Origin of the sequence: Catenibacterium mitsuokai (genome assembly GCF_025148785.1) — a bacterium.
Taxonomy (GTDB): Bacteria; Bacillota_I; Bacilli_A; order Erysipelotrichales; family Coprobacillaceae; genus Catenibacterium; species Catenibacterium mitsuoka.
In genome coordinates this window covers 922,179-1,037,521 of sequence record NZ_CP102271.1, presented here as the reverse complement: position 1 = coordinate 1,037,521, position 115,343 = coordinate 922,179, and the positions used below count along the sequence as shown (strand labels likewise).

At 35.7% G+C, this 115,343-nt stretch carries 106 protein-coding genes, 3 rRNA genes and 1 other annotated feature (2 of these 110 cut by a window edge); of the genes, 17 read left to right on the top strand and 92 right to left on the bottom strand.

From position 1 onward, the window contains the following. From NQ499_RS05170 to NQ499_RS05120, 11 genes are all read right to left on the bottom strand, one after another. A protein-coding gene (locus tag NQ499_RS05170) for a CamS family sex pheromone protein (protein ID WP_006506606.1) crosses the window boundary here: on the bottom strand, positions 1–812 show its 5' portion. 298 nt of this gene lie to the left of the window's left edge; only the first 812 of its 1,110 coding nucleotides appear in the window; its start codon is at positions 810–812; its stop codon lies off the left edge, out of view. Continuing rightward, the gene (gene ligA, locus NQ499_RS05165; RefSeq protein ID WP_040390126.1) at positions 809–2,794 is read right to left on the bottom strand and encodes an NAD-dependent DNA ligase LigA; all 1,986 of its coding nucleotides are present in this window, start codon (positions 2,792–2,794) and stop codon (positions 809–811) included. The genes NQ499_RS05170 and ligA overlap by 4 nt, the downstream gene beginning before the upstream one ends. A gap of 60 nt (positions 2,795–2,854) precedes the next feature. Further along, on the bottom strand, positions 2,855–4,987 hold the full coding sequence (locus NQ499_RS05160; RefSeq protein WP_006506608.1) for an ATP-dependent helicase: 2,133 nt from the start codon (positions 4,985–4,987) through the stop codon (positions 2,855–2,857). Between the two features lie 61 nt (positions 4,988–5,048). Continuing rightward, the gene (locus NQ499_RS05155) at positions 5,049–5,969 is read right to left on the bottom strand and encodes a dihydroorotate dehydrogenase (protein ID WP_006506609.1); all 921 of its coding nucleotides are present in this window, start codon (positions 5,967–5,969) and stop codon (positions 5,049–5,051) included. Then, positions 5,962–6,720, bottom strand: a complete 759-nt coding sequence (locus NQ499_RS05150; protein WP_006506610.1) for a dihydroorotate dehydrogenase electron transfer subunit — start codon at positions 6,718–6,720, stop codon at positions 5,962–5,964. The genes NQ499_RS05155 and NQ499_RS05150 overlap by 8 nt, the downstream gene beginning before the upstream one ends. A 1-nt stretch (position 6,721) precedes the next feature. Then, positions 6,722–7,987 carry a dihydroorotase gene (locus tag NQ499_RS05145; protein WP_006506611.1) on the bottom strand — a complete coding sequence of 422 codons (1,266 nt, stop codon included), beginning with the start codon at positions 7,985–7,987 and terminating at the stop codon, positions 6,722–6,724. Positions 7,988–7,990: 3 nt separating this feature from the next. Next, a complete protein-coding gene (gene coaD, locus NQ499_RS05140; RefSeq protein WP_006506612.1) occupies positions 7,991–8,470 on the bottom strand; it encodes a pantetheine-phosphate adenylyltransferase in 480 nt (159 codons plus the stop codon). Further along, positions 8,467–9,024, bottom strand: a complete 558-nt coding sequence (rsmD, locus tag NQ499_RS05135; RefSeq protein WP_006506613.1) for a 16S rRNA (guanine(966)-N(2))-methyltransferase RsmD — start codon at positions 9,022–9,024, stop codon at positions 8,467–8,469. Before rsmD ends, coaD begins: the two co-directional genes overlap by 4 nt. Then, positions 9,005–9,376: a YlbF family regulator gene (locus tag NQ499_RS05130; protein WP_006506614.1), complete on the bottom strand. Its 372-nt coding sequence runs from the start codon at positions 9,374–9,376 to the stop codon at positions 9,005–9,007. Before NQ499_RS05130 ends, rsmD begins: the two co-directional genes overlap by 20 nt. Continuing rightward, positions 9,373–10,599, bottom strand: a complete 1,227-nt coding sequence (locus tag NQ499_RS05125) for an FtsW/RodA/SpoVE family cell cycle protein (protein ID WP_006506615.1) — start codon at positions 10,597–10,599, stop codon at positions 9,373–9,375. Before NQ499_RS05125 ends, NQ499_RS05130 begins: the two co-directional genes overlap by 4 nt. Further along, positions 10,596–10,853: a UPF0223 family protein gene (locus tag NQ499_RS05120; RefSeq protein WP_006506616.1), complete on the bottom strand. Its 258-nt coding sequence runs from the start codon at positions 10,851–10,853 to the stop codon at positions 10,596–10,598. Before NQ499_RS05120 ends, NQ499_RS05125 begins: the two co-directional genes overlap by 4 nt. Positions 10,854–11,280: 427 nt before the next feature. Here NQ499_RS05120 and NQ499_RS05115 point away from each other — a divergent pair, with 427 nt between their 5' ends. The 3 genes from NQ499_RS05115 (at position 11,281) to def (ending at position 13,625) form a co-directional block, all read left to right on the top strand. Continuing rightward, the gene (locus tag NQ499_RS05115) at positions 11,281–12,411 is read left to right on the top strand and encodes an IS1/IS1595 family N-terminal zinc-binding domain-containing protein (RefSeq protein ID WP_259848649.1); all 1,131 of its coding nucleotides are present in this window, start codon (positions 11,281–11,283) and stop codon (positions 12,409–12,411) included. Positions 12,412–12,484: 73 nt separating this feature from the next. Next, positions 12,485–12,832 carry a hypothetical protein gene (locus NQ499_RS05110; RefSeq protein ID WP_259848643.1) on the top strand — a complete coding sequence of 116 codons (348 nt, stop codon included), beginning with the start codon at positions 12,485–12,487 and terminating at the stop codon, positions 12,830–12,832. Between the two features lie 223 nt (positions 12,833–13,055). Next, a complete protein-coding gene (gene def, locus NQ499_RS05105) occupies positions 13,056–13,625 on the top strand; it encodes a peptide deformylase (protein WP_040389726.1) in 570 nt (189 codons plus the stop codon). Between the two features lie 50 nt (positions 13,626–13,675). On the opposite strand, the gene NQ499_RS05100 is transcribed toward def, so the two are convergent. The 7 genes from NQ499_RS05100 to NQ499_RS05070 all read right to left on the bottom strand — a co-directional run bounded on the left by NQ499_RS05100 (position 13,676) and on the right by NQ499_RS05070 (position 21,735). Further along, on the bottom strand, positions 13,676–14,101 hold the full coding sequence (locus NQ499_RS05100) for a hypothetical protein (RefSeq protein WP_006505148.1): 426 nt from the start codon (positions 14,099–14,101) through the stop codon (positions 13,676–13,678). A gap of 33 nt (positions 14,102–14,134) precedes the next feature. Further along, on the bottom strand, positions 14,135–14,755 hold the full coding sequence (locus NQ499_RS05095; RefSeq protein WP_006505147.1) for a rhomboid family intramembrane serine protease: 621 nt from the start codon (positions 14,753–14,755) through the stop codon (positions 14,135–14,137). Continuing rightward, positions 14,748–15,746 carry a DNA-processing protein DprA gene (locus NQ499_RS05090; RefSeq protein ID WP_040389725.1) on the bottom strand — a complete coding sequence of 333 codons (999 nt, stop codon included), beginning with the start codon at positions 15,744–15,746 and terminating at the stop codon, positions 14,748–14,750. The genes NQ499_RS05095 and NQ499_RS05090 overlap by 8 nt, the downstream gene beginning before the upstream one ends. A 97-nt stretch (positions 15,747–15,843) precedes the next feature. Further along, positions 15,844–18,483 (bottom strand): pyruvate, phosphate dikinase, encoded by a 2,640-nt coding sequence (gene ppdK, locus NQ499_RS05085; RefSeq protein WP_040389724.1) that lies wholly within the window; start codon positions 18,481–18,483, stop codon positions 15,844–15,846. Between the two features lie 155 nt (positions 18,484–18,638). Continuing rightward, the gene (locus tag NQ499_RS05080; RefSeq protein ID WP_006505144.1) at positions 18,639–19,748 is read right to left on the bottom strand and encodes a DEAD/DEAH box helicase; all 1,110 of its coding nucleotides are present in this window, start codon (positions 19,746–19,748) and stop codon (positions 18,639–18,641) included. Next, positions 19,748–21,343 (bottom strand): glutamate ligase domain-containing protein, encoded by a 1,596-nt coding sequence (locus tag NQ499_RS05075; protein WP_006505143.1) that lies wholly within the window; start codon positions 21,341–21,343, stop codon positions 19,748–19,750. The genes NQ499_RS05080 and NQ499_RS05075 overlap by 1 nt, the downstream gene beginning before the upstream one ends. Before the next feature lie 65 nt (positions 21,344–21,408). Then, complete coding sequence (locus tag NQ499_RS05070; protein ID WP_006505142.1) at positions 21,409–21,735, bottom strand: cyclic-di-AMP receptor; 327 nt, start codon at positions 21,733–21,735, stop codon at positions 21,409–21,411. Positions 21,736–21,833: 98 nt separating this feature from the next. On the opposite strand from NQ499_RS05070, the gene NQ499_RS05065 reads away from it, so the two are divergent. After that, the gene (locus NQ499_RS05065) at positions 21,834–22,835 is read left to right on the top strand and encodes an A/G-specific adenine glycosylase (protein WP_006505141.1); all 1,002 of its coding nucleotides are present in this window, start codon (positions 21,834–21,836) and stop codon (positions 22,833–22,835) included. A gap of 16 nt (positions 22,836–22,851) precedes the next feature. On the opposite strand, the gene NQ499_RS05060 is transcribed toward NQ499_RS05065, so the two are convergent. The 23 genes from NQ499_RS05060 to gmk form a co-directional block, all read right to left on the bottom strand. Continuing rightward, positions 22,852–23,793 (bottom strand): PhoH family protein, encoded by a 942-nt coding sequence (locus NQ499_RS05060; RefSeq protein ID WP_006505140.1) that lies wholly within the window; start codon positions 23,791–23,793, stop codon positions 22,852–22,854. A gap of 57 nt (positions 23,794–23,850) precedes the next feature. Beyond that, positions 23,851–24,036, bottom strand: coding sequence for a 30S ribosomal protein S21 (gene rpsU, locus NQ499_RS05055; RefSeq protein WP_006505139.1), 186 nt, complete (start codon positions 24,034–24,036; stop codon positions 23,851–23,853). A 111-nt stretch (positions 24,037–24,147) separates the two neighbouring features. Beyond that, positions 24,148–25,626, bottom strand: a complete 1,479-nt coding sequence (locus NQ499_RS05050) for a UDP-N-acetylmuramoyl-L-alanyl-D-glutamate--2,6-diaminopimelate ligase (RefSeq protein WP_006505138.1) — start codon at positions 25,624–25,626, stop codon at positions 24,148–24,150. Beyond that, entirely contained in the window at positions 25,613–26,920 is a 1,308-nt protein-coding gene (gene mtaB / locus NQ499_RS05045) for a tRNA (N(6)-L-threonylcarbamoyladenosine(37)-C(2))-methylthiotransferase MtaB (RefSeq protein ID WP_006505137.1), read from the bottom strand. Before mtaB ends, NQ499_RS05050 begins: the two co-directional genes overlap by 14 nt. Positions 26,921–26,924: 4 nt before the next feature. Further along, positions 26,925–27,698 carry a hypothetical protein gene (locus NQ499_RS05040; RefSeq protein WP_040389723.1) on the bottom strand — a complete coding sequence of 258 codons (774 nt, stop codon included), beginning with the start codon at positions 27,696–27,698 and terminating at the stop codon, positions 26,925–26,927. Position 27,699: 1 nt separating this feature from the next. Next, on the bottom strand, positions 27,700–28,434 hold the full coding sequence (locus tag NQ499_RS05035; RefSeq protein ID WP_006505135.1) for an RsmE family RNA methyltransferase: 735 nt from the start codon (positions 28,432–28,434) through the stop codon (positions 27,700–27,702). A 96-nt stretch (positions 28,435–28,530) separates the two neighbouring features. Continuing rightward, positions 28,531–31,098: an ATP-dependent chaperone ClpB gene (gene clpB / locus NQ499_RS05030; RefSeq protein WP_040389722.1), complete on the bottom strand. Its 2,568-nt coding sequence runs from the start codon at positions 31,096–31,098 to the stop codon at positions 28,531–28,533. A gap of 164 nt (positions 31,099–31,262) precedes the next feature. Then, positions 31,263–32,468 (bottom strand): ATP-binding protein, encoded by a 1,206-nt coding sequence (locus tag NQ499_RS05025; protein ID WP_006505133.1) that lies wholly within the window; start codon positions 32,466–32,468, stop codon positions 31,263–31,265. Between the two features lie 22 nt (positions 32,469–32,490). After that, on the bottom strand, positions 32,491–32,700 hold the full coding sequence (locus NQ499_RS05020; protein ID WP_259848806.1) for a helix-turn-helix domain-containing protein: 210 nt from the start codon (positions 32,698–32,700) through the stop codon (positions 32,491–32,493). 214 nt (positions 32,701–32,914) lie between these two features. After that, positions 32,915–34,297 (bottom strand): transglutaminase-like domain-containing protein, encoded by a 1,383-nt coding sequence (locus NQ499_RS05015; RefSeq protein ID WP_006505132.1) that lies wholly within the window; start codon positions 34,295–34,297, stop codon positions 32,915–32,917. Positions 34,298–35,105: 808 nt separating this feature from the next. Continuing rightward, positions 35,106–35,189: a fructose-bisphosphatase class III gene (locus NQ499_RS13640; protein WP_407651060.1), complete on the bottom strand. Its 84-nt coding sequence runs from the start codon at positions 35,187–35,189 to the stop codon at positions 35,106–35,108. A 223-nt stretch (positions 35,190–35,412) separates the two neighbouring features. Beyond that, entirely contained in the window at positions 35,413–37,563 is a 2,151-nt protein-coding gene (locus NQ499_RS05010; RefSeq protein ID WP_006505131.1) for a DEAD/DEAH box helicase, read from the bottom strand. A 31-nt stretch (positions 37,564–37,594) separates the two neighbouring features. Continuing rightward, a complete protein-coding gene (locus NQ499_RS05005) occupies positions 37,595–38,323 on the bottom strand; it encodes a GTP pyrophosphokinase (protein ID WP_006505130.1) in 729 nt (242 codons plus the stop codon). Between the two features lie 66 nt (positions 38,324–38,389). Beyond that, a complete protein-coding gene (locus tag NQ499_RS05000; RefSeq protein WP_006505129.1) occupies positions 38,390–39,748 on the bottom strand; it encodes an MATE family efflux transporter in 1,359 nt (452 codons plus the stop codon). A 1-nt stretch (position 39,749) separates the two neighbouring features. Further along, positions 39,750–40,349: a thiamine diphosphokinase gene (locus NQ499_RS04995; protein ID WP_006505128.1), complete on the bottom strand. Its 600-nt coding sequence runs from the start codon at positions 40,347–40,349 to the stop codon at positions 39,750–39,752. Next, positions 40,346–40,990, bottom strand: coding sequence for a ribulose-phosphate 3-epimerase (rpe, locus tag NQ499_RS04990; protein WP_006505127.1), 645 nt, complete (start codon positions 40,988–40,990; stop codon positions 40,346–40,348). The genes NQ499_RS04995 and rpe overlap by 4 nt, the downstream gene beginning before the upstream one ends. After that, positions 40,983–41,849, bottom strand: a complete 867-nt coding sequence (gene rsgA, locus NQ499_RS04985) for a ribosome small subunit-dependent GTPase A (protein ID WP_006505126.1) — start codon at positions 41,847–41,849, stop codon at positions 40,983–40,985. The genes rpe and rsgA overlap by 8 nt, the downstream gene beginning before the upstream one ends. Positions 41,850–41,857: 8 nt before the next feature. Next, entirely contained in the window at positions 41,858–43,660 is a 1,803-nt protein-coding gene (gene pknB / locus NQ499_RS04980; protein ID WP_006505125.1) for a Stk1 family PASTA domain-containing Ser/Thr kinase, read from the bottom strand. Position 43,661: 1 nt separating this feature from the next. Beyond that, on the bottom strand, positions 43,662–44,390 hold the full coding sequence (locus NQ499_RS04975; protein WP_006505124.1) for a Stp1/IreP family PP2C-type Ser/Thr phosphatase: 729 nt from the start codon (positions 44,388–44,390) through the stop codon (positions 43,662–43,664). Between the two features lies 1 nt (position 44,391). After that, on the bottom strand, positions 44,392–45,420 hold the full coding sequence (gene rlmN / locus NQ499_RS04970) for a 23S rRNA (adenine(2503)-C(2))-methyltransferase RlmN (RefSeq protein ID WP_040389721.1): 1,029 nt from the start codon (positions 45,418–45,420) through the stop codon (positions 44,392–44,394). Then, on the bottom strand, positions 45,420–46,709 hold the full coding sequence (rsmB, locus tag NQ499_RS04965; protein WP_407651055.1) for a 16S rRNA (cytosine(967)-C(5))-methyltransferase RsmB: 1,290 nt from the start codon (positions 46,707–46,709) through the stop codon (positions 45,420–45,422). Before rsmB ends, rlmN begins: the two co-directional genes overlap by 1 nt. Beyond that, positions 46,666–48,852, bottom strand: coding sequence for a replication restart helicase PriA (gene priA / locus NQ499_RS04960; protein WP_006505121.1), 2,187 nt, complete (start codon positions 48,850–48,852; stop codon positions 46,666–46,668). Before priA ends, rsmB begins: the two co-directional genes overlap by 44 nt. A 38-nt stretch (positions 48,853–48,890) precedes the next feature. After that, positions 48,891–49,454, bottom strand: coding sequence for a guanylate kinase (gene gmk, locus NQ499_RS04955; protein WP_006505120.1), 564 nt, complete (start codon positions 49,452–49,454; stop codon positions 48,891–48,893). Between the two features lie 91 nt (positions 49,455–49,545). Here gmk and NQ499_RS04950 point away from each other — a divergent pair, with 91 nt between their 5' ends. Further along, complete coding sequence (locus NQ499_RS04950) at positions 49,546–51,186, top strand: Rqc2 family fibronectin-binding protein (RefSeq protein WP_040389720.1); 1,641 nt, start codon at positions 49,546–49,548, stop codon at positions 51,184–51,186. After that, on the top strand, positions 51,183–51,944 hold the full coding sequence (gene pgeF, locus NQ499_RS04945; protein WP_006505118.1) for a peptidoglycan editing factor PgeF: 762 nt from the start codon (positions 51,183–51,185) through the stop codon (positions 51,942–51,944). Before NQ499_RS04950 ends, pgeF begins: the two co-directional genes overlap by 4 nt. Positions 51,945–51,976: 32 nt before the next feature. On the opposite strand, the gene NQ499_RS04940 is transcribed toward pgeF, so the two are convergent. The 10 genes from NQ499_RS04940 to NQ499_RS04895 all read right to left on the bottom strand — a co-directional run bounded on the left by NQ499_RS04940 (position 51,977) and on the right by NQ499_RS04895 (position 62,399). Beyond that, positions 51,977–53,446 (bottom strand): bifunctional ADP-dependent NAD(P)H-hydrate dehydratase/NAD(P)H-hydrate epimerase, encoded by a 1,470-nt coding sequence (locus NQ499_RS04940; protein WP_006505117.1) that lies wholly within the window; start codon positions 53,444–53,446, stop codon positions 51,977–51,979. A 69-nt stretch (positions 53,447–53,515) separates the two neighbouring features. Beyond that, positions 53,516–54,955 carry a C40 family peptidase gene (locus NQ499_RS04935; RefSeq protein ID WP_006505116.1) on the bottom strand — a complete coding sequence of 480 codons (1,440 nt, stop codon included), beginning with the start codon at positions 54,953–54,955 and terminating at the stop codon, positions 53,516–53,518. A 191-nt stretch (positions 54,956–55,146) separates the two neighbouring features. Beyond that, positions 55,147–56,202, bottom strand: a complete 1,056-nt coding sequence (locus tag NQ499_RS04930; RefSeq protein ID WP_006505115.1) for a helix-turn-helix domain-containing protein — start codon at positions 56,200–56,202, stop codon at positions 55,147–55,149. A gap of 13 nt (positions 56,203–56,215) precedes the next feature. Next, the gene (locus NQ499_RS04925) at positions 56,216–56,512 is read right to left on the bottom strand and encodes a type II toxin-antitoxin system RelE/ParE family toxin (RefSeq protein WP_006505114.1); all 297 of its coding nucleotides are present in this window, start codon (positions 56,510–56,512) and stop codon (positions 56,216–56,218) included. A 140-nt stretch (positions 56,513–56,652) separates the two neighbouring features. Then, positions 56,653–57,360, bottom strand: a complete 708-nt coding sequence (locus NQ499_RS04920; RefSeq protein ID WP_006505113.1) for an ABC transporter ATP-binding protein — start codon at positions 57,358–57,360, stop codon at positions 56,653–56,655. Positions 57,361–57,362: 2 nt separating this feature from the next. After that, on the bottom strand, positions 57,363–58,139 hold the full coding sequence (locus NQ499_RS04915) for an ABC transporter ATP-binding protein (RefSeq protein WP_006505112.1): 777 nt from the start codon (positions 58,137–58,139) through the stop codon (positions 57,363–57,365). Beyond that, positions 58,136–59,083, bottom strand: a complete 948-nt coding sequence (locus NQ499_RS04910) for a branched-chain amino acid ABC transporter permease (protein WP_006505111.1) — start codon at positions 59,081–59,083, stop codon at positions 58,136–58,138. Before NQ499_RS04910 ends, NQ499_RS04915 begins: the two co-directional genes overlap by 4 nt. Positions 59,084–59,086: 3 nt before the next feature. Beyond that, positions 59,087–59,959, bottom strand: a complete 873-nt coding sequence (locus tag NQ499_RS04905; RefSeq protein WP_006505110.1) for a branched-chain amino acid ABC transporter permease — start codon at positions 59,957–59,959, stop codon at positions 59,087–59,089. 60 nt (positions 59,960–60,019) lie between these two features. Then, complete coding sequence (locus NQ499_RS04900) at positions 60,020–61,162, bottom strand: ABC transporter substrate-binding protein (protein WP_006505109.1); 1,143 nt, start codon at positions 61,160–61,162, stop codon at positions 60,020–60,022. 124 nt (positions 61,163–61,286) lie between these two features. Beyond that, on the bottom strand, positions 61,287–62,399 hold the full coding sequence (locus tag NQ499_RS04895) for an aminoacetone oxidase family FAD-binding enzyme (protein WP_006505108.1): 1,113 nt from the start codon (positions 62,397–62,399) through the stop codon (positions 61,287–61,289). Positions 62,400–62,516: 117 nt separating this feature from the next. On the opposite strand from NQ499_RS04895, the gene NQ499_RS04890 reads away from it, so the two are divergent. After that, positions 62,517–63,257: a YebC/PmpR family DNA-binding transcriptional regulator gene (locus NQ499_RS04890; RefSeq protein ID WP_006505107.1), complete on the top strand. Its 741-nt coding sequence runs from the start codon at positions 62,517–62,519 to the stop codon at positions 63,255–63,257. A 56-nt stretch (positions 63,258–63,313) separates the two neighbouring features. Here NQ499_RS04890 and NQ499_RS04885 read toward each other — a convergent pair whose 3' ends face one another. The 4 genes from NQ499_RS04885 to NQ499_RS04870 all read right to left on the bottom strand — a co-directional run bounded on the left by NQ499_RS04885 (position 63,314) and on the right by NQ499_RS04870 (position 66,672). Beyond that, entirely contained in the window at positions 63,314–64,492 is a 1,179-nt protein-coding gene (locus NQ499_RS04885) for an NAD(P)-dependent malic enzyme (RefSeq protein ID WP_202898373.1), read from the bottom strand. Between the two features lie 89 nt (positions 64,493–64,581). After that, positions 64,582–65,517: a type I phosphomannose isomerase catalytic subunit gene (locus NQ499_RS04880; RefSeq protein WP_006505105.1), complete on the bottom strand. Its 936-nt coding sequence runs from the start codon at positions 65,515–65,517 to the stop codon at positions 64,582–64,584. An 83-nt stretch (positions 65,518–65,600) separates the two neighbouring features. After that, positions 65,601–66,035, bottom strand: coding sequence for a DUF523 domain-containing protein (locus NQ499_RS04875; protein ID WP_006505104.1), 435 nt, complete (start codon positions 66,033–66,035; stop codon positions 65,601–65,603). Beyond that, positions 66,019–66,672, bottom strand: a complete 654-nt coding sequence (locus tag NQ499_RS04870; RefSeq protein ID WP_040389718.1) for an HAD family hydrolase — start codon at positions 66,670–66,672, stop codon at positions 66,019–66,021. Before NQ499_RS04870 ends, NQ499_RS04875 begins: the two co-directional genes overlap by 17 nt. A gap of 116 nt (positions 66,673–66,788) precedes the next feature. Here NQ499_RS04870 and NQ499_RS04865 point away from each other — a divergent pair, with 116 nt between their 5' ends. Continuing rightward, entirely contained in the window at positions 66,789–66,983 is a 195-nt protein-coding gene (locus NQ499_RS04865; protein ID WP_006505102.1) for a hypothetical protein, read from the top strand. Positions 66,984–67,048: 65 nt separating this feature from the next. On the opposite strand, the gene ileS is transcribed toward NQ499_RS04865, so the two are convergent. The 10 genes from ileS to proC all read right to left on the bottom strand — a co-directional run bounded on the left by ileS (position 67,049) and on the right by proC (position 80,535). Further along, positions 67,049–69,808, bottom strand: coding sequence for an isoleucine--tRNA ligase (gene ileS, locus NQ499_RS04860; protein ID WP_040389717.1), 2,760 nt, complete (start codon positions 69,806–69,808; stop codon positions 67,049–67,051). Between the two features lie 35 nt (positions 69,809–69,843). Then, positions 69,844–70,044: a binding site (T-box leader), on the bottom strand. After that, positions 70,003–70,467: a DivIVA domain-containing protein gene (locus tag NQ499_RS04855; protein WP_006505100.1), complete on the bottom strand. Its 465-nt coding sequence runs from the start codon at positions 70,465–70,467 to the stop codon at positions 70,003–70,005. (Overlaps the previous feature by 42 nt.) 10 nt (positions 70,468–70,477) lie before the next feature. Further along, on the bottom strand, positions 70,478–71,224 hold the full coding sequence (locus NQ499_RS04850; protein ID WP_006505099.1) for a YlmH family RNA-binding protein: 747 nt from the start codon (positions 71,222–71,224) through the stop codon (positions 70,478–70,480). A gap of 34 nt (positions 71,225–71,258) precedes the next feature. Further along, positions 71,259–71,687 (bottom strand): cell division protein SepF, encoded by a 429-nt coding sequence (locus NQ499_RS04845; protein ID WP_006505098.1) that lies wholly within the window; start codon positions 71,685–71,687, stop codon positions 71,259–71,261. 41 nt (positions 71,688–71,728) lie between these two features. Next, a complete protein-coding gene (locus tag NQ499_RS04840) occupies positions 71,729–72,670 on the bottom strand; it encodes a 3'-5' exoribonuclease YhaM family protein (RefSeq protein WP_006505097.1) in 942 nt (313 codons plus the stop codon). Next, the gene (locus NQ499_RS04835; RefSeq protein WP_259848621.1) at positions 72,663–74,633 is read right to left on the bottom strand and encodes a glycosyltransferase; all 1,971 of its coding nucleotides are present in this window, start codon (positions 74,631–74,633) and stop codon (positions 72,663–72,665) included. The genes NQ499_RS04840 and NQ499_RS04835 overlap by 8 nt, the downstream gene beginning before the upstream one ends. Before the next feature lie 69 nt (positions 74,634–74,702). Next, positions 74,703–74,811, bottom strand: a 5S ribosomal RNA gene (gene rrf / locus NQ499_RS04830). Positions 74,812–74,872: 61 nt separating this feature from the next. After that, positions 74,873–77,762, bottom strand: a 23S ribosomal RNA gene (locus NQ499_RS04825). 235 nt (positions 77,763–77,997) lie between these two features. After that, positions 77,998–79,527: ribosomal RNA gene (locus NQ499_RS04820) — 16S ribosomal RNA — on the bottom strand. The 16S, 23S and 5S rRNA genes sit together here, the layout of an rRNA operon. A 228-nt stretch (positions 79,528–79,755) precedes the next feature. Next, positions 79,756–80,535, bottom strand: a complete 780-nt coding sequence (gene proC / locus NQ499_RS04815; protein ID WP_040390175.1) for a pyrroline-5-carboxylate reductase — start codon at positions 80,533–80,535, stop codon at positions 79,756–79,758. A 309-nt stretch (positions 80,536–80,844) separates the two neighbouring features. On the opposite strand from proC, the gene NQ499_RS04810 reads away from it, so the two are divergent. Together NQ499_RS04810 and NQ499_RS04805 are read left to right on the top strand one after the other, a co-directional pair. Then, complete coding sequence (locus NQ499_RS04810; protein ID WP_259848620.1) at positions 80,845–81,465, top strand: IS110 family transposase; 621 nt, start codon at positions 80,845–80,847, stop codon at positions 81,463–81,465. Positions 81,466–81,652: 187 nt separating this feature from the next. Then, the gene (locus tag NQ499_RS04805) at positions 81,653–82,243 is read left to right on the top strand and encodes a transposase (protein WP_259848606.1); all 591 of its coding nucleotides are present in this window, start codon (positions 81,653–81,655) and stop codon (positions 82,241–82,243) included. A 213-nt stretch (positions 82,244–82,456) separates the two neighbouring features. Here NQ499_RS04805 and ftsZ read toward each other — a convergent pair whose 3' ends face one another. The 11 genes from ftsZ to mraZ all read right to left on the bottom strand — a co-directional run bounded on the left by ftsZ (position 82,457) and on the right by mraZ (position 93,873). Next, a complete protein-coding gene (gene ftsZ / locus NQ499_RS04800; protein ID WP_006504946.1) occupies positions 82,457–83,530 on the bottom strand; it encodes a cell division protein FtsZ in 1,074 nt (357 codons plus the stop codon). A 14-nt stretch (positions 83,531–83,544) separates the two neighbouring features. Continuing rightward, positions 83,545–84,810 carry a cell division protein FtsA gene (gene ftsA / locus NQ499_RS04795; RefSeq protein WP_006504945.1) on the bottom strand — a complete coding sequence of 422 codons (1,266 nt, stop codon included), beginning with the start codon at positions 84,808–84,810 and terminating at the stop codon, positions 83,545–83,547. Positions 84,811–84,919: 109 nt separating this feature from the next. Next, positions 84,920–85,693 (bottom strand): cell division protein FtsQ/DivIB, encoded by a 774-nt coding sequence (locus NQ499_RS04790; RefSeq protein WP_006504944.1) that lies wholly within the window; start codon positions 85,691–85,693, stop codon positions 84,920–84,922. Between the two features lie 2 nt (positions 85,694–85,695). Then, on the bottom strand, positions 85,696–86,607 hold the full coding sequence (gene murB, locus NQ499_RS04785; protein ID WP_006504943.1) for a UDP-N-acetylmuramate dehydrogenase: 912 nt from the start codon (positions 86,605–86,607) through the stop codon (positions 85,696–85,698). Between the two features lies 1 nt (position 86,608). Beyond that, the gene (gene murG, locus NQ499_RS04780) at positions 86,609–87,697 is read right to left on the bottom strand and encodes an undecaprenyldiphospho-muramoylpentapeptide beta-N-acetylglucosaminyltransferase (RefSeq protein WP_006504942.1); all 1,089 of its coding nucleotides are present in this window, start codon (positions 87,695–87,697) and stop codon (positions 86,609–86,611) included. A gap of 11 nt (positions 87,698–87,708) precedes the next feature. Next, positions 87,709–89,049, bottom strand: a complete 1,341-nt coding sequence (murD, locus tag NQ499_RS04775) for a UDP-N-acetylmuramoyl-L-alanine--D-glutamate ligase (protein WP_006504941.1) — start codon at positions 89,047–89,049, stop codon at positions 87,709–87,711. Continuing rightward, positions 89,050–90,018, bottom strand: a complete 969-nt coding sequence (gene mraY / locus NQ499_RS04770; RefSeq protein WP_006504940.1) for a phospho-N-acetylmuramoyl-pentapeptide-transferase — start codon at positions 90,016–90,018, stop codon at positions 89,050–89,052. Between the two features lie 66 nt (positions 90,019–90,084). After that, positions 90,085–92,208, bottom strand: coding sequence for a penicillin-binding protein (locus NQ499_RS04765; protein WP_006504939.1), 2,124 nt, complete (start codon positions 92,206–92,208; stop codon positions 90,085–90,087). After that, positions 92,208–92,501, bottom strand: coding sequence for a hypothetical protein (locus NQ499_RS04760; RefSeq protein WP_006504938.1), 294 nt, complete (start codon positions 92,499–92,501; stop codon positions 92,208–92,210). The genes NQ499_RS04765 and NQ499_RS04760 overlap by 1 nt, the downstream gene beginning before the upstream one ends. Further along, positions 92,498–93,436, bottom strand: coding sequence for a 16S rRNA (cytosine(1402)-N(4))-methyltransferase RsmH (gene rsmH, locus NQ499_RS04755; protein ID WP_040389677.1), 939 nt, complete (start codon positions 93,434–93,436; stop codon positions 92,498–92,500). Before rsmH ends, NQ499_RS04760 begins: the two co-directional genes overlap by 4 nt. Before the next feature lie 5 nt (positions 93,437–93,441). Beyond that, on the bottom strand, positions 93,442–93,873 hold the full coding sequence (gene mraZ, locus NQ499_RS04750) for a division/cell wall cluster transcriptional repressor MraZ (RefSeq protein WP_006504936.1): 432 nt from the start codon (positions 93,871–93,873) through the stop codon (positions 93,442–93,444). Between the two features lie 294 nt (positions 93,874–94,167). Between mraZ and NQ499_RS04745 the strand changes: the two genes are divergently transcribed. After that, positions 94,168–94,596, top strand: a complete 429-nt coding sequence (locus NQ499_RS04745; RefSeq protein ID WP_006507027.1) for an HTH domain-containing protein — start codon at positions 94,168–94,170, stop codon at positions 94,594–94,596. Between the two features lie 81 nt (positions 94,597–94,677). After that, positions 94,678–95,643 carry an IS3 family transposase gene (locus NQ499_RS04740; protein ID WP_259848619.1) on the top strand — a complete coding sequence of 322 codons (966 nt, stop codon included), beginning with the start codon at positions 94,678–94,680 and terminating at the stop codon, positions 95,641–95,643. Here the strand turns inward: NQ499_RS04740 and NQ499_RS04735 are convergent. The 6 genes from NQ499_RS04735 to NQ499_RS04710 form a co-directional block, all read right to left on the bottom strand. After that, positions 95,593–95,964 carry a hypothetical protein gene (locus NQ499_RS04735; RefSeq protein WP_006507025.1) on the bottom strand — a complete coding sequence of 124 codons (372 nt, stop codon included), beginning with the start codon at positions 95,962–95,964 and terminating at the stop codon, positions 95,593–95,595. The genes NQ499_RS04740 and NQ499_RS04735 overlap by 51 nt on opposite strands. A 107-nt stretch (positions 95,965–96,071) precedes the next feature. After that, positions 96,072–96,248, bottom strand: coding sequence for a 50S ribosomal protein L32 (gene rpmF / locus NQ499_RS04730; protein WP_006504992.1), 177 nt, complete (start codon positions 96,246–96,248; stop codon positions 96,072–96,074). A gap of 14 nt (positions 96,249–96,262) precedes the next feature. Beyond that, positions 96,263–96,778, bottom strand: a complete 516-nt coding sequence (locus NQ499_RS04725) for a YceD family protein (protein ID WP_040389695.1) — start codon at positions 96,776–96,778, stop codon at positions 96,263–96,265. 136 nt (positions 96,779–96,914) lie between these two features. Beyond that, positions 96,915–97,517, bottom strand: a complete 603-nt coding sequence (locus tag NQ499_RS04720; RefSeq protein WP_006504994.1) for a hypothetical protein — start codon at positions 97,515–97,517, stop codon at positions 96,915–96,917. Then, a complete protein-coding gene (locus NQ499_RS04715; protein WP_006504995.1) occupies positions 97,514–98,335 on the bottom strand; it encodes an HAD family hydrolase in 822 nt (273 codons plus the stop codon). The genes NQ499_RS04720 and NQ499_RS04715 overlap by 4 nt, the downstream gene beginning before the upstream one ends. A gap of 273 nt (positions 98,336–98,608) precedes the next feature. Further along, positions 98,609–99,901, bottom strand: a complete 1,293-nt coding sequence (locus NQ499_RS04710; RefSeq protein ID WP_006504659.1) for an IS110 family RNA-guided transposase — start codon at positions 99,899–99,901, stop codon at positions 98,609–98,611. 317 nt (positions 99,902–100,218) lie between these two features. Between NQ499_RS04710 and NQ499_RS04705 the strand changes: the two genes are divergently transcribed. Continuing rightward, entirely contained in the window at positions 100,219–101,595 is a 1,377-nt protein-coding gene (locus NQ499_RS04705; protein WP_259848618.1) for a hypothetical protein, read from the top strand. Positions 101,596–101,672: 77 nt separating this feature from the next. Beyond that, the gene (locus NQ499_RS04700; RefSeq protein WP_040389846.1) at positions 101,673–102,140 is read left to right on the top strand and encodes a YbaK/EbsC family protein; all 468 of its coding nucleotides are present in this window, start codon (positions 101,673–101,675) and stop codon (positions 102,138–102,140) included. Here the strand turns inward: NQ499_RS04700 and NQ499_RS04695 are convergent. Genes NQ499_RS04695 through NQ499_RS04685 form a run of 3 tightly spaced genes read right to left on the bottom strand, consistent with a single transcriptional unit; the run spans position 102,111 to position 104,071 of the window. After that, positions 102,111–102,662: an SOS response-associated peptidase gene (locus NQ499_RS04695; RefSeq protein ID WP_259848617.1), complete on the bottom strand. Its 552-nt coding sequence runs from the start codon at positions 102,660–102,662 to the stop codon at positions 102,111–102,113. The genes NQ499_RS04700 and NQ499_RS04695 overlap by 30 nt on opposite strands. A 30-nt stretch (positions 102,663–102,692) precedes the next feature. Beyond that, positions 102,693–103,178, bottom strand: coding sequence for an HD domain-containing protein (locus NQ499_RS04690; protein ID WP_006505589.1), 486 nt, complete (start codon positions 103,176–103,178; stop codon positions 102,693–102,695). A 50-nt stretch (positions 103,179–103,228) separates the two neighbouring features. Then, a complete protein-coding gene (locus NQ499_RS04685) occupies positions 103,229–104,071 on the bottom strand; it encodes a YitT family protein (RefSeq protein ID WP_155812637.1) in 843 nt (280 codons plus the stop codon). 70 nt (positions 104,072–104,141) lie between these two features. Between NQ499_RS04685 and NQ499_RS04680 the strand changes: the two genes are divergently transcribed. Further along, positions 104,142–104,774 (top strand): Crp/Fnr family transcriptional regulator, encoded by a 633-nt coding sequence (locus NQ499_RS04680; RefSeq protein WP_006505587.1) that lies wholly within the window; start codon positions 104,142–104,144, stop codon positions 104,772–104,774. 58 nt (positions 104,775–104,832) lie between these two features. Further along, positions 104,833–105,819 (top strand): asparaginase, encoded by a 987-nt coding sequence (locus NQ499_RS04675; RefSeq protein ID WP_006505586.1) that lies wholly within the window; start codon positions 104,833–104,835, stop codon positions 105,817–105,819. A 21-nt stretch (positions 105,820–105,840) separates the two neighbouring features. Here the strand turns inward: NQ499_RS04675 and NQ499_RS04670 are convergent, their stop codons facing one another. From NQ499_RS04670 to NQ499_RS04640, 7 genes are all read right to left on the bottom strand, one after another. Further along, positions 105,841–107,829: an ABC transporter permease gene (locus NQ499_RS04670; protein WP_006505585.1), complete on the bottom strand. Its 1,989-nt coding sequence runs from the start codon at positions 107,827–107,829 to the stop codon at positions 105,841–105,843. 2 nt (positions 107,830–107,831) lie between these two features. Next, complete coding sequence (locus NQ499_RS04665; RefSeq protein WP_006505584.1) at positions 107,832–108,590, bottom strand: ABC transporter ATP-binding protein; 759 nt, start codon at positions 108,588–108,590, stop codon at positions 107,832–107,834. 103 nt (positions 108,591–108,693) lie between these two features. Beyond that, the gene (locus NQ499_RS04660; protein ID WP_006505583.1) at positions 108,694–109,668 is read right to left on the bottom strand and encodes a sensor histidine kinase; all 975 of its coding nucleotides are present in this window, start codon (positions 109,666–109,668) and stop codon (positions 108,694–108,696) included. Beyond that, entirely contained in the window at positions 109,652–110,338 is a 687-nt protein-coding gene (locus NQ499_RS04655; RefSeq protein WP_006505582.1) for a response regulator transcription factor, read from the bottom strand. Before NQ499_RS04655 ends, NQ499_RS04660 begins: the two co-directional genes overlap by 17 nt. A gap of 50 nt (positions 110,339–110,388) precedes the next feature. After that, positions 110,389–110,865 carry a flavodoxin gene (locus tag NQ499_RS04650; protein WP_006505581.1) on the bottom strand — a complete coding sequence of 159 codons (477 nt, stop codon included), beginning with the start codon at positions 110,863–110,865 and terminating at the stop codon, positions 110,389–110,391. 9 nt (positions 110,866–110,874) lie between these two features. Beyond that, a complete protein-coding gene (locus NQ499_RS04645) occupies positions 110,875–112,203 on the bottom strand; it encodes an MATE family efflux transporter (RefSeq protein ID WP_006505580.1) in 1,329 nt (442 codons plus the stop codon). Between the two features lie 115 nt (positions 112,204–112,318). Beyond that, positions 112,319–113,758: a radical SAM protein gene (locus tag NQ499_RS04640; RefSeq protein WP_040389845.1), complete on the bottom strand. Its 1,440-nt coding sequence runs from the start codon at positions 113,756–113,758 to the stop codon at positions 112,319–112,321. A gap of 247 nt (positions 113,759–114,005) precedes the next feature. Here NQ499_RS04640 and ppk1 point away from each other — a divergent pair, with 247 nt between their 5' ends. Beyond that, a protein-coding gene (gene ppk1, locus NQ499_RS04635) for a polyphosphate kinase 1 (RefSeq protein WP_006505578.1) crosses the window boundary here: on the top strand, positions 114,006–115,343 show its 5' portion. Its footprint extends 711 nt past the window's final position; the window shows 1,338 of its 2,049 coding nt (coding positions 1–1,338); the start codon lies at positions 114,006–114,008; its stop codon lies off the right edge, out of view.

Genomic DNA, 115,343 nt, shown 5'->3' with positions numbered 1-115,343 from the left:
GCAGTGGCTGGATCTAACTTAGATGCACGAGAACTAGTAAAGAAGACATTTTCATGATTAACCTTCTTTAAAGTTCCAGCACTGCCACCTTCGCAAAATGCTTCATAAATATAATTACCATTTGTTTCAGATATTTCATTATTGTTAGCACGATATACACCAATCATAACTGGAATATCTGTTAATTTTTTCTTATTTGAACGGATATACTTATAAATCTTCTTAACACACTGCTGTGAATAGTTTCTTAACTTTTCATCGCTGAGCGTCACTGCAGGTGAAGAAAGTTTACCATCAATCTGTTCTTTAGGATCAAGAATAAGCGCAATAGAAATACCTTTTAATACATAACCAGAACCGCTCTTCTTATAATAATCCTGTTCAGTTAAATTAGATACAAGAACAGGACTCTGTAATCCTTCATAAGTCTTACCACTTTCTATCTGTAATGTATCAGGATATTTCTTATCTTCTTCTTTAGTTCCTGCCACATCTCTTTTTAGAAGATTATTATAATCGGTTGGTGTTAATTCTAATCCTTCTGATAAATAATAATCGTTTGTAGAGAAATGACTTGTGGAAAGAATCTGTAATCCTGAACCGATAGTTACTAAATCCTTTGTATTACTGAAGTTCAAATAGAATTTCTCACTATTTTTAGAACGTCCATTATTAATCATGTTGTAGTAATTACCATCAAATGTCTTAGCAGATGACTCTTTTGTACTACTTGATGTTTTTACTGTTTTGCTGGAGCATCCTGTCGCAAAAATAAGCATGATGCTAACAAGAGCTTTTAAAAATTTATTCATAGTCCGCTAGCCTCCTTAAATGCTGATTCATTCATGATTGAAATACCAAGATCAACTGCTTTAGTATATTTAGATCCTGGATTTTCCCCAACAATCACTAAATCTGTTTTCTTTGATACACTACCTGTGACATTTGCACCCTGACTTGTTAGATAATCTTTAATCTGTTTTCTTGTCATAAGTGTTAATGTACCAGTAATAACGACTGTCTTATCTCTAAATGGATTATCACCTTCCTGACGGACTTTTAAATAATCCATATTGAGTCCTAATTCCTTTAAATGTGCAATCAACTCTAAATTACGTTCATTACGTTTAAATGCTGCCAGAGAAGATGCAATTGTATCACCTACATCCTTAATACTTGTTAATTGTACATAATTTGCATTAAGAAGTGCATCCATTGAACCAAAATGATAAGCAAGTGTATCTGCCATCTTTGCTCCAATTCCTTTAATACCTAAACCAAATAAAAGCTTTTCTAGAGAATTTACTTTACTATTCTCAATTGCCTCTAAGAGTTTATCCATGGATTTCTTTCCAAAACCTTCAATGTCCATGATTTCTTTTTCATGTACACCAAGATGATAAATATCTTCAATACATGTCACAAAACCTAAGTTATAGAACTGTTCGATGATTTTATCACCAAGTCCATCAATATTCATTGCTTCACGACTTGCAAAATGAATCAGCTTCTCAATCTTCTTTGAGTCGCATTCTTCATTCACGCAATAATAAGCGGCTTCATTAGGTTTTCTTACAAGTAGAGAACCACATTTAGGACATACCGTAATCATCTTAAAAGGTATTTCATGACCAGTACGTCTTTCTTTAATAGCAGAAACAACCTCAGGAATGACATCTCCTGCTTTTCTTACAATAACATCATCACCTATACGAATATCTTTACGTATACAATTATCTTCATTATGAAGCGTTGCGCGCTGAACAAGTGAACCAGCAACTCGTACTGGTTCTAGGACTGCATTCGGTGTAATCTGCCCTGTACGTCCAATTGTGAAGATAATATCTTTAAGTTTAGTAATCACTTCTTCAGCCGGGAACTTATAAGCAATCGCCCATTTAGGTACCTTTGCTGTATAACCTAGTTTTCTTTGTGAATCAAGGTCATTGACCTTAATAACCACACCATCAATATCATAAGGAAGTGTTGGTCTGAGTTTTGCTACTTCTTCAATATAGTTCCATACTTCCTGAATAGTCTTGCACTTACGTGTATAAGGATTTGTCTTAAATCCAAGATCCTTGATTTTCTCTAAACATTCATAATGTGTAGAAGCATTTAATTGAGATGCTTCTGGCACATGATATAAGAAGGCATCAAGGCCTCTTTTTGCCGCCACACGACTATCTAACTGTCTAATACTGCCTGCTGCCGCATTACGACAATTCGCAAAGAGAGGAAGACCTGCATCAGTACGCTCTTCATTCAATCTTTCCAATGCCTTTTTAGGCATGATGATTTCACCACGTACTTCTAGTGGTCCTTTAAAATCAATGTGAAGAGGGATAGAACGAATCGTTTTAACGTTATGCGTAATATCTTCACCCACAGTTCCGTTTCCTCTTGTTGCTCCATACTGTAAAACACCATCCTGATATACAAGCGATACAGATAAACCGTCCAGCTTCAGCTCACATATATATTCTGGATTAGGAATCACATCAGTGACACGATCATTGAAGGTATAAACTTCATCTTCATTAAAGATATCACCGAGTGACATCATCATACGCTGATGTGTCACCTTCTTGAAACCTTCTAATACTTCTCCACCCACTCTCTGGCTAGGAGAATCAGTAGTGATCCAGGCAGGATTGACCTGTTCAATACGAATTAATTCTTCCATTAAACGGTCATATTCCTGGTCACTTACAGTAGGATTGTCCTGTACATAATATTCATAGTTGTATTTATTCAATAAGGCTTTTAATTCATTAAGTCTTTCAAATGACATCTTACTCATTCCTTTTCTTTTGGTATTATAACAAAATTCTCTCGATAATAAAACCGAAAATCAGTTAGATAAGCGCTTTAACGCATGATGATTTCCCATTAAGGTCTTGATTCCATGAGGAACTTCAAAGGCAACATCGACAAGTGGTCCATTGACTTTGACAACAACACCCTTACCAAATATATCATGATTAACTAAATCTCCCACCTTCCAGTCACTTACACCATTATCTCCAATTAAATCTGTGTAAGATTCATGAACATAATGACGTGTCTTAAACTTTGAAGGTCTTCCGACATGTTCGACATGATTTCGACCTATTTCATCTACAAATCGAGATGTGACCTTAGGAGATTGAGAGACAAAGCTAAAGCCTTGGCTATCAGTCAAATAAAGACGCTTTTTAGCACGTGTAAAGGCAACATAGGCTAGTCTTCTTTCTTCCTCTAATCCTTCATCTCCTCCTTCACTCATTGTTCTTTCAGAAGGAAAAATGCCTTCAGAGAGACCTGATACAAAGACATAGTCAAACTCTAGTCCTTTCGCCATATGAATACTCATAAGTGAAACATAGTCACCTGTCTTTTCTTCATCCTGAGATGTATAGAGCGCAATATCCTGTAAATATGATTCAAAATCAGGTGTTTCTGGATGAGTATTGACATAAGTATCAATGGAATTCTTTAATTCCATTAAGTTTTCAATACGGTTATCTTCCTGCCCATCCTTCATCAGTTTCAAATAACCCGTATCCTTTAATAAATCTTCATAAATATCTGCTAGACTCTTATCAGAGACTCTTGCCTTTTCAATTACTTCTACAAGTTCCTTTAAGCCTTTTTTAGCTTTACCACCTACACCTGTTTCATCTAAGAAGAAGCAGACTGCTTCATAATTAGAGATACCATGTCTTGAAGCTGTCAAAGTGATTTTTTCTAGAGTCTTCGCACCAATTCCTCGAGATGGTGTATTGACGACTCTTTCAAAAGATAAATCATCACCCATAACGACTAATCTAATATAACTTAAAGCATCTTTGACTTCTTTACGATTAAAGAATTTTAATCCACCAAAGATCTTATAAGGAATCTGTCTGCGAATCATTTCCTGTTCAATAGAACGAGATAAATAATTCGCACGATAGAGTACCGCAATATGGGATTCAGATACACCGGATTGTGTGATCTTCTGGATTGTATCACAGATATATTTTGATTCTGCATCCTCATTTACTGCTGCATAATGAATCACTTTATCTCCTTCTTCTAATTCAGAGAATAAGTCTTTTTCTAATCTGTTCTTGTTTTTCTTAATAAGATTATTAGAGATATCAAGGATTGTTTTAGTCGAACGATAATTCTGATCTAGTATAACAGTTTTAACGTTTTGATAGTCTTTATCAAAGTTCATGATATAGTTCACATCACTGCCTCTAAATGAATAGATTGTCTGGTCTGGGTCTCCTACAACACAGACAATAGAATCCTGGGCAAAGTAATGAATAAGGTTGTATTCAATAGAACCAACATCCTGGAATTCATCTACATGGACAAATTGATAACGTCTAGACCATCTCGATACAATATCAGGATTATCCTGGAAGATCTTTAATGTATTTAAAAGAAGATCATCAAAGTCCATCATATTGTGGTCTTCTTTATATTTTTCATACATGGCATAGATTTCTGCCTTATGTTTTTCTCCTGGCATATTACCCGCTAACTGTACGGCTTTGGCAGGAGAAACAAAGTTAACCTTATATGAAGAGATATAGTTGATCATAGATTTGATACTGATTGATTTTTGATCTATTTCTTTTTCTTTATATAACTTTTTTATAAGTGATTTCTGATCTTCTTCATCCATAATAATGAAGTTATGAGGATAACCAATGGCAGTAGAGTGTTGTCTAAGTACTCTGACACATAAAGAGTGGATGGTACAGATTGTTGTGCCTAAAGAGGTACCAAGAATAGATTCTACTCTTGTCTTCATTTCATTAGCTGCTTTATTAGTAAATGTGATAGCAAGAATATTATGAGGATTGACTCCTACTTCTTCAATTAAATATGCAATACGATATGTGATGACACGTGTTTTACCTGAACCGGCACCGGCAATGATTCTTAAGTGTCCATCTAGATAAGTGGCTGCTTCTAGCTGTTTAGGGTTTAATAATTGACTGAGTTCCATATTTATAATCCTCCTTATTCGCACCACTTAATATAACATAAAAAAGAGTGCTAGGCACTCTTTATTTATATTGATGTGATTTTCCAATAATATCAGTGATGTTTTCAATACCCATTGCATCAAGTTCATCATTCATTTCCTGAATAATACGAGGACATGCATATGGGTCTACTAAGTTCGCACAACCAACCTGTACAGCACTTGCACCTGCAATCATCATTTCGATTGCATCTCTACCAGTAGAAATACCACCCATACCAATAACTGGGATATTCACTGCCTGAGAGACCTGATAAACCATTCTTAAAGCAACTGGGAAGATAGCAGGTCCTGAATAACCACCTGTCTTATTCGCAATAATAGGCTTACCTGAACGGATATCAAAACGCATACCAACTAAAGTATTGATCATTGAGATTCCATCAGCACCCGCTTCTTCTACTGCTTTCGCAATTGCCACAATATCAGTGACGTTTGGAGATAACTTAACATAAAGTGGTTTAGTAATGACAGCTTTTACTGCACGAGTCACTTCTGCTGCCATAGCAGGATCAGTACCAATAGCCATTCCTCCTGCATGAACGTTAGGACAGCTGATATTTAATTCTAATGCCCCAATACAATCTTCTTTAGTTAATTTTGCAGCAGTCTGTACATAATCATCAATACAGCTGCCACCAATATTCGCAATTGCCTTACCTGAATAAACTTCTCTTAGTTTAACCAATTCAGTTTTAATGACTTCATCAACACCTGGATTCTGTAAACCAATCGCATTTAATAAACCAGAAGGTCCTTCCGCAATACGTGGAAGTGGGTTACCATAACGTGGTTCAAGTGTTGTACCCTTTAAGCTCATAGAGCCTAATACATTAATATCATAGAACTTAGTGAATTCATAACCGAATCCAAAAGTGCCACTTGCTGGAATAACAGGATTCTTCATATCAAGTCCTGGTAGTTTTACAGATAAATTAGCCATTGATAATCACCTCATCTGAAGAAAGAACTGGTCCTTCTACACAAATTCTCTTATATGGTTTTGTTTTTACTTTACATGAACATCCCATGCAGGCACCAAAGCCACATCCCATTCTTGCTTCAAAAGAAAGAGAACCATTATCTGGGAAGTTCTTTACTAATGCATCTAACATTGGTTCTGGACCACATGCATAGTAATGATCAAATGTTAAATTATTTTCTTTAATGGCATCAATGACTGTACCCTTAGTACCACAAGTGCCATCCATTGTAGAAATATAAGTAGGACAAAGCTTCTTGAATTCTTCTTCATAGAAGACATCATAAGAACCATTGAAACCTAATACTGCAGTCACCTTTACACCTTTTTCAATAAGTCTTTTTGCTAGACCATACATAGGAGGTGTACCACTTCCGCCACCTACTACGATAACTTCATTATAATCAGTATCAGTAAAACCATTACCTAGACCAATTAATACATCAAGTTTTTCTCCTGGTTTCTTTTCTGAAAGAATCTTAGTTCCTTCACCTCTGATACGATAGATTAGTTTAATATGTGTATCATCGTAATCTAAAATACTCATTGGTCTTCTTAAGTATGGCTGAAGTGAGTCATTGATCTTAATATTGATGAACTGCCCAGGTGCTGTAATAAATGAAGCCCCTTCTCCTTCAAGTTCCATTTCAAATAGACCAGGAATTAATTCTTTATTGTAGTTGATTGTAAGAAAATCCTGATAATTCTTCATTTTATTCCTCCACTAATAATTGTCCATCGACAATATTCATAATTAATTCACCTTTTACCTTCCATCCTAAGAAAGGTGTATTGCATGCTTTAGATTTTAAATCTTCTTCTTTGATTGTATATTCCTTATTTAAATCAAAAGCACATAGATCAGCCTTCATACCTTCTTCAATAGAAGCATCTAGGTTAAGTGTCTTTGCAGGGCCAGAAGTCAAGCAGTCAAGAACTGTTTCGAGCTTAATAAGGCCTTCTTCTACAATATATGTATAGATTAATGGGAAAGCATGCTGTAAACCGATAATACCAAATGGTGCTTTATCAATTGGTTTATTCTTTTCATCTCTTGAATGAGGTGCATGGTCTGTCGCAATAACAGTAATGACGCCATCATTAACGGCCTTAATAATCGCTTCACGATCTTCTTTTGTACGAAGAGGTGGATTCATCTTATAGTTAGGATGACAATCCTGGATGTTATCTTCAGTTAAAATCAGATGATGAGGTGATGTTTCACCACTAACTCTTTCACCACGTGCACGGCTTGCACCAAGTAATGCAACTGTTTCTTTTGTAGAAATATGACAGATATGGTATCTGTTGTGAATCTTATCTACAAGCTGTAAATCACGGTCTACCTGCTTATATTCACTTGCACTATTGATACCAATTAAGCCATGCTCTTTAGCATAATGACCTTCATGAATGCAGCCACCATGTAATTCAGATTCATCTTCACAATGAGCGACGATGATAGAATCAAGTGCTTTTGCACGTGTCATGGCTTCTTCCATCTTTTCATCTTTCTGAACACCTTTACCATCATCTGAGAAACCAAGAACGATTGGCTGTTTGATATTTTCTTCCATATCAACAACCTTCTGACCCTTTAATTCTTCTGTGATAGCACTATAAGTATATGTTTTGACCTGTGCATCCTTTTCGCAGCGTTTTGTAAAGTCTTTAATTGTTTCCTGATCATCCATACAAGGTAATGTATTGGCCATTGCAACAATCGTTCCATATCCACCATAAAGTGCGGATGCACTACCAGTAGAGATAGTTTCTTTATGTTCAAAGCCAGGTTCACGAAGATGTGTATGGATATCAATAAAGTTATGAGATAAAAGTGCTCCATGAAGATCAATCACTTTATCTGCTTCTTCATTACATGCACCAATCTTCTTGATGATGCCATCTTCAATCAATACATCTGTATCACTGAATGATTCATGACGATACAAATGTGCATTCTTTAATAATAAACGCATAATCTACCCCCTGTATTTTTTAATTAGTTTTTCTTCAACACATGCTGGTACAAGACCTTCAACACTATGATTATGAGATACAATCTCCTTCACAAATGATGAAGAGACAAATGTATAAGCAAGTCGAGTCATTAAGAAGACTGTTTCAATGCCTTCATCTAAATACTGGTTTGTAAAGCACATCAAAGACTCATAGTTATAGTCTTCTGTTGCACGCAAACCACGTACAAGCACCTGCGCTCCCACTTCCCTTGCATACTCTACAGCAAGAGCACTGCTTTCGTCAATGACAACATTAGGAAACTGTTTTGTTGCTTCTCTTAACATTTCTATACGTTCTTCTACAGAAAATAAGCATGTCTTATGTGGATTAATAAAAATAGTCACATAAAGTACATCATACATCTTAGAAGCACGTTCAATAATATCAAGATGTCCATTTGTGACAGGATCAAATGTTCCCGTATATACTGCCTTTATCAAGATGAAGCCCCCTCATATTTCACGATTTGAAGACATGTGATACCATAATTGTTTTCTTTAATAAGTCTAAAAGGTGCTTCGTATTCAAGCTTCTCTTCAGTTAAATCTTCTATCACGAGAATACAACCATCCTTCAAGTTTCCATTATCCTTAAGTGTATGAATAATATCCTTATTAATCTTCATACCATAAGGTGGATCTAATAAAACAAGACTAAACTGAATGCCTTCTTCCTTAAAAGTTCCTAAAGCCTTACGATAATCGGCTTTCATCACATGTGCATTCGTAATCTTTAAATTATTAATATTCTCTCTAATAACTTGAAATGCCTTATATTGTTTATCTACTGCATAAAGTTCATCCATTCCTCGGCTTAACGCTTCAATGCCAAGTCCGCCACTTCCTGCAAATAAGTCAAGACAGATTCCTCCATCAAAATAAGGACCAATCATATTATAAAGATTCTCTTTATTTTTATCTGTTGTAGGACGTGTCAGCTTAGAAGGCACCGCCTTTAGCTGTCTGCTTTTATATTTACCTGCTATAACGCGCATAACTTCTTCCTATCCTTCCCTTTGCGAGTTCATCACTGATATCATCAAAGACAATTGTAGTGATGTCATCTAACATTTCATTGAGTTCACCATAAGCACTCAAATATGCATTCATCTCTGGTATACTGTAGAGTTCTCTTCTTATATTTGTGATACGTTCCTGAAGCTCTTTCGTATCACAATAAGGGCCAAAACGTGCTAAATCTTCTTTTTCTTCATTTAAGCGATTCATTTCACGCATCAAAGACTCAACCTCAGGTAATTTAAATACTTGAAGTGAATCATGATATGACTTGAAGCACTCTTCTTCTTTAATTGCTTCTATAAGTTCATTAATTGATTCATAAATCATAATGATTTCTCAATAGCCTCCTGCTTCTTTTCACGATTATATTTCGCAATAAGAGCCTGAGCCACACCAATACAAGTTAAAGCCATTAAAGTCGATGTACCACCGGCACTAATTAATAGTAAAGGTACCCCAGTCATTGGAATAAGACCAGATACACCACCTACATTGACCATTAAATGTACAAAGAAGTAGCTTGCGATACCAATAAGAGTAAGTTTATCTCTTGATTCTTTCATACAGAAAGCATATCTAAATAATCTATAGATAATAATAGAGTAAGGAATAAAGAATGCCGCAAAGCCCACTAGTCCTAATTCTTCCACAATAATAGAGGAAATAAAATCGTTCTGTGCTTCCGGAATATAACCGAATTTCATAATAGAATTTCCGAAGCCACGACCAATCAAGCCGCCATTTGTATAGCCTACAAAACCATTGATAATCTGATAGTTGGATCCATAAATATCTTTTAATGGATTCAGCCAAGAAGCAATACGTGCCATCTGATGACCTTTTAAGAAATGTTCATGAAATAAGATAAAGACAAGTACTGCAAGAAATACAAGAAATAATCCAATAATCTTATAAGGACGATAATATTGAGATGGAGTCGCAAAGAACAGACAGGCAGACATGACGAGTAGAATCAAGCCACTTCCCATATCCTTCTGAACTTTCCAGCAGATAAAAAATGCGAAAAAAACGAGAAGTGCAGGAAAAGCAACACAAAGCACAAATTTACGACGAACGAGTTTTTTTCTTTTTTCAGCTGATAAGCGATTTGAGATACGGACTTGATCAGGTAAAACACCAAATATATAGCTCAATATAATAATCATAACAAGTTTCATAAACTCAACAGGCTGAATAGTAATAGGACCTATCTTGATCCAGGCATGGGAGTTATTAATTGTCCACATAAGACAGGCAAGCATCATGAGTATACATATCACATAAGCTGAAAGCATGATTGTTTCGCTTATGCGACGTGTTTTATAGGCACGTGCAAATAGAAACATACAGAAAAAGCCACCAGCAACAAAGACACATTGTTTCAATAAGTTAATAGTCGCAAAATTGTACCCTCTACTTGCCGACATACCTACAGAAGCATCACCAATCATGACAATCCCAAAACAGGCAAGAAAAATCGCACAGGCATAGATGGTTTTATCTGTACCAGTACGTTTAAACATCATCTGTAGCTTCTTGACAAAGTTCATAGTTTAACCCACTCTTCTTCCTGAGCGCGTTTGAAAACTTTATAAATAGAATAACCAGACGCTTCTTCAAAAGCTTTATCTAATTGCTTCTGTAATGATTTAGAGTCTGCAATAGATGTAAAAGTACGGTAATGTTCCATGAATTCTTTAGAACTGATACCTTCTTCATAAGCCTTCTCTACTGCGTTATATAGTTTCACAACATCGATAATTTCTTCAGTTGACCAATCTGGATCTAATGGATAATCGTACATATTAAAATACCTCCTATGTTAAAAATATTATACATGAAATAAGCTTAAAAGAAAATAGGCTATACATAATTGGAAAAAGCGAAGGAGTCTGTTATAAATTAGTGGCGAAAAAACCATAGGCTTGCCTATGGGATGAAAGCCACATAATTTTACTTAACAGTTTTGTATAAAGTAAAATATATAATGTATGTATAAAAACAGAAAGAACTGTTTAATCAATGGGAAGACCAAAATCAAATAATGTTCAAGTAAACATATCTATTCCTATGGAGTGGAAAATAGAACTTGAAAACCTTCACGTATCTATTGTATTGAGGAAGGCGAGATTATTACATTTCTTGACCTTATGCGTAAGTTTAATAAGAAAGCTCCTCTTTTGCAAATGGGTGGTAAGTAGCAATTTGTTACAGGCAATGCTATAATTAGAATGCTTGTAGAAAGGCAAGCTCTTGAAGAGCTTCATGAGGTGAATAACCATCAAGAGGAACTTGGCGGTTCTGGTTATTCATCTCGTGAAACTCCGAACCGCCAAATACAAATGAATAAAAAAGAACGTAGAAAATATTCATCTTTACGTTCGTTTACTTGGTCTGCAAATCAAGAGAAATCAGAAGGACAATTGCTTGTTGAAAATACTGCTCAAGAATGGTACAACGCTAAACATGCAACATCATCTGTTTCAGAAATAGAATTTATAAATTCTTTAGACATAAAACAATGTCTATTCTGTGGATCTCATGATTTTACAAAGTATGGGCATAAGAAAGACGGAACACAAAGATATATTTGTAAAGGATGTGGTAAACGCTTCACACCTTTGACAAATACAATCTTTGATTCAAAAAAGATTCCTATTTCAGAATGGATTGAGTATTTACTGCATTTGTTTGAATTTCATTCTATAAATTCGACAGCCTACGACAATAGAAATTCACCAACTACAGGTAAATATTGGCTGATTAAAACATTTGAAGTCTTAAAAGGAATACAAGACAATGTTGTACTAGATGGTACAGTGTATTTAGATGAAACCTATTTTGCAAAGACAAAAAATAAACTAGCGACAAAAGATGGAAAGAAACTAAGAGGAATTTCTAGAAATAAAATAGGTGTTGGTGTTGCCTGTAATGAGACAAAATCAATTTTTATAGTTACAGGAACATCAAAACCCTCAAGAAAATCAACAAAAGAAACATACAGCAAGCATATTGCAAGAGGCTCTATATTAGTGCATGATGATGAGCATTCTCACAGTATATTGATTGAAGAATTAGAACTGGAAAGCAAAGTATACTCTACAAGAGAAACAAAAGGTTTACCAGATAAAGACAACCCATTATATCCAGTTAATAATCTTCATTTATTATTGAAACAATTCATAAGAAATCACGGAGCTTATGACAGAGAACACCTCCAAGACTGGCTGAATCTATTTTGGTTCATTATGAATGATCCAAAGGATAAGTACGATAAGGTATTAAAATTTATAGAAATGGCAGTTTTGTCGCCAAAAAGAGTGCGATATCGAGATGCAATGAGCTCTAAACATAGTAAATAAGCGAATAATCACCACCCATTTGCAAAAGAGGAGCTAATAAGAAAAAACTTTTTGGTAAATCTATAAAGAATAGATGCTCTTCTGGGTTCAGGCTGCTGTAAAAGAAAAATTCAAGACCACAGGTGATACATATATAGATATGTCTAATGATTATAGAGCATCACAATATGACCATACCGCAGATGATTACATAAAGAAGAAATTATCTGATAGGATGTATCATTTAGCCGATGGAACTCTAGTACAACGAGATTGGTATTCATTATTTCTGTTGTACTGCTATGACTACCGGACTAAGAATATAGATAGAGACAGATGTATTTCAGAATTTGAAAAGTGTTACAGTAAGGAAGAAGCCTTAATTAAAAGAATTAAGATTAATAGAATCAAAGTATTGAATAGTGGAATCAAAATAGTATAAAATAAACATCAGGGAGACTGATTATACTTCCTTATCGAAAGATAGAAATTTACCATTAATGTGGTCGTTGGACTGCTTGGTAATAGAAGTTCTTACTTAAATAGATTTATACTTGTATTCCAAAGTCTGAAAATGATGTACGATTACAAGCTAAACTTGACAGTAAGAACCCCACGAGCTTGCCCGTGGGAGTAGTCAGAATGACACAGAGGTGAAACGAAGTATGTTAAGCATGAAAAATGTAATTGATGATAAAAATCCTTTAATTCGTGAAAAATCTAAAGAAGTGACTTTACCATTAAGTGATGAAGACCGTCATACTTTAATGGAAATGTATCAATATCTTGTAGATTCTCAGGATGAAGAAAAAGCTGAAAAGTATGATTTAAGACCTGGTGTAGGTATTGCCGCTATTCAGATTGGTATTCCAAAGAGAATGTGTGCTATTTATATTCCTGCAGTAGATGAAGAAGGCAATATTGTAAAGTGCGATCAGTGGGCACTTGTTAATCCACGTATTGTTGCAAGTACAGTAAAGGTCGCCTATTTAAAGAATGGTGAAGGATGCTTATCTGTTCCTGAAGACCAGCCTGGTATAGTTCCTAGAAGCGCTAAAGTTACTGTAAAAGGCTATGATGCCTTAACCGATCAGGAAGTGACTATTGTTGCAAGAGGCTTTACTGCCATCTGTTTACAGCATGAATTAGATCATTTTGAAGGTATTCTTTATTATGATCATTTTAATAAAGAAGATCCAAAAGCACCCATTCCAAACGCAATGGTGATTGAATAATACTCCTCACGGAGTATTTTTTTTGCATTTTAAAAGACAGCATACGCTGTCTAGTAATAATCTCTACATATATTAATCATATCATTCACATAGACGATTCCACCATTGATTGCATTATCCGATAATTGACATTTAAGTTCTATTGGCAGCTTACAGCAATATTGTTCACGCATAAGAGGCAGATCCTGCCTCATGCATAAATCAGATATATCATCAAGCGCCTTTGAAGAAAACATAAATGTAGAAAATAAAGCAATATTCTTCACATGATCACGGTTGAGCTTCATGACAAACTGTTCTACTTCTTTTGGTTTACCAAAGTATGGACAATCAAATCCAAGAACAAGAAGATCTACACAAGCATCAAAATCGTAGTCTTGAAATGAAATTGCCTGTGTTCTTGCAGTTTTTGCCATCATGGTTGCAAGTTGTTGTGCATATTTACTTTTATGACTGTAGACAATCGCAATATTCATAGACTCACCTCGTGGATTCAGTATATCAAGACATTATGAACTATGTAAGAACTTCTCACGTTTTCTTTTATTTATATATAGAATAATATAAGCAGACACAAAACCACCGATCAGACCGCTCACATGACCAGATAAAGATATTGTTGGAACAACAAAAGATATAAACAACATTAATAAAACATTCATCCCTAAGCTTCTTGCAATGTCGCGAAGCTGTGAGGGAAAGAATAGATAAAGAGCACCAATAGCTCCAATGATTCCAAAAATGACCCCACTGACACCACCGCTTACTGTATGTGCTCCTGTGCCAAATAATAAATAAGCAATATAAGGAAGACCAGTGGTAGAAAGCATAGATGCGAGTATCACTATTATATACTTTTTAGTTCCTATTAAATATTCAGCAAAGCAACTTAAATCAAATAATGAGTAACAGTTAACTACAATATGCATCAGGCCAAAATGAATGAAATTGGCCGTAATCAAACGATAGTATTGATGTGTGACATGAACATAATAAGGATTGAATCCTCCTGCCGCTAAGCCCTGCATGGCATTCATATCAATACTCAATAATAATGTTGTCGCTATATAAGTCATTATACATAAAGCAAGCAATGTATATGTTACTGGATATTTTTTTATATTATTCATGCTTATCCTCAATAAATTCAAATATTGTCATCTGATCAATACTTGGATCATCCTTTTTAATAATAGTTTCATGATTATCTAATACTTCTGCTAGAGTGACATCCGATTTCAAATCTTCATCAGTAAAATGTGCTTCTCCCATTTCAATCAGTCTAATATTACCGCTATAGTCCAATGTTTCATAGACAAGTTGTCTTGTCCAGTGAGAATGAATATTCTGAATAGATGTAAACCAGACAGGTCCACTACCAATATGAGTTCCTGTAACCACTTGTGCAAAGACCATACCACAGATATAAAGATTCTTATCTAGTGCATGTGTCACATCAAATAAAGCATAAGGGTCATTGGCACTCATAATCAGAAGTTTATTCTGTTTTAAATATTTAGAATAGAGTCTGATTTTATCAAACATATGATCTGCGACAAATAAAACAGCATTCCCATTATTCGTTAAATGAGTTCTTAAAGCTAACTCCTCCACACCTTTTGATCCACCCACAACAAGGGTATAACCTTCCTTAGAAACCTTCTTCATGATTTCCTTAGTGACATGACGCATTGTCTTATTCATCACCTGTGGACCAGCAACTGAAATATTAACACCATAACTTAAAGAGAGATCACCTATATAACTTATTACTAAGGGCATCTTGCTTCCAAGCACTCTTAAACAAGCTGGATAATCTTCTTCATAAATAGTAGTAACACCAATATTCTGGCTTTCTAGATTCTGAAGCGCATAAAAGAGATCAGGCAATAATTTCTGCCTTTTTTCTATCTTGCGCGCTGTAAAAGCATCAAGTCCAATAATCTGAGTTAAAGTATCATAACTCATGCCAGTAATCATGCTCGGTTCTTTATTAGTAGATTTCAATTTTTTCTCAATTTCCTGCCATTCTTCAGTATTCAAAGGCTGCAGAGAACTTGGAATCAAATCACCACAGCATAATATCAAGGCAAGACTGTTTAATGTTAGTTGTAATTTCATATTCTTATATTCCTTCTTAAGTGACATTATACCATAGAAAATTTAGATAAAAAAGTGGCCGTTCTTACGAACGGCCTAGTGAAAGGATAAGTAGTTATTACAAAATACCCATTTTTTCTTTAACAGCAGCCTGAGCAGCAGCAAGTCTTGCGATTGGTACACGGTAAGGTGAGCAAGATACATAAGTTAATCCGATCTTATGGCAGAATTCTACTGTCTTTGGATCGCCACCATGTTCACCACAGATACCAAGTCTGATATCAGGACGAGTTGATCTTCCCTTTTCAGATGCAATCTTCATTAATTCTCCAACGCCTTCCTGGTCAACAGTAGCGAATGGATCATGTTCATAGATATTCTTAGAATAGTAATCGCCTAAGAACTTAGCAGCATCATCTCTTGAGAAACCGAATGTCATCTGAGTTAAGTCATTTGTACCAAATGAGAAGAATTCAGCTTCAGTTGCAATCTTATCAGCTGTGATTGCAGCTCTTGGAATTTCAATCATAGTACCAACTTCATATTTCATGTCTAATCCGCTTTCAGCAATTAACTTATCAGCAGTCTTAACAACTACATTCTTTACATACTTTAATTCTTTAACATCACCAACTAATGGGATCATGATTTCTGGAGTGACTGTATGTCCTGTTTCCTTAGTTACGTTGATTGCAGCTTCGATTACAGCTCTTGTCTGCATTTCAGCGATTTCTGGATAAGTAACAGCAAGACGGCATCCTCTGTGACCCATCATTGGGTTAAATTCTTTTAATGATTCTACTCTTTCCTTTAATGCTTCGAAAGTCATACCTAAGCTTTCAGCTAATGGTTTGATTTCTTCATCAGTATGAGGTAAGAATTCATGTAGAGGTGGATCTAAGAAACGGATATTAACACTATATCCATCCATAGCTTTGAATAATTCTTCAAAGTCTCCTCTCTGGTATGGAAGAATCTTTTCTAATGCTTCCTTACGAGTTTCTACATCTTCAGCAGTAATCATTCTTCTGAAGTTGAAGATTCTTTCTTCTTCGAAGAACATATGTTCAGTACGGCATAAACCGATACCTTCAGCACCAAATGATGCAGCCTGTTTAGCATCTCTTGGAGTATCAGCATTTGTTCTTACATATAATTTTCTTTCTTTATCAGCCCAAGCCATGAAAGTTTCGAAATCACCACTGATGGCAGCAGGAACAGTCTTGATCTTCTGAGCAAATACTTCACCTGTAGAACCATTTAATGATACATAATCACCTTCAGTTAATACTGTACCATCTGGTAATGTTAATGTCTTCTTATCTTCAGAAACTCTTAATACACCACAACCAGCAACACAGCAAGTACCCATACCACGAGCAACTACTGCAGCGTGAGATGTCATACCACCACGTACTGTTAAGATACCTTTAGCTAAGTTCATACCTTCAATATCTTCTGGAGAAGTTTCATTACGTACTAAGATCATATCCTGAACGCCATTTGCATGCGCTTCCTGAACATCTTCAGCTGTGAAGAAGATATGTCCAGTAGCAGCACCTGGAGAAGCAGCTAAACCTGTAGCAACAGCCTTTGCAGCCTTATAATCATCTTTATCGAAGTTTGGATGTAATAACTGGTCTAACTGTTTTGGTTCAACCTTTAATAATGCTTCTTCTTCATTAATCATGCCTTCTTCAACCATGTCAACAGCAATCTTTAATGCAGCCTGAGCTGTTCTCTTACCGTTACGAGTCTGTAACATGAATAACTTACCATCTTCAATTGTGAATTCCATATCCTGCATATCTTTATAATGATCTTCAAGAATATGACAGATCTTCTGGAACTGTTCATAACATTCTGGCATAACTTCATTTAATGTAGCAATTGGCTGAGGTGTTCTGATACCAGCAACAACGTCTTCACCCTGTGCATTCATTAAGTATTCACCGAATAATTTATTTTCACCAGTTGCTGGGTTACGAGTGAAGGCAACACCAGTACCTGACTTATCACTTCTGTTACCATAAACCATCTGCTGAACGTTTACAGCTGTACCCCAAGAACCTGGGATATCATTTAAACGACGATAAGTGATGGCACGGTCATTATTCCAAGAACCGAATACTGCTTCAACAGCAGCTAATAACTGTTCAATTGGTTCCTGTGGGAAATCAACACCTGCATGTGCTTTATAAGCTTCTTTATATACAGCAACAACTTCTTTTAAGTCATCTGCTGTTAATTCAGTATCGAATTCAACACCTTTTTCTTCTTTAATTGCATCAAATTTATGTTCGAAATCTGATTTTGGGAATCCCATTACAACGTCAGCGAACATCTGGATGAAACGACGATATGAATCGTATACGAAACGTTCATTTCCAGTTGTTGCAGCGAATTCCTTAGCAACTTCATCATTTAAACCAAGGTTTAATACTGTATCCATCATACCTGGCATAGAGATTCTTGCACCAGAACGTACAGATACTAATAATGGGTTCTTTGGATCACCTAAAGTTCTTCCAGTGATTTCTTCAAGCTTTTTAACGTGTTCAACGATCTGTTCTTTAATATCATCTGAGATCATTTTTCCGTCTTCATAATATTGTGTACAAGCTTCTGTAGTCACTGTAAAGCCCTGAGGAACAGGTAAACCGATACCTGTCATTTCAGCAAGGTTGGCACCTTTACCACCAAGGAGATTACGCATATCCTTGTTACCTTCGCTAAATAAGTAAACATATTTTTTCATAACTACTAAATCCTCCTTATGTCTTTTCACTTCTTCTATTATACACGTGTAAGGGCTTACTTGCAAACGCTTTCTTTTCTGTAATTGATTACACATTAAAAAAAAGCCCTATATAAGGGAATTATTATTGTTAAAAAAATAACAACTATTTTCTCTTATCGGGCTAAATGATGGATAATTGCAATTAATTTGTCTGGTTCAAGAGTATAAAGCACATCTGGGTTTTTATTGATTGTTTCATAAAGAAGATGCTGATTCTTTTTATAATCCTCCTTAGAAATAGTAATCACAGGATGTTTTAATACTGTCTTTAGTTGTTTCTCTGTCATATTTGTATCATAGATGTATGAATGCATCACGCCTTTGACATGTGTCAAATGACTCATATATTGATACAAATCATGAACACCTATATGAATAACTGTCTCACAACATAAAGATAAATAGCGAGACGCTATGTCTGACACAATCAAGAGACCACCTTTTTTATTGAACTCATGCATAATGCGATACTGAGATGCACGATTCATAAATTGATGAATGACAAGTTCTGTATTGAATTTTTTCTGATAATAAAGAACAGCTTCATAGCTTTGCACAAAAATCACCTGCTTATTTTCTGAATTAAAATAAGCGTCTTCTGTAATGAAATGCGTACAATGAGAAGTAGCCTGATATTCATGAAGTGTTGTTTTAATATTATCTTTTAAGTCTTTATGATGATTAAGACCATATAGAATGCTGGCACAATCAAGGGGCATATGCTTCTTGATTTCTTTAATTTCTCTTATTTCTTCATTAGAAAATTGATTGGATTCCTGATAAATCAGATAAGATACAAAGTTGGTATCAATGACCTTTCTTCTAATATATTCCAATAATTTGGTAGGTGTCGTAAAGAGGATATCTATTCCATTATGAATCGTCTGGCATTCTTCAAAGGTATTGGTTCCTGGATAGGACGTAATAAAACGATATTGTGTGTATTTATTGTATTCTCTCATATCAAAAGAAGAAGAAAGCAGTTCTTCTTTATGTCCAAGAAGAATGATCTGTGTCTTCTCTTCATGAATCATTGAGGCAAGCAGTGGCGGGATGATAGATAAGAGACGGTCTTTTGTTGAATCTATATTCAATATAAAAGACTGGCTCTTTTCAATCAAACGATAGGACTGCTTCTGAACAATACCAGGTGCAATCATCCCCATATCACCTAATGCATGAATGACCTCATCAGGCCATGCATATTTAATATATTTTTTCATTATTTAGATAAAATATATTGTCTCACTTTTGAGATAAAATAAAGAGAACCTGTAATAAACACAACACCTTTATGACTATATGCCTCGTCTACGGCATGTTTCCAGTCTTCATCAATTTTGACTGGGAAATCTTCAGCAAGTTGTTGAGCCGTTGCACGACGAGGATGATCAAATTGTGTGACTGTAATATCCTTTGATAAAGATAACAACGTCTCTAACATATGATGTGTATCCTTGTCACCTAAAGCTGAAAAAATAATCTTGATATCACTAAAATCACGAGCACTTTCAAAGAAGGCATCCATTCCCTCTCTATTATGTGCCCCATCTACAATAATTAATGGATTTTTGTGAATTGTTTCAAAACGGCCTTCCCATACTGCATCATGCATTCCTTTTTCTAGATCTGCATCCTTGAATGGAAATTCTTTTCTAATATATTCTAGAATATTAATCGCAAGTGCACTATTAGTGACCTGATAGTGAGCTGATGTAGACAAATCAATATGATATCCATGATAATCATAAGAAATAGAGGCTCCATAATAAACACGTTTAGGTTTTCTTATTTCTATTACATAAGAATGATGCTTATGTGCTTCTTCATAGAAGACCTCTAAACATTCAGGTCTTCTTTCCGCTGTCATATAAGGAATACCACGTTTAATGATTCCTGCTTTACTTCTTGCAATACTCGCATATGTGTTACCTAGAAAGTTGACATGATCTAAACCGATATTTGTATTAACAGAAAGTATTGGCGAAATGATATTTGTCGCATCAAGTGTACCGCCTAGACCTACTTCAAATAAGGCAATATCGACACCCTGTTCAATAAAGTACATCACCGCAATAAACACTTCTATTTCAAACTTAGAAAGCTCATATGCCATCCAGTCATCCATATAACGATTGGCATATCTTACAATAGTTGCTTCATCAATAGGTTCATCATCCACTCGAATAATATCTAAACGATTCACTAAAGCTGGAGATGTAAATGTCCCTACTTTATAGCCGGCACATTTAAGAACTTCTTTTGTATAGTTTGTTGTAGAACCTTTTCCATTTGTCCCACCAATATGAACACAAGTCAACTTAGTCTGTGGATCATAGAAGTCATACATGAAGTTCTTAAAGTTCGTTAAAGAATAAACACGGTCCTTTTGTGCTTCTATAAATTCTAATACCTGATCATAATCACTAAAACGAGGAAGCACTGGAATAGTCTTCTTCAATAAATAACGACCATTTGATTCTACATCTACTACATAATCATGCTGTTTAAAGAAAGAAAGATGTTCTTCATCTGTATAAGCAGTTAATTCTTTTGTCACAAATCTTTCAGCTAGTTCAAGAAGTTCTTCCTGTACAAGTGTATCCTGATAATCATCAGATACATAAACAAAAGAAATATTAGACAAATCAAGTAGTTCAAGTATGCCTACAATCACTTCTCCACTATATGCAAGAAAAATCATCTTACATGGGTCTTTTAAAGCCCTTGATGTTTCATAATAGTCTTTTGCAAGAAACTGCACAATTGCGTCAATATCCTCTCTAGTCGCAATCTTATATTCAAAATTTTCATTCATATTAATCACCTGTTGACTATATTAAAGTAAAAAGGATGGTTTGACCATCCTTTTTTTCTCAATTATTAGATTTTCTCGAATCGATCAACATCAACTACAAATACTGTAGCACCACCAACAAGTACATCTACCATGATTGGTGTAAAGAATTCACCCATTTCTGTAGGTGGAACTGTAGGTTCTTTTTCGACACGCTTCTTGGCATTTGCTTTAATGATTTCAATAGCGCCATCTACCTTATCATCATTTGTTCCTACGAAAAATGTTGTATTTCCCTTCTTCAAGAAACCTCCTGAAGTGGCTAATTTAGTCACAAAGAAACCACCTTCAGTTAAAGCACTCTGAACAGTTGAACTATCATCATTATTCACAATCGCAATTATCAGTTTCATACTATTGACCTCCTAATAAGAATTAGTTTGTATTTATATTCTAGCATATTTGAAGACAAAAATACACCTATAATATATAATGACTCATGGTGATTTAAATGAATATACAAGAAGAATTAATAAACTGGTACAAAGAGAATAAACGTGTTCTCCCTTTTAGAGATATAGACGACCCTTATAAGATATGGGTGAGTGAAATCATGCTGCAGCAGACTACCGTCACTGCAGTGATTCCCTATTACAATCGCTTTATAGAAAGATTTCCAGATGTTAAAACCCTATCTGATGCCTCAATAGAAGAAGTCTATAAATACTGGGAGGGATTAGGCTATTATCGTCGCGCATTACATCTTCATAAGAGCGCACAGATGATTGAGAATCACTTTCCTAAGGATTATGAAGATATTCTCTCACTTGTTGGTGTAGGCCCCTATACCGCAAGTGCTATTATGAGTTTTGCCTATCATAAACCTTATATTGCAGTGGATGGAAATGCTTTAAGAGTATTGAGCAGATTATATGCGATAGAGGATAATATTGCCTCAAACAAGACTGTAAAGAAAATTACGGAGATAGGAAACAAGCTCGTCGTTGGTTATGATTCAGCTCAAATTAATCAAGGTATTATGGATTTTGCGAATGCAATCTGTCTCCCTGTTCATCCTCATTGTGAAGAGTGCCCACTTCAAAGTCATTGTCAGGCTTATTCAACAAATAAGCAGGAAGTTCTTCCTATCAACATCAAGAAAGTAAATAAGAAGAGTATCTCTTATATTACAGGTATAGTTGTTTATGAAGATGAAGTCATGCTTATTAAAAATAAAAATGGTTTACTAGAAAATATGTATTTACTCCCGCAATATGAGGTAGAGAGTCCTTATTCCTTTATAGAGGCATTTAAAGAAAATTATGGCATAGAATTAGAAGCATTATCTCATTTAAAGGATTTTAAACATGTGTTCAGCCATCGTACATGGTATATGCATGTTTATATATTTAAAGCGAATAAACATTCAATAAACTTCTATACAAATAAAGAGCAGGAGGAAATCACAATTCCTACGGCTCATAAGAAAATACTGAAATATTATAAAGACTGATCAGAAACGATCAGTCTTATTTGTTCATATCGTATTTTTCAATAATTCTAGCAACAACTGGATGACGAACAACATCGAGCGCTGTTAAGTAAACAAAAGAAATTCCTTTAACACCCTCTAGGATCTTCATGGCGTGCTTTAAGCCATTCGTTGTCTGTTTAGGTAAGTCAATCTGTGTAATATCCCCTGTAATACACATCTTAGAATTGAAGCCAAGACGTGTTAAGAACATCTTCATCTGATTGTCTGTTGTATTTTGCGCTTCATCTAGAATAACATAAGCATCTTCTAATGTACGACCACGCATATAAGCAAGTGGTGCAATTTCAATAATACCCTTTTCAATCAGTTTTTCTGTATTTTCTGCACCTAACATATCATAAAGTGCATCATAAAGAGGTCTTAGATAAGGATCAATCTTCTCTTTTAAGTCCCCTGGAAGGAATCCAAGGTTCTCTCCTGCTTCTACAGCAGGTCTAGTTAAAATGATTTTCTGTACTTCATGATTCTTTAATGCCTGTACAGCAAATACAACAGATAAATATGTTTTACCAGTTCCAGCTGGACCAATCGCAAATACAACATCATGATCCTTTAAGGCATGATAATATTCTAATTGACCCATAGTCTTAGGATAGATGATCTTACCATGGCTTGTACGCGCAATATGAATATCAAAAAGTGAATCCATTTCATCAAGTTTTCCATTGCGTCCTAATTTAATAGCATATACAACATCTCTTTTAGAAATACGTACATCTTTCTTAGTCAGTTTGAGAAGTACATGAATTACTTTTTCTAGTACTGGATCACTATGATCAAGATAAATATCTGTACCACGTACATTGATTGCATTTTCAAACTCATCTTCTAATAATGCGATATTTTCATCATGCGGACCACATAACAATTGCATGGCATCTAAACTGTATCCATTCAACTGAATTACTTTTTCCATAAAATCATCCTTTCATTGAAAAAAAGAAGAGTCAGATGACTCTTCTAAAAATAAATCTTATCTACGACGTTTCTTCTGGTTCTTTCTAGCTGCTTCTGATTTCATTTTTCTCTTTAAACCAGGTTTAACATAGAATTCTCTTTTACGAGCTTCAGCAAGGGTTCCTGTTCTAGAAACTTGTCTCTTAAAACGACGTAAAGCATCATCTAAAGATTCATTTTCTCTTACTACTGTCTTTGCCATTGAACTTTCCCCCCTTTACCGCTAAATTCGAATATGATTATACACAATGATTTTAAATAATGCAAGTCTTTTTTGACTTTTATTCATGTAATTTGATAACTTATTTCAAATCTATAATTCTTCTTCCAATTCCTGATTATATAACTGTTTTGCATACTCCTGTGCAATGAATTTATCTCCAGGATAAGGTGTGTTACCTACCAGAGATGTCATGAACTGTTCATGGCCTTTTCCCAGGATAAGAATAACATCTCCTGCACAGGCTGCATCAATAGCCTGCTGAATCGCAAAACGACGATTGGTGATGATAACAGAAATTGGATCTACAATCTGTTCTTGAATCTGTTCACAGATTCCTTCAATATCATCGTCTCTTTCATCCTGCTCTGTCAAAATGACATAATCACAGTACTTATTAGCCAAAGCACCAATCTTGCTTCTTTTATGAATATCTTTACGACCTGGTGCACCAAATACCGCAATTAAATGACCATTACCCTTTACACCATATACAAACTTAAATACTTCTTCAAAGTTATGTGCATGCTGGCAATAGTCTACAATAATATGGAAAGGCTGTTTAACAGGTACAACCTCCATACGCCCTTCTACTGGCTGAATATATTTAATCGCATTGACTATTTCTTCAGGTGTCATTTCTAAGGCATAGAGTGTTGTCAATATTGCAAGTGTATTTGAAATATTAAAAGGCGCAATGATTGGTACCTCTACATGAAATAAACGGTTCTTAATACATATATCAAACGTTGAATGATCAATAAAATATTCAATATTACGAGCCATAATATCTGCCTTATGATGAATACCATAGCTTAAGATCTTTGCATGTTCTGACAAATCTTTATAATTCATTGAAAGAAAATGATTAAAGCGCACTTCATCTGCGTTTAAGATAGCATAACCACCTTCTTGTAATAATCTAAAGAGCTTTTCATAAGAGACCATCAGATTATCAATCGTACCATGAAAATCCATGTGTTCTTCATAAGCGTTTGTAAAAACCACAATACTGAAATTTACAGAATCAACACGCTTTAAAGCTAAACCATGAGACGATACTTCAAGAGTAAAGCCTTTCACATTCTCCTTAACCATGTTGTAGAAATTACGATGAAGGCAGATTGGGTCAGGTGTTGTTCCTGTCATCTGCATCATAGTGGCTCCATATTCTATTCCATTATTTCCTACATAGCCCATCTTTAAATAACGACCTAATAAGCGTGCAACAACACGAGCTACTACCGTTTTGCCACTTGTGCCTGTTACACCAATACCTGTCATCTTATAAGAGGGATGATCATAGAAAAGATCTGCCACACGATTGAGTTCATCGAGAACATCCGGCACTTGAACATAGACAATACCCTGATAATAACGACGCAATGGTTTAGAATGGACAATACATTTAGCCCCTTGGAAAATAGCATCATCCACATATTTATGACCATCTGTCACAAGTCCTTCAATGCAAAAGAAGATAGAATCTTTTCTTACATAACGAGAATCGCTATGTATAGATTCAATCTTCAAATCACTTTCAACTTTAAAAAGCTCATTAAGCCTCTTCACTAGAAACCACCCCGATTAAATCATAACCTCGATGATCTGTTACTTTCACTTTATAAATATGTCCTTCTTTTAAAGAAGTATCTGCCACAAGAACCTTCAAGTAATTAGATGCATGACCAACCATATAGCCATCTTTTTCTTCTTCAATCAATACTTCTAGTTCCTTATTCATTTCAGATAATGCGAATTCTGTTTTTAATTCATCAGATAACTTTAATAGTCTTCTAACACGTTCTTTCTTAACATCACCTGGGACCTGACTAGGCATACGGTCTGCAGGTGTACCTCTTCTTCTTGAGTAAGGGAAAACATGCAACTGATTAAAATGAAGCTTCTTGATCCAGTTATATGTATCTACAAAGTCTTCTTCTGTTTCTCCTGGGAATCCTACAATAACATCTGTTGTAATAGAGATTCCTGGTAATGCTTCCTTTAATTCAAAATATTTCTTTTCAAATTCAGCTGTATTATAATGTCTTGCCATTCTTCTTAGAATAGAATCTGTACCAGACTGAATTGGAATATGAAGATGATCAACAATAATAGGACTCTTTCCAATAAGTTCGATAATCTCATCACTGACCTGACTCATTTCAATAGAAGAAATACGTAATCTCTTCAATCCTTTAATCTTAGTTGTCAAATCTACCAATAAGTCATAAAAAGAATAATTCTCTAAATCCACACCATAACCTGCTGTATGAATACCAGTTAATACGATTTCTACAAATCCTCTGTCTACTAATTCCTGAGCCTGTCTTAATACATCTTCCTTAGGACGAGAACGTACGCCTCCACGTGCATAAGGAATAATACAATATGTACAGAAGTTATTACAGCCATCTTGAATTTTCAAGAAAGCTCTTGTTTTATTTTCAAATGCATGAATACTTAAGTCTTCAAAACGAGACACCTTCATAACATTTTCGATTTTAACTATCTGTTTATGTGTGCTCTTATATTCTTCTACAAAGTCCACAATAGATGCACGATGCTGTGTTCCTAGCACAACAGAAACACCTTCAATTCCTGTGATTTCTTCACTCGCAACCTGTGAATAACAGCCCACAACGCAGATGACTGCTTCAGGGTTTGTACGATGTGCCTTACGGATCATCTGTCTTGATTTAGAGTCTCCTGTATTTGTGACTGTACAAGTATTAATAACATATACATCTGCAGGAGATTCGAAGTCGATTGTTTCATATCCTCTCTTTTTGAATATTTCTAACATCGCCTCTGATTCATAGCTGTTTACTTTACAGCCTAATGTATGAAAAGCAACTGTTGCCATTGTCTCACTTCACTTTCTTATTTAATTTCTTATATGTATGATCACTAATCAATTGATGATCATGCATGTATTCAATGAACTGTGTATATTCACCATGTTCATAATAACTAACTAATTCTTTCGCATCTTCGATAGACACCTTATTAGAATGACGATTATCATCACCTATGACCATACGGCAGATTAATGAGAAATCTTCTTTCACAAATAAATAGATCGTCCCCAATTCTTCATAATAGTAAGCAATATGGGATTCATTTTCATAAATCTTTTCTAAACTTGAAAAAGGTGTATCTAATAAAATAGGTCCATAATATCTATAAGCGGTATCTAATGTGATTTTCTGACTCTTTACAAATTCAGCATGCTGCTTCAATAAGAGAATCTGATAATCGTTGATATACCAACCATTAATATCAGGAGAATAGACAGGAATATAAATATCTCTTGAACTTTCTTCATCATAAAAATGAGGGAGCGTTTCTAAAACATTCTTGAGATCATTGTTGAACATCTTTCGTTTTTCTTCATAAGTGATATATTCAAACATATCATAATGACCTGCCGCAAAAAGATCATAAGACCCTTCAATGGCATCTCTACCTTCTAATGAACGTAGGACAATTTCCATATTGAATAAATCAATTTCAGATTTGATTTTAAAACGAATATCTATTGATTCTAGTTCTTTTTTATGTTCTTCACAATAATGATACAACTTTGTCTTAGTATACTTTGTATCCCTGCTGTATTTATTAATGACTGCAATAAAGTTCATATTAATCCCCCAATTCTCTTCTATACCCAATAACACTTAGCATATATAAAGGTGCTGTTTCACTTCTTAATATACGATTACCAATAGAACATGGCACAACACCCATTACCTGCATCTTTTCTACTTCCTGAAGATCAAAACCTCCTTCAGGTCCTACAATAATAGTAATAGAAGTATGAAGTGCATCAAGTGCTTTCGTGAAAGCATGATGTTCACCATTCTTGCTTTCTTCTTCATATGCCACAACATTAACTTCAGATAAATAATCTTTAAGCTGTGATAATTGAATAGGAGGCGTAATTTCAGGAACAATCTGTCTATGACATTGTTCACTTGCTTCCTGAGCAATACGAACAAAACGCTCTTTTTTCTTATTAAAACGTGTTTCATCCATCTTCACAATACTTCTAGAAGCACGTAATGGAACAATACGTGTAACACCTAATTCTGTTGCTTTTTGAATCACAAATTCAAATTTATCACTCTTAGGTAACCCATAGACTAGAGTCACTTCAACATCCAATTCATTATTTTCCTGAAGTTCTTCCTTAATCTGTAATAAGCCCTGTTTTAAGTCTATGATTTCACACAAACATACATGCTTATCTTCATCAATGCAAATAACATGTTCGCCTTTTTCCATGCGCATAACCTTAGTCATATGCTTATACATAGAATCATCAGCAATAATAATATCATTTTGTCTATAATTGTTTTTAATAAAATATCTCTGCATAGTCATCTCTCCTCTAGCATTCTAACATTTTTATGAAACAATGAAAAGACAATAGAAAAAAAAGAAGATAGAGGGGGTTCTATCTTCTTTTACACTTTATGATTCTCTCGCAACAAATCCATTATCATAATCAATGATTACATGACTATTGGCATGAATTGTACCTTTGATAATTTCTCTTGCAAGCATTGTCTCAATATGAGACTGGATATAACGCTTGATTGGACGAGCGCCAAATGTTGCATCAAATGCATCCTGTGCAATTCTATTTTCAGCCGCATCAGTGACTTCTAGAGTAATCTTCTTTTCTTCTAGACGGCCTTCAAGTTCATGAATAAACTTATCAATGATCTTATAAACAACACTTGAATCAAGTGAGTTGAACATAACGATTTCATCAATACGGTTTAAGAATTCAGGTTTGAAGTGCATCTTTAATTCATTATCCACTTCTTTACGTGTTTCTTCATTATTACCCTGCAACAAGTACTGAGAACCGATATTAGAAGTCATAATGATAATTGTATTCTTGAAGCTAACTACATTACCTTTAGAATCTGTTAAACGACCATCATCAAGAATCTGTAATAAGATATTGAAGACATCTGGATGGGCTTTTTCAATTTCATCTAATAAAACAATACTATATGGAGCACGTCTAACTGCTTCAGTTAACTGTCCACCTTCTTCATAACCTACATATCCTGGAGGAGCACCTAATAAACGAGAGACACTATATTTCTCCATATATTCACTCATATCGATACGTACAATATTCTTTTCGCTATCAAAGAGCTGTTCTGCTAAAGTTTTCGCTACTTCTGTCTTACCTACACCAGTAGGACCTAGGAATAAGAATGAACCAATTGGTCGGTTTTCATCATTGATACCAGCACGGCTTCTAAGTATTGCATCAGTGACCTTAGTAATGGCTTCATCCTGACCAATAACTCTCTTCTTCATAATATCTTCAAGATGTAATAGTTTTTCTTTTTCTGATTCCATTAGCTTAGAAACTGGAATATTTGTCCATCTAGAGATAACTTCAGAAATAGTATCTACAGTAACCTTTTCCTGTAAAAGAGCATCATCATTTTCTTTTGCCTGATAGTCTTCTATTTCCTTATTAATAGCTGGTATAGTCTGGTATTTGATCTTAGAAGCTTCTTCTAGGTTACCCTGAGATTCAAATTGTGCCATCTGTGTTTCAAGACGAACCTTCTGATTCTTTAAGTCCTTGATATGATCCACCTGAGACTTTTCTGATTTCCACTGTTCAGTTAATCCAGCAATCTTTTCATTTAATGAAGCAATCTTCTCTTTGATTTCTTCGAGTCTCTTTTCATTGTCTTCTGTTGAATCTTCTTTTTCAATAGAAATTCTTTCCATCTCTAGACGATTCTTATCACGTGTAATTGTATCTAATTCTTCTGGCATAGAATCAATTTCCATACGTACTGAAGCACATGCCTCATCAATTAAATCAATGGCTTTATCTGGCAAGAAACGATCAGTAATATAACGATCACTCATATGAGCCGCTGCGATAATCGCACTATCCTGAATCTGAACACCATGATGAGATTCAAATGGTTCCTTTAAACCTCTTAGAATTGCAATAGTATCATCAATATCAGGTTCCTGTACCAATACTTTCTGGAAACGTCTTTCTAAGGCTGCATCCTTTTCAATATACTGACGATATTCATCAAGTGTAGTTGCACCAATACAATGTAATTCACCACGTGCTAACATTGGTTTTAATAAGTTAGCCGCATCCATAGCACCATCTGTCTTACCTGCACCTACTAGCTGATGGATTTCATCAATAAACATAATGATTTGTCCTTCAGATTTCTTGATTTCATTTAAAACAGCTTTTAATCTTTCTTCAAATTCACCACGATATTTAGCACCTGCCACTAGTGAACCTAAATCAAGTTCAAATAAAGTTTTATCTTTTAATGTTTCAGGTACATCGTTCTTAACTATACGCCAAGCAAGTCCTTCTACAATTGCCGTCTTACCTACACCTGGTTCACCAATTAAAATCGGATTATTCTTTGTCTTACGTGATAAGATCTGAATCACACGTCTGATTTCTTCATCACGTCCAATAACTGGATCAATCTTGCCATCTTTAACATCTTTAACAAGATCACGTCCATATTTTTCTAATACTTCATAATTATTTTCTGGGTTTGGAGTATCCACTTTATGTCCTCCTCTCATTTCCTTAATGATTTTTTCTACTACTTTCTTATCTAGATGATAACGAGATACGAAGTTTCGGATAAAGGTACCTTGCGAATTAAACAGTGCGAGAATAAGATGTTCTACACTCATATAGTCATCTTTATACTCTGTCTTAATTCTTTCCGCATTCGCAATCCAGCTATTCAAATCATAACTTAAGCGTAACTGATCCTGTGTGACCTGTCCTACACTCGGTTTCTTATTTATCTCAGCATTGAGTAGATCCTGTACTTCTGGTATAGAAATATTGAGTTTTGTAAGCACTCTATAGAAAATACCAGAACTATCTTCTAATAATGCATACATGAGATGTTCAACATCTACAATCTGCTGATTAAGAGATAAAGCGCTCTGCGCCGCACGTCCAAATGCTTCCTGCATGGCTTCTGTCCATTTTTCACTATTCATCGCAATCACTCCTTTTAGCACTCTTCTTTCTCTTGTGCTAATGCTAGTATATCACTTTTATTAGCACTGTCAAGTAGCGTGTGCTAATTTCTATAAAGATTTTGTGACTTGTTGTGACTACTAATTGAAAAAAGTAATTACAGTCTTAAAGCATTTTGCTTTGCTCAGTCTACAATCCCCAATAACCAGTCTCTTGCATTTATACGTCGAATTCCTTCATATTGTTCTTCTGGTTCTTCATCCATTGTTAAGATAATCTTCGGATAATGATCTCGTATTGCTTGTAATGGTCTTAATTCTCTCAAAAGTGTATTTTCATCTCGTACAGTCAGTGCTACCTGGAAATATACTGTTCCCTTTTTATTCTGTGCTACAAAATCGACTTCATATGAATCGATTTTTCCAACATACACATCATATCCTCGACGCAACAATTCCAAATAGACTATATTTTCCAGAACATGTCCTGCATCTGCCTGCCTTGAACCTAAAAGCATATACCTCATTCCAATATCAACTATATAATATTTTTCAAGAGTCTTTAAATATTGTTTTCCCTTTATATTATAACGTTTTGCCTGATATATAATATAGCTCTCGCTAAAAGCCTCCAGATATTTTTCCACCGTTTTGGTATCAATTTTTCGCCCCTCTGAGGTCATCGTATCTGCAATTTTTTTTGAGGACAATGGATTTCCTATATTATCAAACACAAATCTTAAGACACTCTTAAGCATCATAGGATCTGTGATTTTTTTCCTGTTTATAATATCCTTCACAACAATCGTATTATAGATTCCTTCCAGATAATCTCTAATCTCATCTGGCTGATTTTTTAATTCCAATGTAAACGGAAATGAACTATTCTGCAAATACTCAGCATATTTAATTCCTCTGTCATTCATGCTACCAGTACTTTCCATATATTCCTTAAAAGACAACGGCAACATTTCAATCTGAATATATCTTCCTGAAATCATAGTCGCAATCTCACTAGACAACATATATGCATTAGAACCAGTCACATAAATATCTATGTTTTTTTTAATATAAAGACTGTCCAGCACTTTCGGAAAATCTTTTACATTCTGAATTTCATCAAGAAAAATATATGTCATTTTCCCATTAAGCAAACGTTCCTTTAAATATTTATATAATTTTCTGTAATCTGTCAGTTCTTCATAATCAAGATCTTCAAAATTAATAGAAATAATCTGTTCTTCCTCAACCCCATGTTCTTTTAAATAATTGCGATAAATTTCCAGAAGCATAGATTTTCCACAACGTCGTACACCTGTAACAATTTTAATCAACTGCTTATCTTTCCATGCAATCAGTTTTTCTAAATATTCTTTTCTTTCTATAATCATAATAATGCTCCCTTCGTTTTTACTAATTATATTCCAAAAACAACAAAATATTCAATAGTTTTAGGATTACATTCCAAAAACTATTGATTTTCATATCTTTTTGGGAACAAAAGTTGACTTGATAGCTGTTTCTGTGTGAATCAATATTATTCGTCTCCATATAGACAATATATCCGGCATAGCGGTCAAGGACAGCCTGTATTGCTATGGAGTCTCCCTCATATGCCTTTATAATCGTATCATAGTGTTGAGCATCACTTTATTTACTGCTAAAAGACACATAATTATTCAAATTAAATGAAAAAGGCATTACAGATATGAACTCTTTCTATTCACATTATTTGTAATGCCTTTTTTATGTTTTGTGTGTAAAAAAGAAAAGGGAAGGAAACATCCAAAACCACTCTTCAAACATTTCTGTCCCTAACAGCGAGACTTACGATAATTTATTTTTCAATATCTTCCATAGAAATCAGTTCCTGTGATACATCCACCTGAGAGAAGCGAAGATCATGATCCTCGTACTCAAATTCTCCTCTCTGATTATCAATCGGATCGATGCGGAGCCATTTTTTCTCTGGCATGAATTCTTTTTGGATTTCAGAGTTGGCTGGCATACGGAAAATGTCCAGATTACCAAAGTAATAGTTCCAACGCTCTTTGTCTCCTTCACGCCATGCACTTCCACCAAAGGAAGGGTCTGCAAATACCCATCCATAAGGTGCTACATAGAATTGTGCCCAATCATGGCATCCTGTATAATACTTCGTTGCATATAGACCTGACTGCCAACGTGCTGGAATTCCAGACATGCGGCAAAGTGTGATGAATAACAGCGTCTGTACACCACAGTCACCTTTTAGGTTGATTGCACAGTATTCTGGAATACACTCAATTGTAAAATACTCTCTCATAAAAGAATACATAACTTTTGTTGTCACAAAATCATAGAATCGACGTGCCAAAATAATTGGATTCGTCTCATCTCCTGCAAGCTCATCTCTTAGTTCTCTTAAGTAAGGAGTGAATACGATATGTGGTGCCTGCTCTTCCAAACAGAAATCTGGCTGCTCTTTAGACACCTTGTCAGGATCTAACTCGACATAATTGACATGGTAGTCAAATGAATAATCAACCATAAACTCCTGATTCTCTTTCAGTTCAGTCTCAAAATACACTGTTCTCTGTGGTGCATCAAAAGGTGCTATATATGTAATCTCTGGATTAGATGCATGAATCTCTACATGAGAAACCTGCTCATATACCTTTGGAATTGGAAGATGTACACGAACCTTTCGTCCTACCTCTTCGAATTCTTTCTTAACTTTTATTGTTGAACGTATACGAGTATGTACAGTTCTTCCACCATGTTCCTTCATGTAATGTATATTTTCGTTCAGTAGCTTCTGATTCAGGTTGTTTTCTTTGTTATTCTCTGGATTTTCTACAATAACACGCTTGGCAAAGTCTGGACGTGTCTTAATTAGATTTTCATAGAATCGACGCTGAAAATGTACCTCGCCGTCCACATAAATCCAATCGGCTGCACCGATTTCTTTTAAATGATCTAACTCTTCTTTTTTGAAATCACGCAAATGGCTCTTCATGATTTCCAATGCTTCATCATAAGTAAATGGATATTCATTTCCACCCATAACACCAATGACTTCCTGTTCGATTTCCAGACGTTTTCTAAGTGCCTGTGGAATATCCTTTTCTTCTAGAAAATAATGAATCATTTTCTGGGCTCCAGCATAATCACCATAAATTTTTAATTTCAGAATGTCCTCTGGAAGCGGAACATTCATAAAAGATAAATCCTGATACATGAGTTATACCTCCTCGCATACTAATTTATATTACTGTTCGTTTTCAAAACCTATGAACTACGCTGACTTGAATAGCATATCTGTTAATTTAAAGACTGCCTCCATATTTGCACAAGTGATGTTATTTGCTGCTGCAGTAAGGATGGCTGCTAAGTAATCCCCAGATCACTCTCAATCCATAATTTATTCCTGAAGTCACTAAAATCAATATCATGCACAAAGCAGAATAATCCTATTCCTCATCTACTGACAATTGAGTATGATACACATAATGCTTTCGCAAATTCCGTCTGACTTATAAGCTTTGTTTTCGAACTTCTTTTATATATTTCAAAAAACTCATCTGCAATCTTTTTTCAAAATATAGTAAAAATTATAGCATGTATGCAAATAACTTGCTGTATTTTATAATACATTTTCTCGTTCTCTAATGATATCCTGTAAAAACAGGACCTATTGCCTTGTTACGATGTTTAGTGCACATGATAGGCTGATAATTCAACAAGACCACTGAATGGTTGTTATCATTCAATTGTGTAATATCTATTACCTTTTTTTTGATTATATATAATACTATTTGACAATAAAGGCAAAAAGTGCATGACCCACTATCAGTAATATAGCCATGCACTTGTAACAAATTGTTTATACCTTATAGTTAGAACTCTTCGTTTCCACAAGAATAGTCAAGAATCTTATTTAATCTCTATAACCATTACTCTTTTTGATGATGTTTCTACAAGTTCTGACTCTATGTCTTTGTTTTCTATGAGTACTGCGTGAACTACTCTGGAATGGTTGATGGGATTTAATGTCTAACTAACATTTTACCACTTGCATGTACTGGATGTTCTCCTTTAGATGTAAGAACAGGTATATGTCCATTAATAATATGAGACGTTCTGAGTAAAGTCCAAAATCATGAAAAATCATATTATAGATCCTTTCTTCTTCATAGAATAAATAATAAGGATTACGATGTTCTTTCCATGTGGATTCATCTTATACGTAATACGTTCAAACGTCTTAATATTTCTATCTAACAAAAAGTATACTCTTGTTTAAAAGTTATTACTAGTTAACATATTGTAAAGAAAATAACATACATTTCTATTTTAGGATAAGTTCATTATACGTTTTCTTTCTTCATCAATCATATTTGTTAAAGAAGTTGAATCTATTTCAATATTATTGACAGCAGCTGATTGATCAGCAAACGCATTAAAGACATTTGTCTTTCGTGTAAGTATATCGGTAATTCTTTCATCAATCGTATCATTACATAACAAGCGATAAACCAATACATTTCTTGATTGTCCCATACGATAAGCTCTTGAAATAGCCTGACTTTCAATAGAAGGCTTAATTTGAGGTTCACAGATGATGACTACACTGGCAGACTGAATATTTAGCCCTGTGCCACCTGCCATAATTTGTGACAGTAGTACACTACCTGCAGGAGCCGATTCAAACTCATCAATGATTTCCTGACGATGTTTAGGAGAAACAGAACCATTAATAATTTCTGTACATTGATTGCCTAATAGTTTTGAAATCTTTCTTATCGTATCTAGATAGAATGAGAATACAATGACTTTTCTTCCTTCTTCTTTCGCTTCTTGAATAATTTCCAACATTCTACATGCTTTACTTGAGTCGTGAAGATCATCTACTCTCCAAGATACCTGACGTATCTCATGATGATTATGACCTCCTTTACTTAAAGAATCATAATATTTACACTGTTCTTCATATCCCATTTCACACCATTCTTCATTTTCTAGTAGTTCTGGTAATTCAGAAAGTACATCTTCACGCTTTCTACGATAATAAACAGGTGCGATTGTTTCTCTAAATAGTGGTGCAAATGGCATCATCTTCATATTATTGATTTTCTTTGCGATATCAGGTTGAAGAATAGTAATTAAACGAATCATTTCATCAATATTATTTTCTAAAGCTGTCCCTGTCATAAATAGAAGTCTATCTGCATGTTCACATAAACGCTTTGTATTAATTGTGCGTTTTGCATCTGGATTTTTAATATAGTGCGCTTCATCTACAACCACTAGTCCACATTTTAATGACTTAGGTAATTCAAATACTGATGTCGTTTCATAGGTTGTCACTGCAATACCACCACTATTAATCCAATCTTTCATTCCCGAAGTTCTAGTGCTTCCATGAACCTTTATAGCTTGAATATCACAGAATTTCTCAATTTCTCGACACCAGTTGATTAGAACACTTGCAGGACATACTACAATAAAATGTGTTTCTCCTTGATTTCTTAAAGCCACCATTGTCGCGATAGCCTGAATAGTTTTACCTAGACCCATTTCATCACCTAGAAGTACTTTTCTTTGATGAAGAATATAGTTCACACCAAACCTCTGATAACGACGCAAGTTACAATGAAGCCCACCTAGAGAATAATCTTCAGTCTGGATTTCTTCCACAATATCTTCCGGTAAACCATATACATCATTTGACCCACCTATAAGTTCTGGAATAATCTCTTCTAGAAGTGTATTGAAACTAATAGGATTCTTTGTGAACTCATTCCAGGCATAAGTATCTGATATACTATCATGTAAATATTGATAATCATTTTCTATTTTATCAATGTTCTCTTCAAAACCATTTGATAATACATTTTGTAAATAATCATAACTTTCTATAGCTGCATTTTTTCCATCTGATGATGTAAATAGCCATCTAAAGAATCCTTTCGCGGCTTTCAGGTTATCTAATGCTTCTTCTCTTTTTTGTATGTTTTCTTCATATATTTTATCAAATTCTATACATTGGTTATTATTGTTTTTTAGTTTCAAAGTATTTAAGATAATTTCTGTTGTCTCAGATGTTTTATGATCAACACTTAGCTTTAGTTTAATTTCATCTTTAGTCGCTTCTAACGTTCCTGATACTATATTTTTAACAAGATGTGCTTTTTCTTCACTAATCCCTTTAATTTTAGAAAGAGAATAGACAGAAGCGTAATAGACATCCGCATAACTATTATAACCATGCGTTCTTAACAATTTAACACGTATCCCTTTCTTACCACGGTTTAATTCTTCGACAGGAATACCTTCCAGCACCTCTATTGATTCATTTTTTAAATATTCCTGTGATGCTTGCACAATATTTTTCTGGTATTTCTTGCTTCTCTTTTCATACTTATTTCTATTCTTCTCAATTTGATTAAAACGAGATAACACATCTCTTGCATCCGCAAAAGAAAACTTTCTTTCTAGCTTCATATTTACTTCCTTTCCTCCAACAAAAAAGAATCTATTCAGACTCTCCCTTATTCATCATTGAACGTATCTTCTGCATACGTTCATCTAATTTAGCACTTTCTACTGAACAGTCATAAAGTTCCTGAGCAATAAGTTTTGCTTCATCTTCAGGAATATTCTTCTTATAGCGTAATTTATGTTCCAAACTTGCCCAGAAATCCATCGCAATAGTACGAAGCTGTACTTCTACATAAACATACTTCTTTGTCTTCTGTAAGAAGATTGGTACCTGTACAATTAAGTGTAAACTACGATAACCACTAGGTTTAGGATTTTTAATATAATCCTTCATCTCAATCAAAGTAATATCATCCTGTCTTAAGAAGCTATCTGCAAGTTCATAAATATCTTCAGGAAATGAACAAACAACTCTGACTCCTGCAATATCTCTTATATTTTCTTCTAATGATTCCATAGTCATCGGAATATTCTTGCGTCTTACTTTTCTCGCAATACTATCATATGATTTAATACGCGACTTGATGCTTTCAATAGGATTACCATCATATTCTAAAGAATATTCCTGATCTAATACTCTGAATTTTGTTTCTATCTCCATTACCGCACAACGATAATAAGACATTAATAAATCAAATGGTTTCTTATTCTTATCTAATAAATCTAAGAATTCATCAGAAAGAATACTCTGTCTCATGAATTCTTCTCTTTTTTGTTCAATGATTTTAAATCCACTTCTTTTTATATCTTCTAGATTTCTCATATATTCATCCTTCTTTCAATCTCTATCATTATAATCTATTTCTATGAAAAAAAGAACTGAGAAACCTCAGTTCATATGTTCAAGTGCTTTCTTGAATTGTTTTCTAAACAACAATACTGTAAATGTAATCGCAAAAAGATCTGCCACTGGTTCAGCTAAGTAGACAGCCATTGTCTTATCCACAAGTAATGCAGGCATAATATAAATAAATGGAATTAAGAGAATGAATTTTCTAGTTACTGCCACTATTACAGAAGCTTTCGCATTACCTAAAGCCACAAATGTCATCTGACAGGCAATCTGAATTCCAAATAATCCTACAACTGCCATATAGATTCTAAGTGCTTTAGTAGTAAAGAGTAAGAGTTCTTGTGCATTTGTAAAGAGTCCTACAAACATCTGTGGGAAGATCTGAATCAAAATCCAGATTGCCATTGAAAAGATAAGGGAAACCTTAAGTAATAATTTAAATGTCTTTTGAACACGTTCTTTATTCTTAGCCCCATAGTTGTAACTGATAATAGGCTGTGCCCCCTGTCCTAATCCCTGTAAAGGAAGCATCGCAAACTGCATAACACTAGTCAATATAGTCATTGCGCCTACTGCTATATCTCCTCCATATTTTAATAAAGAAGAATTAAAACAGACCTGGATGACACTCTCACTTGATTGCATCACAAAGGTAGAAAGACCTAAAGCAAGGCAGGGTAAGATGACTGAGTTATCTAAAGATAAGTTTTTCTTTTTTATTTTAAGTTTTGTTTTTTTGCCAAACAGGAAGCGAAGAACATAAAGACATGAACATCCCTGTGAGATGATTGTCGCAAGAGCCGCACCTTTGACACCTAGATTGAATCCAAAGATCAAAATAGGATCGAGGATGACATTACATAATGCCCCAATTACAACAGAAATCATCCCATTCTTCGCAAACCCCTGGGCCGTAATAAACATATTCATCCCCAGTGTTAATTGGACAAAAAGCGTTCCTATCGCATATATATTCATATAATCTACTGCATAAGAGATTGTATTACCACTTGCACCAAAAGCAAGTAGGAAGGTACGATTTCCAAAGAATAGAATAAGTGTTAATACAATAGAGACAATAATCTGTGTAATAAAACAGTTTCCTAAAATCTTTTCTGCATGATCATGATTTCCCTGTCCCATATAAATAGAAGCACGTGGTGCCCCACCATTGCCTACTAGAGAGGCAAAGGCTGTCACAATCATAATAAGAGGCATACAGACACCAACTCCTGTTAAAGCAAGTGCACCAGTATGGGGAATATGGCCAATAAACATACGGTCTACAATATTGTAAAGCATGTTGATTAACTGTGCTATGACTGTAGGTAAAGCAAGTTGCCTTAATAGTTTACCTACTGGTTCAGTCGCAAGAAAGTCTTTATTTTCTGCCATATTAGCCTCCTATTCTTTGTGATTCAATAAAGATGAGATCTTCACTATTTTCTATTGTCAAAATACCATGACATTGATTAGAGATACATAATGGATCATGAGGTTCTAATGTATAACCATCAAGTGGATAATCACAATTCTTTAATGTGAGAATACAAGTCTTTTCAGTAAAGCAAGAGAAGTATTTATACTCAGTACAGTCTATCTGATGTATTCCTTTAGGCAGCAAATAGATTCTATTGATATCATCATAGAGTGTAATCTTAATATCCGGATGCTGTCTTAAATAAATGAGTACTCCTAGAAAATGATCAATACGTCCACCAATGACACCATAAAGATCTATTTCATCATAACCTCTATTAAGTGCTTCGCTAATGGCTAGTTCTGTATCTGTTTCATCCTTGTGTGTAGGAAAGCTCAAAACTTCTAGCCCCTCAAGGTATTCTTTATGTTCTAGAGAATCAAAGTCTCCAATTGCGAATAATGGTTTAATAAATTGACGGTGCAGATGTTCCAAACCACCATCAACCGCAATATAAGGGATGTCTTTGTTAAAGACATCCCCATTATTCATGCTTGCGTATAAGCCTATTTTCATTTGAGTGAATCAATAGCTTCCTGTCTATTTTCTGCCTTGAAGACATAGCTTCCAGCCACAAGAACATCTGCCCCAGCTCCACGGCATAGGTTGGCTGTATTTTCATTGATACCACCATCTACTTCAATAAGATAGCGTCTATCATTTCTGATTTCTTTTAATTCAGTAATCTTATCTAAGGCTGAAGGATTGAATGACTGACCTCCAAATCCTGGTTCAACACTCATTACAAGAACCATATCTAAATCATCTAGGAATGGTTTAACAGCTTCTACATCAGTTCCTGGTTTAATAGAGATAGAAGCAAGACATCCTGCATCATGAATACGCTGAATAAGGACACGTGCTTCCTGCACGCTTGATACAGCTTCAATATGGAATGTAATGAGATCTGCACCTGCATTGATGAATTCATCTAAATACTGACCTGGATCAGTGATCATTAAATGAACATCAATAAATAAATCAGTGACAGCACGAACATTACTCAAGATACTATAACCAAATGAAATATTTGGTACAAAGTGTCCATCCATGACATCATAATGAATCCATGACTTTCCTCCATCATAGATTGTATCAATATCTTCTTTAAGATGCGCAAAATCAGCGGATAATACTGAAGGTGCAATTTTAACCATATCGTTTATCTTTCCTTTCTTTTACCTGCTTTAATAACTGCAGATAATCTTCATATCTTGTTTGATCTATGTCTCCTGCTTCAACAGCTTCTTTCACAGCACACTTTGGCTCACTATCATGAAGACATCCCCTAAACTTACAATGATGAGATAATTCTCTAAAATCATGATAAGTAGTCGCAAGTTCTACCGGTTCCATCTTCAGTTCCAAAGAAGAGAAGCCAGGTGTATCGGCAATATAGCCACCATACATCGGAATCAGTTCAACATGTCTTGTCGTATGTTTTCCTCTTCCTAATGCCTGTGAAATTTCATTTGTCTCAATGTTCAATTCAATGTTTAAGGCATTCAAAAGACTTGATTTACCTACACCACTCTGTCCTGTCACGACTGTGACACGATTCTTTAAAAGTGGTTTGATTTCTTCAATCCCCTCATTTTCTTTACTTGATACAAAATATAGATCATATGCATTGTACTTCTTTTTGATAACCGGAACAAGTTCTCTATTAAGATCTATCTTAGTAATAATGATAATTGGCTTAATCTTCTCATATTCAACCATTGCGAGGAACTGATCAAGAAGCATCTGATCAAAATCCGGCTCAGCAATAGAAAATACAAGGAGAGCTTGATCTATATTACAAATAGGAGGTCTTTCTAACTGGTTATGTCTTTCATCAAGAGAAAGGATATAACCTGAACCATCCTTTTCTTCCTGGAAACTGCAGAAGTCTCCTACAAGAGGCTTCTGTCCTCTGTTTCTAAATTTACCACGTGCCTTACAGCTTACAACTTTTTCGCCTGTATCTACATAGTAGAATCCTGCAAGGACTTTTATAATCTGACCTTTAGTCATATATTCTCCTATTCTGATTGTGCATTCGGACTGGCGTCATCACCATCATCTTCTTCTGGTAAATCAGGCTGAGAAGGTGTTGTTGGTGGAGTAGGTTTCTTATCATAGTAATATAAGATAATTTCAGTCCCCTTGCTTGTTACCTGAGTATAAGGTGCAACAGACTGTTTAACGACTGTATTAACAGACATTGAGTTGATTGTTGCACTGTCAGTAGGTGATGGAAGAACAGATAATTTTACATTGGTGAAGCCCTGGCTTTCCAATGTTGATTTTGCGGCATTGATGTCCTGACCATAAAGTGATGGAACAGTAATAGTAACACCCTTAGAAACTGTTAAAGTGATAATCTTGCCTTTTTCATTAGGATCCTGTTTTTCTCCTTCAGATATAGACTGTCCAATAACGATACCTGCTTTATATTCATCATCAGACTTTTCATACTTCTTCACCTTATATCCAAGCTTGGTAAGTTTCTTATAAGCTGTGTCATAAGACACACCTGTATAATCTTCCATGATAATATATTTACCCTTAGAAAGAGTTAATGTCACGGTATCACCTTTATTAATAGCATGTCCTGCTTCAGGATCTGTGGCTACTACAAGACCTTTTTCATATTTATCACTTAATTCATAGTTGACATCATCAGAAACCTTATAGCCTTTATCAATCAATAAAGCTGTTGCTTCTTTTTCGGTCTTACCTACTAAATCCATCATCATGCCATCTTTATTACCACCAAGTAAGAAGAAACCTGCCACAATCGCAAGACATACAATTACAGCACCAATCGCTGCACCAATCGCAATCTTCTTTTTCTTATCCATTGGTTCTTTCTTCTTCTCATCCTGAGGCTTGATTTCTTCAATTTCTGTCTGTGTTGTTTCAGGATCAATAGGCGCCGTTTTCGTAAAGAACTGTGAATCGCTCGCAATAATAGTTGGATCAGTATTAACCTGGTCAAAAGTAAGCTTTTCTTCATCTAAACGTTCTAAACATGTGTCTAAATCATCTAACATATCATCCGCACACTGATAACGATTATTTGTATTCTTAGCAGTCGCTTTGATAATGATATTTTCTACTGACTGAGGAATCGCTGGATTATAAGCACGTACTGAAGGAATTTCATCACGCATATGCTTTAATGCGATATTTACTGGAGACTCACCATTAAATGGTACATCTCCTCTTAGTAATTCATAGAAGACAACACCTAAGGCATAAATATCACTCTGTGGTGTTGCTTTTTCACCTCTTGCGATTTCTGGCGCAAGATAGTGAAGTGAGCCCATGATCGTATCAGTCTGAGTCACCTGTGATAAAGACTGAATTGAGGCAATACCGAAATCCGCAATCTTTACAATACCAGAATCAGTAACAAGAATATTCTGAGGCTTCAGATCACGATGTACAATACCCATAGAATGTGCAAGTGCAGTTGCTGAAACAACCTGCTTCATAATATCCACAGCTTCAACATAATGAAGTGCACCACGCTTATTAATTAATTCTTTTAAAGTCTGACCACGTACATATTCCATGACAATATAGTAAAGATCATCTTCTTCACCCACATCATAGATTTCTACAATATTACGATGACATAATGCAGCCGCTGCACGCGCTTCACGATGGAAACGAGTGATATAAATAGGATCTCCTGTCAAAGACGAACGAAGTATTTTGACTGCTACTTCTCTTTTTAATATATCATCATATGCAAGATAGACATCGGCCATACCGCCCTGTCCAATAAGTTCTTTTAATTCATAACGATCAGCAAGAATACGTCCTTTTTCACTCATCTTATGCTTCTCCCTTCTCAATTAGTAAAACACCAATATTATCTAATCCGCCAAATTCATTGGCTGATTGAATGAGGCATTCAGTTTTTTGATCAACTGATGCATTTTTTTGTAGTATTTCTTCAATCTGTTGAGATGAGAGAGAATTATATAATCCATCTGAACAGAGTAATATTGCACGATAATCTTCTTCAATCTTATAAAAAGAAATACGTAAAGCTTCTTTAATACCAATAGCCTGCACTAAGACATTTCTTTTTGGATGATGTGAGGCTTCTTCTTCATTGATCAAACCTCTTTTTACAAGTTCATTCACAAAAGTATCATCTGCTGTAATCTGCTTTAATGTATCTTTATACAAATAAGCTCTAGAATCACCCACATGGGATACATAAGTATTCTTACCATCCATATAACAGATGACAATTGTAGTCCCCATGCCTGCATATTCACTATGCATATCGCTTTCCTTATTCACAAGATCATTGGCAGTTAATAGTAAAGATGAAATCCAGGCATGAATAGATTCATCATCTAGAAATGGTGAATGATCAAAGAAATGTTCAATCACATAACGACTCACAAGTGTTGAAGCAACTTCACCTGCAAGATGACCACCCATTCCATCACACAATACGCCAACGATTTCATGATTCTTAATTTTATAGACTGCTCGATCTTGATTCACTGACCTTTTTATTCCGATATCAGTCATCGCGGAGATAGCCATATTATGCTCCTTTCTCTCTCTTTGCACGTAACTGTCCACATGCACCATCAATATCACGGCCATGTTCTTTTCTTAAAGTACAATTAATATGCAAACGAATAAGTTCATCCTTAAATGCAGTAATTGTATGACCTAGAGATTGTTTATAGCCATGTTCATCTACAGGGTTATAAGGAATTAAATTGACATAAACATTTAATCCACGAAGATAATGCGCTAACTGACGTGCATATTTGATATCATCATTGACATCCTTCAATAAAATATATTCAAGAGTGACACGACGATTTGTACGTTCAATATATGTCTTGATTGCATCTCTTAAATCATCCATATTATAGCGTTTGTTGATAGGCATCAATTCATTACGGATTTCATCATTAGGTGCATGTAAGCTGATTGCTAGATTCACCTGGATTGGTTCATGAGAGAAACGTTCAATTCCAGGAATCAAACCACATGTAGAGATAGTGAGATGTCTTGCGCCAATAGCTAAACCATGAGGTTCATTGACTGTATAGATGAAGTTCATGACTTCATCATAGTTATCAAATGGTTCACCTGTTCCCATAACGACTACATGAGTTACCCTTTCTTTTAAATCATTCATAACAGTCAAGACCTGTTTCACGATTTCACCACTTGTAAGGTTACGCTGTTTCTTTAATAAGCCTGAAGCACAGAAGGAACAACCCATATTGCATCCTAACTGGCTTGTGACACATAATGAACGACCATAAGTCTGAATCATCAATACTGTTTCAATGAGTCCTCCATCTTCTAATTCAAGAAGATATTTAGTCGTACCATCACGTGCGACCTGCTTTTCCTTGATAGTTAAAAGCGCATCACTGAAATGGTTGGAAAGTGTTTCCTGAAGTTCTTTAGAAAGATTAGTCATCTGATGAAAATCATAGACATTCTTTACATAAATCCATTCATAGATCTGTTTCGCACGGAAAGGCTTCTGCCCCATCGCTTTTAATTCTTCTTTTAATTGTTCAAGTGTTAAGTCATAAATTGATTTCATCATACATCCTTTTCTAACAGACACATATAAAAGCCATCACTGTGATATTCAAATGGAAGTATAGTACGCTCTTCCACTACATGCATATCGGGATGCTTCTTTATGAATTTTTCAATCTGTTTTTCGTTTTCTTTTTTATTTATAGTGCACGTACTATACACTATATTACCACCTTTTATACATAAAGAATATGCATTTTCTAGTAATTTTGCTTGAATAAGAATGATTTCATCCATTGCATCCGAGTCATGGTACTTGATTTCAGGTTTTCTAGAAAGAACACCAAGTCCAGAACATGGACCATCTAAGAGTATTTTTGTATACTGCTTATCAAATAATGAAAGGTCTGTACTATCTCCTGTATGAACATGGATATTGGATAATCCAAGTCTTTTCGCATTGTCTTCAATAAGCTTTGCTTTATGTGGATAAAGATCATAAACGTCAATCAAGCCTTTATTATTCATGAGTATACCAAGATGTGTTGTTTTAGAACCTGGTGCCCCACACATATCCAAGACAACATCTTCTTCACCTGGATTTAATAAACGAGCTACCATCTGTGATGATTCATCCTGAATAGTAACCAGACCTTCTTTAAAAGCTTCAGTATGCGCAATATTGCCTTCTTTTAATAGCACACTATCTGGTGAGAGATAGCCTGGAGTAAACTCTGGATACTTCTTTAAGAATTCCTCGCGAGACATCTTATATGTATTCATACGGCCGCTTTTTAAAGGAACTTCATTATCAGCATGAAGAATCTTTTCTGTTGTTTCTTTGCCATATTGTGCATTGAACATCTTGACCATCCATAATGGATGACTTGTAGAAATAGATAAACGTTCATCATGATCCAAATCATCTAAAGATCTTGTTTCTTTAAAACAACTATGCAAAATCGCATTAATCATGCCTCCTGCTCTTTTATTTCTTCTTTCTTTAATAATTTCTACTGCTTCATTCACTATCGCATAATCTGGTGTATCTAAATAAAAATGCTGATAAAGGCTCATTAATAGAAGCATTTTCTCTACAACTTTTAAGCGAGTATGGATGTGTGGTTCTAATTGATATTCTAGATATAGACGATTCTGAATAGTCCCATAGACGAGGGTTGTAATAAGTCCTCTTTCTGATGGTGAGAAATCTTGAGTGAGAGTATGATTTAAAGTGATATTTAAATAACTCTCATTCTTTTCATAATCAATGAGTATATCTAATGCTGTATCTCTTTCTTTCATATTAATATGTGGAATACGGATTAAAATCGCATGCCACAATGACACCTCCTTTTCTTGTACGGTTATAATAATCATCGATGATACTTAATTGTTCATAGATTGGCTTAGATTCTATATATTTAATCAAAATTCTTTCACGATAGATATCTTGCATCTTAAAGGCCGGCTGAGGGCCGATAATGCGTACCTTTTCTAAATGTTCCTTTAAATACTTGCTGATATCCAAAGCTGTCAAATGAACATTCTTTGGTGTACGGGATTGTACAATGACTGATACAAGGTGACAGAATGGTGGATATTTCGCTTTCTTTCTAAATAACATCTCTTCCTTAAAGAAAGCTTCATAGTCCTGCTTCACAGCTGTCTTGATTGCATAATGTTCAGGATTAAATGTTTGAATCATAACAGTCCCCTGCTTATCTCCTCGTCCACTCCTTCCTGCCACCTGACATAATAACTGGAATGTGCGTTCAGAAGCTCTAAAATCCGGTACCATAAGAGACAGATCAGCCATAAGAACCCCTACAAATGTGACATTGGAGAAATCAAGCCCCTTCGCAATCATCTGTGTCCCAAGCATAATATCTGCTTTGTGTTCTTCAAAATCTTTAAGTAATTTTAAATGTGTATTCTTATTACGGGTTGTATCAAAGTCAAAACGAATAATACGTGCAGCTGGATATTTCTTTTCTAATTCCTCTTCTATTTTCTGTGTACCATACCCTATCTTTTTAAGATGCGTACTACCACATTCAGGACAGACTTGAGGTACAGAAGTGAAGTATTCACATAAGTGACATTTTAATCTGTTTTCCGCTTTATGATAAGTAAGTGTCACATCACAATGCGGACAGCGGATCGGTTCACCACATGATTCACATTTAATAAAAGACGCATAGCCTCTCTTATTTAAAAGAATCATCGCCTGTTCTCCTTTATTCAGAGTTTCTTCGAGTCGCTGCTGCATTCTTTGAGATAATAGTGAATAGTTACCCTGACGCGCTTCGTTACCCATATCTACCACTTCACAATAAGGTAATGGTTTACCATTAATTCTTTCTTTCATCTCAAATAAGCCATAGATTCCTTTTTGTGCTCTCGCATATGTTTCCACAGATGGTGTCGCACTGCCTAAGACAATCTTCGCATTATTTTTCTCTGCACGCATCTTCGCAATAGATAATGTATGATAACGTGGTGTATTGTCCTGCTTATAGCTCATATCATGTTCTTCATCCATAATGATAAGTCCTAGATTCTCAACTGGCGCAAAGATTGCAGAACGCGCACCGACCACAATACGGGCTTCACCCTTTTTTATACGACGATATTCATCATATTTTTCTCCCTGTGATAAACGAGAATGAATGATTGCCACTTCGTCATGAAAACGTTCTTTAAAAATACGTTCCATCATCGGCGTCAAAGATATTTCTGGCACAAGCATAAGTACTGTCTTATTCTTTTCTAACATCTTTTTTGTGAGCGCAATATAGACTTCTGTCTTCCCTGATCCTGTAACCCCATGAATAAGAGAAATAGTATGAGAGGTTTGAAGGATTCCCCTCACAACACTTTCTTGAAGTGGTGTTAAGGTAATTTCATTATTGACCTTTAAATCATTTCCTGTATAAGGGTTACGCTGTACTTCTTTATTATAAATCTCTATCAATCCCTGATTTTCAAGAGATGAGATGACACTTCTAGAATAAGGGATATCCTTAAGAAACATTTCTCCCTGATTCAAAAGCATACGAAAACATTCCTTCTGTTTCACTGTTTTAGGTGTTCCTGTATTGATTACTCTTACACATTGTCTCGTCTTAATACCAACCATTTTATGTGTAGAGGGTTTTAAAGTACCTGGCAGCATTGCCTGAAAACAGGCAATAAGTGGGCAAAGTGTCATCTTGGACATACGATGAGCCAGTGTTATTAATTCATTATTTAAGAGTGGTGCTTCATCTATGACAGAATAAATATAGGAGTATTTAAAGCCATCTCTTTCTTCTAGTTCTTTCTGCGTTAATTGAACTTCTTCAACTGATAAGACATAACCAACCACCTGACGATGATTAAATGGAACTTGTACACGGATTCCTGTAAGAATTGGTTTCTTAGATAAATAAGAAAAACCACGATCTAATGCCTGGACAGGATGTTCTATTAATACTTCTACCTTAAACATAAAATCACCTCCGTAAAAAAGAAAAAGCAGCCAGATGGCTACTTCATGTTCTCTTCGATAATCTTGACAATATCATCTTTAGCACGCATAACATCATCGTTCACCACTACATGCTTATACTGATCTTTTGTCGCAATTTCTCTTCTTGCTTTATCAAGACGTTCTTTAATAACATCTTCAGCTTCTGTTCTACGTCCACGAATACGTTTTTCTAATTCTTCCATTGAAGGTGGTACCAAGAAAATTGTAAGTGCATCTGGTACTTTCTTCATAACCTGAAGTGCACCTTGTACTTCGATTTCTAGTACAACATTCTTACCTTCATCTAGTAGCTGATCTACATAGGCTTTAGGTGTTCCATAGTAATTACCTACAAACTGTGCGTATTCTAGTAATTCACCCTGCTCAATCTTTTTCTTAAATGTATCAACATCTACAAAGAAATAATCGATTCCTTCTCTTTCGCCAGGTCTCTTATATCGTGTAGTCATTGAAATTGAATATGCAAGGTTTAATGATTCTTCTTTAAATAGTTGTTCTCTGACTGTTCCTTTGCCTACGCCGCTAGGTCCACTCAGGATAATTAGAAGGCCTCTTTTCACTTATCTACATCCCCTTTTTAAGATATCCTACATGAATAAAACAGTGATGTCAAACACTTTTAAATGTGTTATACTAAGTCGGGTGATGAATATGGCATTTGATGGAATTGTATTGTCACGTGTTACAGAATTATTAAATGAAACAATCGTGACAGGACGTATTTCAAAATTATATCAGATATCGAAATACGAATTATTAATGACTGTACGTGCGCAGAATGAAAATAAGAAACTCCTTGTTTCTATTCATCCAATGTATGCCCGTGTTCAGTTAACACAATTGAATTATCCTACACCTGATTTTCCTAATGCTTTGACTATGTTTCTAAGAAAACATATTGAAGGGTCTTTTATTGAGCGTATTGAACAGGTGGGACTTGATCGTATATTAAAGATAACTTTAAGAGGAAGAAATGAATTTAAAGATCTTGTAGAATATCATCTCTATATAGAAATCATGGGTAAACATTCTAACTTTATTCTTACTAATAAAGAAGATAAGATTCTTGAATGTTTAAAGCGTGTTTCTCCGAGCGATAGTATACGTATTATGCAGCCAGGGATTACTTATACCTACCCTCCACTTCTCGATAAGAAGAATCCATTTGAGAATACCCCTGAGACAACTCAGCTTGTAAAAGAGTTTGAAGGATTCTCTAAGGATTTAGCTGAAGAAGTGGCTGTGAGAATGGAACAGGGGACTGATTTCAAAACTATTATGAATGAAATACAAAATAGTAAAGAACTCTATATCACACGAGGTGATAAAGAGAAGTATCATGTGATTCCTTTGACTTGTTTTGGAAAAAGAATTGATCACTATTCTCTTTTTGATGGATTAGATGCGTATTATCAGTTTATTGATCAGAAGGATCGTATTAAACAGCAGACTTCTGATATTCTTCATTTTATTCAGAAAGAATATACAAAAAACGTGAATAAGCTTGATAAGCTAGAAAAGACATTATTCGATTCTCATAATAGTGATGAATATCGTATCAAAGGTGATCTCTTATATGCTTCTTTACATCTTATTCAAAAAGGAATGAAGGAAGTGACTGTGGATAATTATTATGATGGAACAAAGATGACTATTGAACTTGATGAGCGTTTTGATGGAAAAACAAACGCCAACCATTATTATAATAAGTATCAGAAAGCAAAGAATTCCTTAAAGGTTCTAGAGGAACAGATTGAAAAGACGAAAGAAGAAATCAATTATTTTGATACTTTGAATACCTTGATGGATAATGCGGATTATTATGATGCCATGGAAATCAAGGAAGAGCTTGAAAATATGGGCTATATTCGTAAGAAGAATGTGAAGAAGTTAAAAAAGAAAACACATCCTCATTATGATGTCTATCGTACTCGTGATGGTATTATTATTTATGTTGGTAAGAATAACTTGCAGAATGATTATCTGACATTCAAGATGGCATCACGTAATGATATGTGGTTCCACGTAAAAGATATGCCTGGTTCTCATATTATTGTGCATGCAGAAAATCTTGATGAGTATACTATGAGACTTGCAGCAAATATTGCGGCATATTTCTCTAAGGGAAAATATAGTTCAAGTGTTCCGGTGAATTATTGTTTAGTGAAGAACTTGAAAAAACCTCATACAAATAAGCCAGGTTTAGTTCTTTTAGGACATTATAAGACAATTTATATTGATCCTGACGATTCTTTCTATGATGAATTAGAGAAAGTGGAGGATGCTCGATGAAATTAATACCTTGGAAATTTAATAATGATATGGTAGAAGGCTATACAGTACCAGCTCATATTGATGGAAGGCTGTTCAACATGAGCTATAACGGCTTGGATGACAAGCAGGTGCTAGAAAACCGTAAAGAACTCGCACAAATGCTTCATACTGAGCTTGATCATATGGTTGCACCTTTACAGCGTCATACAACACATTATTTAAGTGTAAATAAAAATGATGGCGGTAAAGGGATATATAGCCAGAAGGATGCCTATTTAGGTTTTGATGCATTATATACAAGAGATACAGATCTCACTCTTTTTACCTTTCATGCAGATTGCTGTCCTGTTCTTTTATATTGTGAGAACCAGCATCTAGTGGCTGCAATTCATTCAGGATGGAAAGGTACGGTTACTGAGATTGTAGGCAAGGTAACACGTCATTTAATAGAAGATGAGGGATGTGACCCAAATCATATTTATGCTTATGTAGGACCTTCTATTGAGGCACGAAACTTTGAAGCGATGGATGATATTATTGACCGTGTTAAAAGTATGAGTTTTGATACATCTTCTTTCTATACTAAAAAAGATGAAACACATTATCTTCTTAATTCTAAAGGACTTATTAAACAGCAGTTACTTAACTGTGGTGTTTTAGAAGAACATATCGAAGTCAGTCCTTATTGTACAATGGAGAATGATGATTTATTCTTTAGTTATCGTAAAACACATACTAAAGATCGTAATATTTCTATTATCAGACTAAAAAAATAGCTGGAGAGCAATTTTTGCTTTCCAGCTTTTTCTTATTCTATTTCACCAGCAAGTACAGCCATTGTATGTGGTATTTCTTCAATGAGTTTTTCAGGGATAACTGTATAAGCCTGTTTTGCGACTTCATCTCCAGCACGTCCGTGAATATAAACACCAAGTACTGCCGCTTCTAATGCTTCATAACCCTGTCCTAGAAGTGATGTAATGATTCCAGCGAGTGTATCACCCATACCACCTACCGCCATGGCTTTATTACCAGACGCAATACGATAAGATGTCTTACCATCAGTCACAATCGTATGAGGTCCTTTTAAGACAAGAATACAATGATACTTTGAGGCAAAGCTCTGTGCTGCCATCATCAAATCGGGATAATCTTCTACATGGCATAAACGTTTGAATTCACCAATATGAGGCGTAAGAATAACACTACGATCCTGTTTTTCTAATAAATGCATATTTCTAGATAGAATTGTAAGTGCATCGGCATCAAGGACAAGTGGGCAGATAGAAGCTGTCATAATATCAATAACGGCTCTAAAAGCACCCTCTTCAAGCCCTAAACCACAACCGACTAATAATGCATCATAACCATCAAAATCATCATAATGGAAAATCTGTGGTCTTGTAACTGGAATGGCTTCAGGAATATAAAGAGGTAATAGTGCTGTCACTTTTTCTGAAGTAATTGTCTTCACAATACCTGCACCAGTATAATAAGCTGCTTTAGTCGCAAGTAATGGTGCACCTGTATATTGGTTACTTCCTACAATTAAACCATCGACCCCATAGATATTCTTATAACCGTTATAGACTCTCTTTCTTAAATGTGCTTTCGCATATTCTTCTCCTACATATTCAAATAAGCCTGCTTCCTTGAAACAATCATTCACAGCCAATGTTTCTAAAATCACTTCACCTGTATATTCGAGTGAACGTGGATCTAAGAAGCCTTGTTTTAAAGCCGTTAAAGTAACTGTAAAATCTGCCTTTAATGCTGCTTCATAAGCTTTTCCTGTATTACAGTCAAGTCCTGTAGGGATGTCAATAGCCCCAACAATACCTTTATAAGTATTATTAATAGACTCAATCATAATCTTGTACATGCCTCTAGGGGCGCTATTTAATCCAAATCCAAATAATCCATCGACGATACAATCATAGTCATTCCAGTTAATTGTATTAATATTATCTTCATCTACATAGATTAAATGATTCTCTTCACATTGATCACGATAATAGCGATTAGCCTGTGATACCTTGCCTATATCCCCACTGTAATAATAGTTGACTTGTTTTCCTAATTTCTCTAGTTTTAATCCTAAAGAATAGCCATCTGCCCCATTATTACCTGGTCCTATTAAAATAGCCAACTGATTATATTTTGTGAAATGGCTCAATAGCGCATCACTTGCAAGATTAACAAGCTCTTCTATTTGATAACCATGTTCTAATAAATAAGCATCATACTGCTTGAGTAAATCCTGTGTTCCTATATACATAATAAACACTCCCTTCGCTTTTTATTTTATCATAAAAAAAGAGGAAATCGAAACCGATTTCCTTAAAGATCAAACTCTTCCTCCGCCTGCATAATGAGCAGCATAATAAGATTCACTTAGCGAAGAAGTAATAACACCCTTCTTTTCATTAGCAGCATGTACGAATCTGCCTCCACCTAGATAAATACCTACGTGAGAGATACCTTTCTTATATGTATTCTTAAAGAATACAAGATCACCAGGCTTTAATGCATTTCTATCTACTCTTTGAGTTGTATTATACTGCACAGCAGCTGTACCACTTAAAGAACGTCCATTTTGTCTATATACCCATCGAGTAAAGCTTGAACAGTCAAAGACATTAGGTCCTACAGCACCCATTCTATAACGGCATCCAATCTTACCTAATGCAGTCTGAATTAGAGCTCCATTTCTAGATTTTACTTCTACAGGAATATTAACAACTGTTGTGTTACCAGTCTTATCAGTTGCAGTATAAGTTGCTGTATAGCATCCTTCATTATTTACATCTACATTACCACTGATTCCAACATATTTAGTTAAATCACCATCTAAATTATCAATAGCTGAAACAATGAGTGAACGCCAGTTCACAGATGTTCCTTCAGTAATCGAAACTTTATTTGTATTCAACTTGATTTCAGGACCTTTGATATCCTTAACATTAAAAGTACATGTCTGTTTTGTTTCATTGCCACTATTATCAGTTGCGATAATAGTTGCTTTCTGTTCGCTATTTAATTTCTTAGTATCAATATCACCTTTAACAGTTAATACTGGAGATGGATCAAAATTATCTGATACATCAAAATAATCACCAGGATTGAAAGGTTCACCATAGTTCACATCAAATGACTGTGTCTTTTGAGTAAGCACTGGTGCAATAGAGTCCTTTACATTAAATGAAAGTGTTTTTTCAGCTTTGTTGCCTGCATTATCTTCTACATGAGCAACAACCTTCTGTTCCCCAATAACAGCTGTATCAATGCTGCCATCAAAAGCGATGAAATCACTGACGTCACCATCTACATTATCTGTCGCTTTCACATAGTCAAATAAGTTATTTGAACCATTGGCTTCTACATCTATGATATAACCGCCGTCAACGCGTGATGCAATAACAGGTGCTTCATTATCAATAACCTGTACTTCGACTTCTTTATTAGTTGTATTCTTGAATGTATCAGTAACAGAAACTGTCACTGAATAAGTACCTAACTGTTTTGATTCATATGATTCTGATTGAATAGAAACATCCATGATATCTAAATTATCACGGTTATCTGTAATTTCAAAATCAGATGCATTAAGCTTTGTACCATAAGGAACAACAATCTTATTTGAATGAATAACAGGTGCCTGACGGTCAGCCGCAGCATAACCTACGAGGGCAAAAGCAGAGATTGCAACTGCTGGCAGCAGCATTGTTTTCTGAGTTCTGATTCTCTCTACAATTGCATTAAAAGTTGTGGGGGCATTTTGAGTCATAGTTATTCTCCTTTGCTTTTCAACAAATGCGATTATAACACCATGACTTATATCTGTCCACCAATTTCTTAAGATTTTCTTAAGTATTTGTATTTTATGTTGTATATATCACTTCATTTTTAATTAAGAAATTTTTAATATTTTAAAAATAGTGGTGTATATATAAAAAAAGTCCTCCCAAAAAGGAGAACTCAAGATGTTATCTCATATTTAATTTTCAAATCATTATACTGATTATAATTTATGAAATGTTCTTTTTGTAGACGGCCTACTACAATACCACTTTGAATATTTTCTTTTTCCGCAAAATCACAGATAGATGATCGAGAAAAATCATTTTGAGATACAAACTCACCCAAATCAGCCGTAGGAATTAATATCTCCTGCGCAAACTGGTCTGCTGAGTTTTCATCCTCTTCAGTGGTACCATCAATATTATTAATATGACCAAGTAAAATATGACCCAATTCATGAAACAAGCTAAACCAAAATCTATCTGCATCCTTACCTCTAACAGTGAGATCTATAACTATTTTATTTCCATCAACAAAAGTTGCACCATGTAAGAACGAACCTCCAATATGAGGAAGAAAAATAAGAGCAATACCACATCCTGCAAGCAGATTTTCTAGCTGTGTACAAAAAACATCTGGATCTAGAGTAGTCATACTTCTTATTTCAGATAATTTGTGCTCTAGTGTTTTTAAATCTATTGATGATACTTTAATATCACGTGCTAATATTCTTGCCTGTTGTGCCCAAGCCATCAAAGCATAGTTACTTTTTTCTGTATCAGCAAGTCTACGACAAGCAATCCTAGATAAACGCATATCTTTAAGTAATACTAAACTTACTACTCCAAAAAACTTTCTTAAATTTACCACTTTTTCTTCAATCTTTTTTGCAACTGGTACCCATCCATATTTAACCATTTCATTATATGGCATCTTTCTGGCAATTTCTATATCCGCATCCATTTCATTTTCCGCATTTGCCTTAATTAACTTTTCGCGATAAGTAGCTTCTAATTTATTCCAAAACTTAGCTGGAATACCTAATACCATTTCTAAACGTACCGCAACATCCGGAGTCAACTGAACTTCACCATTGATTAGTTTACTCACATGTTTTTGTGATAAATCCATTCGTGTCGCAAATTCTTTTTGACTCATACCTTTGTCTAGCAGCTGTTCTTTAATAGTTGCGCCTGGCGGTGTTGCAATAAATGTGCGACTCTTCACCATCATTTTTTCCTCCTAATTAATGATAATCTACTATTTCGATTACATTTACAATTTGAATTTCATTACCTCTTTTTGTAAAAATCAAACGATAGGGTTGTGTTAATTCCATTGCATATTGACCCTTTCGATCACCTTTTAAAGGATGACATCTTCCAATACGGGATTGTACCATCTCTTCAACCGTATCAGATGCATCAATTTCATCTATGCGTTGATGAATCTTCTCTGCCATTCTTGGCCCATATCTTCTCTCTGCTTCGTCTGCAATTGTGCAAACCTTCTCAATCTTTTTATTTTTATATGTGATCTTCAAGCAAACACTCCTCTCTTTGATTTACCTTTGAGGTAAATACATTATAACCTATAAAGCGCCATAATGCAATATTTAAAATTAACCTGTAAGGTAAATTACATAAAATAAAACAAAAAAAGTCCTCCCTAAGGGAGAACTTATTATCCAAGATATGCTTCTCTAACACGTGGATTATTTGCAACATCTTCAGCTTTACCTGATACAGTAATATTACCTGTTTCAAGTACATAAGCATGATCTGCAATAGAGAGTGCTTTATTCGCATTCTGTTCTACAAGTAGAATAGTCATATTTTCTTTTTCATTGACTTCTTTAATGATATCAAAGATTTCATTAACAAGGATTGGAGAAAGACCCATTGATGGTTCATCTAATAATAATAGTTTCGGTTTAGACATCAAAGCACGGCCCATAGCAAGCATCTGCTGCTCACCACCAGATAAAGTACCAGCCAACTGTTTTTTTCTTTCTCTTAAACGTGGGAATAATGTATAAATATGTTCAATATCATTCTTGATACCATCTGCATCATTACGAAGATAGGCACCCATTCCTAGGTTATCTTCTACACTCAGCTGGGCAAAGATACGACGTCCTTCAGGAACCTGTGCAAGACCTTTAGAAACAATCTTATGAGCAGGCGTCTTCATGATGTTTTCACCATTAAAGATGATTTCACCACTCTTGCCATTTAATAAGCCAGAAATAGCATGCATTGTACTTGTCTTACCCGCACCATTGGCACCGATAAGTGCAACGATTTCACCTTGTTCAACATTAAATGAAATCTTCTTAATCGCATTAATGACACCGTAGTGTACTTCAAGATCCTTAACTTCTAATAACATCTTTAGCCCTCCTCTTCATTGCCTAAGTAGGCAGCTACAACATCAGGGTTGTTTCTAATTTCTTCAGGTGTACCAAAAGCAAGTACTGTACCAAAGTTTAATACAGCAATCTTTTCACAGATTCCCATAACAAGCTTCATATCATGTTCAATAAGAAGAATTGCGACTGAGAACTTTTCTCTTACGATTTTAATAGTTTCCATTAATTCAGCTGTTTCTGTAGGGTTCATTCCTGCAGCAGGTTCATCAAGAAGCAATAGTTTAGGAGCAGTCGCAAGTGCTCTCGCAATTTCAAGCTTTCTCTGTTTACCATAAGGTAAGTTCTTTGCCTTAGATTCTGCAAATTCTTCTAGATGGAACACACGTAATAAAGATAAAGCCTCTTCCTGCATAGCTGCTTCAGCCTTCTTGTATTTAGGTGTATGGAATAATGCATCAAATACTGTATATGGGTGAGAGTAATGTAATCCTACCTTTACGTTATCAATAACGCTCATTTCCTTGAATAAACGGATATTCTGGAAAGTTCTTGCAATACCTGCTTTAGTAATCTTAATAGTGTTTGCTTTTTTAATTGGCTGTCCTTCAAAAAGGATACGACCACTTGTAGGCTGATAAACACCTGTTAACAGGTTGAAGACAGTTGTTTTACCTGCACCATTTGGACCAATTAAACCAAATAACTGGTTCTTATCGATTTCAAAGTTAAATTCATCTACGGCCTTCAATCCACCAAACTGAATGCCAAGACCTTCTGCTTTTAATAATGGTGTACTCATTCTGGCTTCACCTCATCTTTCTTTTTAAAGAATGGAAGACGTTCCATGATCTGTTCGCCTTTACCTGTTCCCTTTAAAATCATAGCGGCAATTAATACAATTGCGTATAACAACATTCTGTACTGTGAGAATGAGATTAATAATTCTGGAATTATAGTAAGAACAATAGCTGCAATAATAGAGCCCTTTAAGTTACCCATACCACCAAGTACAACCATGACTAGAATTTCAACTGATTTGTTGAAGTCAAATCCTTTAGGAAGGATAACTGTATAATAGTGAGCATATAAGCCTCCTGCAAGTCCAGCAAAAATAGCACTCACTGCAAAGGCAAATACTTTATAATAACCAACATCAATACCTGATAGTTCTGATGCTGTTTCATCTTCACGAATTGAGATAATGGCACGTCCATGTCTAGATTTCACAATTGAATATACTACAAAGATTGTGATAATCATTGCGATAAAGACATAAACAAGATTTGTATTCATAGGAATACCAATTAAACCTTTTGCGCCATTAGTGATGTCAAGGTTGTTCATAATAACACGGATGATTTCATTGAAAGCAAGAGTGATAATACAAAGATAGTCACCTTTTAATCTTAATACTGGAATACCGATAATTAACCCAATAATACCAGCAGCAATCGCACCAATAAGTAGTGATACGATAAATGGAAGATTTAAATAAATACTAATTAAAGCGGACGTATAAGCACCTACTGACATGAACCCAGCATGTCCTAAAGTAAGCTGTCCTAAATAACCAGCGGCTAAGTTAAGTGATACAGCAAGGATAATATTAATACCACAAAGAATTAATACACCCTGCCAATATGAGTTAATAACAGATGTAGCTGTTCCTATCATCAATACTGCAAAGATCACAATTGAAAGAATGAATGATCTGAATAGTTCGTTTTTTAATAGTTTTTTCATAGACTACACCTTCTCTCTTACATTCTTACCAAATAAGCCGGCTGGCTTAACTAATAAGACAATAATAAGAATAGCAAATACAACTGCATCAGAAAAATCTGAAGAAATATAGGCAATTGTAAGTGATTCAGCAACACCAAGCATTAAACCACCAACCATGGCTCCTGGTACACTACCAATTCCACCAAGTACGGCTGCAATAAATGCTTTAATACCTAACATCAAACCAATATATGGAGTGATTAATGAATAAGCACATCCATAAATAACACCTGCAATAGCACCAAGACCTGAACCAATCGCAAATGTAAGAGATACTGTTGTATTTACGTTTATACCCATTAACTGGGCTGCACCCTGGTCTTCTGATACAGCACGCATTGCTTTTCCTAGCTTTGTCTTATTAATAAAGAACAATAAAACAGCAGTACAAACAGCTGTTACTACTAGAGTAATAACAGTGATATATTTAATAGAAATACCACCGAGATTGATTGTACCTTTTGGCATGATCTGTGGGAATGTACGAGCCGCACTACCAAAGATTAATAAGAATACATTTTCTAATAAGTAGCTGACACCAATGGCAGTGATCAATACTTCAAGTGAACCTTTACCTCTTAAAGGTTTATAAGCTACTTTTTCTGTTATAACACCTAAAGCTGCAGTCGCAACTATAGAAAACAAGATAGCTGGAATAGGTCCTACAAAGCCCATCGCGATTAATGCGAAATAAGCCCCTGCCATGATGATATCACCATGGGCAAAGTTGATCATTTTCGCAATACCATAAACCATTGTATAACCAATTGCAACTAAAGCATACATACTCCCAGTCGAGAGTCCGTTGATGATCTGGTTGATAAAGTTAATCATAATTACTTCTCCCCTCTAAAAATAAAAAATAAGGAGAGATGAACTCTCCTTTATTCATCGTTATTTTGCAGTTACATACTGACCATTTTTAACAGTTACAATATTTAATTCCTTAACAGGGTTGTGGTTCTTATCATAAGTGAATCCACCACAAACTGCTTCATCATCAGATACTTTGACCTTTTCTAATGCAGCGTTTACCTTTTCAGGATCAGTTGATTTAGCTTTGTTGATAGCTTTCATCATAACAGTAACTGTATCATAAGCCATACCAGCGAACATACTTGGAGTTGTTCCATATGCTTTTTCATAAGCTTTTACGAATTCATATGTAGGACCGCTAGTTGCATCTTTGTTGTAACCACTTGTGAAGAAGCAGTTTTCAAAGTCTGCAGTGTTAACACCCTTAACACCAAGAACACCATCCCAGCCATCAGCACCAAATATTGGAGCCTTAACGCCAGAGTCTCTTAACTGTTTAGTAATAGATACAACTGATTCATAGTAATCTGGTAAGAAAACAGCATCAGGATCAGCCTGTTTGATCTTAGAAATGAATGTTGAGAAATCTTTAGTATTTGCATTGTATGCTTCATAGAATGAAACATTAACGCCCTGCTTCTTTGCTTCAGCTTTATAAGCAGCTGCAACACCTGTAGAATAATCAGATTCCTTGTTGTAAAGAACAGCTACATTCTTAAAGCTATATTTAGTTTTAGACTGCTTAGCTAAGTAAGTACCCGCATAAGAATCGTTTGTACAGATTCTGAATACGTTCTTATAAGCTGTTTTACCATTCATAGTGAATTTATCACCTGAAGCAGATGGTGAAAGAATTGGTGTGTTGTTCTTGCTTGCAGCACTTGCTACTGAAAGTGCAGAACCAGTTGTTACCGGTGAAAGAACTGCAGTGACCTTATCATCATTATATAACTTGTTATAGTCATTAACGGCAGTAGTTGGATCAGCCTTATCATCATAGTAAACGCCTGTAATCTTTGTGCCATGCTTTTTGTTATAATCACTAATAGCCATCTTCATAGCATTCTTTACAGCACTACCATACTGAGAAGCTTCACCACTTAGTGGGCCGATAAAACCAAATTTAGGTGCTTTGATATCTGTTGTAGCAGAATTCCCATTACTACAACCTACTAACATTGCTGCGACTGCACCAGCTGTCACGATTGTTTTGAATTTCATACATTATCCCTCCAATTTGTATATGCCCTTTATTATACAATCTCATTTTGGTTTGTCAATATAATATCTTCACCTTTTTTATACCAAAACAAATATTTTTGATTATATTTGCCTTTTTCCTAATTTATTGTATCGTTTTTGAAACTTCTTCAAAAACAGAATAAGCACTTGCTAATGCAAAATGAATGTTATAACCACCACAATCCCCAGTGATATCTAATATTTCACCTGTCGCATAAAGATGAGGATAGTTAATGAATTCAAATGATTTATTAAAATTAGAAATCATTAATCCCCCACAATCTGCCTGGGCAAATTCTTCCCCTCTTAAAGCTTTGACAGTGAATTCTAGATGTTTAAGGAAAGAAACCGGGTTCTTCTGATTTTCTACTATTGGCACTAATTTAGGATGAACCAGCCCATCATAAGGGCCATTCATTGTTTTTAATGTACGAATAATTGAATGTAGTTCTTGATCTGTAAATTCAGGATAGAAATCACATATAACTTTATCTCCAGGACACGCATAACGGCTTAAGACCATTACTGCAATTCCACTGATGCCATAATCAGTAAAAAGAAGTTCACCTTTTTCTTTATGTCCTTTTAAAGTAAATTCCCCTTTCATTCTGACACCCTTTAATTTCTTATAAACAGGTTCAGTCATCAACTGAGTAATAGTAGGTCTCATAGGACGATAATCCACTTCTAGAGAGTTAAAAAGCGTTCTTCTATCTTTCGTGCCAGATAACTTACCAGCAGGTGTTCCACAAGAGATAGTGACATAATCTGCCTGATAATCCTTATTGACAGCATGTATTAAATAACCGTGCTTATTCTTTTTAATAGATAAAACTTCTTCCTCACAGATAATTTCTACACCATATTCTTCTGCTCTATTTAAGAATAATGTCTGAACAGCTTTGGCTGATTCACTATAAGGATATAAGAGATTACCCATATATTTTGTATAGAGACCAATATCCTTTAATGCTTCTACAATATCAAAGTGATGAATAATATCGCTCACCCATGGTTTGATTTCTCCATCATAATGTGCCTTGTCTAGATTCTTGTTAGAAAGATTACAGCGACCATTTCCTGTCGCAAGAAGCTTCTTTAATGGTTTGTCATTCGCTTCTAGTACAACAACATCGATATCAAGATATTTTTTTAATAAAATAGAAAGATATATACCTGATATACCTCCCCCAATAATAATCATTTTCTTTTTCATTTTTTTGCACCTCGATACAATAGTAATGCATTTCCAGTGTATTTTCCAATTCTTTATTGAAATAATTAGTCTTTGTGTTTATAATGTGTAAGGAAATTTACAAGGAGGAATTAGATTATGGGTAGAGCTCATGAAGTACGTAAAGCCGCAATGGCAAAGACTGCTGCTAAGAAAACTAAACTTTATTCTTACTATGGTAAAGAAATCTATTTAGCAGCGAAGGCAGGCGGCCCTGAACCGGACGGTAATCTAAGCCTTAGAAGATTAATTGAAAAAGCAAAGAAAGATCAGGTTCCTGGAGATGTTATCAAGCGTGCGATTGATAAAGTTAAGAACGGTGCTGTAGAAGATTATGAAAGTGTACAGTTTGAAGGTTTTGGTCCTTCAGGATCAACTGTTATTGTTAAATGTTTAACAGATAACATCAACCGTACTATTTCACAGGTACGTCCTGCATTCACTAAATCAAAAGCTAAGCTTGGTGCTGAAGGTTCAGTATCTTATTTATATGATGTAGAATCTGTTGTTCAGTTCAAAGGAATGGATGAAGAAACTGCAATTGATGCATTAATCGAAGGCGAAGTTGATCCTAAAGATATCGTTACTTTAGAAGATGGCAGCTTAAAGATTACTGGTGAACCAACTGATTATAACGCCATCAAAACAGCTATTGAAAATAAGCTTCCTGATGTTGAATTTGATGTTGATGAAATCCAGACTAAACCACAGGAAACTGTTGAACTTGAAGGTGAAGATATGGTTTTATTTGAAAGACTAATGAATCTTCTTAATGACTGTGATGATGTTGACCAGGTTTATCACAATGTTTCTAACTATGATGATGGTGAAGAAGAATAGCGAGAGCTATTCTTTTTTTTCGAAAAAAAATACGGTTCTTATGAACCGTATCTGTGTTATTTATGAGCAATTACATCTTCTTTAATAGCTTGGTCACTTACTGCTTTTGCAACAGTCACTGCTACACGCGCATCAGTTGCACGAGGGATGATGTAGTCCTTATTTAATTCTTCATCGCTGACAAGACTTGCTAAGCCCTTTGCAGCGGCTAATTTCATACCTTCAGTAATCTTAGTCGCATGAACATCTAAAGCGCCTCTAAATAAGCCTGGGAAGGCTAATACATTATTGATCTGGTTAGGGAAGTCTGAACGTCCAGTTCCTACGACTGCAGCACCTGCATCTACTGCATCATGATATTTGATTTCAGGTTCTGGATTAGCCATTGCGAATACAATTGGCTTTTCCTTCATTGACTGTACCATTTCTTTAGTAAGAAGTCCTGGAGCTGAAACACCGATAAAGATATCTGCTTCTTTCACTGCTTCAGCCATAGTCATACGTTTATTCGATTTGTTTGTGATTTCTGTTAATTCCTGAGTTAAGAAGTCATACTTGTCATAATCTTCTTTGATCACAATACCATTGATATTAAAGCCATAGATTTCCTTAACACCTAAATCATGAATCATATGGATAATAGAGCTTCCTGCAGCACCTGTACCACTGACTACAACAGTCACGTCTTCTGGCTTCTTACCAACAACCTTTAAGGCATTGACTAAAGCAGCAGTAACGACAATAGCTGTACCATGCTGATCATCATGGAATACAGGAATATCTAATTCCTTCTTTAGTGTTCTTTCAATTTCTACACAACGTGGTGCACTGATATCTTCTAGGTTGATACCACCAAAAGTAGGGGCAATCTGTTTACAGAACTTAATGATTTCTTGAGGATCCTTTGTATCAATACAAAGAGGAACAGCATCAATATTCGCATATTTCTTAAAAAGGATAGATTTACCTTCCATTACTGGAAGTCCAGCAGCTGGTCCAATATCACCAAGTCCTAGTACTGCAGTTCCATCACTGACTACTGCCACACTATTACCCTTCCATGTATAATCATAAACAGTTTCTGGATTATTGTGGATTTCACGACATGGCTGTGCAACACCAGGTGTATAAGCCATAGATAAATCTTCCATTGTGTCCATAGGTACCTTCACATTGATTTCCATCTTACCATGATGTTCTTTATGAAGTGCTAATGCTTTTTCATATATATCCATAATTTTCCTCCTTATCATTTTTATACCAAAATTATACGAAGCATTTCAGTAGAAGTCAATAAAAGAGCACTTACGTGCTCTTAAATGAATTATAGTGTTGTCACCATTAATTCTAGTCCACCTTCATAATGTACTAGATCAACATCCGAACAGATAATAAACTGATCACCCTTTTTAATAGGCATATCATTGACAGTACCTTCACCATCAATGACTGATACTAACTGGAATGGATCATCATTTTTAATTTCTGTGCTTCCTTCAATTAAGTAATGATCAACAGTTAGGTATTCACATTTTAAATATCTAGTCTTAGAACCATGGTCTAATTTAGTATTTACAAATAATTTATTCTGATCTAAGTCAGCTGGTACCTTTGTACAGTCGATTGACTGCTGTACATGTAATTCTCTTTCTTTACCATCATCACCCTTACGATGATAATCATATACACGATAAGTGATATCTGAAGACTGCTGTGCTTCATAGATTAATGAACCACCACAGATTGCATGTAATGTGCCTGCTGGGATATAGAAGAAATCACCCTTATGGATTTTAAAACGATTCAATAATTCATCATACTTATCTTCTTCAATATCCTTAATGAATTCTTCTTTAGTTTTAGCATAATGACCCATAACCATATCTGTACCTTCATCCGCCTGTAATACATACCATGATTCAGTCTTACCTAAAGAATTTTCATGAATCTTTGCATATTCATTATCTGGATGTACCTGTACAGATAAATCCTGTTTAGCATCAATGATCTTGACAAGTAATGGGAACTGATCACCTTCTACATTACCAAATAATTCACGATGATTTTCAAACATCCATGATACTGTTTTTCCTTTATATTCACCTTCAACGATTGGGCAATCGCCGCTCTTATGACCTGAGATAACCCATGCTTCTCCTGTATGATCACTAGGGATATCATAGCCATAAACATCTCTTAACTTAGTTCCACCCCAGATTTTTTCTTTTAAAACTGGCTGGACCTTTAAAATATGTCCCATTATATATTCCTCCTATTTCATATACTCATATTCTAATATATTCATTCCTATTTTTCTAGTCTAGCGCTTACTTTGTATGTATTTTACAGCTTACCTGGATAGTTCTCTTCTGTATAAATCTTATATCCCTCTTTTTTAAGCAAACGAACAAATATACCATCTGCATCAATAACATTGTGAGAGAATGTACCATCATAAATATGATTGAGTCCGCAGCTAGGAGAACGACTCTTTAAGATGACATATTCAATGTCATGTGCTTTTAGTATTTCAAGTGCTTTCTGTGCTCCTTCTACATATTCCTTTGTAACGTTTTTACCATTAACTGTCTGAACTCGTAGTGGATCTTCTGAAACAATTTCAGCAGGATCTCTAGGAATAGAAAGTCCTCCCAATACTTCAGGACAAATAAGTACTGCTTCACCTTTCTTATCAATAAGTTCTAATGCTTCTATTCTATTAGAATCGCCTCGATAAGTACAATCATAGCCACATAAGCATTTACTTATTCCAATCATCTACATACTCCTTGATATCATGTGCCTTATAAGCGATTTTAGTAGCTCCTGCAGCTTTTAACTCTGCCTCTCCTCTAAATCCCCAGTCACATCCAATTGTCTTCATAGAAGCGTTAATTCCTGTTTCTATATCAACATTAGAATCACCAATAAAGACACATTCATCCTTAGTTAAACCAATATCATTTAATGCGAGATTTAAAGAAGTGATATCAGGCTTTTTAGGATAATCTGCACATCCTCCATATGTAGTAATAAAACGATCACCAAATAGCTTAGGTACAATCACTTCAGCCACTGTATGTGGTTTATTAGTAACACAAGCAAGCTTAATACCTTCTTTATGTAAATCTTCTACTAATTCCTTAATACCAGCATATGGCGCTGTATAATCAAAACAATGATCCTTATAGTAGTCCATGAATTCTTGTAAACATTGATCAAACAAATCCTGATGATCTTCTCCAAGTGCACGTTCTACTAGTTTTAAAACACCATTACCTACATACTGTTTATAGTTTTCAAGAGGATGTGGTGCTAACCCACATGCTTCCAAAGCATGATTTGTACTTACTGCAAGATCCTTTAAAGAATCAACTAATGTTCCATCTAAATCAAATATACAACCTTTTATCATAACTGCCTCCATAATTTATTCCCATTATAACATTCTCATCCTATGAGTTTAAGCCTAATTATCTAATTGTTTTCGCTTACACACAATGATATAATAAATTTAAATGAGGTGAAATTATGAACGGATTAAAAGAACATAAATATATGGATTTCTTAACAACTATTGGCTATATCGTATTTGCGTTATGCTGTGTGATTGGCTTCTTTGCACATTTATATATTCTATTTGCGGTAGGCTTTGTTTTAATCTTCGTATTAAGATTAATTGGCTACTCTTTAGACCGCTTTGAAGAATATAAACGTGGTTATTAGTCTAGTCTTCGACTTTTTTATTGCATGATAAAAGGATATGGGAACGCCTCCCATATCCTTGTTTTTTATTCTTCTTCTGTAGCTGGTAAAGTTTCTACAACTTCATGACATCTTGGACATAATCCATCTACTAATTCGCCTTCTTCGAACCAGTTCCAGCATCTTGGACACTGAACACCATGGAATTTTTCAGCCTTGATGAAACAAGTTTCATATTCATCTTTACCTTCCGCATTGTCATCTAAAGTAACCTTTGTGACGATGAATAACTGCTTCATAGAATCTTCTAATGCAGCTAAAGACTTATATTCATCCTTAAGAGTGATAGTAAGTTTACCTTCCATGTTAGAGTTGATTACTTTTTCAGCTCTTAAGTTTTCTAATGACTTCATTACATCAGTACGTAAGTTCATGAATAAGTCGAACTGTGCTTTTAATGCATCCTCATTTTCAATTTCGAACTTTTCAGGCTTAGCTTCTAGGAATACAGATTCTTCCTGTTTTGCATCACAATGGAAGTGATCATGTAATTCTTCTGCAGTGAAGACTAAGATTGGTGAGATTAACTTCATCATTGTCTTTGCATGATGATAAAGAACTGTCTGTACCTGTCTTCTTCTTGTAGAATCAGCCTTTTCGATATAAAGGATATCCTTTGTGAAGTCCATATAGAATGCACTTAGTGTATTAGTGAAATAGTTTAAGATTTCCTTATTTGCTTCTGAGAAGTTATAAGAATCCATAGACTTATGATATGCATCCATCAAGTCATTTAACTTAGCTAACATATACTGATCGACTGGTTCTAACTGATTAACTGGTAATACATCAGTATCTTTGAAATCATTTAAGTTACCAAGTAAGAAACGCATAGTATTTCTTACCTTACGATAGCTTTCAGATACTTTCTTTAAGATATCATCAGAGATACGTACATCTGACTGGAAGTCTACAGTAGTAGCCCATAATCTTAAGATATCAGCGCCCCATTTATTGATTGTCTTGATTGGATCAACAGCATTTCCACCAGACTTACTCATCTTTAATCCCTTACCATCAAGAGTGAAACCATGAGATAAAACTGTCTTATATGGTGCTTTACCATGTACTGCAGTACCAATGATTAATGAAGAGTTGAACCATCCACGATACTGGTCACTACCTTCGAAGTATAGATCAGCTGGATAACCAAGTCCTCTTTCTACTAATACACCAGTATGTGATGAACCTGAGTCAAACCATACGTCCATGATATCTTTTTCTTTCTTGAAGATACCATTTGGTGAATGTTCGTTTGTATAACCTTCTGGAAGAAGATCTTTTTCATCTCTTTCAAACCATACGTTTGAACCGAATTCTCTAAATAATGCAGATACATGATCAAATACTTTCTGATCAATAACAGGAGTACCATCTTCACAATAGAAGATTGGAATTGGAACACCCCAAGTTCTCTGTCTTGAGATACACCAGTCTCCACGGTCTTTAATCATGTTATAGATTCTGATATGACCCCATTCATTGATCCAGTTAACGCTATCGATTTCACTTAATAATTTTTCTCTGATCTTATCGATAGAACAGAACCACTGGTCAGTTGCTCTGAAGATGATAGGCTTCTTAGTACGCCAGTCATGAGGGTAGCTATGTGTAATCCAAGTAAGATTTAATAAAGCACCTAATTCTTCTAGTTTTACTGTAACAGTCTTGTTTGCGTCATCAACATACTGACCTGCAAGCCATTCACCACATGATTCCATCATGCAGCCATGTTCATCAACGTTTACAAGAACTGGTAATTTATATTTCTGACAGATGTTAAAGTCGTCTACACCAAATCCACTTGCTGTATGAACGCATCCAGTACCTGAATCAGTTGTAACATGGTCACCCATGATGACTAATGATTCTCTTTCTGGATAGAGTGGATGAGTACATGTGATGTATTCTAATTCTTCACCCTTGAAACGCTTTAAGATTTCTTTTTCTTTTAATCCAAATGTTTCCCATAATGAATCAACTAATTCTTCTAAGACAACAAGATTGCCTTTTTCAGATTTAACTAATGCATAAGTGAAACGTGGGTTTAAACAGATTGCCTGGTTTCCTGGGATTGTCCAAGGAGTAGTAGTCCAGATTACGAAGTAGTTATCATCACCTTCTAAGATGCCTTTACCATCTTTTACCTTAAAACGTACATAGATAGTAGGTGATTTTACATCATGGTATTCTACTTCTGCTTCAGCTAATGCTGATTCAGATGAAGGTGACCAGTATACTGGCTTTAATCCTTTATAGATTAATCCATCTACAGCCATCTTCGCAAATACATCAATCTGTCTTGCTTCGAATTCCTTATGTAATGTTAAATATGGATGTTTGTAGTCTGCAAATGTTCCAACACGGATACACTGCTGCATCTGACGTTCTACCTGCTTTAATGCATAGGCATAACATTTTTCTCTGAACTTTGCAGTAGACATAGATTTTCTATCTACACCCTGCTTCTGAATCGCATTTTCGATAGGTAAACCATGAGTATCCCAGCCTGGAATATATGGTGTATAGAAACCTTCCATATTCTTATAACGACAAATAACGTCTTTAATAACCTTATTTAACATATGTCCAACATGCATATTACCATTTGCATATGGAGGTCCATCATGGAAAATGAAATGTTCTTTTCCTTCATTCTGTTTGATAACCTTTTCATACATGTTAGCGTTCTGCCATCTTTCTACGTAAGCAGGTTCCTTAGTAGGAAGCTTACCACGCATCTCAAAATCAGTTTTTGGCATTAAGAGTGTGCTTTTGTAATTCATATATATCCCCTTTCACAAATAAAAAAACGTCCTTCATAAAGGACGTTTGCACGCGGTACCACCTTTGTTCATATCATTCGATATGCACTTAAGATTTTAACGCAATCAACGGCATTCCCTACTTATTTCAGGATGCAGCTCCAGAGTGATTCCTGACCAATACACCTTCACCGTTTCCACCACCCACGGCTTCTCTATAAGTTCTCTTGATCAGCGCTCTCTTTCTTCGCTTTTTTTTCTTCTTCATTAATTAAACTAAAAATTTCTGATTTGTCAATAGTTTCTAACAATTCTGTGCTGATTTTTACAATTTCAGCTCTGAAATCTTTTGCTTCATCCTTGAAACCATCTACTTCATCACTTAAACCTTTCACATAATTCATTGATTCTTTCAGAATCATATTCGCATTATGCTTTGCCTTTGTAATCAGTTCACTGGCTTCTTTTAAAGCAAGACGGGAAATCTCCTCATTGGTCTTTCGTTCAATAGACTGACGATTTGCCATCGCAATATTCTCTTTTTTGATTTTTTCTAATTCTTCTTCAAGTCTTCTAATCTGCAGTGATCTGTCCTGGATATTCTTTTCTAGACTCGCAATAGTTTCATCTACTTCTTCCGTATTATATCCACGAAACTGCTTATTGAACATGTATCCCATAATCGTTCCCTCATCGATAATATTGGCCTTCTATTACATAATTATCCTGCTTTGTTCTTCTGTCTGTTATAAATATCTTTACTCGGCCATGATGACGTAAAGATATTATAGCGTTATTATCGCATATTTTTGAAATATCTTCAATAACTTTGTAGTTAAGCTTGACATACTGCCCATGAATAGCGTCAACTGCTTTATTGCGAGAAATACCAAATAATGCAGCGACCATCTTATCTAGACGTAAAGAAGAAACAATCACTGTTTTAGTATAAGTATCTGCATGAATAGAGAGACGTTCTTCCATTTCCACAAGATGAATAGAGGAACGTTTAATACGTGTTAAATTCATACGAATATAATCACTGTTTTCTTTAATGCAGGCAAAAGAGAGTGGTTCTTCATTGATATCACCAATACATTGACGCTTAATGCCTAAATGCATAAGGGCCCCTAATACATCAGAATGTTTTAGTTTTCCAAATGTGTCATTATAATCTACTCTAAAAACAGTTACTTTAAAATCTTCAGGTTCAAATTCATAGAAATCAGGTGCAATTAATACTCTCTTATTCTCCGCACCATCAAATCCACCATCCGCTTCTACCTTAAGTTCATGTCCAATAACACTTTCTACAATTGACTGCTGATGAGGATCAAGAAATTGTGTAAGAATCATACGCTGTGAATAAAGTGCCTGATCCTTGTAATCTAATATTTTTGAAACGAATTCTTCATCGCCCTTAAAATGTTCTAACATCTTTCATAAAAAAAGTATTAGCCTATGCTAATACTTATTCCTCCGTAGCTGCTTGTGGTTCATCATCTAGAGTGATTGAACCAGTTACGCCGATATTCTTAGGTGTACATAAGAAAATTTTAGGACCAATTACCTGAATATCACCATCAATCGCAAAAATAACACCAGTTAAGAAATCAACTACACGCTTCTGCTGTTCTTTCTGTAAACGATGTAAGTTAACTACAGCAGCCTTATTCTTCTTTAAATAACCACCAATCTCCTGAGAATCAGAATAAGCGCGTGGTTCGAATAATACAAGACTAGAGTTGGCATCAAATGGCTTCAACATCTCACTTGTCTTTTTAGTCTTATTGTTTTCAAAAATATTAGATTTTTGTTCCTGTCCGTTTTGTGCTGTATTGTAATCTTCTGTATATCCTTCTTCTTCTTCACCGAATAACCAATCTTTTACCTTATCCATACACATGTCAAACCTCCTGTCGTTTTTCTCATTATATCACATCAATTACGAGATTTGTATACATTTCTATTCTCTAACCCAAAGATACGTGCAGAATATGATCCTGGTTCTGTATCATGAAGTGCCTTTTCAAACATATTCATACGTGCATCTACATTATCAATAAGTGTTAATGCTTCTGCTTCAGGAATCTGTGGTAATACTGGAGAACCAAATTCCTGTTTGCCATGATGAGAAAGAATCATATGTTCTAGTAGATAAACTTCTTCTCCCTCAATATGTAATTCTTCAGCCATTTCTTTAACCATTGCATGACCAATAGAAATATGTCCTACAAGACTTCCTTCGATAGAATAGGCAGGGACAATAGGTCCGGTGAACTCCTTAACTTTACCGATATCATGTAAAATAACACCTGCATAAAGTAAATCAGCATCTAGATAGCTATATACTTCAATAAGCTGATCTGCGAGTTTCAACATACATAAAGTATGGTAAAGAAGACCTGATGCAAAATCATGATGATTTTTAGTTGCAGCGGGATAGTTCACAAAGGCTGTATAGTGTTTCTCAATAAGACCATGAACAATCGCATAAAGACGAATATTATGGATTTTCTTCATGTACTTATCTAATTCCTTCTGCATCACTGCTTTTTCAACAGGTGGTTGAGGTAAGAATAAAGCCTTCTGTTCATCATTCATTTCAATTGGCTCAAGCTTAACGATTTTCATCTGTCTCATGCCCTTATAGTTGATGATATCTCCTTTACCTCTTACAACCTGTCCTCTTTCAAATAAACGAATCTGTTCATCTGTTGCAGACCAGAGTTTCGCATCTATCGTGCCTGTCGCATCCTGCAAAACTATATTTAAATAAGACGATTTATTAGCGCCATTGGTTTTACCTACAGTCACAGAAATAATAATAGCCTCAAATCCTACAGTTTCTTTTCCTGGCTGCATTTCATTAATTTTAATCATTCAATTCACTCCATATTTCATCCATCACAATCAAGATATCTTCATAATCATACCCCTTCTGTTTTAGAAAACGGCTGATTCGCATCTTTAGTTCCTGACCATGATATTTATTTTGATAACGTTTATATGTCTTTTCAAATTCCTGTCTTAATAAAGACAATGTACGTTCATGAGAAAATTCAAAGTCATAAGTACTCATAACTGATTCAATCGTACTTTGACTAAATCCTTTATTAAATAGGGTTCTCTTTATTTTTTGAATCAAACCCTGTGGAGACAGCTTACTATTGTTTGAATAAAGCTGATCCACAATATTTAAAGCATAGTCTTTTTCTTCAGTTTCGTCAAATTTCTCTATTTCTTCTTCAATGAGATGTTCAGGTATGTCTTTATTCTTTAAATCAGGAATTGCTTTTTTAAAGCCTTTTCCCTTCTTCAAAGTCGCTTCAATATAGTTTTTCACATATTTTCTATCATCGATCAAATGACGATCAGTTAATAAAGCCATACATTTCATGATTTCTATCTCATTAAAGTCACCATATGTTTCTAATCTTTTGACTAAATCATGGAAACAATAATCATGATAACTAAGAAGCTTAATTGCTTTAAAATAAAGTTGTCTGACATTCTGCTTTTCTTTAAGAATATCAATCACATCATGATTGATACGTGCTCCTTTAACAAGATGGAATGATTCAACATCTTCTAAAGAACATTCAAGTGCGACTTTTCTTTTACCGCTAGTTAATTCAATAGAGACCAACTTATCATTCGGTGTTATTGAAGAGACAATGAAACAATTTTCAAAATGATCTATAGATGTATCATACACTTGCATCACTCCTTCATAAAAAGTATGAGAGTCAAATTGTTGAGCATGCTTGACTGCATACTCTTTATAAGACGTTAAATCCTTATGTGATAGTTCTACTACTTTTTCAATATATTCTTCTTTAGAATAAAAGAAATGACCATTTTTACCCTCTACAATAACAGGATCTAAATTCGAATCATATCTTGCTAAAACAGGTAACGAGGAAGCCATCGCTTCTATAAAGGTTAAACCTTGTGTTTCTGTTAAGGAAGCAGAGACAAAGAGATCTCCTGAATAATAGAAGTCTGGAATAACATCAGCACTTTGACATCCTGCAAAACGGATATAGTTATCCATTTCTAAATCATGAGTCAACTGCATCAGGCTGTTCTTTGCAGGTCCATCGCCAATTATGAATAAGCGAATATCAGGATTTCTTTTGATAATATCAGGCATGGCCTCAATGATGAGATCTAATGACTTTTCCTCTGCGAGTCTTCCTAAAGAGATAAGATTAAAATGATTAGAAAGATGATATTCTTCTTTAATCAATTTAGTATGTTCGTCATTATGTATTTTAAAGCGTTCTAATTCGAGTCCTGTAGGAACAATATTAATTTCTTTCTTTATTCCAATAGATTTCATCATAGAAGCAGTTTTAACACTAGGGACAATAAGAGACGTTGTATGGGTTGTATATATCTTCATCAGTTTCTTGACAATCTTTTTCGCAATTGAATCAAATGGCTCGATTCCTTTAGTGACATAGTAAGTGTAGTCATAAAGATTGGTATGAAATGTATATACTGTAGGAATATTAAGCTTATAACCACATAATCGTCCAAATAAGCCTACGCCATATTCAGTCTGCGTATGAATGATATCTGGATTAAATTCTTTAATCTGATGAAATATTTTATTATTATAAATGCCTGCCATACGATATCCATAAATGCTTTTAAGAGAAATTCCATTCATCCTAATAATAAATGGATCATCTTCCATATGAACACCAAGAGGAGGGATTGTAGTTATAATCAAGACTTGATGACCATGTTTCATTAATTCGTTTCTGAGTATACCAATTGATGAAACAACGCCATTAATATCAGGATAATAAGTGTCTGTAAATATCGCAATACGCATGATGAATCTCCTTTGACTTGCACTTACATTATACTGAATATAATAGAAAAATAAAACATAAAAAAAAGGACCTGGCAGCTTGCTATTGTCGCGTCTTCACACTATCGTCGCCGTTATGATGCTTAACTTCCGTGTTCGGGATGGGAACGGGTGTGTCCATCATGCTATCGCCGCCAGATCCTCGAGGGATCCCTCAAAACCAGATACGTCATCTCTACTATTCTCTACTCTCTCCAATCTTGGCCAAGTCCTCGGCCTATTAGTACCGCCCCGCTAAGCACATCGCTGCGCTTGCACTCGCGGCCTATCAACCTCGTCGTCTTCGAGGGGCCTTACTTGTCGCCAATGGGAGGTCTCATCTTGGAGGGGGCTTCACGCTTAGATGCCTTCAGCGCTTATCCCGTCCGGACTTGGCTGCCCAGCTGTGCCACTGGCGTGACAACTGGTGCACCATAGGTCCGTCCACCCCGGTCCTCTCGTACTAGGGGCAGCTCTCCTCAAACCTCCTGCGCCCACGACAGATAGGGATGACCGAACTGTCTCACGACGTTCTGAACCCAGCTCGCGTACCGCTTTAATGGGCGAACAGCCCAACCCTTGGAACCGACTTCAGCTCCAGGATGCGATGAGCCGACATCGAGGTCGCCAAACCTCCCCGTCGATGTGAACTCTTGGGGGAGATCAGCCTGTTATCCCCAGGGTAGCTTTTATCCGTTGAGCGACGGCCCTTCCATTCGGATCCGCCGGATCACTAAGCCCGACTTTCGTCCCTGCTCGACCTGTATGTCTCGCAGTCAGACACCCTTATGCCTTTGCACTCTATGCATGGTTTCCATCCATGCTGAGGGTATCTTTGGGCAGCCTCCGTTACTCTTTGGGAGGCGACCGCCCCAGTCAAACTGCCCGACTGACACTGTCCCGTGGCCCGTTGCCTCCGGTTAGGACCTAGATGCATGAAGGGTGGTATCCCAACAGCGGCTCCCGTACGCTGGCGCGCACGGCTCACAGCCTCCCACCTATCCTGTACATCATGCATCCAAGCCCAATGTCAACCTGCAGTGAAGCTCCATGGGGTCTTTCCGTCTAGTCGCGGGCAACCTGCATCTTCACAGGTACTAAGACTTCACCGAGTCTACAGCTGAGACAGCGCCCAAATCGTTACGCCTTTCGTGCGGGTCGGAACTTGCCCGACAAGGAATTTCGCTACCTTAGGACCGTTATAGTTACGGCCGCCGTTTACTGGGGCTTCGGCTCGCTGCTTCGCTTGCGCTGACAGCTCCCCTTGACCTTCCAGCACCGGGCAGGCGTCACCCCCTATACTTCGGCTTGCGCCTTCGCAGAGAGCTGTGTTTTTGGTAAACAGTCGCTTGGGCCGTTTTACTGCGGCTCCATTTCTGGAGCACCCCTTCTCCCTAAGTTACGGGGTCATTTTGCAGAGTTCCTTAGCTATAGTTCTCTCGCTCACCTCAGGATTCTCTCCTTGCCCATGTGTGTCCATTTTCGGTACGGGCCGATGCGTGTTGTGCTAGAAGCTTTTCCTGGAAGCCTGCTCTCAGCTTTTCCGTACTTGCCGCAGCTTTCCGTATGCTTCGCGCCTTCCCCTTGCGCGCACCGGATTTCCCTGGTGCGCAGGTATCTCGCTTGCCCCAGCTATTCCAGCAGCTGGTTGCCTGAGCCTTCTCCGTCACTCCATCGCCACACATCGGGTACGGGAATATCCACCCGTCGTCCATCGGCTACGCCTTTCGGCCTCGCCTTAGGTCCCGACTATCCCAGAGAGGACGAGCCTTCCTCTGGAGACCTTGGGCCATCGGTGCGTGGGATTCTCACCCACGTGCCGCTACTCACGCCGGCATTCTCTCTTCCATGCGCTCCACATGCCCTCTCGGTCATGCTTCTCCGCTGCATGCAATGCTCCCCTACCACATTCCTGTCCATAGCTTCGGTGTCATGCTTAGCCCCGGTAAATTATCGGCGCAGAGTCATTCGACTAGTGAGCTGTTACGCACTCTTTGAAGGATGGCTGCTTCTGAGCCAACCTCCTAGTTGTCTGCACGTCTCCACTTCCTTTTCCACTTAGCATGCACTTTGGGACCTTAGCTGATGGTCTGGGCTGTTTCCCTCTTGACGACGGACCTTATCACTCGCCGTCTGACTGCCGCAGATGACACCGTGACATTCGGAGTTTGATTATGCTCAGTACCGCGGGATGCGGCCATCGCATATTCAGTGCTCTACCTTCACGGCTCTCTCGCTGCGACGCTAGCCCTAAAGCTATTTCGGGGAGAACCAGCTATCTCCGGGTTCGATTGGAATTTCACCCCTAGCCACAAGTCATCCGCCAACGTTTCAACGGGGGTCGGTTCGGTCCTCCATCGGGTCTCACCCCGACTTCAACCTGCTCATGGCTAGATCACCCGGTTTCGGGTCCACGACCTCAGACTATGTCGCCCTGTTAAGACTCGCTTTCGCTGCGGCTCGCATCTCCTGCTTAACCTCGCCTGCTGATCGTGACTCGCCGGCTCATTCTACAAAAAGGCACGCCATCACCCTTTGACGGGCTCTGACTTCTTGTGGGCATGCGGTTTCAGGTTCTCTTTCACTCCCCTCCCGGGGTTCTTTTCACCTTTCCCTCACGGTACTGGTTCGCTATCGGTCACAGAGTAGTGTTTAGCCTTTCGGGATGGTCACGATGATTCCGGCAGGATTCCACGTGCCCCGCCGTACTCAGGTGTCGCCTCGATCCATGTCGAGCCTTCGGATACGGGTCTCTCACCCTCTGCGGATCCCTTCCCATGGGATTCTCCTGACTCTTCATGTCATCTTTCTCGGCGGTCCTACAACCCCGGACTATGTCCGGTTTGGGCTCCTCCGCTTTCGCTCGCCGCTACTTACGGAATCGACTTCTCTTTCTCTTCCTGCAGGTACTTAGATGTTTCAGTTCCCTGCGTATTGCCCCGTCATGACGGTCGTCATGCGGTCTCCGCTTCGAAAGCGGAGGGGTTTCCCCATTCGGATATCGGCGGGTCATCGCGTGCTTACCGCTCGCCGCCGCATTTCGCTGTTCGCTGCGTCCTTCATCGCCTCTCTGTGCCCAGGCATTCTCCGTACGCCCTTTCTTCCTTGACCTTGTGATTGGTTCTCTTTAGTTCGCTTGAGTATTTCTGTTCTTAGTATTTTTTGCCTTCAGACCAGATGTACTAGACCTTCTTATCTTTGTTTGATTTCTCGATCTCACTTACATCTTATCTTTGTGTGCAGAAAGTTTTTAAAACTTTCCATTTGATGATCATATCTGATTTTCAAGGATCTCTCCTGAGTGCCAGAGCACTCAAAACTGAACATTACACGTCTGTCTCCCTAGAAAGGAGGTGATCCATCCCCACGTTCCCGTAGGGATACCTTGTTACGACTTCACCCCAATCATCAGCCCCACCTTAGACAGCTCCCTCCCTTGCGGGTTGGGCCGCCGGCTTCGGGTGTTGCCAACTCTCATGGTGTGACGGGCGGTGTGTACAAGGCCCGAGAACGTATTCACCGCGGCATGCTGATCCGCGATTACTAGCGATTCCGGCTTCGTGCAGTCGAGTTGCAGACTGCAGTCCGAACTGGGAACGGGTTTCTGGGGTCCGCTCCGGCTCGCGCCTTCGCTTCCCTCTGTCCCGTCCATTGTAGCACGTGTGTGGCCCAGGTCATAAGGGGCATGATGATTTGACGTCATCCCCGCCTTCCTCCTCCTTGCAGAGGCAGTCTCGCCAGAGTCCCCAACTCAATGATGGTAACTGGCGACAGGGGTTGCGCTCGTTGCGGGACTTAACCCAACATCTCACGACACGAGCTGACGACAACCATGCACCACCTGTCTTCTCTATAGCTATGAGGATGTCTCCATCCCTTTTAGATCGATGTCAAGACCTGGTAAGGTTCTTCGCGTTGCTTCGAATTAAACCACATGCTCCACCGCTTGTGCGGGCCCCCGTCAATTCCTTTGAGTTTCATTCTTGCGAACGTACTACTCAGGCGGGTCACTTATTGCGTTGACTGCAGCACCGGGGTTTGACCCCCGACACTTAGTGACCATCGTTTACGGCGTGGACTACTAGGGTATCTAATCCTATTTGCTCCCCACGCTTTCGGGAATGAGCGTCAGTTGCGGCCCAGACCGTCGCCTTCGCCACTGGTGTTCCTCCATATATCTACGCATTTCACCGCTACACATGGAATTCCACGATCCTCTTCCGCACTCTAGCCGCCCGGTTTCCATGGCTTACCGAAGTTTAGCTTCGGTCTTTCACCACAGACCCTTGCGGCCGCCTGCTCCCTCTTTACGCCCAATGATTCCGGATAACGCTCGCCACCTACGTATTACCGCGGCTGCTGGCACGTAGTTAGCCGTGGCTTTCTGGTAAAGTACCGTCACTCGCACACCATTTCCTGCATGCGACGTTCTTCCTTTACAACAGAGCTTTACGACCCGAAGGCCTTCTTCGCTCACGCGGCGTTGCTCGGTCAGGGTTTCCCCCATTGCCGAAAATTCCCTACTGCTGCCTCCCGTAGGAGTCTGGGCCGTGTCTCAGTCCCAATGTGGCCGTCCGCCCTCTCAGGCCGGCTACGCATCGTTGCCTTGGTGGGCCGTTGCCCCGCCAACTAGCTAATGCGCCATAGGTCCATCCCTGCGCTATCCCCTGAAGGATATTTGGCATGAGCTCCATGCGGTGCTCATGGCTATGCGGTATTAGCAGGAGTTTCCTCCTGTTATCCCCCGCACAGGGGCAGGTTACCTATGTATTACTCACCCGTTCGCCACTCATCTTCCGAAGAAGATTCGTTCGACTTGCATGTATTAGGCACGCCGCCAGCGTTCATCCTGAGCCAGGATCAAACTCTCCACGAAAATATGTGAAGAGCTGATGTTCAGCTCATCAATTAAATGTTTTCAAATAAATCTGACGTGTATCTGTTCAGTTTTCAATGTTCTGTCCGCGCTCCTCACCGGAGTGCTCACTTATACTACCATCATTCATTTCGCTTGTAAAGCCTTTTTTTGCGATTTTATTCATTTTTTGTTAAAAAATGTAAAAAATAGTCTATAGGCACTATTTTGGCACCTACAGACTATGATTTATCTATTCATTGACTTTTCAATCGCATTAATAAATGCTGAACGCATACCTGCATCTTCTAATGCTTTTACACCTCTAATAGTAGATCCACCCGGTGAACTAACATTATCTTTTAAGACACCTGGATGAAGATCAGTCTGTAACTGCATCTTACCTGATCCTAGTACTGTCTGACTTGCAAGCTTGTAAGCCATCTTTCTAGGCATTCCCTGCATCACAGCACCATCTGCTAACGCCTCAATGACCATATAGATATAAGCAGGTGCACATCCTGATAATGCGCCTCCTACTCCCATTAAGTGATTAGGGACAACTTCGATTTCTCCTACTGAAGAGAATGCTTCTTTAATATAGTTAAATTCTTCTTCAGTTAAAGAATGTTCCTGTTCTAATAAGCACATACCTTCTCTAACAGCCATTGGCGTATTAGGCATAACAGTTAAGTGTCTCGTTGAGGCATCTAATAAAGTGTTGTATTTATCAAAGTCGTAACCAAGAACAATGGAAACAACGGCCTTGTTTTTGAGAGCTTCTCTCACTTCAGAAACAACTGACTCAATAACCTGTGGTTTAACACATAAGAATACAATTTCACTTTCAGAAACAACTTCATGTGCATTATTTTTGGCTTTTATGCCAAAAGCACTCATCTTATCAAGCTGTGCTTTATTTAAATCATAAGCACATACCTGTTCACCTGGAATAAAACCAGATTCTACAAATCCCTGGGCAATAGCACTTGCCATATTTCCCATGCCAATAAAACCAAATTTATACATAATAAATCCCCCTCGTATAATATGTACGTAATCAGTTAATGAATTTAATTAAATTCATCATTGATTGTACATTCTAATTTCTAGATAATAGTTTTGTTTTGAATGAAGGTTTTATTCCATCCCCCTGTGGCTACTTCATGTACGTCCACTTCAAAAAGACTTAATCCTTTAGACTTGACATCACTTTATACCCGAATTAGTTTGTTGCAGCAGTGTTTCTACACTTGTCTCCGTATTTGCGAGGTTGCGTTTGTCTTGATTTAGAGGTGCAATTCAAAACCGATTACATATGAAAGAAGGTCATTATTTATGGAAAACAATTATATTCTTTATGTTGGCATGGACTCCTCTAAAGGCAAAGCAGATGCTGCTATCCTCAAGGTCAGTGATCGTAGATCTGTTAAACCTAAATTCTTACGAAAAAAATTATCTTTTAAATTTGTTAAATCAGAAGTTACTTCTTTTTTGGAAACTGTAAGAAGTTATTCCGATGATAACTGTACCAGTATCTGTTTTGCTTTAGAAGTTACTGGTATCTATTCTACTAATGTCTATAACTTTATTAAAGACAATCTCAATGATAATGAAAGCATCAAATTTTTGAATACTGATTTTGTCAATCAATGGCGTAACGCTCATAACATTGCTAAATCTGATCCTTTAGATGCTCAAACCATTTCAACTATCATTGGTACTGATTCCGATGTTCAATATGTCAATGACAACGTTTTTAAAAATAAAAACGGATATCAAGATTTGAAAGCTTTAGTACACAGACATTATCGATCAAAAAAATCTATTCTCAAGAAATCAACCGTCTCATCGCCCAATGTGATTGTTTATTTCCTGAACTTCAATATGTTTTCGAACCTAAATCAGCTGCTTTTATCGCTGTCTTATCTTCATATCCTACGACACATGATATCATAAATGCTTCAAGACTTGAAGTCTTCAATGTCGTTTATGAAGCTACGAAACATCGCTGTTCGATGGATAAGATCGATAAGCTCTTTGATTTGTGTCATGATACTCTGGTTATGATAATATTTCTTCTTATGGAAGAAGTATCATTCTAGACCTCGTTGAAAACATAAAAAACATAAAAGGTCAGCTTAAAATGATTGAAAGATATATTAGAGATGTTGCTTCTTTAAATCCAGCTTATAAACTGCTTCTTACAATTACAGGATGTGGTCCTTTAACTGCTGCAACTGTTATTGCTGAAACTGGCGATATAAAACGATTTAAAAACGCAGACTGTTTTGTCTCTTATTCGGGAACAAGCCCTAGAAACAAGCGCTCTGGAACGTCTGTAGAAACCATGGGCAAGATTTCTAAAAGAGGCTCTAGATATCTCAGACATGCAATTTACATGATTGCTGAATTTGCCAGACGTCATAATCCAGTTCTCAAACAACAGTTTGAAAGAATCAAGAATGGAAACAAGAAAAGACATAAGCTGGCTAATATCGCAATCGCAAATAAAATTGCACGATATATCTATTCAATTATGAAAAACGAAAGCGGCTTTGTAATTTTTCATGAACATATCATGAGATTACCAGAAGAAACCCAAAATACGTTCTTCAATTCAATATCATTAGACTTTCCTGAAAATACTAGAAAACAGATCTATCAGTATTCTGATATCGACGGTGAAGTACACAAGTTTGTATACACCAAATTAGAAGAGACGATGATTATTTAATAGTATATAAAAGTCTAGTGTAAGAGCTTTCAACGATACGATGTTGAAAAGTTCTTTTTAGTGTACTCTTTTTTAGAAAAGAAAGAGGATTTTTATAGAGGATTCACCTCTAAATCAAGACAAATGCCTATAAATTCAATAAATTCCTAAAAAATAGATTATTTATTGACATCTAATAGTTTGTCTTGTAAAAAAAGCTAACATAATGTTAGCTTAGATTTTTCTATTTCTAATAAATCCTGGTAATGGATCTTCATCATCGTCATCAATGACAGAAGAAGTTTTATTTCCATGTACTGTATATGTCTGTTTTGTAGTAACAGGTTCTTCTTCAGGCTGATCTTCCTCGAAACCAGTTGCAATGATAGTAACGATAATCTGGTCATCTAACTGATCATTAGTTGCAACACCCATAATAGTATTGACTTCTTCACCTACTGATTCCTGAATAGTTGCAAACGCTTCATTTGCATCAAATAATGACATGCTTGGTCCACCTGTAATATTAACAATCGCATCCTTAGCACCTGCGATAGAAATATCTAATAATGGTGAAGAAACAGCACGTTTTGCAGCTTCCTGAGCCTTATTTTCACCATCAGCCATACCAATACCAATAAGTGCATCTCCACGATCCTTCATAACTGAACATACATCAGCAAAGTCAAGGTTGATTAATGCTGGAATCGCAATTAAATCAGTAATTGTCTGAACAGACTGACGTAAAATGTTATCTGCTTCTCTGAACGCTTCATTCATTGGACGTCCACCAATAACTTCAAGAAGACGATCATTTGAAACAACAATAATAGAATCTACATTCTTACGTAATTCTTCAAGTCCAGCCAAAGACTGTTTCTTTCTTCTTGGTCCTTCAAATGTGAAAGGTGAAGTCACTACACCTACTGTTAAGGCACCTAAATCTCTTGCAATATTAGCGATGACTGGTGCACCACCAGTACCTGTTCCGCCACCCATTCCAGCAGCAACAAAGACCATGTTTGCATCAGCTAAAGCTTCTCTGATTTCATTTTCTGATTCCTGAGCTGCTTTACGTCCAACTTCTGGATTTCCTCCAGCACCTAATCCCTGAGTCAAATCTTTTCCTAAGAAAATCTTATTAACACCAGTAATTCCTTTTAATACCTGAGCATCTGTATTTGCAACATAGAATTCAACACCTTTTACTCCATCAGTGACCATTCTATTTACGGCGTTGTTTCCACCGCCACCTACACCAATAACTTTTATTTTTGCAACTTTAACAAAGTCTAAATTTTCATCCATTGTCATACCCTCGCTTAATCATCATTAAATATCGAATCAAAAAACTTTCTAAACTTGCCTTGATGATGAGTTGTTTCTGTCTTAGCCATCGTTAAGCCTCTCACTTTCAAACTCATCGTACTAGATAGATCAGGAAGAACCAGTGAAACTTGGTCATCACCAATCAATTCTTTACGATCATCTAAGCAATATAACATACCCAAACAAGGAACAAGAGACATATCTCTAGCCCCTACTGTTTCTGGTCGATAACATCTTACAGGTGTACCTAAAACATCTGTTGCGATTAAGTTCAGGCAAGGCAGTTCGCCTCCACCACCTACGACAACTGTTTCATAAGTACGTCCATCATTGATGGCTTCCAAACAATTCTTGATTTGAGCCATCATTTCCCAGACTGCTGTCTGTAATACTTCAGACAAATCCTTCTGAGTATAGTTCTTTTTAACTCCATCTACTATCGTAGTATGGATAACATCTTCTTCACCAAGATCATTTTCACATGTACCATATTTCACTTTATAAATCTCAGCCTGCTCCATTGAAATCTGCCATGCATCCGCAATTGCAGCAGTGAGTGTATAACCACCCATAGGAATAGTCTTTAAGTATTTAAGGTATCCTTCTTCAAAGAAAGATATTGTTGAATGATCATGTCCGATATTGATCATCACAGCACCTTCTTGAAGATAAGCTGCATCAAATGCTTCTTTTGCAGAAGCATAAGCATCAATAGTAATATCAATAACATCTAATCCTGCTTTTTCTACAACCGTTAAGTAAGAATACAATACTTTCTTGCTTGTAGTAATCACAAGTGTTTCTACCTTCAATGAAGCTGAACGTAAGCCAAGAGGCATACGATCTACTTCTTTAGTATCCAAACGATACTTTACAGGAATAGTTGATACAATTTCCTCTTTCTTACTCTTTTCAAAACGCTGTGCAATCTTTAATGCACGCACAACATCGCTGATTTCTATCTTATCCTGAGGTGAGTTCACCTTAGTAATACCTTTAGATTCATATGTTCTTACATAATTACTAGGAAGAACAAGAGCCACAGATGTAATTGTTGTATTTAATTCAACATCTGCTTCTTTTATGATTGATCTGATTTCATCAACCAGTACTTCTTCATTCTTAATCAAGCCACCTTCAATAGCATGACTCGCTAGTTTCTTCGTGAAGAGTATATTAATATTTGTGCTCATCAACTCTGCGACAAGTAACTTCAGTGTCGTAGAACCGATGTCTAAAACAGCATATATTCTTTTCATAGACACTCTCCTTATATATAATCTTATTTTATCATAATTACATACTAATGAAAACGATTTATAGATTACTTATCACGAGTTACATTTATATGACTACTTAAGTCATTTCTTACTCACATTTAGTCATATATAGATTTCTTCCCTCAAACGAGAATACACAAATATCACTTTTACTTTGCATATAAGCCGAGTAATTGAAGCGTGATGGTGATAATGTATCCTTCATGTCTTCAATATCTACAATCAGTTTTTTTCCATCATCAAGAATCAAGGCTACTCGTTCATCATATCCCTTTTTTGGATAATAAACGATATCACTTACAGCATTTCTAATAGTAACAGGAACAGAAGCATACTGACCTGCGAGTTCTTCTACTGCCTTTAAATCATTAAATCCTGAAATCTTAGGGATCTGTTTAAGACTTGTATAATTCATACCTTCAACAACTTCAATAAGCTTTCCTTCTTCAGTCACCACATAAGTCTTGTTGTTAAGTTCCATATAAGCCACTAAACCTGCTTCCTGGATTTCAATAGAGACACCACCTAAGATGTTATGAGTGACATACGCCTTAGTAACGAGCCCTGTCTTTTTCAACTTCTTCTTAATTGTGTCATTGCTCAACAATAAGTGATAAGTATGATTTGTAATACCTGATTCCTTCACAATCAGATCCTTTGATAGCTGAGAATTACCAGTGACATGAATAGACATGACTTTTGATAATGGAGATACAATATATCCTAAAATAACTAGAAGAATTATACCAATAAGCATCAAACGACGCTTTCTTCTTTTTCTTCTCCGTCTGCTCTTTTCAATCAATTCACGTGATGGGCTGCGATCATATTCATTGAATAGAAAATCGGGCTTCTTATCCATATTTAATCCCAATTCACTAAAATAACTTCTTTATGAAGCTTAACTCCAAACTTCTCATAAACAGTCTTTTCAACAAGTCGAATAAGATCAAGGATATCCTTAGCACTTGCATAACCATTGTTTACGATGAAATTTGAATGTTTAGGTGATACCTGTGCACCACCAATTTCATACCCACGCAACCCAGCTTCATCAATATAACGCCATGCAGGTTTTTCATCTGGATTTCTAAAGACACTTCCTGCACATGCGAAATTCCATGGCTGTGTACTCATACGACGTTCTTTACGTTTATCAAGCACTTTACGGATTTCCCCAGGATCTTTTGCTGTCATTTCAAATGTTGCATCAAGAATAATCCAATTTGGATGCTTCTGTAATACAGAATGACGATAAGAGAATTCCATATCTTCCTTGCTTAATGTAATCACATTGAGTTCATCATCAAGTACGCGTGCGCACTTGAATACATCTGCCATACAATACTTATAAGCACCAGCATTCATAAAAATGCCACCACCCATATCTCCAGGAATACCACCCATGAATTCAAAGCCTGATAATCCTGCTTTGGCACTTGAATAAGCTAAGGCAATCATAGAAACACCTGCTTGTGCCACAATAGTGCTGCCATTCATCTTAACATCATCAAATGATTTCATTGAGATGATCACACCATCATATTCTTTATCACTAAATAGGAGATCACTGCCATTACCAATAACCATGCGTTTAATGTCATGATCACGGCAATATTTTAGAGTCTGAATAAGTGAATCGATATCCTTTGCTTTAACGAATATCTTGGCAGGTCCACCTACTTTATAGGTTGTATGCTTGTACATAGGTTCATTTTCAATCACCTTGCCTACTTCCATAGACATAAGATCTTCATATACCTGCTTCACATCCATATTAGCGTCCTCCTGTCAACTTTAAAATTTCTTTATAAATATCCTCACATGCATGAGGTTTACCTAAAGCAAGTGCTTTTTGTGATAATTCTTTACGCATTTCTTCATTGTTCATATACTGATCAACGACTTCTACAAATGCATCTGCATTTAAATCCTTTTCAAGGATAAGATGTGCTGCACCCTTGCTGACAAGTTCACGAGCATTATATTCTTGATGATTTGCTACCACATATGGGCTAGGAATAATAATAGATGCAGTACCAAGTGCTGTCATTTCAGCAAGAGTTGTAGCTCCTGCACGACTGACTGCTAAATCGCAGCTATGTAATACGCTTGGCATATCATCAATATAAGGCAATACATGAATAGAATCACTTAAGTCCTTAAGTTCTTCCTTCATCTTTTCATAATAAGTCTTACCCGTAACATAAAGCACATCATAATCTTTATGATCCATCTTATGTAATGCATCCTTCATAACTGCATTGACCGTTGCAGATCCTAATGATCCCATAACAATCACCATAACTTTTCTATCAGGAGCAATATTATAAAGATCATGTACATCTTTAAGTACACCTTCAGATACAACAGAAGCACGAGGGTTACCAAGTAGCTTAGTCTTATCCTGAGGGAATGCTTTTAAAGCTTTTTCATAACAGCAGATGATTTCATCTACACGTTTAATTAAGATTTTATTTGTTAAACCAATGATGGAATTCTGTTCATGAATCATTGTCTTATAACCCTTCTGAGTTGCCGCTAAAACAATGGATGCACTTGGATATCCACCAAACCCGATCACGATATCAGGGTTGAATTCTTTTAAAATCTTCTTAGAAGACTTTAAAGACTTTAAGAAAATTAAAGCATTTTTTGCCTTCTGCAAAGGATTACCTACAAGACCTTTTACATGTAAGCCACGATAATTAAGTCCCATCTGAGGTACAATCTGAGACTCTAGTCTATCTGTTGTTCCAACAAATAAGAATTCTGTATCTGGATCACATTTTTTAATATAATCAACTAAGGCAAGAGCAGGATAAATATGTCCTCCTGTTCCACCAGCACTTACAATAATTTTCATTTAACTCACTCCTATAACTTGTTCACGATGTCCTTGAAGACATTTCCTCTTTCAACATAACTATGGAATTCATCAAATGAACTTGTTGAAGGAGAAAGCAATACAACATCGCCTTCTTTGGCAATTTCTTTTGCTTTTAAAATAGCATCTTTCATATGATCTACAACAATAGTATGAGGATGTGCCATATCTTTAGAGAAACGTTCCTTTGTTTCACCAAAACAGATCAACGTCTTAATAAGAGGATTCTGTTCTCTTACATCTTTTAAATCAAGATTCTTTTCATGACCACCCATCAATAAAATAACAGGCTTTTCAAATGCTTTAATCGCAATCACTGCGGCATCTGTATTTGTTCCTTTAGAGTCATTATAATAACGTACTCCATCAAGTTCTCTTACAAATTCAATACGATGCTCTACACCCTTGAATGCTGCAAGTGTATCATGTATAGAATCAAGTGAGACACCTACTGATGCGCATGCTGCAATAGCCACCATCATATTGGCTACATTATGCAAACCAACAATCTTGATTTCATCACGATCAATAACCTTCTGACCTTTGTAATAAATAGCATTGTCTTTAAGTTCTACATCTCCCTGTCCCTTGACAGAAAATGTTTCAATACGTGATGGAACTGGATACTTTGCTAAATATGACTGTAAAGTCTCATCATCGCTATTATTAATAAATAAATCTTTCTCATCCTGGTTCATATAAATACGCATCTTAGATGCATAATATTCATCTAAAGAATCCATATAATCAAGATGATCCGGTGTTAAATTTAATACAGTAGCCACTTCAGGCTTAAATTCTTCTATATCAATTAACTGGAAGTTAGACATTTCAACAACGATATCATGTCCTTCTTCTTCATATAAATGTTCATTTAATACGACTTCACAATAAGGAATACCGTAGTTACCGCAAATATGTGCCTTGCGACCTGCAGCTTTTAAGATTTCATAAATCAAAGTTACAGTCGTAGTCTTTCCATTTGTTCCTGTCACAGCAATATAATGCTGCTTTTTAGCCACCTTATAGCCTAATTCGATTTCTGTATAAACAGGAATACCACGTTCTTTTAAACGTAAGATAAATGGCGCATGATAATTAATACCTGGATTCTTAACTACAAAGTCAAAATCTCTTTCAAATAATTCATCTGGCTGTCCGCCACATACCATTTCAATTCCTTCACTCACATATGTGTCATATTCAGGAATATCTTCTTTTTTCTTTGATTCATTTATAGTGATATCAGCATGCATGAACTTTAATAATTCAACTGCTGCCTTTCCACTTTTTGCAAGTCCTAATACAAGTACTTTTTTGCCTTTAAACATTTATAACACCCCTAACAATAATCCAATAATACCAGCAATAAATCCAACAGCCCAGAAAGTGACAACAACCTTATTTTCACTCCATCCACACATTTCAAAATGATGATGAATAGGTGCCATCTTGAAGACTCTCTTACCTCTTGTCTTAAATGAAATAACCTGAATGCATACAGATAAAGTTTCAATGAGTGGCACAATACCAATAATAAGCACAAGAAGTTCCTGTTTAGTGATGACGGCAAATGCCGCAAGAATACCACCTAATGCAAGAGAACCACAATCACCCATGAAAATCTTAGCTGGATGTGCATTGAATACTAAGAAACCAGTCAAACCACCCATTAATGCAGCCCCAAAGATAGCTGCTTCTACATTCTTGCTTAAAATTGCAAAAACGACAAATGGTGTTAATGCAATGATCATAAGACCTGTTGCAAGTCCATCTAATCCATCTGTTAAATTTACGGCATTCGATTCTGCAGTAAACATGAAATAAACAAAGATTGGATAGAACCATCCAAGATTCACACTAATATGAGCAATAGGAATAATAATTTCTGTTGAGAAATTAGGTAAGAATTTTTTCGCTAAGAAATAGAATGCAATTGCCACAACTGACTGCATTGCATATTTATAGCTTGGCTTCAAGCCTTTATTGCTGTGCTGTACAACAATGAGATAGTCATCAATAAATCCAATGATACCGAATCCTAATAATGAGAATGTCAATAAGTTGACATAAGGATTCATGAAATTCTGATAGTGACAGATATAAGCAGCAATCACAGCAGCTACAATGAATACCACACCACCCATTGTAGGTGTACCACCCTTTTTCTTATGAGAAGCGAGTCCCTCTTCTCGCTCTACCTGTCCAAACTTTAATTTATGTAGATAAGGTATAACCTTAGGCATTGCGACAAGTACGAGCGCTAATGCCACTATAAAACTGATCATTAATAGAAACATGAAAATTTCCTCCCTCTATTTTACCCCACAAGTGTAGCATAATATGGGTGTAAATACAATGTCACTTTATTTTGCATAAAGCTCAATAACAGTGCCTTGTTTCAGTTCAGTTCCCTTTGTAATACTCTGAGCATAAATAGAGCCCAGACCATTCATCTTAATTTCAACACCTGTCAATGACGCAAAGGCTTCTGCTTCTTTACGAGACCAGCCAAGCATCGAAGGCATTGTATATTTCTGTCCATCTGTTAACACGAGAACCTTAGACCCTGTTGTTACTTCAGTTGTACCAGATGGATACTGTCCAATAACAGTAGAACCATCGCCAATTACAACAGGTGTTAATGAATGCTTCTTTAAGATGCCTTCCACATATTGCGTACTTTGGTTCATATAGTTATTTAATACATAAGGTGTTGTATTCACCTTTTCAGTATCTTTACTTAAGATATTTAATGCCGATTTGATAATACTCTTAACAAGCGCCCCAGAATAATTTGTACCGCTATTTGCATTCTGGAACCAGACGATCACTTCTACCTCAGGATCACGATAAGGTGCCATACCAACAAAGGAATGTGTATGTTTTGTAGATGAATAAGCACCATTTTCAGCAATCTGACCAGTACCTGTCTTACCGATGATTTCAACGGATGAATCCTTATAATCACGACCTGTAGAACCATCAATATTAACAACACCATAAAGAAGTGTTCTAATCTGTGCAACTGCTTCAGTAGAATAGATTTTCTTAGAATAAGAAGTCTTGGCACTATAAAGTGTTTTACCATTTGTTGGATTAACAACTTTTTCTACTAAATAAGGCTCTACTGTACGTCCATCATTCGCAAATGCTGAATAACCTCTTAACAGCTGTAATGTCGTGATAGAAGACCCTTGACCAAACCCAGTTGTGAAATATTCAAGACTCTTTGTTTTACCATCGAAGCCTTTTACACCACTTCCTGAGGACAAGCCATCCACCTTACTTGTCTGGAATAATCCAAGATTCTTATAATCTTCAATAAGACTGGACATATTTGTATGTTCAGCAAGAATATGACAAATAGCTGTATTTGAAGAATGGTACAAACCATCACGATAAGTAATGCGACCCCATCCTGTTCTATTATGGTCATGAATTGTCGCAATCACACGGCCATTAGATATATAGTCATATGTTCCTGAGTTATATTTACTATCTAAATCTAATACACCATCCGTTAAAGCATTCGCATATACAAATGGCTTGAAAACTGAACCACATTCAAATGCTTCGTTGAGGAATGTATCATTATAATTTGAAAAATTACGTTTATTAGGATCAAATGAAGGATAGTTAGAAATCGCCAGCAATGCACCTGTCTTCACATTCATAACAGCAGCACAGGCTTTCGTTGCATGCGTATTTTCCTGCATATCTTTCATTAATGAATCCAGTTCTGTCTGAAGAGTAGAATTGATTGTCAAATAAACATCATTACCACTTACTGCCTTCTTATCAGAAATAACACCATTAGGCAATGTATTGCGTTTCGAATCTACCAAGTAGATTCTTTCACCGTTTGTACCTTTAAGCCAGTTATTGTAGCTCTTTTCAATACCCATCTGCCCAACGATATTGTAAGGGTCTGTTTCTGCAGCCACAGCTGCATATCCTACTTCATAACTTGCAAAATCACCAAAACGATAATTACGAGAAGTCACTTCATCAAATTCAAGGCCTGGTAATTCTAATGATTGAATCTTTTCTTTTGTAATAGAAGAAAGATTACGACCATAGTTACCAAACTCTACCTGATATGTATTCTGATTAAGACGTAATAAGACTGTTTCTTTTGAAACACCTAGAATAGGTGCTAATAACTCCGCTGTCTTATTCTTATCCACTACATATTGAGGTTCCTCCTTTGCATTAACACGTTTTGCAAGAATAGCTCTTAACTTATATTTTTTTACATCAGAGGCCACAATTTCATTATCACTTGTATAAATAGTACCGCGGGCTGCCTGAACAACCTTAGTCACTTGTCCTCCTCCACGATTTTTCGCAAAGTCTCTCACATTGACACTACTGATCATTGTCTTACCTGTTGTACACAAATAACAGACATTGATTCCTAAGATAATCATCATAAAGAGAAATACAAGCATAACAACCTGACCACTTCTATTTCTAGATTTCTTCATTATTCTTCAGCTCCTACTACTGCAGCGGCTGCAGAACTAGGCTGATAATCATAACCTTTCTTTGTTGCAACATCTTTCATACGTGAAAAAGAAGCCAATTCCTGTTTAGACATTTCTAAAGCATCAATATCTGATTGGACTTCAGAAATTTCATCCTGTGTCTCTTTGATATTTGCATTTAATTTTGATTCATAAGAATTCAAATAAATACTACCTACCAAAAATAGCACAAAAGAGAAAGCAAGCAACACTTCTGTCATTTTTAAAAATCTTGATTTTCTTCTTTTCATCATTCATCACGTATCCTTTCTATAACCCTTAATTTAGCTGAATGAGAACGTCTGTTCTCAGATAATTCTTTTTCATCTGCCACAATAGGTTTTCTTGTTACTTTCTTAAAATGAGGCTGATATTCCTCCGGAATAACGGGCATACCCATCGGCAAGTCTGGTACTGCAGTCTTTTCATTAAACATATACTTAGTGATCTTATCTTCCAACGAATGGAAACTGATGACTGCAACACGTCCACCTACATTCAATAAATCTAATGAATCTGTCAAAGCACGTTCAAATACATTTAACTCATCATTGACTTCAATACGAATAGCCTGGAATGTACGTTTAGCTGGATGACCACCCGTACGTCTTGCACGTGCTGGAATTGCCTTTTTCACAATTTCCACTAATTCAAAAGTTGTTTCAATAGGCTTAACCTGTCTTTCTTTTTCAATCATTCTTGCGATTGATTTTGCAAACTTCTCATCTGCATACTTATATAAAATAGTCACTAAATCCTGATAAGAGTAGTTATTCACCACTTCATAGGCACTTAATGGCTGTTCCTGATTCATACGCATATCAAGTCTTGCATCTGTATTGTAGCTAAATCCTCTTTCAGCATTATCAAACTGTGGAGATGATACACCCAAATCAAATACAATGCCATCCACCTTATAAACACCTTCCATCGAAAGTCTTGCTTTAATTTCCTTAAAATTCGCATGGATGATTGTAAAGTTATCCGAAATTTGAGACATTCTTTCTCTTGCTGCCTCAATTGCATGTGCGTCCTGATCAAAACAGTATAAATGCCCTGTTGTCAGTTTTTCTAGAATACGGGAACTATGTCCGCCTCCTCCTAGAGTACAATCCACATAAATGCCATCCTCTTTTATATTTAATGCATCAATTGTTTCATCTAATAATACACTATAGTGTTCAAACATATTTATCATTCCTCATTTTCTGATATTCTTTCTGATAATTCATCAAACTGGTCATCATATTCATCATAGAATGCTTCCCACTTGGCAGTATCCCATATTTCAATATGTTCACCAGCACCAACAATAGTACACTCCTTCTCTAAATGAGCATGTGTACGTAATACCTGGGGAATATTGATACGACCTAATTTATCAAATTCACTGCAATTCATACGTGAAGTCACCATACGCAAATAAGCACGTTCTTCTTTCTTCTTATTAGAGAGTTTCTTTAACTCTTCATAATAAGCCTGCCAGCCTTCTTCCGTATAAATATCAAGGCAGCCTTCGTGGCCTCTCATGATATAGACATGATCTCCGCATTCTCCGCGGAACTTAGCAGGAATGCTCAAACGGCCTTTAGTATCTAGATTGTGCTTGTACTCGCCATAGAACATACCTTACTCACCACACCTTTCCACAATTTTCCACCTTTTTACACTCGTTACCACTATTATAGACTTACAATCCACATTCAGACAAGAAATTTATGGAAATAAAACAGAAAAAAAGGATTTCTAGCACAAAACGCTAAAAATCCTCTTAAAAATAAAAAAAGAGAGATTTTCATCTCTCTAAATAAAATGGACCCTGTAAAAAGGACACGATAAAAAAGGATATTTATTTCGTGACCCTGTTTTACAGGGTTTTTATTTTGCATAGTATAATGATTATAGAATGGTGGTGTTATTATGGGAGTAAACTATTTTAGTGATGAACAAGTAAAGGAACTCGAAAAGAATCCATATGTAAAGAAAGTATCTATCAAAAGCATAACCTATTCAGAAAAATTCAAAGAACTCTTCTGGATTGATTTACAGAAAGGCATGATGCCTGGAAACATATTTAGAAAGTATGGATTTGATCCTCATATGTTAGGATCTAGTCGAACTCTCAAGTTCACAGATCGTGTAAGGAAAGAAGCAGCAAGGGAAGAAGGATTCAAGGATACCAGAGGCACAAAATCCGGAAGACCTTCTACAAAGAATCTTACCATTGAGGAACAGCTAGAAAGGCTTAAGCAGAAAAATAAAATTCTCCAGCAGGAGAACGATTTTTTAAAAAGAGTGAGATTTATCAACAGAAAGCAAATATTAAAACTGCAGAAGGGCAAACAATAAGAGAAAAATATAAAATGATAGATAGAACTCTTGAATCACCTAGTAATAATCTGAGTGTCTCAGCATTATGTGATACTGCAGGTGTTTCAAGAAGTGGGTTCTATTCATGGAAGAAACGAAAAGGTTATAAGCGAAAAAGAAGAACAAGACCGTAAGGATTTTGAACTGATTTTAGAAGCATACAGGTTCAAAGGATATGACAAGGGCAGACGTGGTATTCATATGCGTCTTCTTCACATGGGCATTGTGATGAACCATAAAAAGATTTCAAGACTGATGAAGAAATACGGACTATTCTGTCCAATAAGAAAAGCCAATCCTGCAAGAAGAATGGCTAAGGCAATGAAAACATCAAATTATGCAGATAATATTCTAAACAGACACTTCGAGGAATATGGTCCTGGATATGTGCTTGAAACAGATATTACTTATCTATTCTACGGTCACAAAAGATCTAAAGCCTATCTATCGGTGATAAAGGATGGATTTACAAAGCAGATTCTTGCATATGTATTATCACCGTCTTTAGAAGTAGACTTTGTCCTGGAGACAATCAATCAGCTTTACAGTAAACATAAGCATAATATTCACACTGATGCTTTGATACACAGTGATCAGGGTGTGCATTATACAAGTGTCAAGTTTATTGACTTACTCAAGAGCCTGGAAATCAGACAGTCAATGTCAAGAAGAGGAAACTGCTGGGACAACGCTCCCCAGGAATCCTTCTTCGGACATATGAAAGATGAGATAGGTAGATATACAGAGAATGCCTGCTCATATGAAGAACTAAAGGAAATAATAGATTCCTATATGGTTTATTACAACAATGATCGTTATCAGTACAATCTGGCCAAACTTTCACCAAATGAATATTTTGAATATTATATAACTGGTGAATACCCACTAATTCATGTCGCAAAGGAGCCTGATGAATATAAGGAAAAATTCAGACAGATAAGAAATAATCTTGATAGAAACTCAACGCTCGAGAAATTAGTAGCTATCCTTCAAAGAATAACTCATTTCAAACAGTCCATCAGGTAGTCTGCGTAAATGACTTCTGATTATATCTATATCATTATTACTTAATGATGCAAAGCCAAAATCATCCATCTTAGTGAATATAACAGTGCCATTAAAATAACCGTCAGCATCATCTGGAAATGATCTGTAAACAATAGTATGACCAGTATCATATACACTTAAATCCTTTACAAGAAGATAGACTGATGGATCATCATCAAATATATAATCTCGGTAGTCAAATACACCAAGTTCATTTCTTATGACTTCCTTCATTCTATCTGTTTCCAATACACATAAAACTCCATCTTTAATAATTACATATTTACATAGTTTACACATAAAAATATCCTCCTGGTTAATTACACCTAGAGGATATCTTTATTTCTAATCATTTTTAAGCGCCTTTTTATTTAATGTCCTTGACTCGGGGTCCACATTAAAAGGAATTATTTTACATCCTTAACTTTAACGCCATTATAATAACCACAATGACCACAAACTCTATGTGCTAATTTGAATTCACCACATTCTGGACATTTAACAACTGCAGGAGCTGATAATTTGTCATGAGTTCTTCTCTTGTCTCTTCTTGTACTTGATACTCTTCTAAATGGTACTGCCATCTTGTTCTACCTCCTTATTCCTGATCCTTGAAATAATCTTTGAGTTTTGCTAAACGGGGATCGATTGTATCCTCTTCTTTTGCGACTACTTCGCTTTCATCCATAACTTTCCAGCCTGAGCCGCTTGTTTTCATCTTTGCGCCTTCCTTCACAATTCTCATTGGAATAGCCATCATGATTTCTTGGAATATGACAGAAGTAAGATCAGCAACATTCTTTCTTGCTTCTACAACATCTTCGTCTTCATCAGGCTTATAAAACGCAAACACAACATCTGTATCAATAGAAAATGGGTAATCGACATCTTCCAATGATATAGCGCAAGGAACAACCATTGTTCCCTGAACATGGTAGGTTACATAAAGGCGTTCTTCGCTACTATTGAAGTTGCCTGATCCTGTAACTTCCACATCCTTCAAATCATTGATTCGAGATAAGTTATAGAACATTTCTTTAGGAAATGTTATCGTTTCTTCGAAATCAAATTTTCCATTTTTCTGTTTGACTAACCAGTTACGATTCCATTTCACCTTGATCACCCTCTATAACTGCATCACCCATTATAATGAAAATGAGATTATAAGTCAATCAAAAAAATCATTTTCTAATGGGCATTAATCGCATATTTTTTAAATGCCTTTGCGACCGTGTGTATTCTAACATAGTTTATTCAAAAAAGATAGATAAATTTTCAAAAAGCCATTTAAAACCTCTGATCATTCTTTGACCTGGTTCAGTGAAATGACCGCCATTCTCTTCTATATATATACATGTGTTATTCTTGCTTAAGTAATGGTAGGTTTCTATTGTATTTTGTCCTACTGTACACATTAGTTTATTCTTAGTCTTTGATTCCTTTCTACCTAGAGATAAATAAACAGTTCCTTTTCGATGAATAGTATGAAGATAGTTCATCCAGCCTGGAAACCATAAGGAACCCGATGCACTTATACATCCTATAAAAGATTCATGTCTTCCATACATCCATAAGCTAAACAAGCCACCAAGTGAATAGCCCGCAATAATATAATGATGAGAAGAAGTCATAGTTGAAAGAATCCACTTTTCAAGTTCCTTCCCCTTTCCACCAAAACCATCAGCAGCCCAAGGAGATAATTCATTATTCCAATCCTTGATGACCGGGGCAATGAGACAATAGTCTCTTGTAAATGATTCTACAATTGAAGTGCAATCATGAAAGAAACAGAAGATATAAACATCAGCATCTTGATTGCCATAAATCTGGCATTCTCTTCCATAATAGATCATATGAGTTTGTAATGCCTCATTGCATTATATAGTCCATCATTATCCACTGTATCAGTCACATAATCTGCAACAGCCTTTGCCAATTCAGCCCCATTGCCCATCGCAATGGCAGTACCAGCCATTTCCAACATTTCTATATCATTTGCAGAATCACCAAATGCATAGGCATTTTCTATTGGTTCACCAACAGCTTCCATAAACTCCTTAATAGCAGCCCCTTTAGATACACCTTTCATCATCATTTCTCCAGCCTTTGCACCAAATGTTGATGTATAGCCTCCAGCTGGTATAAAAGTCAAGCTTGGGTCTAATTCTTTCATGAATCTCTCAGCTGCTTCTAGTGTTTCAAAAGTTGCATCAATCTTAAGAACTGGATTATTCTCTATTTCAGCCATTGTCTTCATACTCTTTTTCTTGAACACTTCTTCTACAGGCAGATCAAATTCTTCTTTAAATTTCTCTTTAAACTTGGCATGGGTATACGGATTCTGATAGCCATATTTCCAGTCAATGATCTGATAGCCTCCTCCAAGTGTTTCAATAAGTTCAATTGTTTTCTTTGCAACATCACTTGAAATGATTTTCTGTAATTCTGGTTTACCATCACGAATCACTGCTGCACCATTCGCAATAATTGCATCTTCTATTCCTGTAAAAGAAATTTCCTTTGTCATAAAATAACTTCTTCCTGTGCAAAAGAAACAATGATGTCCATTCTCTTTTGCTTTCTTAATCGCCTCTATTGCACTTTGTGGCACAGTATGTGTAACATCACTTAATAAAGTACCGTCTATATCAAAAAATAAATATTTCCCCATATGTTTTCTCCTATATCAATAGATTATAGTGTAATCTCTTTTAAGTATTATAGTATAAGAATGCAAAAAGAAACATTATTTTCTAATTCTGATCAACTTTTCAAAACTATTTTGACAAGAATCCATCATCTTTTTTCAATATATTAAAAAATATCTCATTGGTGTATTGTTTTGATATACTATTGTTGAGGTGATTAATCTGAATAAAAATTGAAAGAGAAAACAAATTTTACCCTAAAAAAGTGCATAAAGCCCCTTTCCCCAAATGGAAGGCTATTCTATTTGAGGTGAGTTCTTAGATTCTTTTCTGATGAGTTGTAGAATCTCTGCTTCAGACAAGCCTGTGCGGCTGAGTTGATTGAAGGCATTTCGTAAATTATTTTTAACGTATTCAATTCGTTGCTTCTTTGTTGTTTCAACATCTGCCATGTCTGTTGGATTAAATGCTTCACCTGTTTTTAAAAGATGATAGACAGCAATAAGTATTTTTCTCGCAATCGCAATGATAGCTCGTTTCTTACCGCGTCTTTTAGATATCTTGTTGAATTTGTCTGCATAGTATTCGCATTCCTTATCTTTTACGGCAGCATGTGCAACCTGAACAAGACAAGGCTTAAGATAAACGCCAGCTTTTGAAACTTTAACCGATTTCTTTTTGCCAGCTGATTCATTACATCCAGGAGCTAATCCAGCCCATGCAGCAAGTTTGCGATGAGAGGACCATTGAGACATATCAGTGCCGATTTCAGAGATAATGGTAATAGCAGATTTTCTATTGATTCCTGGTATTGTACAAAGAAGCTGTATGTAGTCTTCGTAGTTGGCAACCATCAAGTTGATATGGTGCTGTATTTCATCAAGAAGAGAATCCAGATAGTCCATATGTTTCTGAACGATTTTAATTCTAGCCTTTTGAAACTGATTTAGCTGAATACCATCAACAGCACTCAGGATGTCTTCATGAGATGCTTTACAACCGGCATGAACTTTAGAAAGAATATCTTCACTTGTATATGGATCATTTGATAAAATAGTATTGACAATAGCGGAAGCAGATTTACCAAAGATATCAGAAAAAACAATATCAAGTTTACAGTTTCCAGTAGTCAAAGCATTTTGGAAACGATTCTTTTCAGAAGAACGCATATTGATAAGTTTATACTGATAGCGGGTAAATTCCCTGAGGACGCGGATATCCTTTTCAGGGATATAGCTGGATCTGACAATACCGAATTTAAAGAGGTCGGCAATCCATTTGGCATCCTTATTGTCATCCTTCTCACCTTTGATAGCCTTGACCCATTTAGGATTGGCAACAACGACATTAGAAATATGGCCTTCTAATGCATTGTATACAGGGATATAGTACTTGCCGGTTGATTCCATGCATACATTTTGACAGTTGTTTTCAATAAGCCAATCCCTGAATTGAATGAGCTGGTTATTGAAGGTTGAGAATCTTTTTTTAATGTACTTGGGTTTGACGGATTCAGAGATGCAGATAACAGCAACAATGAAAGATTTGTGCACGTCAACACCACAAGATCTAGGGTAAACAATCTCCATAAATAAAAGGCTCCTTATAAGAATATAGAGAAGGAGCTCAGTGACTGACTGATCAACACTAAAAGATTAAACTCAAGTCAATGATTAATCTGCAGACTTAAAAGACATACTCATGTGTGCTTGAAAAGATCAGCCTTGCACTGGTTATTATACTGTTTTGACTTGAACGAGTTGCAAGAATCTACAACTCACCTCGCCGTGCTTTGTAGTGTAAGACTCCTTCAATTAAAATATAAAATAAGATGCCTGCACAAACAAGAATTATTCATTTCTATGTGTGCCTTGGAGCCGCAGGCGGAAAGGAATGTGAGGTTATTATGGATGAATTCTTAAGAGATATACATACATTATTATTTAAGGAATGGATTCTCATTCAGTCTATTGAGGGCTGTGATATTAAAGAAGAGGGTAAAAAAGTTATTCTTACAACTCCTTATTGTCATGCCGAAGTAGTATTTAATGACCATAACCTGATTGAATTATCCGTCACAAATCTTGTCACTGATAAGATAGACTTCTATCTTCATTTTCAGATGCATACTATGAGTCATGCCATTTCTTTATATGAAGAAATGCTTCAATGTGTTAAACAATTGATCAATGAACCTCCTGTTCGTGTTCTTTTAACATGTACAAGCGGCCTCACTACAGGTATGTTTGCCGCACAGCTCAATGAAGCGACTATGCTTTTATCTAAGAATTATAAATTTGATGCGATTGCTTACCATGAACTCTATGATATTGCGAAGAATTATGATGTGATTCTTGTAGCTCCACAGGTGAGTTCTAAAAAGACAAAACTAGAAACATGCTTTAAAAAGAAGATAGTACTGACTATTCCCTCTACAATATTCGCAAAATATGATGCAGGCGCATTATTAGAATTCTTAGATGAACATTTATTGACTCGTCGTCATCCAACTACAGCTCGTTTACCTGTCATTAGTCGTCCAGTACCTCACCAGACAAAGATTTTAACCATTGCGACAGTACGCACAAGTCATCGCACAAGAATGATATATCGTGTTTTTGATCCTAACAACAAAACACTATTAGATAATGAAGTCGTTAAGTTTGATTTTCAAGTGAATGACCTCTTTGATATCCTTGATACAGTATTACTCTTTCATCCAGATATTCCTATCATTGGAATTAGTCTTCCAGGTATAATCCATGATGGTTATATGGACTTCTGTGATCAAAGAATCAATTGTTTAGATTCACTTAATAACCGTTATCCAAATAAACGTTTCTATTTATTTAATGATGTCAATGCCCTTGTATCTGGTTATTATATTTCACAGAATAAATACCAGACAATCTCGTTTCTTTATCAGCCATCCATGGGGAGTCCTTGTGGTATAGGTTCTGTCTTTAAAGGACAATTAATAGAAGGAGCGCATAAGATAGCCGGAGAAGCCAAATATCTGCCATTTAACAGAGAACAATTTCAAAAGACACCAGAGGAACAATTAAAATTCCTTGCCTATCAAGCTGCTGCAGTCATTTCTATCTATGATCCTGAAATATTGATCGTATCATGTAAATATACAAATAAACATGAGTTAAGAGAATTATTAAAGAAATACTTTCCAGAAGAATATCTTCCTGATATTCACTTTATTGAACATTTCAAGGAATATGGATTGTTAGGTGCTTTGATTCTTTCTATTCAAGAAGAAAATAAAGGCTGAGTTTATTGAAAAACTCAACCTTTATGGTATAATTCTTATAAACATATCTAGTTAGTATGTTGATAGGAGGAGTTGTTATGTCTTTAAGTTCTGTTAGAAATTATTTCAAACAATATAATATGGATACACATATTGTAGAGTTTCCTGTATCAAGTGCGACTGTGGAACTTGCAGCACAAGCTATTGGCTGTAAAGAACAGGAAATTGCGAAAACAATGTCTTTTCATGTTGGGGATGAAGTCATTGTGATTGTAATGGCCGGAGATGCAAGAATCGACAATAAGAAATATAAATCATTCTTTCATAAGAAAGCAAAGATGCTTCATGGGGAGGAAGTAGAATCTCTCACTGGTCATCCAATAGGTGGTGTTTATCCTTTTGGATTAAAAGAAGGTATTAAAGTCTATCTTGATGAGTCTCTAGAACGTTTTGATCATGTTTATCCAGCATGTGGCAGCCCTAATAGTGCTATTAAGCTCACTATTCCAGAACTAGAAAAATACGCCCACCAGGAATCATGGATTGATGTCACTGATATCATCTAATGACATTTGTTTATGAGAACCAAGGACTTCTAAAGAGTCTTTGGTTTTTTTGTATACTCTTCCTTCATTAAGCCATAAATCTATATCTTCAAAAGAAACAATGACAGGCATTCTTGAATGAATTCCTGACATGATGTCTTCGGCTTCTTTTGTAAGTATTGTAAAACAATTATCATGATAGATGCCTGCAAGATAAAGAATATGATTATTAGTAAAGCGATATTGCGCATGCGCTCTATCCCATTCATAGAAACCACTGATTGGAATAATACATCTTCTTTTTACTGCATCTTCTTTAAACATCTTCTTTTCTAATACTGTTTCTATACGTGCGTTAAAAACACGTTTTTGATTTAATGGATAACCCCATGTCTTATAGTCTCCATAATGACCCTTCAAAATAATAAAGCCCTCCTCTCCTGGATGAATATCTCCATAAGGAAATATATGTCCATCAGGAATAATGACCCATCTTGTTAAATCATATTTCAATTGTTCATCTAAATAGTAACGTCCACACATAATAACCCTCCAAAAAAAGTCATAGAAAAACTATGACTTAAACATTGTATCTAATATATGCTTACCTGTTTCTGTTTCAAAAAAAATCTCTTTGGCATGCTGAATAGATTCAATAGAAGCATTCCCTTCAAATGCATTGACTAAAAAATCCGCTTCTAACAAGATACGATAATCCATTCCATCTACATTAGTATATGTATGATGATGGGCAATCAAGAAACATATTCTTTCTATATCATCTTCTTTAAATCCTAAAGAAGTACATATTTCTCTTGCTGGTGCAGGGCCTTCCTGTTCCTGCAGTTTTCCATTTTGAAAGCCATATTTCTCTTCTGATACACGTATTCCAATATCATGTAAAATACTGGCTGCTTCTAATACAAAGAGTGTATGTGCATCTAATCCTTCTTTTTCACCAATTAATTGAGAGAAGCTATGTACCTTTATAAAATGCTGGATACGCTTAGGATCTCCATAATCAAATTCAATCATCTTCATCATTAATTCATTCAACATATTTATCACCTATATCTATTGTAGCACAAAAAGAAAAAGACCCGTAGGTCTTAACGTGATAATGTATACCCTTTTCCAATGACTGAATGAACATCACTCACAAAAACAAAGGAAGTAGGATCTATTTCTACAGAGATTTTCTTAATTGTCGCAATTTTCTTATACTGTGTAACTACAAGAATGACCTGCATATCTTCTCTTAAATAACCTGTTTCCGCTTTTAATAACGTGAGCCCAACATCAATTTCTTTATAAATGCGTTCTCTGATTTTTTCATATTCATGACTCATAATCATGATTTCACATTGTGATTGACCATATGCCAATACTTTATTGACTGTTATAGTACAGATCATAATCGCAAGAATACCATATACATTCTTCATAAAGGGATTAGATGCCACCTGAATCAAAATAACTGTAATATCACATATATTCATAACGATAGAAACAGGGACTTTGAAATACTTCTGTAAGATCACACCAATAATATCAAAACCACCAGAAGATCCATCACCTAAAAGTACAAGTCCTACCCCTGCCCCAATGAGGATACCTGCAAGAATAGCACTCATTAAAGGATCAGAACTCATTTCAGCTAAGAAATTATATTTCTGACATAGATCTAACCCAAATGGAAAGATAATGCTGACAATTAATGTCTTGAAAATGAATTCTTTACCAATAAATATATAACCTAATATAAATAATATCGCATTACAAATTAATACAAGAATTGAGATTGGTAATGGAATCATCTTACTTAAAATAACACATAAACCTGTTACGCCTCCTGCAGCAAAGGATTGTGGTAATACAATCATACCAAGTGCTATATCAGTCAAAGCGACACCAACCAAGATTTTTACCATTGATAATACCTTTTCCTTCATTTTCATCACCCAGGAATATTATAATGATAAAAAGAGACAATACAGTAGCCTAGGCTACAATGGAGGACATATGAATATCATTATTCCAGAAAACTATTTTTATTTATTTGAATCAGTAGGTGAACGTTGTGTCTTGCCTTCAAAGACAGTCATCTTTTATGAGAGTGATGATGCAAATGATATCTATCTTTTAATCAAAGGTCGTGTACGTGCTTATTTAAGCAGTTCACAGGGGAAACAGATTACCTTGGAGGTATTAAAGAAAGGACGTATTTTTGGTGATGGTTCTTTTTTAAATCATTCTGTACGTAAAGCGAATATGGCCACGATTACTGATGCAGAATTCATCCGTTGTCATATTACTGATTTGATGCCTATATTACAGAAAAATAATGATCTCATGATCCTTATGCTTCAGCATCTGACTTCTACATGCAACTATTTGACACATACAATTGAAAGATTAGTGAACTATAATAGTACGCAAAAGGTGGCTGATTTCCTTCTTATTGAAACAGATAACGGAAAAAAATCCATTCCTTATACACATGAAGATATTGCAGGATGTTTAGATATGAATAGAGTGACGGTATCACGTATTATGAAGAAATTAAAAGAAGAAAATGCTGTTGAGTATGAGTATGGGATTGTTTCTGTAACGGATTCTAAAACATTGAAGCATATTCTAGAACACCCTGAATAGAGATTATTGCATTCAAGTTTTGTTTAAAATATAATTATTAACGAGGTGTAAATAAACTATGAAAAAGAAAAAAATTGCGATTATTGCGACAGGTGGTACAATTGCAGGAAGTGGTGCTGCAGGTAAAACAACAAATTATGAAGCAGGTACAATTTCTGTAGATGAAGTATTGGATTCTATTCCAGATATAAGAGATCGTGTTGAGATTGTTTTAGATAATCTCTTTTCTGTTGATTCTAATGAAATTGATGATCAAAGATGGTTGCTCTTAACTGAACATATTAATAAACTTGCAGATCAGCAGGATATTGATGGAATTGTTGTCACTCACGGAACTGATACAATGGAAGAAACATCTTACTTCTTAAATTTAACAGTCAATACATTAAAACCTGTTGTTTTAACTGGTGCGATGCGTCCTGCAACTGCAACAAGTGCCGATGGACCATTTAACTTATTCCAGGCCATTATGCTTGCAAGTCATAGTGAAGCTTGGGGCCGTGGTGTAATGTGCTTATTCTCAAGTACTATTTTTTCCGGTAGAGATATCCAGAAGATCAGCAACTATAAGATTGATGCCTTCGACCAGAGAGCTTTCGCCAATCTTGGTTATATGAAGGATGATGAAGTCTATTTCTCTTCTCAGCCATTAAAGAGACATACAACTTATTCCGTCTTTTCACGTAAACCAATCAACGATTTAGCTCATGTCGCAATTGCCGACTACTATGTAGGTGCTTCTCCTGATATTCTTGACTTTCTAGCAAAAAATAATGAAGGTATTGTGATTGTCGGAACAGGTAGCGGAAACTATTCTAAAGAATGGCGTCAGCGTATTGAAGAATTATCTGATCAGGGTATTATCTTTGTACGTGCGAGCCGTGTAACGAACAGTATTATCTTCCAGGATGATTATTTTGATCCTAAACATGTATGTCTAGGTGCCAATAACTTGTCTCCTTATAAAGCACGTATTCTATTAATGCTTTCTCTCACAATCACAAAAGATAAAAAAGTAATCAACGATTACTTCTTAAACTACTAAAAAAGGCTCGAAAGCCTTTTTTTATTTTTTCACAATTTTATAATATGTACGACTTGTACAGAAATAAACAATAGTATAAAGAATAGTAAGTACGATTACTGATACAACAGTACATGTAATAAATGTCTGAGGGGCATTAAGAATCATTACCTTAAACATCTTTAAGATCATCTTATAAGCCACGGACATATGAATAACTGCCACTACAAGAGGAAGGAAGAAGAAAATCAATACCTGTGAAGATATAGCCTGTCTAACTTCTTTTTTACTCAATCCTACGTTCTGTAGTATTTCATATCTTTTCTGATCTTCATAGCCTTCAGATAACTGCTTATAATACATAATCAATACGGCTGCCATCATAAATAATACACCTAGAAAGATTCCTAAGAATAATAATGAACCATACATCTGACTGAATAGCTGGTAGTTATCATAGCGAGTCATATTAGAATAACTGATTTCACCATCATTCTTTTCACTGACTTTCAAAGTGAAATTCTTTGTTGTTTTACGCATGACTTCTTCAGCCTTTGAATTGAAATAACCACCTTTATAATCCACTAATATTTCATAAGAATAAGAAGGGGAAGAATGATGTTCAAATGTAAGTGCCTGTTTTAAAGCTGCATCATCCTTGAATACAAATGTGATACTATCAGAATCTATATTCGCAATATCATCCTTCACAAACCAAGGATCATTCTTAACCATCTTTAATGAATACAATTGATTATTCAACATCATTGAATCATGATTAAAATGATAATTAGAATTATAAAGGACTTCATGATCATTTAAAGAGACATGATGATTATAAATACGATTGTAATCAGCTAATGTCATACCTAGGATAGTGAGTAATTTATTATTGCCACCTTCTCCTGGCGCAGTAAAGACTGTTCCATTTTGAGAAGCCCATACTTGACAATACTTTAAAGAAGCCATTCGAGAAATACCGATATTTTTAGAAGCAAGAGATGTTTTAATGTCCTTTTCAAGGTTGATGATTTCTTCATCCATATTCACCTTTTCCATATTCCCTACTTTATAACTATAGTCAGCACGAACACTTTTTTTCACAGTATCAAAAACGCCACTATAAAGAGTATATGTAGAAGAAATCATGACAAGAATACATGTACATAAAATACAGATACTTGCAAGTCCCACTGCATTCTGCTTCATACGATACATCATCTGAGACACACTGATAAAATGATTTGTCTGATAGTAATACTTCTTATTCTTCTTTAATAGTTTTAAAATCACAATAGATCCTGCAGTAAAGAGTGCATATGTTCCAATAATGACAAGTACAACCGCCACAAAGAATAAGACAAGGGCAGTGATTGGATCTTCAATCGACAAGGCAATTGTATAACCAGCACCTAGTGTAATAACACCTATTAAAGTCATCAACCACTTTGTCTTTGGTTCCTTTTCTCCAACCATTCCACCCTTTAATAACTGGATTGGATTAGAGAAACGAATAGAAGCTGCATTGATCATAAATGAAACAAAGAAAATAACACTAAAGAGAAGAGTTGTGATCAAAATTGCATTCATATCAATACTAAATACAATCGATGTATGAATAGCCAGTATCTTCACTAAAATAAGCATCATCAGCTTACTAAATAGAACACCTGTTAATACACCAAATCCTAAAGAAATCAAATAAACAATCAATGTTTCAATAAAGATGATCAACATCACATGACGCTTTTCCATTCCTAATATATTATAGAGTCCAAGTTCCTTCTTACGATTCTTCATGAGGAAGCTATTTATATATAATAAGAATATAACTGAGAATATAATCACAACATACACGCCAAGACTCATCATCATGGCTGCTGATTCACTGTCTTTTCTTAGGCCATTATCTCCACCTAAGAACTTTACACAATAAAACATCATGACAGTAAAGATACTTGTAATAAGATATGGGAAATAGATTTTTCCATTCTTTTTAATATTTGTCAGAGCAAGTTTTAAATAAAACATAATTACTTACCTCCTGTCTGGAGTAGTGTAAGTGTATCACTGATTGCCTGATACATTTCTTCGTTCGTCTTATCTCCTTTATAGATCTGATGATAGACCTGTCCATCACGTATAAATAAGACACGTTTCGCAAAGCTAGCTGCTTTGGTACTATGAGTAACCATCACAATAGTCTGTCCTTCTTTATTTACATGATCAAAGATATTTAATAAATCATCTGTAGATTTAGAATCTAAGGCACCTGTTGGTTCATCAGCTAAGATAATCTGAGGATGGGTAATTAAAGCTCTTGCAACAGCAGCTCTTTGTTTCTGTCCTCCTGATACTTCATAAGGGTATTTATCCAGTAGTGATTCAATACCTAGCTGTGGTGCTAAGTGATTCAATTTAGTTTCCATCACATCATAGTTTTCTTTAGATAAAACTAAAGGTAAAAAGATATTATCACGTAAAGAGAATGTATCTAATAAGTTGAAATCCTGAAATACAAAACCAAGATTCTTTCTTCTAAACTGTGAAATATGCTTTTCACTGATTTTAGTAATATCTTCTCCATTAAGTAACACTTCTCCACTTGTTGGTGTATCTAGAGATGCTAAGATATTTAAAAGTGTTGTCTTACCACTTCCTGATTCACCCATAATCGCTACATATTCCCCTTCTTCTACTGAAAAAGAGACATTAGACAGAGCAGTGACCTGCTGAGATGAAAAACGCGTTGTATAAACTTTTTTTAAGTTTTTAACTTCTAATAATGACATATATGTTTTCCTCCTTCGTTACAACTATAGTTTAATTATTTTGAAACATATCTGCCATTGATTCACCTTACAGAATAAGTCTCTAATCTTACAATTTTGTAAGTTACTCTACCTTTAGAGGTTTTTTCTCAAAACAAATGGAAACAGTAGTTCCTTGGTTGATTATAGATTCTATATGAATAGGATAACCCATAGTATCACATATATTCTTAACAAGATATAAGCCTAATCCACTCGCCTTCTTATCAATACGTCCATTTGTACCGGTAAAGCCTTTTTCAAAGACACGAGGCAAGTCCTCTTTCTTGATACCAATTCCTGTATCTTCTATATATAATGTATAACCCTTCATATAAATATGAATAGAACCTTCTTTAGTATACTTCAAGGCATTGGATAAAATCTGTTCAACAATAAAAGAAGTCCACTTCTCATCCGTAACTATTTCTTCATCTAGTTCTTCTAGATTCAAAGATATTTTCTTATGAATAAAGAATAAGGATTGTTTCTTGACAACTCCATTTACTATATCCCCTATTTTATAATGACCAATTTTCAAATCCTGATTCATATGTCCCATCTTGACATAGTACATCATCATATCCACATACTGTTCAATACGTAATATCTGCATAGAAAGTAGTCTCGGAGATAAATCACCTGATTGGATAAGTAATCTTAGTCCTGCGATAGGTGTTTTAATTTGATGAACCCAGAGTGTCATATAATCAGATAGTTCATGATAGCTTGTATCCTTCTGATTATTAAGGACAATATTAGCCTGGATAATCTTCTCTATAAGAGAATAATAAGAATCTTCTAAAGCGTTCTCTGGAGTCGGAATATTCTCCAAATAAATATGATCTAGATGCAAGGCATACTTAAGTGCTTTGATCTTGTTATTATATTTGTAATAGTCATAGCAAAAATAAACAATCACAAAGAATAGACATAGACAGGTAGGATAATAAAGTAATGAAATAGAAACATCGCATAATAAGAGGATCAAATCAAATAAGAGGATCATGACTAAATAGACAAGATAGAAACGATAATGATCTTTAATGTATGTCTTCATAATATAACTGATACCCTATCCCTTTCTTTGTATGAATAAGCTGTGGTAAAGAAAAAGCATCTAATTTCTTTCTTAAACGATTGATATTGACACTTAATGTATTATCATCTACAAACGCTTCACTTTGCCAGAGAGCTTCCATGATTGTATCTCTAGAGACAATCTGTCCGGCATGTTCAAATAATATCTGCATGATTTTAAGTTCTGTTTTAGTAAGTTCTATAGAGTCTTCATGATAGCTAATGACACCTTTTAATAAATCTAAAGTGAGTGATTGATAGTTTAAGACATTCTGTGTTTTATTAAATGAATAAGTACGTCTAAGTATTGCCTGTAACTTAGCCGTGAGTACTGTTAAGTCAAAAGGCTTATTAATAAAATCATCTGCACCCATATTCATCGCCATAACAATATTCATATTCTCACTTGTAGAAGAAATAAAGATAATAGGTACTTCTGATTCTTTTCTTATTTCCTGACACCAGTAATAACCATTATAGTAAGGCAGAGAGATATCTAATAATATAAGTAATGGTTCATAGTTTCTAAAGTCTTCTAAGACATTTTCAAAATCATTGACTACAAACACATCATAATTCCACTTTTCTAGATGTTTTTTTATAGAAGAAGCAATAATTTCATCATCTTCTACAATCATTATTTTCTGCATGTATAACCACCTCTAGTTCATTATACACAAAAAAGAGACAAAATGTCTCTTTATAGTTGTTTGATCCATTCTTCAATTGTATCAAGAGAAGTAATAAGAGTATCTCCTCCATTGGAATCAAATTGAACTTCTATTGATGTAGGAATAATAGAATCCTTTAATTCTTTTTTCATATCCTTAATAACTTTTCCTGGCCATCCTCCATGAGTCATGAAAGGAATAACAGTTTTCCCTTTAAAATCGTGCATATGAATAAATGTCTTCATCGCCGGAGCCATTGTATACCACCATGTAGGTGTTCCTAGAAAAATACGATCATAGCCTTCAATAGAGATTTCTTTAATAGGTGGTTCATAGCCTTTCTTTACTTCTTTAAGGCCTAAATCTACCACTTCATCATAATCATCACTATAAGGTTGAATTGTTTCTATTACCTTTAGATCAGCCCCAGTTTTCTTTTGAATCATTTTTGCAATATGTATTGTATTACCATGAGAATAACTGAATACAACGATTAAATCTTTCATAAAGTTCTCCTAAATAACACTAAATTGTGTCCATTTATCTGATTTATAACGAAGATGAAATATGATAGCACGCATTGACCAGTCAGCGCACATTGCTAAGGCAATACCAATCACACCTAGATTGAATGTAATACCAAATATAATAGAAAGTATTCCTCTTACGACGACTGTACTCAAAATTGATACTATCATTGTATATTTAACATCTCCAGTGGCGCGTAATCCATTAGAAAGTGGTCCAGAGAATGGGAACGCAATTGTATTAAAAATATTATGAATAATAACCAAAACAAAGACTAGATGCTTAGTTTCTGATGATAATTGATAATATTGTAGGAATAGTGGAGTAATGAGAAGAATGAATATATTCCATATAATAGAGAAGATTACTGTGATCTTCATCAGCTTCTTAAAGTAATAATGTGCATTATCTATATCCTTTGCTCCCATGCACTGTCCTATGACTGTAATAAAGACAGGTCCCATTGTAACTCCCACTAGGGCTGCAAGTGACCAGATACTTTGGGCCACACCATTGGCTGCAATCTGATACGTACCAAATAAAGCAACAACTGAACTCAAGGCTACTTTAACTAACTGAAAGATTCCTTGTTCAATCCCATTAGGAACCGCAATATTCAATACTCTTTTCAACATCTTAGCATCAAATACAAATATATGCTTCTTTTCATAATAAGTAGTCAGTGTCTTATTGAAGCATAAGAATGTGATCACTACTGCAGAAAAAACTCTAGCAATCAGCGAAGGATAGGCAACACCTGCGACACCAGCATGTAAAACAAAGACACCTATGCAGTTTCCAATACAGTTAATAATGTTAGATGCAATAGAAATATACATAGTTGTAGATGTTTTAGCCATAGAGCGATATAAAGCAGCACCTGCATTATAAATAGCGAGAGCTGGATAAGAATAGGCTGATATCCTTAAATAGGTGATACAAGCCTGCATTACAGAATTCTCTACACGACCAAATAAGAGTCTTAAAAGTGATTCATTGAAAATCAAGACAAGTATCATCAATATAAATGAGAAGACAATAGAAAACATCAATAACTGTCCTGAAGCACGGTTAGTGGCTTCTTGTTCTTTACGTCCAATATATTGGCTGATCACAACTGCCCCACCCGATGCAAGTGCTGTAAACAAATAAATAAAAATTGTATTAAATGAGTTTACAAGTGAAACCCCTGATACCGCACTTTCTCCCACAAAGCTCACAATAAAAGTATCAACAATACCTACTAACATAACTAATAATTGTTCAAAGAACAATGGGATGATCATGTTTTTTAAATCCTTGTTTGTGAATGTCATAATTTACCTCCATGACACCATTCTAAATAACAAAGATATAAAAGTAAAATACCAATACTGGAGGGCATTATAACTTTATTGCATACTAAAAGGCAGTATCTCTACTGCCCCATAGTTATTCTTCGTTATGTAATCCTAATTCTTCCATTCTCTTAGGTGCATAGTTTTCATACTTAGGATGTGGATGCTTATGATCCTTCCAGTATTCTTCTGCAATAGGCGCCCATTCTTTTGCATAGTCTTCACACTTATCGCATAAGTGATCTGCTGTTTCAGGAGATTCCATATTTGTATCATGCGCACCTGTACGTTTCACCATTTCTCTTAATAATGATGGGTTTTCCAACATTGGACAAGGTCTTAAATGATTTTCATTAAATGGCTGTCCTTCATGATAAGCCATGAATAAAGGTGACTGCAACATTTCAAGAATTGAGTTTTCATGAATATTTGTATTTGAATAATGAATAAATACACATGGTTCAGCATCACCATTAGAGTTGATATGGAAGTAGTTTCTACCACCGGCAATACATCCACCAACATATTCACCATCATTCTGGAAATCCATTGGATAGAAGTTAATATCACATTTATCTGAGCGGATATATCTAATACGATCAATCATATATTTTCTTTGTTCCATTGTAGGAAGTAAGTCAGTGACTGCATTGTTTCCTACTGGCATATAGTGGAAGTAGAAACCAAAACGAGCTCCTTTATCAGTAATCATCTTAAAGAATTCATCACTTGTGACTGCTTCTACATTATATTTTGTATAACAGATAGATGTGCCAAAGACGATACCATATTTCTTTAATAGATCCATAGCCTTCATAACGGCTGCAAAATGACCATCACCACGTCTTGCATCATTTGTTTCTGGAGTTCCTTCAATAGATAATAAGAAAGTAATATTACCAAGTCTAACTAACTCTTTACAGAATGCGTCATCAATCAAAGTAGAATTTGAGAAGATTGCGAATTCTACATCATTATGCTTCTCAGCCAGCTTAATGATTTCTTTCTTCTTTACAAGTGGTTCACCACCAGTTAATAAGTAAAGATAGACACCTAATTCCTTACCCTGTGTGACAATCTTATCCATATCTTCAAAAGATAAGTTACTCTTATGTCCATAAGTACCACTCCAGCATCCTTTACAATGCATATTGCAAGCACTTGTTGGGTCAAAAAGAATCAACCAAGGGATATTACAGTTGTATTTCTTTCTGTTTTCACGGATTGTTTTTGTACCTCTAAAGAATGCTTCATAGCCAAGATTCAAAGCTGTCTTCTTGATAAATTCTGGATTAGCATCATCAATCACACTATTGATATAATTCACCCATTTGTTGTTGGGATCCTGTACAGCCTTTCTCGCAGCATCATAGTTTTCCTTAGTAAATCCTTTACCATAGAACTTTTCAGCCAAGTCAATGAGCTTCAAATATTCTCCTGTACGGTCTTTATCCAAACCTTTCACAATATGGTCAATTGCAACTTCCATCGCTTTTCTTTCAGCTGCATGTGATACTTTATCTAATGTATTCATAATAACATCCTCTCTTTCACTAAATCTCATTTTAGAATGTTACGGATAAAAGTCAATGAAACTGACCACCGTTCATTTAGGCATTTTTCTAAATTTGTACAAAAAATAAACTATATATCTTACAAAAAATATGAAATGAACAAATTTTACACTATCTTTACGTAAACTTTATTCAAACTAAATCCCACTATTATTAGTATAATGCTAGAATTAACGCTATAATGAGTATATAGATGGAGGATTAATTATGAATATATATAAAGATAACCGAGAATTATCTTGGTTAAAGTTTAATGACCGTGTTCTTATGCAGGCCAAAGATGAAAACGTGCCGTTAGGTGAGCGTCTGACTTTTATTTCAATTTTCCAGACGAACCTAGATGAATTCTTTAGAGTACGTATGGGATTCTTATTTGATCAGGCTTTGTTTTATCCTGCTTTAAAAGAAAATAAGACAAATATGACATCATCTGAACAGATTAAAGCATGTGAAAGAAAGGTGAAATATTTATATAAGAAGAGAGATAAGATCTATGCATCAAATCTTGAAAAGATGAAAGAATATGGTGTAGAAATTGTAAATTATAATGATATTAAGGATAAGGAAGATAAAAAATTTCTCGAACATTATTTCACCCAGGAAATGCTTCCACTTGTATCACCACAAGTTGTTTCTAAAAGACAGCCATTCCCTTTCCTTAATAACGGTGAACTCTATATAGTTACCCAGTTAGAAAGTAAAAAGGGGAAGAGAAAGATGGGGATTGTTTCATGTTCTGCTGCTTTTGATGAAAGATTAATCGCCCTACCTAGCACCCCTGGTAAATTCATTTTAGCGGAAGAAATTGTGAAAAAGCATCTTCCTGTGATTTTTCATGGACAAACAGTAAAGAATGCTTCTATAATTCGTATTATAAGAAGTGCTGATATTGAAGAGGATGATTATTCTTTACAGGAACATGAAGATTATCGTGAAATGATGGAAACTCTTATCAAACAGAGAAGAAAACTCGCTCCTTTAAGAATGGAAATGTCTCCCGGCCTAGAAGAGATAGAAGTGGATATGTTGAAACATTTCTTAGATCTTTCTAGTAGTCAGGTGTTTGAAGTAGAGAGCCCATTAGAGTTCTCATTTGTATTTACTTTACAGGATTATTTAAAGTCAAGACATCCAGAATTATTCTATAAGCGATTAGAAGCGCGTAATTCTCCACTTGTAGAAAATACTGTACCAATGATTAAACAGGTATTAAAGCATGATATACTGCTTTCTTATCCATTTGAATCTATGGCACCATTCTTAAGATTCTTAGATGAAGCAAGTCGTGATCCACAGGTGATCAGTATTAAGATGACTCTTTATCGTGTGGCAAAGAATTCTAAGGTCGTTAAGAGTCTGATTCGTGCTGCAGAGAATGGCAAGGATGTCACAGTTCTTGTAGAACTTCGTGCACGTTTTGATGAGGAAAACAATATTGCCTGGTCTAAACAATTAGAGAGTGCTGGATGTCATGTTATTTATGGTTTAAGTGAATTAAAGGTACACTCTAAAATATGTCTTGTCACTTATCGTACTGATGAAGGT

Coding starts and splice junctions, on each gene's coding strand:
- ligA (WP_040390126.1), bottom strand. CDS start 2,794: ATGTCATTTGAAAGACTTAATGAATTAAAAGCCTTATTGAATAAATAC.
- NQ499_RS05160 (WP_006506608.1), bottom strand. CDS start 4,987: ATGGAACTCAGTCAATTATTAAACCCTAAACAGCTAGAAGCAGCCACT.
- NQ499_RS05155 (WP_006506609.1), bottom strand. CDS start 5,969: ATGGCTAATTTATCTGTAAAACTACCAGGACTTGATATGAAGAATCCT.
- NQ499_RS05150 (WP_006506610.1), bottom strand. CDS start 6,720: ATGAAGAATTATCAGGATTTTCTTACAATCAACTACAATAAAGAATTA.
- NQ499_RS05145 (WP_006506611.1), bottom strand. CDS start 7,987: ATGCGTTTATTATTAAAGAATGCACATTTGTATCGTCATGAATCATTC.
- rsmD (WP_006506613.1), bottom strand. CDS start 9,024: ATGCGCGTTATAGCAGGTAAATATAAAAGCAGACAGCTAAAGGCGGTG.
- NQ499_RS05130 (WP_006506614.1), bottom strand. CDS start 9,376: ATGATTTATGAATCAATTAATGAACTTATAGAAGCAATTAAAGAAGAA.
- NQ499_RS05125 (WP_006506615.1), bottom strand. CDS start 10,599: ATGAACTTTGTCAAGAAGCTACAGATGATGTTTAAACGTACTGGTACA.
- NQ499_RS05120 (WP_006506616.1), bottom strand. CDS start 10,853: ATGTACGATTATCCATTAGATCCAGATTGGTCAACTGAAGAAATTATC.
- NQ499_RS05115 (WP_259848649.1), top strand. CDS start 11,281: ATGCTTGTAGAAAGGCAAGCTCTTGAAGAGCTTCATGAGGTGAATAAC.
- NQ499_RS05110 (WP_259848643.1), top strand. CDS start 12,485: ATGCTCTTCTGGGTTCAGGCTGCTGTAAAAGAAAAATTCAAGACCACA.
- def (WP_040389726.1), top strand. CDS start 13,056: ATGTTAAGCATGAAAAATGTAATTGATGATAAAAATCCTTTAATTCGT.
- NQ499_RS05100 (WP_006505148.1), bottom strand. CDS start 14,101: ATGAATATTGCGATTGTCTACAGTCATAAAAGTAAATATGCACAACAA.
- NQ499_RS05095 (WP_006505147.1), bottom strand. CDS start 14,755: ATGAATAATATAAAAAAATATCCAGTAACATATACATTGCTTGCTTTA.
- NQ499_RS05090 (WP_040389725.1), bottom strand. CDS start 15,746: ATGAAATTACAACTAACATTAAACAGTCTTGCCTTGATATTATGCTGT.
- ppdK (WP_040389724.1), bottom strand. CDS start 18,483: ATGAAAAAATATGTTTACTTATTTAGCGAAGGTAACAAGGATATGCGT.
- NQ499_RS05080 (WP_006505144.1), bottom strand. CDS start 19,748: ATGAAAAAATATATTAAATATGCATGGCCTGATGAGGTCATTCATGCA.
- NQ499_RS05075 (WP_006505143.1), bottom strand. CDS start 21,343: ATGAATGAAAATTTTGAATATAAGATTGCGACTAGAGAGGATATTGAC.
- NQ499_RS05070 (WP_006505142.1), bottom strand. CDS start 21,735: ATGAAACTGATAATTGCGATTGTGAATAATGATGATAGTTCAACTGTT.
- NQ499_RS05065 (WP_006505141.1), top strand. CDS start 21,834: ATGAATATACAAGAAGAATTAATAAACTGGTACAAAGAGAATAAACGT.
- NQ499_RS05060 (WP_006505140.1), bottom strand. CDS start 23,793: ATGGAAAAAGTAATTCAGTTGAATGGATACAGTTTAGATGCCATGCAA.
- rpsU (WP_006505139.1), bottom strand. CDS start 24,036: ATGGCAAAGACAGTAGTAAGAGAAAATGAATCTTTAGATGATGCTTTA.
- mtaB (WP_006505137.1), bottom strand. CDS start 26,920: ATGGCAACAGTTGCTTTTCATACATTAGGCTGTAAAGTAAACAGCTAT.
- NQ499_RS05040 (WP_040389723.1), bottom strand. CDS start 27,698: ATGAACTTTATTGCAGTCATTAATAAATACAGCAGGGATACAAAGTAT.
- NQ499_RS05035 (WP_006505135.1), bottom strand. CDS start 28,434: ATGCAGAGATATTTTATTAAAAACAATTATAGACAAAATGATATTATT.
- clpB (WP_040389722.1), bottom strand. CDS start 31,098: ATGAATAGTGAAAAATGGACAGAAGCCATGCAGGAAGCATTTGGACGT.
- NQ499_RS05025 (WP_006505133.1), bottom strand. CDS start 32,468: ATGATTATAGAAAGAAAAGAATATTTAGAAAAACTGATTGCATGGAAA.
- NQ499_RS05015 (WP_006505132.1), bottom strand. CDS start 34,297: ATGTATCAGGATTTATCTTTTATGAATGTTCCGCTTCCAGAGGACATT.
- NQ499_RS05010 (WP_006505131.1), bottom strand. CDS start 37,563: ATGAAGCTAGAAAGAAAGTTTTCTTTTGCGGATGCAAGAGATGTGTTA.
- NQ499_RS05005 (WP_006505130.1), bottom strand. CDS start 38,323: ATGAGAAATCTAGAAGATATAAAAAGAAGTGGATTTAAAATCATTGAA.
- NQ499_RS05000 (WP_006505129.1), bottom strand. CDS start 39,748: ATGGCAGAAAATAAAGACTTTCTTGCGACTGAACCAGTAGGTAAACTA.
- NQ499_RS04995 (WP_006505128.1), bottom strand. CDS start 40,349: ATGAAAATAGGCTTATACGCAAGCATGAATAATGGGGATGTCTTTAAC.
- rpe (WP_006505127.1), bottom strand. CDS start 40,990: ATGGTTAAAATTGCACCTTCAGTATTATCCGCTGATTTTGCGCATCTT.
- rsgA (WP_006505126.1), bottom strand. CDS start 41,849: ATGACTAAAGGTCAGATTATAAAAGTCCTTGCAGGATTCTACTATGTA.
- pknB (WP_006505125.1), bottom strand. CDS start 43,660: ATGAGTGAAAAAGGACGTATTCTTGCTGATCGTTATGAATTAAAAGAA.
- NQ499_RS04975 (WP_006505124.1), bottom strand. CDS start 44,390: ATGGCTATCTCCGCGATGACTGATATCGGAATAAAAAGGTCAGTGAAT.
- rlmN (WP_040389721.1), bottom strand. CDS start 45,420: ATGAAATCAATTTATGACTTAACACTTGAACAATTAAAAGAAGAATTA.
- priA (WP_006505121.1), bottom strand. CDS start 48,852: ATGTTTAAGGTAGAAGTATTAATAGAACATCCTGTCCAGGCATTAGAT.
- NQ499_RS04950 (WP_040389720.1), top strand. CDS start 49,546: ATGGCATTTGATGGAATTGTATTGTCACGTGTTACAGAATTATTAAAT.
- pgeF (WP_006505118.1), top strand. CDS start 51,183: ATGAAATTAATACCTTGGAAATTTAATAATGATATGGTAGAAGGCTAT.
- NQ499_RS04940 (WP_006505117.1), bottom strand. CDS start 53,446: ATGTATATAGGAACACAGGATTTACTCAAGCAGTATGATGCTTATTTA.
- NQ499_RS04935 (WP_006505116.1), bottom strand. CDS start 54,955: ATGACTCAAAATGCCCCCACAACTTTTAATGCAATTGTAGAGAGAATC.
- NQ499_RS04930 (WP_006505115.1), bottom strand. CDS start 56,202: ATGATGGTGAAGAGTCGCACATTTATTGCAACACCGCCAGGCGCAACT.
- NQ499_RS04920 (WP_006505113.1), bottom strand. CDS start 57,360: ATGTTATTAGAAGTTAAGGATCTTGAAGTACACTACGGTGTCATTAAT.
- NQ499_RS04915 (WP_006505112.1), bottom strand. CDS start 58,139: ATGAGTACACCATTATTAAAAGCAGAAGGTCTTGGCATTCAGTTTGGT.
- NQ499_RS04910 (WP_006505111.1), bottom strand. CDS start 59,083: ATGAAAAAACTATTAAAAAACGAACTATTCAGATCATTCATTCTTTCA.
- NQ499_RS04905 (WP_006505110.1), bottom strand. CDS start 59,959: ATGATTAACTTTATCAACCAGATCATCAACGGACTCTCGACTGGGAGT.
- NQ499_RS04900 (WP_006505109.1), bottom strand. CDS start 61,162: ATGAAATTCAAAACAATCGTGACAGCTGGTGCAGTCGCAGCAATGTTA.
- NQ499_RS04895 (WP_006505108.1), bottom strand. CDS start 62,399: ATGAAAAAGAAAATGATTATTATTGGGGGAGGTATATCAGGTATATAT.
- NQ499_RS04890 (WP_006505107.1), top strand. CDS start 62,517: ATGGGTAGAGCTCATGAAGTACGTAAAGCCGCAATGGCAAAGACTGCT.
- NQ499_RS04885 (WP_202898373.1), bottom strand. CDS start 64,492: ATGGATATATATGAAAAAGCATTAGCACTTCATAAAGAACATCATGGT.
- NQ499_RS04880 (WP_006505105.1), bottom strand. CDS start 65,517: ATGGGACATATTTTAAAGGTCCAGCCAGTTTTAAAAGAAAAAATCTGG.
- NQ499_RS04875 (WP_006505104.1), bottom strand. CDS start 66,035: ATGATTGGAATAAGTAAATGCTTATGTGGCTATGATTGTACTTATCGA.
- NQ499_RS04870 (WP_040389718.1), bottom strand. CDS start 66,672: ATGATAAAAGGTTGTATATTTGATTTAGATGGAACATTAGTTGATTCT.
- NQ499_RS04865 (WP_006505102.1), top strand. CDS start 66,789: ATGAACGGATTAAAAGAACATAAATATATGGATTTCTTAACAACTATT.
- ileS (WP_040389717.1), bottom strand. CDS start 69,808: ATGAATTACAAAAGCACACTCTTAATGCCAAAAACTGATTTTGAGATG.
- NQ499_RS04855 (WP_006505100.1), bottom strand. CDS start 70,467: ATGGGATACATGTTCAATAAGCAGTTTCGTGGATATAATACGGAAGAA.
- NQ499_RS04850 (WP_006505099.1), bottom strand. CDS start 71,224: ATGTTAGAACATTTTAAGGGCGATGAAGAATTCGTTTCAAAAATATTA.
- NQ499_RS04845 (WP_006505098.1), bottom strand. CDS start 71,687: ATGGATAAGGTAAAAGATTGGTTATTCGGTGAAGAAGAAGAAGGATAT.
- NQ499_RS04840 (WP_006505097.1), bottom strand. CDS start 72,670: ATGATTAAAATTAATGAAATGCAGCCAGGAAAAGAAACTGTAGGATTT.
- NQ499_RS04835 (WP_259848621.1), bottom strand. CDS start 74,633: ATGCGTATTGCGATATTTACAGACACTTATTATCCTGATATTAATGGC.
- proC (WP_040390175.1), bottom strand. CDS start 80,535: ATGTATAAATTTGGTTTTATTGGCATGGGAAATATGGCAAGTGCTATT.
- NQ499_RS04810 (WP_259848620.1), top strand. CDS start 80,845: ATGGAAAACAATTATATTCTTTATGTTGGCATGGACTCCTCTAAAGGC.
- NQ499_RS04805 (WP_259848606.1), top strand. CDS start 81,653: ATGATTGAAAGATATATTAGAGATGTTGCTTCTTTAAATCCAGCTTAT.
- ftsZ (WP_006504946.1), bottom strand. CDS start 83,530: ATGGATGAAAATTTAGACTTTGTTAAAGTTGCAAAAATAAAAGTTATT.
- ftsA (WP_006504945.1), bottom strand. CDS start 84,810: ATGAAAAGAATATATGCTGTTTTAGACATCGGTTCTACGACACTGAAG.
- NQ499_RS04790 (WP_006504944.1), bottom strand. CDS start 85,693: ATGGATAAGAAGCCCGATTTTCTATTCAATGAATATGATCGCAGCCCA.
- murB (WP_006504943.1), bottom strand. CDS start 86,607: ATGGATGTGAAGCAGGTATATGAAGATCTTATGTCTATGGAAGTAGGC.
- murG (WP_006504942.1), bottom strand. CDS start 87,697: ATGAAAATTATTGTAAGTGCTGGTGGAACAGGAGGACATATTTATCCT.
- murD (WP_006504941.1), bottom strand. CDS start 89,049: ATGTTTAAAGGCAAAAAAGTACTTGTATTAGGACTTGCAAAAAGTGGA.
- mraY (WP_006504940.1), bottom strand. CDS start 90,018: ATGTTTCTATTAATGATCAGTTTTATAGTGGCATTAGCGCTCGTACTT.
- NQ499_RS04765 (WP_006504939.1), bottom strand. CDS start 92,208: ATGAAGAAATCTAGAAATAGAAGTGGTCAGGTTGTTATGCTTGTATTT.
- NQ499_RS04760 (WP_006504938.1), bottom strand. CDS start 92,501: ATGATGAAAAGAAGAAAATCAAGATTTTTAAAAATGACAGAAGTGTTG.
- rsmH (WP_040389677.1), bottom strand. CDS start 93,436: ATGTTTGAACACTATAGTGTATTATTAGATGAAACAATTGATGCATTA.
- mraZ (WP_006504936.1), bottom strand. CDS start 93,873: ATGTTCTATGGCGAGTACAAGCACAATCTAGATACTAAAGGCCGTTTG.
- NQ499_RS04745 (WP_006507027.1), top strand. CDS start 94,168: ATGGGAGTAAACTATTTTAGTGATGAACAAGTAAAGGAACTCGAAAAG.
- NQ499_RS04735 (WP_006507025.1), bottom strand. CDS start 95,964: ATGTGTAAACTATGTAAATATGTAATTATTAAAGATGGAGTTTTATGT.
- rpmF (WP_006504992.1), bottom strand. CDS start 96,248: ATGGCAGTACCATTTAGAAGAGTATCAAGTACAAGAAGAGACAAGAGA.
- NQ499_RS04720 (WP_006504994.1), bottom strand. CDS start 97,517: ATGATCTATTATGGAAGAGAATGCCAGATTTATGGCAATCAAGATGCT.
- NQ499_RS04715 (WP_006504995.1), bottom strand. CDS start 98,335: ATGGGGAAATATTTATTTTTTGATATAGACGGTACTTTATTAAGTGAT.
- NQ499_RS04710 (WP_006504659.1), bottom strand. CDS start 99,901: ATGGAGATTGTTTACCCTAGATCTTGTGGTGTTGACGTGCACAAATCT.
- NQ499_RS04705 (WP_259848618.1), top strand. CDS start 100,219: ATGGATGAATTCTTAAGAGATATACATACATTATTATTTAAGGAATGG.
- NQ499_RS04700 (WP_040389846.1), top strand. CDS start 101,673: ATGTCTTTAAGTTCTGTTAGAAATTATTTCAAACAATATAATATGGAT.
- NQ499_RS04695 (WP_259848617.1), bottom strand. CDS start 102,662: ATGTGTGGACGTTACTATTTAGATGAACAATTGAAATATGATTTAACA.
- NQ499_RS04690 (WP_006505589.1), bottom strand. CDS start 103,178: ATGTTGAATGAATTAATGATGAAGATGATTGAATTTGATTATGGAGAT.
- NQ499_RS04685 (WP_155812637.1), bottom strand. CDS start 104,071: ATGAAGGAAAAGGTATTATCAATGGTAAAAATCTTGGTTGGTGTCGCT.
- NQ499_RS04680 (WP_006505587.1), top strand. CDS start 104,142: ATGAATATCATTATTCCAGAAAACTATTTTTATTTATTTGAATCAGTA.
- NQ499_RS04675 (WP_006505586.1), top strand. CDS start 104,833: ATGAAAAAGAAAAAAATTGCGATTATTGCGACAGGTGGTACAATTGCA.
- NQ499_RS04670 (WP_006505585.1), bottom strand. CDS start 107,829: ATGTTTTATTTAAAACTTGCTCTGACAAATATTAAAAAGAATGGAAAA.
- NQ499_RS04665 (WP_006505584.1), bottom strand. CDS start 108,590: ATGTCATTATTAGAAGTTAAAAACTTAAAAAAAGTTTATACAACGCGT.
- NQ499_RS04660 (WP_006505583.1), bottom strand. CDS start 109,668: ATGAAGACATACATTAAAGATCATTATCGTTTCTATCTTGTCTATTTA.
- NQ499_RS04655 (WP_006505582.1), bottom strand. CDS start 110,338: ATGCAGAAAATAATGATTGTAGAAGATGATGAAATTATTGCTTCTTCT.
- NQ499_RS04650 (WP_006505581.1), bottom strand. CDS start 110,865: ATGAAAGATTTAATCGTTGTATTCAGTTATTCTCATGGTAATACAATA.
- NQ499_RS04645 (WP_006505580.1), bottom strand. CDS start 112,203: ATGACATTCACAAACAAGGATTTAAAAAACATGATCATCCCATTGTTC.
- NQ499_RS04640 (WP_040389845.1), bottom strand. CDS start 113,758: ATGAATACATTAGATAAAGTATCACATGCAGCTGAAAGAAAAGCGATG.